Source organism: Sphingomonas mali NBRC 15500, from assembly GCF_001598415.1.
Taxonomy (GTDB): domain Bacteria; phylum Pseudomonadota; class Alphaproteobacteria; order Sphingomonadales; family Sphingomonadaceae; genus Sphingomonas; species Sphingomonas mali.
Map to the genome: position 1 here is coordinate 1 of NZ_BCYX01000004.1, position 115,343 is coordinate 115,343.

At 64.3% G+C, this 115,343-nt stretch carries 97 protein-coding genes and 1 tRNA gene (1 of these 98 running past the window's edge); 61 read left to right on the top strand and 37 right to left on the bottom strand.

Annotated features, from left to right (window positions below; translation table 11 throughout):
* The coding region (locus tag SMA01S_RS24990; RefSeq protein WP_218016839.1) for a hypothetical protein at positions 1-311 on the top strand (311 nt) is incomplete at its 5' end.
* Positions 312-446: 135 nt separating this feature from the next.
* Complete coding sequence (locus SMA01S_RS04990; protein WP_245649172.1) at positions 447-1,424, top strand: alpha/beta hydrolase; 978 nt, start codon at positions 447-449, stop codon at positions 1,422-1,424.
* 40 nt (positions 1,425-1,464) lie between these two features.
* Here SMA01S_RS04990 and mutL read toward each other — a convergent pair whose 3' ends face one another.
* Positions 1,465-3,240: a DNA mismatch repair endonuclease MutL gene (mutL, locus tag SMA01S_RS04995; protein WP_066818731.1), complete on the bottom strand. Its 1,776-nt coding sequence runs from the start codon at positions 3,238-3,240 to the stop codon at positions 1,465-1,467.
* 142 nt (positions 3,241-3,382) lie between these two features.
* Here mutL and SMA01S_RS05000 point away from each other — a divergent pair, with 142 nt between their 5' ends.
* The 6 genes from SMA01S_RS05000 to SMA01S_RS05025 all read left to right on the top strand — a co-directional run bounded on the left by SMA01S_RS05000 (position 3,383) and on the right by SMA01S_RS05025 (position 9,269).
* Complete coding sequence (locus SMA01S_RS05000) at positions 3,383-4,426, top strand: rod shape-determining protein (protein ID WP_066818733.1); 1,044 nt, start codon at positions 3,383-3,385, stop codon at positions 4,424-4,426.
* Between the two features lie 69 nt (positions 4,427-4,495).
* Positions 4,496-5,371, top strand: coding sequence for a rod shape-determining protein MreC (locus SMA01S_RS05005; protein ID WP_066818735.1), 876 nt, complete (start codon positions 4,496-4,498; stop codon positions 5,369-5,371).
* Complete coding sequence (gene mreD / locus SMA01S_RS05010) at positions 5,368-5,877, top strand: rod shape-determining protein MreD (protein WP_066818737.1); 510 nt, start codon at positions 5,368-5,370, stop codon at positions 5,875-5,877. Before SMA01S_RS05005 ends, mreD begins: the two co-directional genes overlap by 4 nt.
* The gene (mrdA, locus tag SMA01S_RS05015) at positions 5,874-7,952 is read left to right on the top strand and encodes a penicillin-binding protein 2 (RefSeq protein WP_066818739.1); all 2,079 of its coding nucleotides are present in this window, start codon (positions 5,874-5,876) and stop codon (positions 7,950-7,952) included. Before mreD ends, mrdA begins: the two co-directional genes overlap by 4 nt.
* Entirely contained in the window at positions 7,945-9,072 is a 1,128-nt protein-coding gene (rodA, locus tag SMA01S_RS05020; protein WP_066818741.1) for a rod shape-determining protein RodA, read from the top strand. The genes mrdA and rodA overlap by 8 nt, the downstream gene beginning before the upstream one ends.
* A 121-nt stretch (positions 9,073-9,193) precedes the next feature.
* Positions 9,194-9,269, top strand: a tRNA-Lys gene (locus SMA01S_RS05025).
* A 105-nt stretch (positions 9,270-9,374) separates the two neighbouring features.
* On the opposite strand, the gene SMA01S_RS05030 is transcribed toward SMA01S_RS05025, so the two are convergent.
* Entirely contained in the window at positions 9,375-10,472 is a 1,098-nt protein-coding gene (locus tag SMA01S_RS05030) for a glycoside hydrolase family 62 protein (protein WP_245649161.1), read from the bottom strand.
* A 593-nt stretch (positions 10,473-11,065) separates the two neighbouring features.
* On the opposite strand from SMA01S_RS05030, the gene SMA01S_RS05035 reads away from it, so the two are divergent.
* A complete protein-coding gene (locus SMA01S_RS05035; protein WP_218016840.1) occupies positions 11,066-13,072 on the top strand; it encodes a glycoside hydrolase family 43 protein in 2,007 nt (668 codons plus the stop codon).
* A 503-nt stretch (positions 13,073-13,575) separates the two neighbouring features.
* Complete coding sequence (locus SMA01S_RS05045) at positions 13,576-15,435, top strand: hypothetical protein (protein WP_157093809.1); 1,860 nt, start codon at positions 13,576-13,578, stop codon at positions 15,433-15,435.
* 193 nt (positions 15,436-15,628) lie between these two features.
* Here the strand turns inward: SMA01S_RS05045 and SMA01S_RS05050 are convergent, their stop codons facing one another.
* The 6 genes from SMA01S_RS05050 to SMA01S_RS05075 form a co-directional block, all read right to left on the bottom strand.
* Positions 15,629-16,579, bottom strand: a complete 951-nt coding sequence (locus tag SMA01S_RS05050) for a class I SAM-dependent methyltransferase (RefSeq protein ID WP_066818759.1) — start codon at positions 16,577-16,579, stop codon at positions 15,629-15,631.
* 154 nt (positions 16,580-16,733) lie between these two features.
* The gene (locus tag SMA01S_RS05055; RefSeq protein WP_066818763.1) at positions 16,734-17,366 is read right to left on the bottom strand and encodes a response regulator; all 633 of its coding nucleotides are present in this window, start codon (positions 17,364-17,366) and stop codon (positions 16,734-16,736) included.
* Entirely contained in the window at positions 17,363-18,937 is a 1,575-nt protein-coding gene (locus SMA01S_RS05060) for a sensor histidine kinase (protein WP_157093810.1), read from the bottom strand. The genes SMA01S_RS05055 and SMA01S_RS05060 overlap by 4 nt, the downstream gene beginning before the upstream one ends.
* 38 nt (positions 18,938-18,975) lie before the next feature.
* Positions 18,976-20,184, bottom strand: coding sequence for a glycosyltransferase family 4 protein (locus tag SMA01S_RS05065; RefSeq protein ID WP_066818769.1), 1,209 nt, complete (start codon positions 20,182-20,184; stop codon positions 18,976-18,978).
* A gap of 260 nt (positions 20,185-20,444) precedes the next feature.
* Positions 20,445-24,236 carry a cadherin domain-containing protein gene (locus SMA01S_RS25255; RefSeq protein WP_066818772.1) on the bottom strand — a complete coding sequence of 1,264 codons (3,792 nt, stop codon included), beginning with the start codon at positions 24,234-24,236 and terminating at the stop codon, positions 20,445-20,447.
* A gap of 300 nt (positions 24,237-24,536) precedes the next feature.
* Positions 24,537-25,403: a sulfotransferase domain-containing protein gene (locus SMA01S_RS05075; protein ID WP_084250088.1), complete on the bottom strand. Its 867-nt coding sequence runs from the start codon at positions 25,401-25,403 to the stop codon at positions 24,537-24,539.
* A 434-nt stretch (positions 25,404-25,837) separates the two neighbouring features.
* Between SMA01S_RS05075 and rfbF the strand changes: the two genes are divergently transcribed.
* From rfbF to SMA01S_RS05105, 6 genes are read left to right on the top strand one after another with little or no spacing between them, the layout of a single operon-like run.
* Positions 25,838-26,656 carry a glucose-1-phosphate cytidylyltransferase gene (rfbF, locus tag SMA01S_RS05080; protein ID WP_066818778.1) on the top strand — a complete coding sequence of 273 codons (819 nt, stop codon included), beginning with the start codon at positions 25,838-25,840 and terminating at the stop codon, positions 26,654-26,656.
* Positions 26,649-27,809 carry a CDP-glucose 4,6-dehydratase gene (gene rfbG / locus SMA01S_RS05085; protein WP_084250089.1) on the top strand — a complete coding sequence of 387 codons (1,161 nt, stop codon included), beginning with the start codon at positions 26,649-26,651 and terminating at the stop codon, positions 27,807-27,809. The genes rfbF and rfbG overlap by 8 nt, the downstream gene beginning before the upstream one ends.
* Complete coding sequence (locus SMA01S_RS05090; RefSeq protein ID WP_066818780.1) at positions 27,800-29,020, top strand: DegT/DnrJ/EryC1/StrS family aminotransferase; 1,221 nt, start codon at positions 27,800-27,802, stop codon at positions 29,018-29,020. The genes rfbG and SMA01S_RS05090 overlap by 10 nt, the downstream gene beginning before the upstream one ends.
* A 16-nt stretch (positions 29,021-29,036) precedes the next feature.
* Positions 29,037-30,257, top strand: a complete 1,221-nt coding sequence (locus SMA01S_RS05095; RefSeq protein ID WP_066819211.1) for a class I SAM-dependent methyltransferase — start codon at positions 29,037-29,039, stop codon at positions 30,255-30,257.
* A 24-nt stretch (positions 30,258-30,281) separates the two neighbouring features.
* Positions 30,282-31,223: an NAD-dependent epimerase/dehydratase family protein gene (locus tag SMA01S_RS05100; protein ID WP_066818782.1), complete on the top strand. Its 942-nt coding sequence runs from the start codon at positions 30,282-30,284 to the stop codon at positions 31,221-31,223.
* Positions 31,220-32,254, top strand: coding sequence for a glycosyltransferase family 2 protein (locus SMA01S_RS05105; protein WP_066818784.1), 1,035 nt, complete (start codon positions 31,220-31,222; stop codon positions 32,252-32,254). The genes SMA01S_RS05100 and SMA01S_RS05105 overlap by 4 nt, the downstream gene beginning before the upstream one ends.
* Here the strand turns inward: SMA01S_RS05105 and SMA01S_RS05110 are convergent.
* Positions 32,154-33,866: a hypothetical protein gene (locus SMA01S_RS05110; protein ID WP_066818786.1), complete on the bottom strand. Its 1,713-nt coding sequence runs from the start codon at positions 33,864-33,866 to the stop codon at positions 32,154-32,156. The genes SMA01S_RS05105 and SMA01S_RS05110 overlap by 101 nt on opposite strands.
* A gap of 165 nt (positions 33,867-34,031) precedes the next feature.
* Between SMA01S_RS05110 and SMA01S_RS05115 the strand changes: the two genes are divergently transcribed.
* Positions 34,032-34,889: an ATP-binding protein gene (locus SMA01S_RS05115; protein WP_157093811.1), complete on the top strand. Its 858-nt coding sequence runs from the start codon at positions 34,032-34,034 to the stop codon at positions 34,887-34,889.
* On the opposite strand, the gene SMA01S_RS05120 is transcribed toward SMA01S_RS05115, so the two are convergent.
* The 7 genes from SMA01S_RS05120 to SMA01S_RS05150 form a co-directional block, all read right to left on the bottom strand.
* Entirely contained in the window at positions 34,877-36,229 is a 1,353-nt protein-coding gene (locus SMA01S_RS05120) for a pectate lyase (RefSeq protein WP_066818793.1), read from the bottom strand. The two genes, SMA01S_RS05115 and SMA01S_RS05120, sit on opposite strands and share 13 nt — an antisense overlap.
* A gap of 17 nt (positions 36,230-36,246) precedes the next feature.
* Positions 36,247-37,389 carry an outer membrane beta-barrel protein gene (locus SMA01S_RS05125; protein ID WP_169804189.1) on the bottom strand — a complete coding sequence of 381 codons (1,143 nt, stop codon included), beginning with the start codon at positions 37,387-37,389 and terminating at the stop codon, positions 36,247-36,249.
* Positions 37,390-37,502: 113 nt separating this feature from the next.
* Positions 37,503-37,982, bottom strand: coding sequence for a polysaccharide biosynthesis/export family protein (locus tag SMA01S_RS05130; protein WP_169804190.1), 480 nt, complete (start codon positions 37,980-37,982; stop codon positions 37,503-37,505).
* Between the two features lie 123 nt (positions 37,983-38,105).
* Complete coding sequence (locus SMA01S_RS05135; protein ID WP_066818808.1) at positions 38,106-39,404, bottom strand: O-antigen ligase family protein; 1,299 nt, start codon at positions 39,402-39,404, stop codon at positions 38,106-38,108.
* A gap of 14 nt (positions 39,405-39,418) precedes the next feature.
* A complete protein-coding gene (locus SMA01S_RS05140; RefSeq protein WP_066818811.1) occupies positions 39,419-40,258 on the bottom strand; it encodes a sulfotransferase in 840 nt (279 codons plus the stop codon).
* A gap of 12 nt (positions 40,259-40,270) precedes the next feature.
* Positions 40,271-41,530, bottom strand: coding sequence for a DegT/DnrJ/EryC1/StrS family aminotransferase (locus tag SMA01S_RS05145; protein ID WP_245649163.1), 1,260 nt, complete (start codon positions 41,528-41,530; stop codon positions 40,271-40,273).
* Between the two features lie 16 nt (positions 41,531-41,546).
* On the bottom strand, positions 41,547-43,373 hold the full coding sequence (locus SMA01S_RS05150) for a nucleoside-diphosphate sugar epimerase/dehydratase (RefSeq protein WP_066818814.1): 1,827 nt from the start codon (positions 43,371-43,373) through the stop codon (positions 41,547-41,549).
* A gap of 538 nt (positions 43,374-43,911) precedes the next feature.
* Between SMA01S_RS05150 and SMA01S_RS05155 the strand changes: the two genes are divergently transcribed.
* The 9 genes from SMA01S_RS05155 (at position 43,912) to SMA01S_RS05195 (ending at position 53,767) form a co-directional block, all read left to right on the top strand.
* The gene (locus tag SMA01S_RS05155) at positions 43,912-45,192 is read left to right on the top strand and encodes a glycosyltransferase family 4 protein (RefSeq protein ID WP_084250094.1); all 1,281 of its coding nucleotides are present in this window, start codon (positions 43,912-43,914) and stop codon (positions 45,190-45,192) included.
* The gene (locus SMA01S_RS05160; RefSeq protein WP_066818816.1) at positions 45,189-46,424 is read left to right on the top strand and encodes a glycosyltransferase; all 1,236 of its coding nucleotides are present in this window, start codon (positions 45,189-45,191) and stop codon (positions 46,422-46,424) included. Before SMA01S_RS05155 ends, SMA01S_RS05160 begins: the two co-directional genes overlap by 4 nt.
* Positions 46,421-48,187 (top strand): sugar transferase, encoded by a 1,767-nt coding sequence (locus SMA01S_RS24100; RefSeq protein WP_084250095.1) that lies wholly within the window; start codon positions 46,421-46,423, stop codon positions 48,185-48,187. Before SMA01S_RS05160 ends, SMA01S_RS24100 begins: the two co-directional genes overlap by 4 nt.
* Entirely contained in the window at positions 48,159-49,067 is a 909-nt protein-coding gene (locus SMA01S_RS05170; protein ID WP_066819220.1) for a methionyl-tRNA formyltransferase, read from the top strand. The genes SMA01S_RS24100 and SMA01S_RS05170 overlap by 29 nt, the downstream gene beginning before the upstream one ends.
* Before the next feature lie 3 nt (positions 49,068-49,070).
* Complete coding sequence (locus SMA01S_RS05175) at positions 49,071-49,757, top strand: PIG-L deacetylase family protein (protein ID WP_066818818.1); 687 nt, start codon at positions 49,071-49,073, stop codon at positions 49,755-49,757.
* Between the two features lie 2 nt (positions 49,758-49,759).
* Complete coding sequence (locus tag SMA01S_RS05180) at positions 49,760-50,788, top strand: ATP-grasp domain-containing protein (RefSeq protein WP_084250096.1); 1,029 nt, start codon at positions 49,760-49,762, stop codon at positions 50,786-50,788.
* Entirely contained in the window at positions 50,785-51,486 is a 702-nt protein-coding gene (locus SMA01S_RS05185) for an HAD family hydrolase (RefSeq protein ID WP_066818820.1), read from the top strand. Before SMA01S_RS05180 ends, SMA01S_RS05185 begins: the two co-directional genes overlap by 4 nt.
* A 1-nt stretch (position 51,487) precedes the next feature.
* Positions 51,488-52,618, top strand: a complete 1,131-nt coding sequence (locus tag SMA01S_RS05190) for a glycosyltransferase family 4 protein (RefSeq protein WP_169804191.1) — start codon at positions 51,488-51,490, stop codon at positions 52,616-52,618.
* 477 nt (positions 52,619-53,095) lie between these two features.
* Entirely contained in the window at positions 53,096-53,767 is a 672-nt protein-coding gene (locus SMA01S_RS05195) for a LuxR C-terminal-related transcriptional regulator (protein ID WP_066818822.1), read from the top strand.
* Here the strand turns inward: SMA01S_RS05195 and SMA01S_RS05200 are convergent.
* Complete coding sequence (locus SMA01S_RS05200) at positions 53,715-55,076, bottom strand: lipopolysaccharide biosynthesis protein (protein WP_066818824.1); 1,362 nt, start codon at positions 55,074-55,076, stop codon at positions 53,715-53,717. The genes SMA01S_RS05195 and SMA01S_RS05200 overlap by 53 nt on opposite strands.
* A gap of 310 nt (positions 55,077-55,386) precedes the next feature.
* Between SMA01S_RS05200 and SMA01S_RS05205 the strand changes: the two genes are divergently transcribed.
* Together SMA01S_RS05205 and SMA01S_RS05210 are read left to right on the top strand one after the other, a co-directional pair.
* Positions 55,387-57,621: a GumC family protein gene (locus SMA01S_RS05205; RefSeq protein WP_218016841.1), complete on the top strand. Its 2,235-nt coding sequence runs from the start codon at positions 55,387-55,389 to the stop codon at positions 57,619-57,621.
* 28 nt (positions 57,622-57,649) lie between these two features.
* Complete coding sequence (locus SMA01S_RS05210; protein ID WP_157093815.1) at positions 57,650-58,447, top strand: response regulator transcription factor; 798 nt, start codon at positions 57,650-57,652, stop codon at positions 58,445-58,447.
* 160 nt (positions 58,448-58,607) lie between these two features.
* Here the strand turns inward: SMA01S_RS05210 and SMA01S_RS05215 are convergent, their stop codons facing one another.
* The 5 genes from SMA01S_RS05215 to SMA01S_RS05235 form a co-directional block, all read right to left on the bottom strand.
* Complete coding sequence (locus SMA01S_RS05215; protein WP_066818833.1) at positions 58,608-59,699, bottom strand: NAD(P)-dependent alcohol dehydrogenase; 1,092 nt, start codon at positions 59,697-59,699, stop codon at positions 58,608-58,610.
* A gap of 4 nt (positions 59,700-59,703) precedes the next feature.
* Positions 59,704-62,319, bottom strand: a complete 2,616-nt coding sequence (locus SMA01S_RS05220) for a TonB-dependent receptor (protein WP_245649164.1) — start codon at positions 62,317-62,319, stop codon at positions 59,704-59,706.
* A gap of 139 nt (positions 62,320-62,458) precedes the next feature.
* Complete coding sequence (locus tag SMA01S_RS05225; protein WP_066818836.1) at positions 62,459-63,349, bottom strand: amidohydrolase family protein; 891 nt, start codon at positions 63,347-63,349, stop codon at positions 62,459-62,461.
* The gene (locus SMA01S_RS05230; protein WP_066818837.1) at positions 63,346-64,401 is read right to left on the bottom strand and encodes a 4-oxalomesaconate tautomerase; all 1,056 of its coding nucleotides are present in this window, start codon (positions 64,399-64,401) and stop codon (positions 63,346-63,348) included. Before SMA01S_RS05230 ends, SMA01S_RS05225 begins: the two co-directional genes overlap by 4 nt.
* A complete protein-coding gene (locus SMA01S_RS05235; protein WP_066818838.1) occupies positions 64,394-65,068 on the bottom strand; it encodes a 4-carboxy-4-hydroxy-2-oxoadipate aldolase/oxaloacetate decarboxylase in 675 nt (224 codons plus the stop codon). Before SMA01S_RS05235 ends, SMA01S_RS05230 begins: the two co-directional genes overlap by 8 nt.
* A 105-nt stretch (positions 65,069-65,173) precedes the next feature.
* On the opposite strand from SMA01S_RS05235, the gene SMA01S_RS05240 reads away from it, so the two are divergent.
* From SMA01S_RS05240 to pobA, 7 genes are all read left to right on the top strand, one after another.
* Complete coding sequence (locus SMA01S_RS05240; protein ID WP_066818839.1) at positions 65,174-66,361, top strand: LysR family transcriptional regulator; 1,188 nt, start codon at positions 65,174-65,176, stop codon at positions 66,359-66,361.
* Between the two features lie 78 nt (positions 66,362-66,439).
* Positions 66,440-67,312, top strand: a complete 873-nt coding sequence (locus SMA01S_RS05245) for an NAD(P)-dependent oxidoreductase (protein ID WP_066818840.1) — start codon at positions 66,440-66,442, stop codon at positions 67,310-67,312.
* Positions 67,309-68,334, top strand: coding sequence for an amidohydrolase family protein (locus SMA01S_RS05250; RefSeq protein WP_066818841.1), 1,026 nt, complete (start codon positions 67,309-67,311; stop codon positions 68,332-68,334). Before SMA01S_RS05245 ends, SMA01S_RS05250 begins: the two co-directional genes overlap by 4 nt.
* Complete coding sequence (gene ligA / locus SMA01S_RS05255; RefSeq protein WP_066818844.1) at positions 68,331-68,777, top strand: protocatechuate 4,5-dioxygenase subunit alpha; 447 nt, start codon at positions 68,331-68,333, stop codon at positions 68,775-68,777. The genes SMA01S_RS05250 and ligA overlap by 4 nt, the downstream gene beginning before the upstream one ends.
* A gap of 1 nt (position 68,778) precedes the next feature.
* A complete protein-coding gene (locus tag SMA01S_RS05260) occupies positions 68,779-69,675 on the top strand; it encodes a class III extradiol dioxygenase subunit beta (protein ID WP_066818849.1) in 897 nt (298 codons plus the stop codon).
* A 41-nt stretch (positions 69,676-69,716) separates the two neighbouring features.
* Positions 69,717-70,667: a Gfo/Idh/MocA family oxidoreductase gene (locus tag SMA01S_RS05265; protein WP_066818852.1), complete on the top strand. Its 951-nt coding sequence runs from the start codon at positions 69,717-69,719 to the stop codon at positions 70,665-70,667.
* Positions 70,664-71,842 (top strand): 4-hydroxybenzoate 3-monooxygenase, encoded by a 1,179-nt coding sequence (gene pobA / locus SMA01S_RS05270; RefSeq protein ID WP_066818855.1) that lies wholly within the window; start codon positions 70,664-70,666, stop codon positions 71,840-71,842. Before SMA01S_RS05265 ends, pobA begins: the two co-directional genes overlap by 4 nt.
* A gap of 60 nt (positions 71,843-71,902) precedes the next feature.
* Here pobA and SMA01S_RS05275 read toward each other — a convergent pair whose 3' ends face one another.
* On the bottom strand, positions 71,903-73,228 hold the full coding sequence (locus tag SMA01S_RS05275; protein ID WP_066818858.1) for an MFS transporter: 1,326 nt from the start codon (positions 73,226-73,228) through the stop codon (positions 71,903-71,905).
* A 90-nt stretch (positions 73,229-73,318) separates the two neighbouring features.
* Positions 73,319-74,110: a CmcJ/NvfI family oxidoreductase gene (locus tag SMA01S_RS05280; protein WP_066818860.1), complete on the bottom strand. Its 792-nt coding sequence runs from the start codon at positions 74,108-74,110 to the stop codon at positions 73,319-73,321.
* Between the two features lie 268 nt (positions 74,111-74,378).
* On the opposite strand from SMA01S_RS05280, the gene SMA01S_RS05285 reads away from it, so the two are divergent.
* From SMA01S_RS05285 to SMA01S_RS05315, 7 genes are all read left to right on the top strand, one after another.
* Entirely contained in the window at positions 74,379-76,898 is a 2,520-nt protein-coding gene (locus tag SMA01S_RS05285) for a TonB-dependent receptor (protein ID WP_084250101.1), read from the top strand.
* A 71-nt stretch (positions 76,899-76,969) separates the two neighbouring features.
* The gene (locus SMA01S_RS05290; RefSeq protein WP_066818865.1) at positions 76,970-77,746 is read left to right on the top strand and encodes a glutathione S-transferase family protein; all 777 of its coding nucleotides are present in this window, start codon (positions 76,970-76,972) and stop codon (positions 77,744-77,746) included.
* Complete coding sequence (locus tag SMA01S_RS05295) at positions 77,743-78,492, top strand: glutathione S-transferase family protein (protein ID WP_066818868.1); 750 nt, start codon at positions 77,743-77,745, stop codon at positions 78,490-78,492. The genes SMA01S_RS05290 and SMA01S_RS05295 overlap by 4 nt, the downstream gene beginning before the upstream one ends.
* An 88-nt stretch (positions 78,493-78,580) precedes the next feature.
* A complete protein-coding gene (locus SMA01S_RS05300; protein WP_439654299.1) occupies positions 78,581-80,674 on the top strand; it encodes a PQQ-dependent dehydrogenase, methanol/ethanol family in 2,094 nt (697 codons plus the stop codon).
* Between the two features lie 101 nt (positions 80,675-80,775).
* The gene (locus SMA01S_RS05305; protein ID WP_066818873.1) at positions 80,776-81,648 is read left to right on the top strand and encodes an amidohydrolase family protein; all 873 of its coding nucleotides are present in this window, start codon (positions 80,776-80,778) and stop codon (positions 81,646-81,648) included.
* A gap of 99 nt (positions 81,649-81,747) precedes the next feature.
* Complete coding sequence (locus SMA01S_RS05310; RefSeq protein ID WP_066818877.1) at positions 81,748-82,512, top strand: glutathione S-transferase family protein; 765 nt, start codon at positions 81,748-81,750, stop codon at positions 82,510-82,512.
* The gene (locus SMA01S_RS05315) at positions 82,512-83,423 is read left to right on the top strand and encodes a bifunctional 5,10-methylenetetrahydrofolate dehydrogenase/5,10-methenyltetrahydrofolate cyclohydrolase (protein WP_066818886.1); all 912 of its coding nucleotides are present in this window, start codon (positions 82,512-82,514) and stop codon (positions 83,421-83,423) included. The genes SMA01S_RS05310 and SMA01S_RS05315 overlap by 1 nt, the downstream gene beginning before the upstream one ends.
* On the opposite strand, the gene SMA01S_RS05320 is transcribed toward SMA01S_RS05315, so the two are convergent.
* Complete coding sequence (locus tag SMA01S_RS05320; RefSeq protein WP_066818891.1) at positions 83,397-83,795, bottom strand: glyoxalase/bleomycin resistance/extradiol dioxygenase family protein; 399 nt, start codon at positions 83,793-83,795, stop codon at positions 83,397-83,399. The two genes, SMA01S_RS05315 and SMA01S_RS05320, sit on opposite strands and share 27 nt — an antisense overlap.
* Positions 83,796-84,028: 233 nt before the next feature.
* Here SMA01S_RS05320 and ligM point away from each other — a divergent pair, with 233 nt between their 5' ends.
* Together ligM and SMA01S_RS05330 are read left to right on the top strand one after the other, a co-directional pair.
* Positions 84,029-85,432 carry a vanillate/3-O-methylgallate O-demethylase gene (gene ligM, locus SMA01S_RS05325; RefSeq protein ID WP_066819233.1) on the top strand — a complete coding sequence of 468 codons (1,404 nt, stop codon included), beginning with the start codon at positions 84,029-84,031 and terminating at the stop codon, positions 85,430-85,432.
* Positions 85,433-85,466: 34 nt separating this feature from the next.
* On the top strand, positions 85,467-86,150 hold the full coding sequence (locus SMA01S_RS05330) for an alpha/beta hydrolase (RefSeq protein WP_066818892.1): 684 nt from the start codon (positions 85,467-85,469) through the stop codon (positions 86,148-86,150).
* Between the two features lie 44 nt (positions 86,151-86,194).
* On the opposite strand, the gene SMA01S_RS05335 is transcribed toward SMA01S_RS05330, so the two are convergent.
* Genes SMA01S_RS05335 through SMA01S_RS05345 form a run of 3 tightly spaced genes read right to left on the bottom strand, consistent with a single transcriptional unit; the run spans position 86,195 to position 88,506 of the window.
* Positions 86,195-86,623: a nuclear transport factor 2 family protein gene (locus tag SMA01S_RS05335; protein WP_066818893.1), complete on the bottom strand. Its 429-nt coding sequence runs from the start codon at positions 86,621-86,623 to the stop codon at positions 86,195-86,197.
* Between the two features lie 45 nt (positions 86,624-86,668).
* Positions 86,669-87,559, bottom strand: a complete 891-nt coding sequence (locus SMA01S_RS05340) for an SDR family NAD(P)-dependent oxidoreductase (RefSeq protein WP_066818894.1) — start codon at positions 87,557-87,559, stop codon at positions 86,669-86,671.
* Positions 87,556-88,506, bottom strand: coding sequence for an SDR family oxidoreductase (locus SMA01S_RS05345; protein ID WP_245649165.1), 951 nt, complete (start codon positions 88,504-88,506; stop codon positions 87,556-87,558). The genes SMA01S_RS05340 and SMA01S_RS05345 overlap by 4 nt, the downstream gene beginning before the upstream one ends.
* 176 nt (positions 88,507-88,682) lie before the next feature.
* Between SMA01S_RS05345 and SMA01S_RS05350 the strand changes: the two genes are divergently transcribed.
* Complete coding sequence (locus SMA01S_RS05350) at positions 88,683-89,501, top strand: helix-turn-helix transcriptional regulator (protein ID WP_066818895.1); 819 nt, start codon at positions 88,683-88,685, stop codon at positions 89,499-89,501.
* On the opposite strand, the gene SMA01S_RS05355 is transcribed toward SMA01S_RS05350, so the two are convergent.
* Together SMA01S_RS05355 and SMA01S_RS05360 are read right to left on the bottom strand one after the other, a co-directional pair.
* Positions 89,502-90,359, bottom strand: a complete 858-nt coding sequence (locus tag SMA01S_RS05355; RefSeq protein ID WP_066818896.1) for a CmcJ/NvfI family oxidoreductase — start codon at positions 90,357-90,359, stop codon at positions 89,502-89,504.
* 23 nt (positions 90,360-90,382) lie between these two features.
* Positions 90,383-91,051 carry a glutathione S-transferase family protein gene (locus tag SMA01S_RS05360; protein WP_066818897.1) on the bottom strand — a complete coding sequence of 223 codons (669 nt, stop codon included), beginning with the start codon at positions 91,049-91,051 and terminating at the stop codon, positions 90,383-90,385.
* 228 nt (positions 91,052-91,279) lie between these two features.
* Between SMA01S_RS05360 and SMA01S_RS05365 the strand changes: the two genes are divergently transcribed.
* The 4 genes from SMA01S_RS05365 (at position 91,280) to SMA01S_RS05380 (ending at position 95,371) form a co-directional block, all read left to right on the top strand.
* Entirely contained in the window at positions 91,280-92,032 is a 753-nt protein-coding gene (locus tag SMA01S_RS05365) for a glutathione S-transferase family protein (protein ID WP_066818898.1), read from the top strand.
* A 16-nt stretch (positions 92,033-92,048) separates the two neighbouring features.
* Positions 92,049-92,870 (top strand): glutathione S-transferase family protein, encoded by an 822-nt coding sequence (locus SMA01S_RS05370; protein WP_245649166.1) that lies wholly within the window; start codon positions 92,049-92,051, stop codon positions 92,868-92,870.
* A 23-nt stretch (positions 92,871-92,893) separates the two neighbouring features.
* Positions 92,894-94,336, top strand: coding sequence for an aldehyde dehydrogenase family protein (locus SMA01S_RS05375; protein WP_066818899.1), 1,443 nt, complete (start codon positions 92,894-92,896; stop codon positions 94,334-94,336).
* 192 nt (positions 94,337-94,528) lie between these two features.
* Positions 94,529-95,371, top strand: a complete 843-nt coding sequence (locus tag SMA01S_RS05380) for a p-hydroxycinnamoyl CoA hydratase/lyase (protein ID WP_066818900.1) — start codon at positions 94,529-94,531, stop codon at positions 95,369-95,371.
* A gap of 100 nt (positions 95,372-95,471) precedes the next feature.
* On the opposite strand, the gene SMA01S_RS05385 is transcribed toward SMA01S_RS05380, so the two are convergent.
* The 3 genes from SMA01S_RS05385 to SMA01S_RS05395 form a co-directional block, all read right to left on the bottom strand.
* A complete protein-coding gene (locus SMA01S_RS05385) occupies positions 95,472-97,613 on the bottom strand; it encodes an acetate--CoA ligase family protein (RefSeq protein WP_084250103.1) in 2,142 nt (713 codons plus the stop codon).
* Complete coding sequence (locus SMA01S_RS05390) at positions 97,613-98,005, bottom strand: hypothetical protein (protein WP_066818901.1); 393 nt, start codon at positions 98,003-98,005, stop codon at positions 97,613-97,615. The genes SMA01S_RS05385 and SMA01S_RS05390 overlap by 1 nt, the downstream gene beginning before the upstream one ends.
* 153 nt (positions 98,006-98,158) lie before the next feature.
* Entirely contained in the window at positions 98,159-98,605 is a 447-nt protein-coding gene (locus SMA01S_RS05395; RefSeq protein ID WP_066818902.1) for a MarR family winged helix-turn-helix transcriptional regulator, read from the bottom strand.
* A gap of 125 nt (positions 98,606-98,730) precedes the next feature.
* On the opposite strand from SMA01S_RS05395, the gene SMA01S_RS05400 reads away from it, so the two are divergent.
* From SMA01S_RS05400 to SMA01S_RS05410, 3 genes are all read left to right on the top strand, one after another.
* On the top strand, positions 98,731-100,149 hold the full coding sequence (locus SMA01S_RS05400) for an aldehyde dehydrogenase family protein (protein WP_066819251.1): 1,419 nt from the start codon (positions 98,731-98,733) through the stop codon (positions 100,147-100,149).
* Between the two features lie 107 nt (positions 100,150-100,256).
* Complete coding sequence (locus SMA01S_RS05405; RefSeq protein ID WP_066818903.1) at positions 100,257-101,384, top strand: cobalamin-independent methionine synthase II family protein; 1,128 nt, start codon at positions 100,257-100,259, stop codon at positions 101,382-101,384.
* A gap of 45 nt (positions 101,385-101,429) precedes the next feature.
* The gene (locus SMA01S_RS05410) at positions 101,430-102,176 is read left to right on the top strand and encodes an IclR family transcriptional regulator (protein ID WP_066818908.1); all 747 of its coding nucleotides are present in this window, start codon (positions 101,430-101,432) and stop codon (positions 102,174-102,176) included.
* Positions 102,177-102,227: 51 nt separating this feature from the next.
* Here SMA01S_RS05410 and desA read toward each other — a convergent pair whose 3' ends face one another.
* Together desA and SMA01S_RS05420 are read right to left on the bottom strand one after the other, a co-directional pair.
* Positions 102,228-103,625, bottom strand: coding sequence for a syringate O-demethylase (desA, locus tag SMA01S_RS05415; RefSeq protein ID WP_066818910.1), 1,398 nt, complete (start codon positions 103,623-103,625; stop codon positions 102,228-102,230).
* A gap of 1 nt (position 103,626) precedes the next feature.
* Positions 103,627-104,382, bottom strand: coding sequence for an alpha/beta fold hydrolase (locus SMA01S_RS05420; RefSeq protein ID WP_066818916.1), 756 nt, complete (start codon positions 104,380-104,382; stop codon positions 103,627-103,629).
* An 86-nt stretch (positions 104,383-104,468) separates the two neighbouring features.
* On the opposite strand from SMA01S_RS05420, the gene SMA01S_RS05425 reads away from it, so the two are divergent.
* The 5 genes from SMA01S_RS05425 (at position 104,469) to SMA01S_RS05445 (ending at position 108,727) form a co-directional block, all read left to right on the top strand.
* Entirely contained in the window at positions 104,469-105,341 is an 873-nt protein-coding gene (locus tag SMA01S_RS05425) for a methylenetetrahydrofolate reductase (protein WP_066818919.1), read from the top strand.
* Positions 105,342-105,368: 27 nt separating this feature from the next.
* Positions 105,369-106,223 carry a formyltetrahydrofolate deformylase gene (gene purU, locus SMA01S_RS05430; protein ID WP_066818922.1) on the top strand — a complete coding sequence of 285 codons (855 nt, stop codon included), beginning with the start codon at positions 105,369-105,371 and terminating at the stop codon, positions 106,221-106,223.
* Complete coding sequence (locus SMA01S_RS05435; RefSeq protein WP_245649167.1) at positions 106,195-106,635, top strand: dihydroneopterin aldolase; 441 nt, start codon at positions 106,195-106,197, stop codon at positions 106,633-106,635. Before purU ends, SMA01S_RS05435 begins: the two co-directional genes overlap by 29 nt.
* A complete protein-coding gene (locus tag SMA01S_RS05440; RefSeq protein ID WP_066818929.1) occupies positions 106,625-107,029 on the top strand; it encodes a hypothetical protein in 405 nt (134 codons plus the stop codon). Before SMA01S_RS05435 ends, SMA01S_RS05440 begins: the two co-directional genes overlap by 11 nt.
* Before the next feature lie 135 nt (positions 107,030-107,164).
* Entirely contained in the window at positions 107,165-108,727 is a 1,563-nt protein-coding gene (locus SMA01S_RS05445; protein WP_066818930.1) for a class I adenylate-forming enzyme family protein, read from the top strand.
* 58 nt (positions 108,728-108,785) lie between these two features.
* Here SMA01S_RS05445 and SMA01S_RS05450 read toward each other — a convergent pair whose 3' ends face one another.
* Both SMA01S_RS05450 and SMA01S_RS05455 read right to left on the bottom strand, forming a co-directional pair.
* Positions 108,786-109,691: a helix-turn-helix domain-containing protein gene (locus SMA01S_RS05450; RefSeq protein WP_245649168.1), complete on the bottom strand. Its 906-nt coding sequence runs from the start codon at positions 109,689-109,691 to the stop codon at positions 108,786-108,788.
* A gap of 237 nt (positions 109,692-109,928) precedes the next feature.
* Entirely contained in the window at positions 109,929-110,831 is a 903-nt protein-coding gene (locus tag SMA01S_RS05455; RefSeq protein WP_066818932.1) for an SDR family NAD(P)-dependent oxidoreductase, read from the bottom strand.
* Positions 110,832-110,969: 138 nt separating this feature from the next.
* On the opposite strand from SMA01S_RS05455, the gene SMA01S_RS05460 reads away from it, so the two are divergent.
* The 4 genes in view from SMA01S_RS05460 to SMA01S_RS05475 are tightly spaced (at most 59 nt apart) and all read left to right on the top strand, a layout consistent with a single transcriptional unit that may run on beyond the window.
* On the top strand, positions 110,970-112,385 hold the full coding sequence (locus SMA01S_RS05460; RefSeq protein ID WP_066819259.1) for an MFS transporter: 1,416 nt from the start codon (positions 110,970-110,972) through the stop codon (positions 112,383-112,385).
* A gap of 55 nt (positions 112,386-112,440) precedes the next feature.
* A complete protein-coding gene (locus SMA01S_RS05465; RefSeq protein ID WP_066818933.1) occupies positions 112,441-113,199 on the top strand; it encodes a nuclear transport factor 2 family protein in 759 nt (252 codons plus the stop codon).
* A gap of 59 nt (positions 113,200-113,258) precedes the next feature.
* Positions 113,259-114,686: an NAD-dependent succinate-semialdehyde dehydrogenase gene (locus SMA01S_RS05470; RefSeq protein ID WP_066818934.1), complete on the top strand. Its 1,428-nt coding sequence runs from the start codon at positions 113,259-113,261 to the stop codon at positions 114,684-114,686.
* Between the two features lie 45 nt (positions 114,687-114,731).
* A protein-coding gene (locus tag SMA01S_RS05475) for an amidohydrolase family protein (RefSeq protein WP_066818935.1) crosses the window boundary here: on the top strand, positions 114,732-115,343 show its 5' portion. 444 nt of this gene lie beyond the right edge of the window; the window shows 612 of its 1,056 coding nt (coding positions 1-612); its start codon is at positions 114,732-114,734; its stop codon lies off the right edge, out of view.

A 115,343-nucleotide genomic window follows, 5' to 3' on the forward strand; every position in this document is an offset into this window, starting at 1 on the left:
GGGGGGGGGGGATTCAGTACGTCGAAACGCAGGCGCTCACGACAGCGGCAAGTGGGATAAGCGCGAACACAAACGGCAACACCTTCACGGTTCAATTCCTGTTCGTTCAACAACCTTGTTCGCTGCTAAAAATGCGTAGCCGGTCACGAAGTTTCCAGAAGATGAACGGAAAAGTTTTTCTTTGGGGCGGGAACATTTTTGATCTGCGCGGCACGCGCATCAAATTTTCGAGGGTGGTGGCTGGGCCGTCGACCTGCTTATTCAACGGCAGAACCAACCCGCCACGGCCCGCCGACTGGCAAACAATTTGACGCTCAGATGGCTGGCCGACGCGGTCGATCCCGACCGCTACGGTTCGGCCAGTACCGAACCGATACTTGATGACCGCGAGCATTGTTTCACACAAATGGTGCGCCTCTTCGACACCAGGAGGCTTTCCCTTGAAAATGCTCGTCACGCTGGCGGTTGCCGCTCTCACGTTCGTCACTCCTTCCTCAAGTCCTGAGCCTCGCGCGTTCAAACTAGTTGATCGCGGCGAACCGACCTTGCTCGTCCGTCATCTCAAGGGGCGAGGACCGGCGATATTGTTCGTTCATGGCGCGACCTTCCCGTCCGCGCTGTCGGTCGCATTCCGGATCGACGGCAAGTCGTGGATGGACGACCTGCACCGGCGAGGCTTCGACGTCTGGGCGTTCGATTTCGCCGGATATGGCGGCAGCGAGCGCGACGCGGCATTCGCCAACGATGATCCCGCCGCCAAGCCCTATGGCGCGGCCGAGGCGGCGGAGCGGCAAATCTCGCGCGTGGTCGGTGCCATCGAGCGTTCGGCGCATCGACGGCATGTGCTGCTCTTGGCGCATTCCTGGGGCACAATCCCGGCCGGCCTATTCGCCGAACACCACCCCGATCAGCTCGCCGGGCTCGTCCTGTTCGGCCCAATCATGCGGCGAGGCTCGGCTCCGACGCCGACGGTACGCGGCGCCGCCACATTGGTGACCGCGCAGGATCAGCTCGATTCGTTCTCCGCGAACACGCCCGCTCACCGGCCCGACATGGACCTGGCGGTCTACGCGCGCTGGATCGCGGCGTACATGGCAACCGATCCGGCCAGCGCCATCCGTACGCCCCCTGCGGTTCGTGTGCCGAACGGTCCCGTGCTCGATATTTTGTCGGCCCGGGCTGGCAGCCTTCCCTACGATCCAGGGAAGATCCGCGTCCCGACGATGATCGTGCGCGGCGATCGCGATGCGGTGACCACTTCCGACGATTTGGCAAACCTGGCACGCGCGCTAACATCGGTGCCCGGCGGGCCTGAGGTTGCGACGCTACCTGGCGGCGGTCATCGGATGCAGCTGGAGCACAGCCGAGCGACGCTATTCGAGGCAGTAGGTCGGTTTTTCGCATCACTCGGCCACCAAAGTTGAGGTTGGGGTGCGCGCGCTCAGATAGCCAGCGCGCGCCCCCCTACTTCCGGCCGAACAGCTTCTCGATATCGCCGTGTGCCAACTTCACCCAGGTCGGGCGGCCGTGGTTGCATTGGCCCGAATGCGGGGTGACTTCCATCTCGCGGAGCAGCGCGTTCATCTCGGCGACCGACAGCACGCGGCCAGCGCGGACCGAGCCGTGGCAGGCCATGGTCGAGGCGACATGGTCTAGCCGTTCCTTGAGGCTCAGCGCCTCGTCGAACGCGGCGAGTTCGTCGGCGAGATCAGTGACGAGCCCGGTGACATCCCCCTGCCCCAGCAACGCCGGCGTCGATCGGACCAGCATCGCGCGTGGGCCGAACCGTTCGAGGTCGAGGCCGAGTTCGGCCAGTTCCCCGATCCGCGCCTCGAGCCGGTCGCAGGCGGGTTCGTCGAGTTCGACCACTTCGGGCAGCAGCAGTGCCTGGGCCGCGACCTTGCCACCGGCAAGCGCGGCGCGCATGCGCTCGAGGACGAGGCGCTCGTGCGCGGCATGCTGATCGACCAGTACCAGCCCGTCCTCGGCTTCCGCCACGATATAGGTCTTGGCCACCTGACCGCGCGCGACGCCGAGTGGATGCGCGACGGTGTCCGGCGGCGGCGCCCAGGCCGGTTCCGCGCGGGCCAAGGGCGGCGGCGCGCTGAAGCTGGGCCGACGCTCGAACACCGCCGAGGGCAAGCGCGACATCGTCAGTGTGTCGCCTTGCGGCTCGTCCCATAAGGTTGGCGTCGGCGCGATCGGCTCGGGCCGCCAGGCGGCAAGCGCCGCTTCGTCGGGCCGCTGCGCGCTGCGATGCCCCGCTTCGTCAAGCGCGCGGCGAAGGCCGCTGACGATCAGCCCGCGGATCATCTGCGGCTCGCGGAAGCGCACCTCGGTCTTGGCGGGGTGAACGTTGACGTCGACCATGTCGGCGGGAAGATCGAGGAACAGGGCGACCACGGGATGGCGATCGCGCGCCAGCATCTCCGCATAGGCGCCGCGCACCGCCCCCGCGAGCAACCGGTCTTTCACTGGCCGGCCGTTGACGAACAGATATTGATGATCGGCAACGCCACGGTTGAAGGTCGGCAGGCCTGCGACGCCGCCCAGCCGCACGCCTTCGCGCTCCAGGTCGATCGCGACACTGTTCTCGATCAGCGCGCGATCGGTCAGCGCGGCGACACGGCCGGGACGATCTTCCGGCGCGTTGGTCGACAGCGCCCGCCTGCCGTCATGCTCGACCGAAAAGGCGATATCGGGCCGTGCCATCGCCAGGCGTCGGACAACATCGAGGCTCGCGCCATATTCGGCGCGCGGGCTACGCAGGAATTTGCGCCGCGCGGGAACGCGGTCGAACAGGCCCTCGACGCGGACGCGCGTGCCGGGCGGAAGAGCGGCGGGCCCCTCCTCCGTCACTGCGCCATTGTCGACCACGCGCCGCCAGCCATCGGCGCCGCGCACCCGGCTTTCGAGCGTCAGCCGCGCGACGCTGGCAATCGATGGTAGCGCCTCGCCGCGAAAGCCCAAGGTGACGACATTTTCGATCGCCTCATCGGGCAGTTTCGACGTTGCGTGGCGTTCGAGTGCGAGCGCCATATCCGCTGCAGTCATGCCGCATCCGTCGTCGACGACCTCGACCAAATCGATCCCGCCGGAGGCCAATTTGACGGCAATTCGGGTCGCCCCCGCGTCGATCGCGTTTTCGACTAATTCCTTCAACGCACTGGCGGGTCTTTCGACCACTTCACCGGCGGCGATACGGTTGACGAGATGCTCTGGAAGGCGGCGTATTGACATGGGTTTGACTCTAGACCAAGCGAGCCCATCCCGCGACCGCAAATGCCAACAAACCGGAGCCCGGATTTGGCTTTGGCGCACGGGATGAAACAACCTGGCGTATGCCGTCACAACGGCCTCGAATTCGGACGGTCACATCGAAATGGTCTTCTCGCGTTTCTTCAAATTCATGTCCCACGACATGGCGATCGATCTGGGGACGGCCAATACCGTCGTCTATCTCCGCGGTCGTGGCGTCGTGCTCAACGAGCCGTCGGTCGTGGCGGTCGAGACGATCAACGGGGTCAAGAAGGTCAAGGCAGTCGGTGACGACGCCAAGCTGATGATGGGCAAGACGCCCGACAGCATCCAGGCTATCCGCCCGCTGCGCGACGGTGTCATCGCCGACATCGACGTCGCCGAGCAGATGATCAAGCACTTCATCCACAAGGTGCATGGCGGGCAACGGCGTTTCATGCGCTGGCCGCAGATCGTGATCTGCGTGCCCTCGGGCTCGACCTCGGTCGAGCGCCGCGCGATCCGCGACGCCGCGTCGAACGCCGGCGCCAGCCAGGTGTGGCTGATCGAGGAACCGATGGCCGCCGCGATCGGCGCCGACATGCCGGTGACCGAACCGATCGGATCGATGGTCGTCGATATCGGCGGCGGCACGACCGAAGTCGCCGTGCTCTCGCTGCGCGGCCTTGCCTACACCACGTCGGTCCGCGTCGGCGGCGACAAGATGGACGAAGCGATCGTCTCCTATGTTCGCCGCAACCACAATCTGCTGATCGGTGAAGCGACCGCGGAACGCATCAAGCAGGAAGTCGGCACCGCCAAGCCGCCTGCGGACGGCATCGGCCTGACGATCCACATCAAGGGTCGCGACCTGGTCAACGGCGTGCCCAAGGAAATCCAGATCAACCAGGGCCAGATCGCCGAGGCGCTGTCCGAGCCGGTCGGGACGATCGTCGAGGGCGTGCGCATCGCGCTCGAGAATACGGCGCCCGAACTCGCCGCCGACATCGTCGACCAGGGCATCGTACTCACCGGCGGCGGCGCGTTGCTGGCGGGTATCGACGAAGTGTTGCGTGACGAAACCGGCCTGCCGGTGACGATCGCCGAGGACCCGCTGACCTGCGTCGCACTGGGGACCGGCCGCGCGCTGGAAGATCCGATGTTCCGCGGTGTGCTGCATAACGCTTGATTGAGTCTCGGGCCTGATCCAAGCCTGAGAGCGTAGGAATCCCGGGGCTTCGGGGTGCGAGGGAAGTGAATGGCGTCGCCACGCAACCGGCGCCCGGGTTATTCGCGGCGGGCGCAATATAGTCTGTTCATCGGCTACGTGATCGCGATCGCGGGCGTGCTCGTCGGCGCGATCCTGTTGCTGATCTCCAAGCTCGACCCACCCGCTTTCTCGGCATTGCGCGCCGGGACGGCGGAGATCACCGCACCGGTCAGCTGGGGCGTCGGCTCGGTCGTGCGCGGGATCGGATCGATCCCGGGATGGATCGGCAGCTATTTCGGCGTGCATGGCGAAAATGCGCGGTTGAAGGAGCAGGTCCAGCACCAGGAGCAAGTGCTGCTGAAGGCGCGCGCGATCGCCTATGAGAATATCCGCCTCAAGAAGCTGCTCAACATGCGCGAGCCGGCAATCGAGGACATCATCAATGCGCGATTGGTGAGTTCGTCGGCGTCGAGCACGCGGCGTTATGCGTTGGTCTATGCCGGCATCGCCCAGGGCGTGCACGCCGGCATGCCGGTGCGCGGACCCGATGGGCTGGTCGGACGGGTGATCGAGGCCGGCCCGGATACCGCGCGCGTGCTGATGATCATCGATCCGGAAAGCGTGATCCCTGTGCGGCGCCTGAAAGACGGTGCGCCGGGTTTCGCCGCCGGGCGCGGCGACGGCTTGCTCGAAGTGCGGCCGATCGCGATGACGACCGGGCAGTTCGCTCCCGGTGACATCCTGGTGACCTCGGGGACCGGCGGCATCTTCCCGCCCAACGTACCGGTCGCCAAGGTCACCGAACGCGGCCGCGACAGCGCGCTGGCGATGCCGCTGGCGCGCCCCGATGCGCTCGATTTCGCCACGGTGATGAAGACCTATTTGCCGCCACCGCCGCCACCGGCGCAGGACACGCGTCCGTGAGTCGGCCGCCGAGCGCGTTCGCTCCCCAAACCTCGCCCACCGGCCAGTGGCTCATTCCCGTCGGGTCGGTGATGGCGGGTTCTTTGGTCACCATTATTCCGTTCATCGCGACCTTTCCCGTGCTGCCGCCATTCGGCCTGATGATCCTGCTCGGCTGGCGCCTGATGCGTCCCGAGGCCTTGCGGGTCTGGGCGCCGATTCCCTTCGGGCTTTTCGACGACTTGGTCAGCGGTCAACCGTTAGGCAGCGCGGTGATGCTGTGGAGCATGGCCTTTCTGGCGATCGACATGCTCGACCAGCGGCTGGTGGCGCGCGATTTCTGGCAGGATTGGGTGCTGGCGACGGGCGCGATCGCCTTTGCGTTGATCGGAGGACGCTTGATCGCCACCGGGATCGAGGCCCATGTTGATACCCTGTTGTTGTTTCAGGTGATTGTGGCGGTGCTGCTCTATCCTTTCGTCGCTCGGTTGGTAGCCTGGCTCGACCGCAAACGGGGCCGCGCGTGAACCGTCCGACTCGCCTGGTCAACGAAGTCCAGCAATCCTACAGCTTCTCGCGTCGCGCGCTCGTATTGGGCGCTGCGCAAGGCGCGGTTGCGGTGGCGCTGGCCAGCCGCATGACCTGGCTCGCGGTGATCGAGAACCAGCGCTACCAGCTGCTGGCGGAAAGCAACCGCGTCAATCTGACGATGATCCCGCCCCGGCGCGGCTGGATCATCGACCGCTACGGCCATCCGATCGCCAACAATCGCACCGATTTCCGCGTCGACATCATTCCCGATCGCTTGCCCAAGGAGCAGACCGATCAGGTCCTGAAACTGCTCCAGCAATTATTGTCCCTGCCCCCCGAGCAGATCGCGCGGATCCAGACCGACCTCAAACGCGCCGCCGGGTTCCAACCGGTGCAGGTCGCGGAAAATCTCGACTGGGATCGGTTCGCGGCGATCCAGGTGCGCCTCCCCGAACTACCCGGCGTGGCGCCAACGCGCGGCTATTCGCGAAGCTATCCGGCAGGACCCGCGGTCGCGCATTTGACCGGTTATGTCGGCGCGGCGTCGGCCGAGCAGTATAAGCAGACGAAGAACCCGCTGTTCATCACGCCAGGCTTCAAGATCGGTAAGGATGGTCTTGAAAAAGCGCTGGAAGAAAAACTGCGCGGTTCGCCCGGCGCCAAGCGGGTAGAAGTCACCGCGCATGGCAAATTGGTGCGCGAACTAGCGACGCGGCAGGACGTGCCGGGTCACAACCAGCGGCTGACGATCGACGCGGGCCTGCAGGAATATGCCGCGCGCCGGCTCGGCACCAATTCGGGCTCGGCGGTGGTCATCGACGTGACCAGCGGGGACCTCCTCGCTTTCGTGTCGATGCCGGCTTACGATCCCAACAGCTTTTCCGACGGCATCAGCCACCTCGAATGGAAGATGCTGTCGGACAACGACCACGTGCCGCTGATGAACAAGGTTCTCCAGGGCCTCTATCCTCCCGGCTCGACGGTCAAGCCGATGAACGGCCTGGCGTTGCTGCGCGCCGGTGTCAGCCCCGACGACCGTATCAGTTGCGGCGGCGCGCTCAGGGTCGGCAACGGCATTTTCCACTGCCACAAAAGATCGGGGCATGGCCCGCTCAACCTCAAGCAGGCCATCATGGCCAGCTGCGACATCTATTTCTACGAGATGGTCCGGCGGCTGGGTTATGATCAGGTCGCGCCCGTCGCGCGGACGTTGGGGCTTGGGCAGAAGTTCGATCTTCCCTTCTCCACCCAGCGCTATGGCACCGTTCCGGACAGCGCCTGGAAGCTGAAGAAATACAAGGCCGAGTGGACCGTCGCCGATTCGCTCAACGCCTCGATCGGCCAGGGCTATGTGCTCGCCAATCCGATCCAGCTGGCGGTGATGGCCTCGCGCATCGCGTCGGGCCGGTCGCTGCAGCCGCGCGTCGTGATGAGCGGCAATGCACCGATCGCCAATCCGCTGCCGCTCAACCCCGAGCACCTCGCCTATATCCGCGACGCGATGTACGGCGTGGTCAATCAGGGCGGTACCGGCGGCCGCGCGCGCCTCAACATTCCCGGCGTCTCGCTCGGCGCCAAGACCGGCACCGCGCAGGTTCGGCGCATCACCATGGCCGAGCGCGCGGGCGGCGTGCGCTCGAATGCCTCGCTGCCGTTCAAGATGCGCGACCACGCTTTGTTCATCTGCTTCGCGCCGGTCGAGAACCCGCGCTATGCCGCTGCGATCGTGCTCGAACATGGCGGTCATACCGTGACCAATCTCGATACGCCGGGCATCGGCCGCGATATCATCACCTATCTGCTCGACCGCGACCGCGCGCTGAAATCCCTGGCCGAGGTCGAACCGACCTGGGGCGGCGACATCGCTACGCGCATGGCCGCCGAGACCGCCGCCTATAAGAGCCAGATCTCGCTGGTGCAGGGCGCGCAGACCGAGACCAACGCCACCGCGGCGCCAACCGACGCCCCCGCAGTCGAGGCAGCGACCGACGCCGCCAATTCATCGGCCGCGGCGATCGCCAATACCGCGCAGCCCGCCGAAGAAGGATCGCGCGAGGCGACCAATGACTAGAGGTTCTTCCGCCAATCTCGGCTTCGTGCCCGAGCCGCTCGCGCAATTGCCGTGGAAAGTGATCCTGCTGGTCCTGGCGATCGGCTGTTTCGACCTCCTCGTGCTCTATTCGGCAGCGGGCGGGCATATCCGCCCCTGGGCATTGTCCCAGGGAGTCCGCTTCTTCGTCCTGCTGGGCGGCGCCATGGCATTGTCGCGCGTTCGAGAGAGCACCTGGAGCTCGATCAGCCTGCCCGTTTACGGGGTCATCATCCTGATGCTGCTGGGCGTCGAGATCCTGGGCAAGGTCGCCGGCGGCGGCCAGCGCTGGCTCGAACTCGGCATCATCCGGCTGCAGCCGTCCGAGCTGATGAAGCCGTTCATCGTGCTCGCCTGCGCACGCTTCTACGAGATGCTTCCCCCTGCCGAGATTCGCAAGTTCGGCGCCATCTGGCCGCCATTGGTCCTGATCGGCATCCCCGCCGCGCTGGTGATGCTTCAGCCCGATCTCGGTACCGCGCTGATGATCACCGCCGGCGGCGTCACGGTCATGTTCCTGGCCGGCATTCCGTTGCGCCTGTTCATCGGCGGCGGGCTGGCCGGCGCGATCCTGGCGCCGATCGCGTTCAACTTCGTGCTCCACGATTACCAGCGCAATCGTATCCTGATCTTCATGGACCCGGAGAGCGATCCGCTCGGCACCGGCTATCATATCAGCCAGTCGAAGATCGCGATCGGATCGGGCGGCATTTTCGGTAAGGGATTCCTGAACGGAACGCAGAGCCATCTCGACTATTTGCCCGAGGGCCATACCGATTTCGCGCTGGCGACGATGATGGAGGAATGGGGACTGGTCGGTGGCGTGCTGCTGGTCATCGCCTGGTTCACGATCATCTGGTGGGCGGTCAACGTCGCCCTCAAGTCCGAAGGCCGCTTCGCGCGCCTGACCGCCGCTGGTCTGGCCACTACTCTGTTCTTCTACGTCTCGATCAACATGGCGATGGTGATGGGCATGGCACCGGTGGTCGGCGTGCCGCTGCCGCTGATCAGCTTCGGCGGATCGTCGCAGCTGACGGTGCTGTTGTGCATCGGCATCCTGATGTCGCTCGACCGCCAGAACCGGCAACAGACCCGCTGGTAGCAGTCAGCGGGCGCCAATTGCGGCGCCGCAAAAAAGGGGTTGCAAAGCGCGCCCGCGATGGTAATTGCGCCCCTCCCCGTCCGGGGAGCCGCTCTTAACAGCGGCAGCCGCAAGCCGGCATGGACGCATAGCTCAGTTGGTAGAGCAGCTGACTCTTAATCAGCGGGTCCTAGGTTCGAGCCCTAGTGCGTCCACCACATTTTCAATGACTAGACGGGCCAGCCAAGGGCGGCTCAACGGCCAGATGCATAAGATTGTCGGCCGCCGCGAAGCTCGGCAATTCCACCCGCCCGCCTAGGGTCCTACTTGGGACACATGTCCGAGATCGGATTTGGTCCCTTGGCTGTCAGAAGACCGAGCCGGTATGGAAGCTGGATGTAATCGGAGGGGTGAACCGACGGGTCGTTACCCTGGAACAGAAACCGAAGCGGCTTGCAGGGGTCAATGACCTGGGTCTGATCCGTCGTGTCCCGGATCAGTTCGCCATGAGAAACGCCCTCCGACCAGATGCCTTCCACGTTGTCGGCCGTCGCAAAGGGATTCTTGGCGGCTGTGCCCAGCGGCACCCAGTTGCCTTCCAAACCTTCGCTTTTCCATATCCGGAAATAACGCCCCTTCGGGCTGATCGCCTCAACGACGGTAAGGTACGTATTGGTTCCCTTTACCCGATAGTGGCTGCTTGCCTCGAACGCGTCCTCTCGGGGCTGGGTGATGACGATGACGGTATTGTGGAAGCCATTCGGGAATTGATCGATCCCCGTCTCCGACCGCATGACATGGCCATCATCATCGGTATTGAAGAGATAGCACTTGGCGTCGTCGCAGATGATGTAGAAATCGAGCCACCCCTTCCCCGCCGGTGGCTTGATGATGTCAGGCGCCGTGGCAAAGAACGGGCGAGCAGGGCCCCAGGACATCGGGTCGTCGATGTCTGTCGTGGTGGAATACATGGGGTCGCCGCCCTGAAATATCAGATACCAGAGCTTTTTCGGCGCAAAGTAGAATACTTCCGGCGCCGCGCGGTACCCAGGGCCTATCGGCGATTTGTCGAGGGGGAATATCGGCGCCGTCGATGCGGACGGCCAATCGGCGAAGCTTGTATAGGCGATGCCCCATCCCTTCGATCCCGCCGTGGTCATGAAGACATGGTATTTTCCGTTCGCAAATACGACGGATGGATCCTTTACCGCGTAAACGGTCTGGGATGGATCAGCTTGCGGTCCGATCAACGGTGCGCTTGATTTCCAATAAAAAGCTCCGTGAGACGGCGCCAGGGATGACGGGGATAAACCGGCAGACGCCCCGCCGTTGACGCATCCGGCCAACATGGCCGCGGCCGCCAGGCTCACCGGACAGAAAGCCAGGGCCTTCATTCCCCGCATGTTTTTCTGGGTTTTCATAGAATGAAAAGCTGGCGCAGGAGCTGGAGTGGGGGCCCGCGTTCCGCTTCCCTCTCCGCACGCAGTCGGGCCGAACGCAACCAGTCCCGACAGCGGCACCCGTCGGTGCGCTCGCCCACAAAATTTCATTTCCTCGTCCCCGGCTCGTCGGCCGACAACGCTTGCGCACTGCCGCCGAGTTCATGACGGGGCTATACGTCATCAAAAATGGCGCTTCGGGAATTGTTTCGGGCCGGAAAATGATGGCTGCGAAATGGACGCGGAGACAGCGAACTGGCTGCAGCGCCGCCTCGTCCGCCCGAATCAAGATTAGTCGAGATATCAGCGGATCCTAGATCCGGATTCTAATATGTCCTACGCTATTTCAAGTACTTAATAGGAATTAAATAGGCTAGGCCGGACCTGGCTAACTCGCAAGGCACATCATAGCCGATTGCTGGTAGCGTTATCAGATTTCCGCTTTGTGATATCGGGGCGCAAAATGAGGGAGAGGCATAATGCGGCTTGGGTCGAAATCGTCCGGACTCGTCATATCCGGGCTGGCGTCATGCCTGGCCTTTACGCTGATAGCATGTGCATCGCCCGCTTCCGCCGTGGATCGGGACGGTCCCCTGGCGCGCGCGTCCAAGGGCATGTCGACCGCGACCTGGACGCCGGATAACGGCGACGGAACGTTCACCAATCCACTGTTCTATGACGAATTTTCAGATCCGGACCTGATCCGCGTCGGCGACTGGTTCTACCTGACCGGCACCACCATGCACGCCATGCCGGGCCTGCCGATCCTGCGCTCAAAAGACTTGGTCAACTGGGAATTCGTCGCCTACGCATTGGACAAGCTCGACATCGGCCCGGCCTACCGGCTGGAGGACGGCCGGAATATCTATGGCCAGGGTATCTGGGCGCCGTCCTTCCGCTACCATAACGGCAAATTCTACATCTTCTCGAACATCAATGGCCAGATGACTCAGATGTTCACAGCGACCGATCCGAAAGGGCCGTGGACGCGCACGCCGATGAAGCGCAGCTTTCACGACCTGTCCGTCCTGTTCGACGACGACGACAAGGCCTATGTCGTCTGGGGTCACCAGGACATGCACCTGGCCCAACTTACCGATGACCTGACCGACATCGTCCCGGGGACCGAGCATGTCCTGTTCACCGCCGATGCCGGGATGGGCGAAGGCGCGCATTTCTACAAGATCGGTGGCAAATACTACATCATCAGCGCCGAATATGCCGGCGGCTTTCGCATGCCGGCGGCGCGGGCAGACCATGTGTTCGGCCCCTATGAGGTCAACCGATCGATCAGTCTGCACGAGGACTTCGGCATGGCGTCAAGCAAGCGCCTGGGTACGCCCAAGCCACCCTTCGAGTTCTGGGGCCCCGACCCCGCCGCCAAACATAGCCTGGCGATGCACCAGGGGGGCATCGTCCAGACGCCCGAGGGCGAATGGTGGGGCTTTTCAATGATGGATTTCAATTCCGTCGGCCGGCTGACGGACTTGTCGCCGATCACCTGGAAGGACGGCTGGCCCTATTTCGGCCTGCCGGGCAATCTGACGCGGACACCGCGGACCTGGGTTAAGCCGAAGACCGCCAGACCGCAGCCGGTGCATGTGCCCTATCGGCGCAGCGATGACTTTTCGGCGCCGCGGCTCCAGCCGATATGGCAGTGGAACCATGTTCCGGTCGACGGCAAGTGGTCGTTGTCGGAACGGCCGGGTTTCCTGCGGCTTCACGCCTTGCCGGCGACCTCATTCTATGACGCGCGCGATACACTGACGCAGCGGGCGATCGGGCCAATGTCGACGCCGACCGTGCTGCTCGATGCGTCGAACCTGAAGCCGGGCGACACGGCCGGCCTGGGGTTGCTCAATTTGCCCTACGCCACGTTGGGCGTCGAAAAGCGCGCCGACGGGCTCGACATCGTCCTCTTTGACCAGCGCCCCGACAAGACAGTGCGGGTGAAGATGACCGGGACGCGCATCTGGCTTCGCGCCGACTGCGATTTTCTCACCGAACGGGCGCGCTTCAGCTACTCGTTCGACGGCGTCACCTTTGCCCCGATCGGCGACGAGGTCGAACTGTTCTACCAAACCTTCACTTTCCAGGGCATTCGCTACGGATTGTTCAGCTACAATAGGACCGGCGCCGAGGGCGGTTTCGCCGATTTCGACAATATCCATGTCTATCAGCCGCATACCCGTGGCCTGATGCGGCCCATTCCCTATGGGCGATCGATCCGGCTGACCTCGTTTCATGCGACGACCGGACTGGCAGCGGGTCCTATGGGCTTGGCTTCGGCTGTCCCGACGCGGTTCGAGGTCGTCGACCGCAAGTTGGGCCGCGTCGCACTGCGATCGGGCCGACTTTATGTCACGGTCAGTGCAGATGGAGCGGTGACGCTTGGGGCCGGCCAATCCGGCACGGTGCAAAACTTCCAATGGATTGAAACGCCGACAGGCGAACTGGTGCTGATGTCGCTGGCTACCAACCGCTTCCTGCGCATCGATCCGCAGACCCGGGATATCCGTGCCGACAGTCCCGGCCCCATGCCCGACGACAGCGACGGCACGCGCTTTTTCTGGTCGGGATAGAGGGGCGCCGGCGAACAACGGCGCAACGGCTGGTGGCGATTCCCAGTCTTTCGATACCACTCCGGCCGCTGAAGGATCCGCAGGGCCGCCCGGTAGACCTCGCGTTTGCACTCTACGCTCCCTAGGCAGCGCCAGCTCCGCGTTTTTGCGCGCGGCGAGGCTCGCCCTCGCGCTCGAGATGGACGCTGAAGAGGCGATGCCTGGTCCGAACGACCGGCATGTCCATGTCCGTTTGGCCAACTTGCGGAGCTTTGTCGGGGCCGCCTAGAGTCGGCGTCGATACGGCACTGGAGAGTTGAGCGTTAATGCTACGATCCAATCCGCAGCGGAATTGGGTCGCTCGGTCACGAGCGGCACTGATGGTTGTCCTGGTTCTGGCAGGCTGCGGCGAAGGAGGCAGCAGCGGCAGCTCCGGCGGAACCCCGGCGCCAACACCCACGCCGAACCCCAGCCCGACACCGACGCCCTCTCCGACACCGACCGTGGCCCTGACCGCCTCGCCCATGACGATCGCGCCCGGCGCGTCGAGTACGCTCAGCTGGACGAGCTCCGCCGGCGCGACAGGCTGCACCGCGAGCGGCGGCGCGCCGTTCGACGGCACCCAGCCCGCGAGCGGGAGCGTCACGGTAAGTCCGGTAGCGACGACCAACTACGTATTGAGCTGCACCTTCGGCTCGGGGCCGATCGCAGGCACAGCTACCGTGACAGTGGCGAGCTCACAACCGCCCGGCGGGGCGGCAGGCGCGTTCGCCAACCCGGACGACGGCAACATTCCCGACCGCGCCCTCCACCCGCTCGCCTTTCCCACCGCGACGGGCTATGGCCGCGCCACAAGTGTTCGCGCGCCCAATGCGGTGGTCTACAAGATCAACACGCTCGACGATGTCGCCAATCCGAACGACGGCAAGATCAGTTATCGCGAATGCGCCCTCGCACTGGCAGTGGCCACGCCCTATGCGATCCCTGCCGGTCGGCCCCGCTATTGCGTGTTCGACGTGGCGGGCGCGATCATTCTGCAATCACCCGCGCGCATCACCATTCCCAAAATCTACATCGCCGGCCAGACCTCCCCGGGCGGCATCGAATTCCGCCTTGGCGCCAAATACAATCCGGTAGACTCGCTGATCGATACACGGCGTGGCGGCGATCATATGATCCTGCGCCATGTCCGGGTGCGGCTGGGCGAACATCCCGGACGACTTTCGGAGAATGGCGATCCGATCCGGCTGCAGGCCACCAGCTTCCAGATCATCGATCATGTATCGAGCATGTTCGGCACCGACGAGAGCCTCGACACCGCCTGCCAGAATTGCACGATCCAATGGTCGATCATCGGCCCCAATATCTGTCTCAATGCCGGGCACACCTCGTCGCTGCATTGCAAGACATTCTTCCTGAAGCCGGCGTCGAATGTGACTATTGCACACAATCTGTCTCAGCATGGCGAGCAGCGCGGCATCAACATCGCGCCGGGCTCCAACCCGCCGACGGTGGGCAATCTCGGCCAGGCCGACATCATCAACAATGTCCTCTACGATTTCATCGCCGAAACGGGACTGATCTCGAACCAATTCGGCAGCGTCTATGCAAATTATGTCGGCAACGCGAACCTGCGCGGTCCGCGCTACAATGCCAGCGACGGCAATTATCTGATCGGCCTCTACACGCCGGGAGGTGCTTCCCCCTTCGGGTTCAACATCTATGCCCGCGACAATGTGACGCCGCGCACTCGCGTCGCCGGTCAGTTCGGATCGACCGTGACCGATCCGTTCGTCAATGCCGCAGGTTTCATCGCGCATGTCGTACCCTCGACGATCTGCGGCGTGACAGCCTCGGGCGCCGCCGATTGTACACGCACCGGACTGAGCGTCATCCAGAACACGGCCTATGCGCTCGCGCCGGGACGGTCTCTGACCTACGATCCGGCACGCATTACTTCACCGGAGCAGGCGCTGCGCGACGTACTTGCATTTTCCGGCGCCGACCGCTGCCGCGACGGTCCGTGTCGTGACAATGTCGACGCCCTCTATGTGGACGATGTCCGCACCTGCGACACGGCGCCCTGGCTGTTCCAGAACGCATGGACCTCGACTGTCGCCCAATCGGGCGGGTGGGCGATCCTGACCCAGGGGCCGGCGAAGCTCGACAGCGACAATGACGGCATGCCCGACGACTGGGAGCGCCGCTTCGTCAACACCAACCCCTATGTCTGGGATGCCAATGACGATGCCGATGGCGACGGCTATCCCAATATCGAGGAATATCTGAACGCGCTGGCGCAGGACGACGTGCGCTATTCCGGCTTCATTGGATCAGGCACGGGGCGCGTGCCTGCCTATAATTGTGGGCGACCGATGTATTAAGGGCGAGCGCCGCGGGCGCAGCCCAACAGTTTGAATTCGGTGGTCACAAATCGCTTTCCCTTCGCTCCGCCGAGCGATTGCTGATCCATCATATGTTCTGGTCGAGGACCTTGCCTCTCTGGTGACCAGCGAACCATCGAGCCATTGCGCTATGGGCGTTGCCGCGCTTCGGTTCGTTCGGACGCACGACCCCTCATGTTGAAGTGGACGCTTGGGCCCCGCGGTAGAAGGCCACAATCTCCTGGGGTGAGACGTTTCGAACCGACCGGCGCCCCAGGAAATACACCCCGCTTGCCGCGTCCGAAGCATAAGAGGAAGGCACGCAGGCGTCGAAGAGTTGGAGCCAGCTGAAGGCGAGTTTGAACATTTTGCCGGCCAGCCGCGAACGGAACAGGGCTCGCGCGAAATAGTCGATCGACCAAGTGAGCTGTGTGCCCGGTCCGCCGCTGCAACCGGAATCGACCAGCTCAAACCGCCGGAATAAGAAGCGGTGTCCGCTTTCGGTGAACCGGGTGAAGTCGTAGGCACCCTCATGCACATGTTGGAGAAACGGCGTCTCGGCATAGACCAGGCCGTCGGGCTTCAGCACGCGCCAGATTTCGTCGACCACCTGCTGCGGGTCGAGGACGTGTTCGAGCACCGCCTGGATCACCACGGCATCGACCGATCGGTCGCGAAGGGGGATGCTGTGCGCGTCGGCTATGAACTGGATGTTTGGCGAGTAATAGATGTCGAAAGCGGCGATCCCCAAGTCGGGATGTTCGTAGAGTGCCGCCATGCCCTGACCTACCGTGCCGCCGCCGATGACGAGCACGAGAGGCGCATGATCGCGCGGCAGCGCGGCGATGAGTCGGTCGATATTGCGGCGCGTGCTTTTCTTCTCCGGCGAGAGGATGCGCTTGACCGCGCGCTTCAGACCCTCCGGCGTGCGGCGCCGAACCGGGCTGTCGACGTTATTCTCGGTGACTTCCCCGACGGACAGGATCGATCGCGCAAAATCGATCAGTACCGGCACACCCTGGACCGCGGAATAGCTACAGCGGTCGTCATCGGCGCAGCGCAGCATGGCACCATCGCCGATCAGCGGGGCGCGGGTGCGCGGGCAGCAGAAAAGTGGCTCGAGCCGATCAATTTCCACCAGCATGTCTGCTCCTGATATGCGCGGCGCGGCTACAGGTGCCTGCGCGCAGCAAGAGCTTAGGGAATTTGGCGGTCCAAAAAATCTACCAGGCGATATACGTCGAAGGGTGGTCTGCTCTACCCCTTTGGGGGAGGACGCCCGCCGCAGTGCGAGGGAGTTATTGCAGCTGGTCGCGGGTGAACAGGATCGCCACTGCTGTGCGATTGTCGACGCCCAACTTCGAATAGATGCTGTGCAGATGAATCTTCACGGTCCCCTCGGACATGGCGAGTCGGGCCGCGGCCTCCTTGTTTGAGAGCCCGTCGGCAATCAGTCGCGCTACCTCCTTCTCGCGTCGCGTCAGCAACTCGAAGGGTGAGATCCGACGCGCTGCGGCCGAGGCTCGGCTGATCGCCGGTTGGACGATGCTCGACGGCAGCCATCTCCGACCCTCAACGACATGGCGCAGACAATCGACCAGGCTCGCGGCGGAGCTCTCCTTGAGCACGATACCATATGCCCCGGCGGCGATGACCTGGATCACCTGCTCGTCGGTGATGCAGCCGGTGAGGATTACCACGCGAACCGGCCATTGCTTGCGCGCGACCTCCTTCAATACGTCGATCCCGTCACGCTCCGGCATCGAGATGTCCAGCACCGCCACGTCGGGCATATGTTCGAGGATCGCGTCGATCGCCTGCTGACCGCTGCCACAGGTGGCGACGATGTCGATATCGGTGTCGGTCGCGATCAAGTCGGCCAATCCGCGCAAGATCAAGGGATGATCGTCGCAGAGCATGAGCGAGGTCATGACGCCGCCCGCTCCAGCGGGATTTCCATGCGGACGCTTAATCCGACGCCCTGCAGCAGGACCGCCATGCTGCCTCCCAGATTCTCGATCCGGTTGCTGAGCGACGCCGGGCGCGGCACGCCGTGCGCATTGCTCCCGGTACCATCATCGCGGATCGTCACTTCGAGCAGCTTGCCTCGGCGCCGAATCGCGATCGTCACTTCCTTGGCACCGCCATGCCGAGCGGCATTTGCGGTCGCTTCCGAGAGCGCAAGGCATAGTTCAGTGGCTATTCGATCACTTACCTCGAGACCGGGCGGGTCGATGCGGATCGCCACCCGGCAATCCCATTGCGAGCCGAGCGGCTCGACGAACATCTGGAGCTGATCCGCAAGACAATGCTTGCGATTCGACCCGGTGCGCGTCTCGGCGACAAAATGTCGAATGCGCGCCTGATGGCTCCGCAACGTATCGCGGATATGAACCAGCGTCTCACTCGCCGGCTGGGCCATCGTGCGCTCGGCGGCACTGAGCTGGAGAACCGCCGCGGTCAGATCCTGGAGCACGCTGTCGTGCAGGTCGCGGGCGAGCCGCACGCGCTCCTCGAGACCGGCTGCCGAGACATATTCGCACACCAGGGAGAACTGCTCGAGCTCCATCGCGATTCGTGACGCCACTATCTGAATGAACAGGGTCACGTCGCGATCGCGGTACGCCGGGTCGATCACAATCACGCTGCCACGATAACGGATCGTGCCGAAACCGGCGGCATAAGCGCAACGCCAATCCGCGCCAGCCAGAGCTCGCAGCATCTCGCGCTGTCCTCCGGTAAGTTCAACCATGGTCACGGGGCCGGGGCTGATCAGTGCCTCATCGGGCAGCACAACATGATCGGCGAAGCAAACGTTCTCGTCGCTCCAGATCGCGGCATGTACGGCAGCCTCGTCCTGATCCCGCCAGAGCACGAGGATGCGATTGGCACCCAGCACTTTCGATGCGTGGCGCAACGACGACGACAGCCAGGGCCGGTCCTCCTCCGGCACGATGTCATGCGGCCAGGAGGCGAGTTCGCGAAGGCGGGCATTGCTGCGGCTGCGATAGTTACCGAAATAGCCCAGCATGATCACCGTCACCCAGCAGAAGACCGATCGCAGGATCAGGAAGTTAAGCTCGGACTCGCCGTCCTCGACATCGGGCACACCGACGAAGATCAGGATCGCCTGCAGCGCCAATGCGGTGGCGATCGTGCCGGTCCATTCCCAGCGGATCGCAGCGGCGATCAGCACGAAGGTATAGAAAACGAAGAAGGGGCTTTCGAGCTCGCCCGTAATGTAGATCAGCACCGCGACGACGAGCACGTCGATCATGACGGTGAGGATGTTGAAGGCGTCCTCGATGCGGGCATGGGGCCGCACGAACAACAGGGCAAACGCATAGACGGCATAGCCGCCAAGGATCCAATAGGCTTTATCGAGCAGGTTGGCGGGCTGGGTCGGGTCTATATAGATTGCAACCGCAGCGAAGACGGCGACGATCAACCGGCCGCCATTGATCAGATGCGCCGGGTTGGTGACATAGGGTTGTAGCGACATCGCCACACCAACGCGTCCGCGCAATTTGGCGAGGCCATTCACGGCAGTGGAACCGGCGCGGGGGCGCTGCCGCCGCGCGAACGGTTACTGGGCCGGGCGCTGGGTACGAGCTCGTCATACAGCGCCATCACCGCTTCCGCATGACGGTCTTCGCCGAAATGGCCCAGCGCGTGGGCCCGTGCGGCCGCGGCCAGCGCGGCATATCGGTTCTTATCGCTCAACAAATCTAGCGCGCCGACGGCCAGCGCGTGGGGGTCCTCGGGCGCGACCAGTACGCCGAGGCGACCCTCCTGCAGCGCTTCGATATTGCCGCCCGAGCGGGATGCCACGATCGGGGTGTCGACTAACATCGATTCGATTAACGTGCGCCCGAACGGTTCGTCGACTGCGGGCACCACCAGCAGATCGCATGCCGCGATCCACTCCGCGCCGGGATAGCGGAAGCCCATCAACCGGATCGCATCGGAGACGCCGTGGCGCTCGGCATGTTTGCGAACCACGGCCTCGTCGATCTCCAGCGGCGTGCCGAACACCAGCCCCTGCACGGGCAGGTTTGGCGCGAGCCGCCGCAGCGCGGCGACTGCCTCGACGAACAACAGGGGCCGCTTGCGCGGGATCAGCACGCCAAAGAATGCGATCAGCCGCGTGTCAGCGCTGCAGCCGAGTTCGCCGAGCAGTGCGGCGTGCATCGTCTGGCGGTCGACGCGGATATCGGTGTCGAATGGACTGTGTATCACCCGCGCGCGCCGAATGCGGGTTCCCGCCTTGCCCAAGGCGAAGGACGAGACCGAGATCACCGCGTCGGCGATGCGCGGCGCGATGAAGCGGAGACCGCGGGCATCGGGAGCGCCGCGATGGTGCCAGACCAGCTTGGCGCCTGCGCGCTTGGCCGGCAGCGCCCAGGTCGCGTGCGTGCGACCGTCATTGGTGTGCACGATGTCCACCGCGCGCTCGCGCAGCAGCCGGGCCAGCATGCCGGACGCCCGGACGATACCGAGGGCGTCGCGCAGGCCGGCGCGCTCGCCGTGTCGCGGCGCGGGCAGCAGGCCGGCGGTGGCGATATCGACGTCGGCGTCACGCATCATCCGCGCAATCTCGCCTTGCGGTTCTTCGACCACCACCAGTGGGTCGAAACGGCTCCGATCGAGGTTGCTCAGCAAACCAAGTACCGAGATATGGCTGCCTCCGATGAGGTCCCCGCAAAAGGGAAAGCAGATTTTCGTCCGGCGCTCCGCCACGAACTGCACCTTTCCTAGCCCTTGCTCTGGCTAGCACTTGTGAACGCCACCGCCGCTGGTTCCCTTGCGGTTGGGCGGGCAATTCGGAGCTACGCCTTAGTGGTGCGAAATCTCGACGGATCAGGCTTGTCCCTCGATCAGTCACCGAGCAGAACAGGAAGCTTCTTCGGAATGCTTGATGGGCCGACGGCAACTCCCGAACTGGGCCGCTGCGGATGTGCTGCTCTTAGATGCCCCCGCGCCATAGACCGGCCCCTCGGCAATGGACTTTAGATAATATGATGCTGGTCAAACGCGCCCAGGCTGTTGGCGCCCTGCAGGATAACTGCCTGATCGGGCACGTGATCGCCGTTGCTATCCCAGAACAACCAGCCATCGGTGGTGCCCGCGACGAAGATCGCCGAGATGCTGGGCGTCATCGCGCCGCGCGCGGCAAGCAGGGCGTCGTCGAAGCTGTTCGTCCCGACAGTCAACTCGCCATAGGCGCTGGCCGAGAACGGTCCGCTGAACACATCGATATCGATTGAATCGGCGGAGGCGTTGAAATCCGTGATCGTGTCGACAAAGCCATTGGTGGCCGCTGTATCGCCAATGGCGAACACGAACACGTCGGCGTCCGCGCCGCCGGTCATCACATCCTTGCCCTTACCACCGATCAGGATGTCCGCCCCGGCCTGGCCAAACAGCGTGTCGTTCGAGGCGCCACCGTCGAGCAGGTCGTTTCCCGCACCGCCATCAAGCGCATCGACGCCGTTGCCACCGCTCAGATTGTCGTCGCCTATATTGCCGAGCAAGGTGTCGTTGCCCTCCCCGCCTTGCAGCGTGTCGTTGCCGGCGCCGCCGTCGATCGTGTCGTTGCCGAGATCGCCGACCAGCAGGTTGGCGCCAGCATTGCCGGTTATGACGTTGTTCAGGGCGTTGCCGTATCCGTTGATGCTGTCGGTGCCGGTCAGCGTTAGCTTTTCGACCTCGTCGGTCAGACGGTAGCTGACAGAGGAATTGACCAGATCCCCGGTGCCGCCACCAGCCAGCTCGACCACAATGTCGTCGTTGGCGGCATTGCCGTCGTCCGACCAGGTATCGACGGTATAGGTGTCGTTTTCCGTGCCGCCTTCCATGCGATCGGCGCCGGCGCCACCGTCCAGCGCGTCGCTGCCCGCACCGCCCAGCAGGCTGTCATTGCCCGCCTCGCCATTCAGGATGTCGGTACCGTCGCCGCCGATCAGCGTGTCCGCACCGTCGCCACCGAGCAGACGATCATTGCCCGCACCCCCGTCGATCAAATTGGCGCCGGCATTGCCGGTGATGATATTGCTGAGAACATTACCCACGCCCGAAATGGCCGCTGTCCCCGCAAGGGTCAGATTCTCGACCTCGGCGGTCAGTTGATAACTGACGGTAGCGATCACCAGATCGGTCCCCGCCCCGGCAGCTTCCACGACCAAATCGTCGTTCCCGGCGAAACCGTCCGCGCTCCAGGTATCGACATAATAAGTGTCGTTGCCGACCCCGCCTTCCATGCGGTCGGCCCCAGCGCCGCCATCGATGATATCGTTGCCGCCCAGACCGTAGATCGTATCGTTGAGTGCCGTCGTCTGCGTTGCCGCCGGCGCGGTCGGCGAGAAGGTGTTGGCCGCGCCGTTGCCAGTCAGCGTCCGGCCAATCTCGTTGACATCGAGCACCTGGACGGCAAGCGCCTGGGTGGTCACGAACGTGCCGTCGGTGGCGGCGACGATCACGTCGTAGATGCCATCGGCACCGGCATCCTTCCGAAACTCGAAATCGGGAGGGTTGATGAAGCTCAACGCCCCGGTGACGCTGTCCAGCACGAAGAACGCGGCGTCGGCGCCGCCGGTGATCGTATAAGTGGGCGTCGTTCCATCGCCGTCGCTCGCGGCGACGGTCGTGACATACGTGCTATTTTCCAGCAGTGACGCGGTGCCGGTGGCGCCGCCGCCGTTCGACAGGATGACCGGGGCGATGTCGTTGACGTTGGTGATCGCGACCGTCAGCGCCTGCGACACCGTCGTGATGCCGTCACTCGCGCCTACCGTCACCGAATAGACATTGTCGGCGCCCATATCGGCCGGCTGCTCAAAGTTCGGTGGGGTGACGAAGCTCAACGCTCCCGTCAGGCTGTCGATCGTGAACAATGCGGCATCGGCGCCCGACAGAATGGAATAGGTCAGCCCCATGCCGTCCGCGTCGGTCGCGGTGATCGTCGTGACCGTCGCGATATTCTCGGCCAGCGCCAGCGAGGCACTCGGCGCCCCGCCGAACGACGTTAGAATGGGCAGATTGTCGTTGGTGTTAGCGACGGTGATCGACAGCGCCTGATGATCGCCATTAGTGCCGTTGCTCGCGGCGACGACGACATCATAGATATGGTTGCCGCCCTGATCGGTCGGCACTTCGAAGTCGGGGGCGACAAGGAAGGAAAGCGCCCCGGTCGCGGCGTCGATGGTGAACTGAGCCGCATCGGCGCCGCCGACGATCCGGAAGGTCAGCGGCAAGCCGGCGGGATCGACGGCCACCATCGTGGTCGCGAGCAGGCCGTTCTCATCGACGGTGACGGCGGCAGTGGCCTGGGCGCCGTTGGAGGTGATCGTCGGCGCCTGGCCGTCCGCGACATCGCTGACGGTCACCGCGAGACGCTGCTGCGCCACGCCGCCGACGCCATCACTGGCGGCGACGATCACGTCATAGATATTGTTGCCGTCGCGATCATAGGCATCCTCGAAATCGGGCGGTGAGACAAACAGGAGCGCTCCGGTCGCCGCGTCGATCTTGAACAATGCGGCATCGTCGCCGCCGGCAATCGCGTAGCTCAGGGTCTGGCCGGCATCGATATCCGTCGCGACCACGGTCGTGACTGCCTGCGGGTCGTTTTCGTTCACCGTGATGGCCGCCTGGGCGCCGCCACCGTTCGAGACGATCACCGGCGGTGTGTCCAGCTGATCGCTGGCAAAGGTGCCGTCGGCAAACTGGAAGAACTCGACATTGCGGACGATGTCCGTCCCATCCGGCGAGCCGGCGCGCTGATCGACGAACGTCAGGCTGCCATCCGCATTGGTCGTGAAGCGATAGTCCGCGCGGTTGCCGGTGAAGACCAGGCGGTCGATTTCCATCCCGCCATCGACCGTATCATCACCGCCGCCGGCCAGGATGATGTCCGCGCCCGCGTCGCCACCCAAATAATCCTTGCCGTCGCCACCGTCGACGAGGTCATTGCCGCTGTCACCATGAAGCTCGTCATTGCCGGCTCGGCCGTAGAGCTGGTCGTCCCCGCTCCCGCCGCTCAATTTGTCGGCACCGGTGTTGTTGAGATCGTCGCCATAGAGGACATCATTGCCCGCGCCGCCGATCAGCGAGTCATTGTCCGCGCCGCCATAGAGCGTGTCGTTGTCGTCGCCGCCGTCCAGCGTGTCGGCTCGGCCGCCGCCGTACAGCGTGTCGTTACCGCGCTGACCGTACAGCGTATCGTAGCTGGAACTGTTGTCGAAGCCGAGATCTTCGCCATACAGCGTATCGTCGCCGTCACCGCCATAGATCGTATCGGCACCCGCGAAGCCGAGGATCAGATCGTTGCCCGCCTCGCCATAGAAGACGTCCGCGCCCGCGCCGCCGACGATCGTGTCGTTACCGTCGCCTGCGTAGATCTTCGTATCCTTGCCATAGGCGACACCGCCCGGGCCATGCGCGGTCAGATCGACAAAATCGTCCCCGCCGTTGAGGTACATGAGCTGAATATCGCGGAAGCCGCCCAGCCCGTCGGCGAACGTGCCATTATTGTAGACGACCGCGTCGTTGTAGTTCGATCCGTAAATTGCGTCGGTACGATCGCCGATGATCACGTCGGTCGAGATGTTCACCAGGGAGCCGAGCAACTGGAAGATGGACCCATCGCTGCGATGAAGCGATGTGTTCCACACGAAACTCGCCAAGGTCGCGTCGGCGCGCAGGTTGTTCGGGTTGGCGTCCTTATTGAACAGGAAGAAGCGATCCACGCCCGTCGTGCCCACGACAGTCGAGCTGCCAAGGGAATTGTAGAAATCTGCCATGAATCTACTCCGACGACGCGCATCGCGCCCGTCGGCAAACTAGTCGCGAGACACTGCGTTTGAACGTGGAATAACGGGTTAGAACTTTGGCCCACCCGCGCCTGCCAGAATCGCCGATCATAGCCATGCGGCTTATGCGGGGACCCCGCGACCGGGGCCGCTTCGGCGACTAGCCGGCCTCCAGTACAGTCGTTCGCAGTCGTTCATCCTCTTTCGAAGTACGCAATAATGGCAGGCGGTGCACCGCGCTGATGAATCTACGACCCAGCGAACGGCCGCATTTTCCGCCGCTGGATCAATTCATGTTGCCGCAAGGGACGCGCCCAGCAGATGACGCGCCTCAGGGGTGATTGCCTTCGACCATTCCTCATGAATCCACAGGCACGTTCTGACGCTGAGATAATCGCCATAACCACCAACGAGACCTCGCCGCACGCGCAACGCTTCGGGATCGGAACGGTCATATCGCTGGCCCGGAAGCCCGGCCTCGATCTCCATCGCGCGCATCTTGCCGATCTCGGCTGCAGCAATCGCCTGTGCGATCAGTGGTGTTGACGGCTCGATGTTCAAGAAATCGATGGCGGTCGAGACCGTTGTTTGCGGATCGCTGCTGAGACTCTCATAGGAAATGACGCGATGGGGAACCTTGCTCAGGTAAGCTGCCCAGCTGTTGTAATGTTTCGCGACCTGGTGAAGGCCGCGGCTCCGATCGCGAACGAACGCGTCGATATCGCCGTGAAAATCGCGCGAGTGACGCGTTGCGTGAAGATAGGAAGAGACCAAGACGTCGCGAACGTCGCGTGTCATGTAGATCGCTGGAACGTCATGCTTTCGAAACAGCCTGGGACGCTCATGCGTAACCGGCAGGAAAGGCACTAGGCCGATCGCCGGACCGCTCATGAATGCCGGCAGCCCCTGATTGGCATCCCAGTCAAGGTTCGGCAGTACGGAAAACATCTGGTGGAGGTTGGGGGCGCAGTCCAAACCGTAGGCGAGCGCGAAATAATAGCTGAGGATGAAGCGGAGCCATGTGCGTCCGGATTTCGGGTAGGATACCAGCACATGGTCAATCGAGCTTAGGACCTTCCGGATGCTCCATCGAAAATAAGCATCCCGGGGTCCGTGGATGATACGCGCCAGGACATGAGTCGGTGCTTGCTGGGCCATGACGTGTTTTAGTTGATTGAAGAGCCCGCGACACGGCGCATTTGACCACGCCCCCTATCCCTTAAGGATGATCGCGGCGGGTACGAGAATCTGATAGACGCGGTTCGCCGCATTCTCGGGTCATGCGACACGCCGGGAGCGGTCCAATCCCGCCTATCTCAATGAGCCCTCTCGACCCTGGGGCCTGCCATCTTCAGCTTTTTGCCAAGCGGCTTCCGAGGCGGACGCGATCACGAGTCCCCGCGACCCGGCTTCGCCCTTCCTGACAAGGGTACATTGCTCCACCGATGGGATGATGGCTATCGGCGCGAGGAGACTGGGACCCTCATCCGATTAGCTCTGCGCTAACCCCGATGCGCATGCCCGCCCGGCGACCCTTTGACGTATGCTCCGACAGCAACATCGATGCACCTCGGTCGTTCCGGGAGGATAAAATGCAAGTTGTACTCCTTGCTGGTGGACTTGGCTCCAGGCTGTCGGAAGAGACCGTAAGTATACCAAAGCCAATGGTCGAGATTTCTGGTCGGCCGATCATCCTGCATGTCATGGATATATATAGCCACTGGGGTCATAGGGATTTTATTGTTGCCTGTGGCTACAAATCATTGATGATGAAGAAGTTTTTTCACGACCTTTATTTCATGGGCAACGATTTTACCGTTGCGGTTCACGACGGCAATGTTGCGCTCCATCCAAGTCGACCGATGGACTGGAATGTCTCGGTCGTCGACACGGGTCAGCACACGATGACGGGCGGCCGCCTGCGGCGCCTCCGCGAATGGCTCGGCAACGAGACGTTCATGGTCACCTATTCGGATGGTGTCGGCAATATCGACATCGAGGCCCTGATCGCTTTCCACCGGTCGCATGGCGGCCTGGCGACGGTGACGGCCGTGCAGCCGCCGGCTCGGTTCGGCAATCTCGAACTGGTCGGCAATCAAGTGGTCGAGTTCACCGAAAAGGTGCTGAAACAAGAGACCTGGATCAACGGCGGCTTCTTCGTCTTCGAACCGGAAGTTCTCGATTATCTCTCGGGCGATGACGAGCCGCTGGAACAAGCGCCGCTCGCCGCCCTCGCCCGCGACGGCGAATTGTTCGCGTACAAACATACCGGCTTCTGGCACCCGATGGATACGGTGCGAGACCGGGATCACCTCAATCAACTGTGTGTATCCGGCGACATCCCCTGGATGCCAAAGCCCCCGTTGGGGGCAGTCGAGCCGCCGCCGCAGGCATTTGCGACCAATGTCTGAAGCGGCGCTGGACGAAAGCCGGTTGGGCCGCGCACTGGCGGGCCGCCACGTCGTGTTGACCGGTCATACCGGCTTCAAGGGTGGCTGGCTGGCGCTTTGGCTCCAGCGACTGGGCGCTGACATAACGGCCGTCGCCCTGCCCCCTGGCGACGGCCAACCCAGCTTGTTCGACGCGATCGACGTCCCGTCGCTGGTACGTCATCGTGTCGCGGACATCCGATCGGCCGAACAGTTCGATGCCGCGGTGGCGGGCCTCGATCCGGATCTCGTGATCCACATGGCGGCACAGTCCCTTGTCCGCCGTTCCTATGCCGATCCGGTCGAGACCTTTCATACCAATGTGGTGGGGACCGCGATCGTGCTCGACACGGCACGGCGCATGCCGAGCCTGCGGGGCGTGCTCGTGGTGACCAGCGACAAATGCTATGCCAATCGGGAATGGCTCTGGGGTTACCGCGAGATCGACCGGCTGGGTGGCGCCGACCCTTATAGTGCGTCCAAGGGATGCACCGAGCTGGTGGTGGATGCCTATCGCCACTCGTTCTTCCGGGAACCGGACGGTCCGATCATTGCCACTGCCCGCGCCGGCAACGTCTTTGGCGGCGGCGACTGGTCGGAGGACCGCCTCGTTCCCGACATCGTCCGCGCCGTAACCGCCGGCCGTCCGATTAAGGTCCGCAACCCCCGAAGCGTTCGGCCCTGGCAGCACGTACTGGAGCCGCTCGCCGGCTATCTCATGTTGGCCGCTGGCATGATCGAGGGGAATCGCGAGCTCGACGGCGCCTGGAACTTCGGGCCCGACAGCGCCGGCGTGGTCGATGTCGAAACCTTGCTCAACGCCTTCCGAGACGCCTGGAAGCCAAGCGTGCTCGAAGCGCATTTCGATCGCAGCGATACGTCCCGCCCCGAAGCCGGCATGCTGAGCCTCGACAGCAGCAAGGCGAAGCTCGAGCTCGGCTGGCGGCCCAGACTGAACATGGCGCAGGCGGTAACGCTGACGACCGATTGGTATCGCGCCCACCTCGCCCGCGCCGACATGCGGGCGTTCAGCGAGCGTCAGATCGACGATTACGTCGCCGGAGCGGAAAGCCCACCGGGCCAGACGATGACAGGGGCACCCACCATCCAGGAGACGGCGAAGCTATGCGCGTGAACTATGGTCAAACAGTCCATGGCGACGACGAGATCGATGCCGTTGTGTCCGTTCTGCGCGGCTCGACCCAGATGGGTGATCGCGTCCGGGAGATGCAGGCAAAAGTCGCCGCGCTGTTTGCCAAGAAGCATGGCATCATGGTGAATTCGGGGTCTTCGGCGAACTATCTGGCGGTCGAGCTGCTTGGCCTGCCACGCGGCAGCGAGGTGATCACCCCAGCCCTCACCTTCGCCACGACGGTCGCGCCGATCGTTCGCAATGGTCTTGTGCCCGCCTTTGTCGATGTGCGCCCCGGCACCTACAATATCGACGAAGACGCGATCGACGCCATGATCACCAGCCGGACGCGGGCCATGATGATCCCCTCGTTGATCGGCAATCTCCCCGACTGGGACCGGATCCGCGAAATTGCGGACCGGCACGGGCTGCTCGTGATCGAGGACAGCGCCGACACGCTGGGTGCCACGCTTCGCGGCACCAGCACCGGGACGAGGTCGGACATAAGCACGACCAGTTTCTACGGCTCGCATGTTATCAATGCGGCGGGCAATGGCGGCATGTTGTGCGTCAATGACGAGGCGATGGCCCGGCGCGGCATCCTGCTGCGATCCTGGGGCCGGAGCTCCTCGCTCTTCGTCGATTCCGAATCTGTGGAACGTCGGTTCGACGTGACCCTGCAGGGCATTCCCTATGACGCCAAATTCGTCTTCGAAGAGCTCGGCTACAATCTCGAGCCGTCCGAAATCGGTGCGGCGTTCGGGCTTGTTCAGCTGACCAAGCTGGAGCGCAACATCGCCGCGCGCGAACGCAATTTCGCGCGGCACATGGCCTTTTTCTCGCGCTACGCGGACTGGTTGACATTGCCGCGGCAATTGCCCGAGGCCCGGACCGGTTGGCTCGCTTTCCCGCTGACGGTCCGTCCCGAGGCGCCGTTCAATCGACGCGATCTCCAGATCTATCTCGAGAAACAGGATATCCAGACGCGGGTCGTCTTCACCGGCAACATCCTGCGCCAACCCGCCATGGCGGGAGTCGAGGCCCGTGTCCGGGACGAAGGCTATCCACAAGCCGATGCCGTCATGAAGGGCGGTATCCTGCTGGCCTGCCACCACGGTCTGGAAGACGCCCAGATCGATCATATCCACGACTGTTTCGACCGGTTTGCAAAAGACCTGGCCGGACAGACCGAACCACTGCGCAATTGCGCCTAGGCTGAAAGGTTGAATGATGGAGCGACTTGAGCACTGCCGCGCCTGTTTGGCGCCGCAGCCCTACCTTTTCCTCGCAATGGGCGATCATCCGCCCGCCAACATGTTCGTCCGTCCGGCCGAGGTCGGCGAGACGCAGCCGGTCTTTTCGCTGAATACCCAGGCTTGCCTGCATTGCGGGCTGATTCAGATAGCGGATCAGATCCCGGCGGATTTCTTCCGGCACTATCTCTATGTCCCGTCGGGCGCGACGACCATGCACCGGCATTTTGGCGAACTGGCCGAGACGCTCAAACAGCACGCCGGGGACGGGCTCATCGTCGATATCGGCTGCAATGACGGCCTGTTGCTTAAAGCCTGCAACGACATCGGCTGCAAGACGCTCGGCATCGATCCTGCCGCAAATCTGGCCGAACTGGCCAATGCCCAAGGCGTGGAGGTGCACGTCGCCTATTTCGATCCACCCACGGCCGCGACGCTGCGCAACGATCGCGGCGCGGCGAAGGTCATCGTCACGACCAACACCTTCAACCATATCGGCGATTTGCACTACTTCATGGCCGGCGTCGTCGATCTGCTCGACGAAGATGGGACGTTCGTGGTCGAGGTACCCTGGGCCAAGGAGCTGCTGGCGCGCAACGAATTCGATACCGTGTACCAGGAACACGTCTCGGAATTCAGCCTGCTTTCAATGGTTCGGCTCGGCGAAGCCTTCGGGCTGGACGTGATCGACGTCCAGAAATTGCCGATCCATGGTGGGTCGATGCGGGTCTTCTTCCGACGCAAGGCGAATGTGACCGCGACGCCGGCGGTGCAGGAGATGCTCAGCGAGGAACTCGAAGCGGGGATGCTGAAAGCGAAGACCTATGACGACTTTGCCGACCGGGTCGAACAGGTCGGCCGCGACCTGATTCACATGCTGGCGGAGTTGAAGGGTCAGGGCCTGAAGATCGCCGGCTATGGCGCACCGGCCAAGGGCAACACCCTGCTCAACTATTTCGGTGTCGGGCCCAATCACCTCGATTTTCTGGTCGATCGCAATCCGCTCAAACAGGGCCTGTTCTCGCCCGGAATGAAGATCGAGGTTCGATCGCCCGAGGCGATCGAGACCGAACGACCCGATATCCTGATGGTGCTGGCCTGGAATTTCCTGGACGAAATTCGAGAGCAGCAAGCCGAGTTCACCTCTCGCGGCGGCCGCTTCCTGGTGCCGTTGCCGCAACCGGTCCTGATGAACTGATCAACGAATGGGGAAGCGCCGGCGATGGCGGAATGTGTTCTGATCACGGGCGGTGCCGGCTTTATCGGATCGAAGGTGGCGGCGGCACATGCCGCCGCCGGCGACGAGGTCCACGTCATCGTCCGGCCGCGCGGCCTGATCAGGTCCAGTCGCATGGCGGCAAATGTCATCGTGGCGCACTTGCATCTCGATGATGTCGAAACGCTGTCGACCTATGTCGAGCAAGCGCGACCGACGATCATCTATCATTTGGCGAGCGACACGGGCCGCGGCACCGGCGGACTCAATCCACTCGACTCACAGATAGTGATTGGCGATCTGCGGAATTTCCTGACCTTGCTCAAGGCGGCCCGGGCGGCGACGCCGAGGATATTGGTAAGAGCCGGCTCGCTGGCGGAATATGGCAACGGCGTCACTCCCTCGCGCGAAAGCCAGCGCGAGCAGCCCTTGTCGGCCTACACCGCCGCGATGGTTGCCGGCGCGCATGTGGCGCGCGCCCTTCAACCGACGCTCCCCTTCGCGGTTCTCACCGCGCGCCTCGCTCTCACTTATGGCGAAGGCCAGTCCGATGCCTTTCTGATTCCGCGGCTCATCCAGCGCTGCCTTGCGGGTGAGCCGTGCGACGTGGAGCACCCCTCCCGGCGGCGTGACTTGATCCATGTGGATGATGTGGTCGATGGCCTTAGAGCGCTTGCCCGGTCCGACCTGCCCGGCGGATCGATCGTCAACCTGTGCAGCGGCATTGCGCCGACGATGGAAAATGTCGCCAGGCGCATCGCCGCGCTCGCCGATGCCGATCCGGCATTGATCAGATATGGCGACGATGCGGAGTCTGAGACGGGAATCACGACGGTTCTCGGCTCACCCGACCTTGCGTCAGCCTTGATGGGGTGGAGCGCGCGGATAGCGCTGGACGAAGGACTTGCGCGCACGGTGGCGAGCGCGAGACAGCCGGTATACGCATGACCGGGGACGGCGATACCCTGGTCTCTGTGCTGGTGCCGGCGCTGAACGAGGCCGCGAACGTGGGCCGCGCTTATGCCGAAATCACGCGCGTATTCGACGGCCTCCCCGGCTACCGGTGCGAGATCATCTTCACCGATAATCACTCGACCGACGCCACCTTCACCCTGTTGAGCGCGATCGCCAGCGTCGATCCTCGGGTCCGCGTCATTCGCTTTGCCCGAAACATCGGATATCAACGATCGTTGCTGGTCGCCTACCAGAACGCGCGGGGCGCATGCTCGGTGCAGATCGATTGCGACCTGCAGGACCCGCCGGATCTGATTCCGCAAATGCTGGCGCGCTGGCGCGAGGGGCATCAGGTCGTTTACGGCATACGGCGCTCGCTGGCCGAGAGCCGGATCAAGGCGGCCCTGCGACGTTGGTTCTATTATGGCATCAATGCCTTGAGCGAAGACGATCTGCCGTTGAATGCCGGCGAGTTCAGGCTGGTCGATGGACGATTGCTCGCCGAACTCCGCACGGTCCAGGACACCAGCCCATATCTGCGCGGGCTCATCAGCTCGATGGGCTTTTCGCAAGTGGGCTTCGAATATGACCGCGGCGCCCGCGTCGCGGGCGAGAGCAAATTTCCGCTCAGCAAGATGCTGGGTCTCGCCGCCGATGGCGTCCTCAACCACTCGCTCGTTCCGCTGCGCGTGGCGTCGGGTGTCGGGTTGGCAGTAGGCGTTACGACAACCCTGCTCATCCTGGGCTACCTCGCCGGGCGGCTGGCCTTCGGGCAACAATGGCCAGCCGGCTTTGCCACGACGACGCTGCTCCTGTTGCTCGGGATCACGCTCAACGCGCTGTTTCTGGGCGTGATCGGCGAATATCTCGGTCGCATCTTCATGCAAGTGAAGGGGCGGCCCATTCCGATCATCGAGGCCCGGCTCAACGACGCGCCGGCGCCGATGTCGCCCCAAAGTCCGAAACCCGAGGCGGCGCCGCGGAGCCGAAAGCAACCGGCGCCGTCGGAAGCGGTGATCGCGTAAACAGAACCATGTCGCGAGCGGCACTGCCGCGCCCCATCCTGATCGGGTGAGCGACATAGCCGTGAGCGACGGCAAAGGCCGATAGCGGTGCATCGAGTGTACCTTCCTGACCCGTCAGAATGGCAGCCGGCGGCGCGCTTTCCAGCATTGCGTCGACCGTCGCCGGAGACGTCAGATGGGCGTAGTGAACTCGTTCTCCGGCCGGTATCCAGGCGCTCGCCCGATAGACGAAGGGCCCCATTGCGAGCGCCGGGTACACCTTGAGCTTGCCCTCAAGCGCATAGACCGGCGACAGGGTCGCCATCGAAGCGCGCTGGCCTCCTCCGTTCGCCAGCTTCGCCATGTCGAGCGCATCGCGATGGACCTGAAATCCCGTCCAGCGTGCGACGTTCACCGCCTTGGGCGCCGTGGACAGCAGGATCGGCGTGCCGATCAACGCCGCCATGACAAGCGCGGCGACCAGGAACGGACGGGCCAGGTTTCGCCCATCGGCATCGAGCGAACCGTGCAGCAATGCGATCAGCATGAGCGCGAACGGAAGCGCGGTGGTGAAATATTGCGGAAATGCCGGCGTCGGCAGGAACGAGATGATTGCCGCGAGCGCGGAGATCGCCAGCAGCAGCATCACCGGCCAGCGTGCCGCTGCGCCGGCCCAGGAGCGAAATTGCCCCCCACGCACCGCCAATGTTGCATAAAAAGCCAGTGCCAGCAGCACGATGAGGTTCGTCGCGCTGAACCACGAGCGCTGCGCCATCAGCATCTTCGCCGCCAGGCCGATCGCCTTGGGATCAAGAGGGTCGGCGTTCGCCCGCCAATAGCCGATCTGGGGGCCGCGATGGAAACTCACGACATGCGCGACAAAGCCCGACGGATCGCGCGCCAGGAAATAGAGCGTCGGCGCCCCGCCGATGATACCTCCAGCCAGGAACGGCAGCGTGAACTGCGTCAGTCGGGCCCGCATCGTCAGGTGCCGCGGCACGAAAATGGCGGCAATGGCGACCGGCGGCAAAAGGATGACGTAATTCGCCTTGAAGCCGACCGCCACGGCCAACAGGAAGCCGGAAAGGGCCGTCAGTCCCGGCGACGGCAATGGCCGCGTGGCCGCTTCGATGAAGGCCAGCAAGCCGAGCAATGCAAACGGCGTGGCGATGAAATTGTTCGTAACCGCCATCCCGGTCGCATCGAGCAGCGCAGGATTGGCGATCAACAGCGCGACCAGAACAGCCGCAACCAGGTCGCTTCGCGCGTGGCGGCGGCCGATGAGCACTAGGGCGGCGATCGCCGCCAGCCACGAGACGAAGATCACCAGCCGCCCGACCAGGACATAATGTTCACCGCCGACCACGGCAAATAGGCCGGACAAAAGAAGCGGCAGGTTCGGCAGATGACTGAATCCCAGATCAGAATACAGCCCGTCGAACGAAAACAGGACCGCGGCGGGAAGGTAGAATTGTTCGTCATGTTGCAAGGGGTAGGTCATGATCCGGACGAACAAGGCAGCCAGAGCGATCGCCACGGCAAACCCGATTAGGCCGGAGCGCGCCGGCCAGAGGATTCCTTTTCGCTCGTTGCTGTCGCCCGATACGAGTTGTGCGTACGTGTCGACTTGCATCGCCCCAATCCTTCTCTCGCGAAGGGGCAGAATAAGTCGATCGGCGCTGTATTCGTCGTGCGCAGGGGGAGTAATCCGTTGTCGAATGCGACGACGACTGTCGCCGCTGCTATCGCCTGGGGGGCTCCGCTGTGGAGCGCCGTGACATCAGGCAACGAGCGAACAGTGCAGACCGCAACAAAGTTCTTTTCCGCCGACCCCGACGGGTTGACCGCGCGCGACGAAGCGCTGTTCTTTGGCGCATTGCGGACCGGCAACGCCACGTTCAAACGGACCGATCAGGCTCGTCTGCGCACCGTCGATGCCGCGCTGATCGAATGCCTCGACCGGGCAAACGCCACCGTCGACACGGCACTCGATCTTGGCATTTCGTCGGGCGTCACCACGGCCGAACTTGCGGCCGCGCTCACGCAATCCGGGCACCGCGTCAGGATGACCGGCACGGATCGCTCGCTTGCCGCGCGGATCGTCGATCTGCCGATGGGGTGTCGCGCGCTGGTCGAACCGACCGGTCATGTCCTGCAATATGAAATATTGGGGCGGGCGATGCGGCCCTGGACGCGCCGTCTCGACTATCTGACCGGCATGGCCCTCGCCCGCACAGTCGTGAACCGAACATTGGCGCCGCTGGCTCGCGCGCAGGCCGTCTCGCGCCAGGCCGGGAATAGTGTCGCCCTTGTCAGCCCGCGGCTGGCGCAATCGGACGCGATGCGGTTGATCGAGGACGATATCACCCTCCGCAATCCCGCCCTGGTCGGCGGCTTCGATCTGATCCGCGCGGCCAACGTCCTCAACCGCCTCCATTTCCAGCCCGGGTCGCTACTGCGCGCTGTCGAGAATACACGCTCCTATCTGCGCGGCCCCGGCGCCTGGCTGCTGGTGCTGCGTACCCATGGCGATACCGACCATCGCGGTACGCTGTTCAGGATGGGCGATGACGGCGTCCTTGCGATCGTGGAACGATGGGGCGGCGGATCCGAGATCGAGGAGTTGTTCCTCGACAAGCGGAGTCAAAGCACCTGACGACCGGCCATCCGCTCATTGTGGGCGTAATTCAGAAACTCGTCGAAATTGGTCCATCCGTCACCGTCACGATCTTCCCAGGGGTCGCTACGAAGCGGGTTGCTTCCATGCGCCATCTCCCAACGATCTGACATGCCGTCGCCGTCGGTATCCTTATAGGCCGCTCCACCGGCGATCGACGGCAATTGGCGATTGGGCCGGCCGATGGCCCCTGTCCGGCTTCGCACCTCGCCGACGATCCGACTATCGACCTGATCGCGAGGGAAAGCCCCGGCGCCGCTCAAGACCGCCTCAAACGCGCTCCTGCCGGGCATAGGCTTCAACGTCAAAGGGCAAACGGGCGAGTTTACCAGCGCTGCGCGGGCCACCGGCGCCATGACGATACCTTTACCGTCGACGATATTATCCTGTACGTAAATGCGCGCGCGCCCGGTGGAGGCCACCAGAGGCCGGTCGATGCCGAAGGCTAGCCGCGGCGTATTCGGACCACGCCGATAGTAATTGCCGACAATGTTGACCGGCGTCCCGCCATAGCTCTCCCAGACTTCGCTGAATTGCACCTGCGCGTTGTACAGGACGTTGTTGACCACCTCGACGCACGAGCCGGGTTTGAAGTTGATATCCGGATTGCGATCGCCATTGTGGGCGCACAGGTTCTTGATGAAGCTCACGCGTTGCGGCGACCGCGGGTCGCTCGACAACAGCGCGCATTTGTCGTGGCGCGGCACGCCTTCGGCAAAGATCGACCACGAAATGGTGATGGCATCATTGTCGGCATAGCCTCCCATATTCTCGTCGCGCGCCCAGGAGCCGCTGACATGGTCGAGAATCACGTTGCGGCTGTTCTCGATGATGAACGCGCTGTCCGCGCGACGCTGTTCGCCCGGGCGATCGAGCCTCACCCGGATATCGCGGACGATCACATCATGCGTGTTCTTGATGACAAAGGGCGTGAACGCCCCCTTCCCGCCGGCATGCGTGATCAGAATCCCTCCGCCGGGCGCGGTCTCTCCGGCTATCGTAATATAGGGATTGTGAATATCCGGGCGCATCGTCGTGTACCGGATAACGCCGCCGACACGAAAGACGCAGACCCTCGGCCCGACCGCGACGATACAGGCGCGCAACGATCCGGGGCCGGCATCGGCCAGCGTCGTCACTGCAATGATGCGACCGCCGCGCCCGCCCTGCGCCATCCGGCCGAAGCCCTCCGCTCCGGGGAACGCAGGGCGCTTGGCGGCGGGTGGCTCCGCAGGCACGGATGTCGCGGAGGCCAGTACAAGCCCGGCCGCCAGATAGCTGACCAGCCGCCAGGTTCCGCGATTGGTGATGTTGGCCATGCGATGTCGCCTTCTCGTCAATAACGGATGCGCACGCCCAGTTCGACGGTCGCACGCGTGAATCGGTCCTGGGCGAGATCGGCGTCGCGCCGTGCGACCCCGACGGCGATGAACGGCGCCAGCACGCGATTCACCAGATAGTGCGCTTCGGCACGCACCTGCAGCGTGCGCTGGCTGCGCGGTACGATCCCGCGATATTGCGTGCCGAGCCAGGAAATCTCCGCTCCGAGCAAGAAGTTGTGTCGCGCTTCCTGATCGACGCGCAGGCTGATCTGGGTGTCGGTCCGATTGGTCGCGCCAGAGCGGACGGTCGCGACGTCGCCGCGCGCGAGGTTCAAGGTCAGCGCGGTTCTGGGCCGCGGCGACCATGTCAGTGCGCCACTGGCGGCAAGGCCAGTGAAACCCGACAGCGCGCGATCGTCCGGGTCGAAGCGGAACACGCCGAACCCGATCCGCCCTCGCAACTTGCTCGTGACATCCCGGCGAACACCGGCCAGCACGCCCAGCGTCGTTGCGTCCCGATTGATGCCATTGTTGTCGACGTTCGTAACGAAATCTCGGCGCGTCGCAAAACCTTCGACGAAAATCGAAATCGGCGCTGACGGCTTCCAGGCGACGTTGACCGAGCCTCGATAGAGCCGCAAATTCCGATCGCGATCGAGCACGTCACGATAGAAGAGCTGTTGAAACCCGCCGTTGAACGTCAATCCGATCTGGGCGCCGCGAAGGCTGTATCCCAGGTCGGCACCCACGATGTTGATGCGCCGTGGCGGCTCGTTCAGATTGCGCCGGGCTTCGGGATCGGCGCGGCTTTCGATCGCGCGATCGAAACGTGTGGAAAAAGACAGGGTTTGCCTGGAACCGGGAACCAGCTCGGCCGATGCCGCAGCACCGAAACTGGCGGCACTCTCACGGCCGATGTTCGTGTATTCGCGGACCTGGGCATAAGCCTCGGCGTGGAGCCGAAGGGTCGACGAATTGCGATCGATTTCAACGCGCGGCCGTACCACCGCAATCAGGTCGCCGCGGGGCTTGGTCGATGTCGCATAGACATTCGAATCGTACAATGTGGACACGTCGACCTCGAGCCTGATCGCGGTCTTTCCGATCAGAATGGGCCGCGGTTCATAGCCCGGTCGGGGCAGATCGAGCGGGGACATCGGCCGCTCCTGACCCCGCGCCGCCGGCACGACGGCGACACCCAAAACCAGATAGGCCAACAATATCGTAAGGCCGCCCGCGCGATGGTCGTCCCGCCGCAGCCTAATGCGGTTCAGAACCATGCTTCCGGCACCAACAGCGTATCTCCGGGTAGAACCCGCGCATCACTGCCGGCGCGAGCGCGGTACGAAACGTTCTTCCGCGTTCGGACGAGTTCCGTATCGCGCTTGTTCGCGCGGAATGTATATCCGCCCGCGATCGAGACGGCGGTCAGTACCGTCATGCCGGGAACATAGGGATACTGACCGGGCCGCTGCACCTCGCCCAGGATGTAGAAGGGCCGAAATTTCTGCACTTGGACGCTGACGCTTGCGCGCGGGGCCAGATCGCGCGTTCGCAAGGCACCGCTGATCGCCTCTTCCAGATCGGCGGTCGACAGCCCCTCGACGTCCATCGATGAAAGCATCGGCAGCGAAATCGTGCCGGCATCGCTGACGGTATAGGCATTGGTGATCTGGTCGAAGCCATAGACGACGATCCGCAATTCGTCGCCCGGCCCGAGATGATATGTCTGATCGGCGACGGACTGCACCGGTGGCAAGTTTGAGACGCTACCGGCGCACGCACCGAGCAATAGGAACGCTGCGGCCAAAACCCGTCGAGACATCGATCGTCCCCCTGATAATCCTCCAAGATACGACGCAGATTACGCGATTTATTGCAGGGCGGGCTGGTCCATTCGGGTCGGTGGAACGTCCAAAAGAGGTATGCCGCGGCGGCGCATTCGCGCTTGGGACGTGAGGAGAAGCGCCGTGGTCGCGAACAGCGGAACGACCCAGCTGCGCGAATACATATGGGGGGCAGCGATCGAGAAAATGAGGAACGAGGTGAAAACAGCCAATCCGAGCCCGGCCGTGAGCCGATCGCGCACGATCATCCGGATCGCCAGCGCGGCAGGAACAAGGATCATCGCGATCCAGCCCAACATCGCCATCAAGCCACCTTCCGCCCAAAGCAGCAGGAAAATGTTGTGCACGGGCGCGTGCGCGCGGCTGACGGCTCGATATTGATCGGCCCCGATTCCGACGACGCTGGTCTCGTCTATGATCGTCCAGGCTTCTTTGACCAGATCCAACCTGCCCGAGTAGGTGCCCGCCTGACTTAGATCCTGATTTTGCAATGCCCCGACGACGCGCTTTTCAAAAGCGGTGGGAAGCGCGACGCCGGACGCGATCAGGGCGCCACCGATCGCGACGAGCGCCACGATCAATCGTATCGACCGGGCGCTCCCGCTGACCAGGAAAAACAATCCGACACTCGCGACCGTGGCCGAAAAACCCGTGAACGAACCGGTAAACAGCAATGCAACGAGCAGGATGGCAAGCGATCCGACGGCATAGACCATGCCGATGTGACGCCGGCGCTGGAGATAGAAAATCAGCGGAACGGTCATCGTAATGACCGCCGCGTTCCAGTTCGCGTCAGCCATGAAGGCACCAAGCCGGTGTTCGCCGGTTATGAACTCGGGGCCAAAGCGCTTTGCCGCCTCATACGAACCGCTCAAGCGGTAATAGACGCTGATACCGAACAATTCCATGACCACGACACCGGCCAAGGCCGCCTTGGCCTGGCGGATCGCCATTTCCCGCGTCACGGCATTCATCAGCATCGGAACCAGCGCGAACGCGAAGGCATATTGCACCGCGACGATAATCCATCGCGTTGGATCCCCATTGACGACACTGCCGATCAGGAGGCCGGTCAGGAGCATGGCCAGCCCGAGAAACCAGATCGGCGTGAAATCGCCCAGCGGCCGAATGGTCATGCGCCGGCTGGCCAGAAAGATCAGCGCCCCTAAACAGAAAAGCACATCGCTGGCCGTAAACAGAATGTCGGACATCACGCGCCAGGTGGTGTAAGGCGCCAGAAATACCGCGGCGAGCAAGACCTTTTCGCCGAGCGCGCCATACGCGCGGCCGGTCGATGGCTGCGCGCCGGCGAGATAAACCGGCATGGCAGGTAATGCCGTCATGGAACCGGACGCGCAGCGTCGCTCCAAGCACTCAAATCCCGATCGAGAATGCGCCCGAGCTGGGCGACATCGTCCGCATAATAGTCGTTCAGTCGCATCCGCAGGTCGCTGCTCAGACGCGGATAGTCGACCGAGCGCGCAAAAATCCGCCGCGTGGCTTCGAACGCCGGATTGCCGCGCAGCGGCGCGACCAGGTTCTTGATCGGTTGCGGCAGGCGTCGCAGCGCCAACGGCACCAGTGGCGCCTCGCTGTCGTTACTGCGCCGCCGCACGCGCTCGGCATCGATCGTCGGCGGCAGCCGCAATACGCCGCACACGTCGGCCAGCACCCGTTCGGGATCCGCGCGAATATCGTCATAGAGAATGATTTTCAGTCGATCGGCGGGAAAGTGATCACGCCACCGGGCAATATGCCGAGCATAGAGTCCGTTTTCCAGGAAGCGCGGAACCGCCGACCTCGTGTCGAGATATCGCTCGACATCGCCGCCGACCTGGCCGCGTCGATAGAGCATGCAATAGTCCGAATAAGCGCGATCGACCGGATTGCGGAGCTGCGCGATCAGCATCGCGTCGGGCAAGAGTGCCGCGGCACGGGCGGGAGCCTCGCTCTCCGCAAGATAGTCGGCGGATTTCTCGCCGATCAACTGGTCGGACCGCGCGTCCGCAAATAATGACGCGTACCAGCTCACGCCACGGTCATAGTCGCGGCTGAAATAATGCGGCTCGGGTCCCGGCATGAAGACGTCGTCGCGGGCGCGCAATTGATCGGCGATCCAGGTCGTCGCCGCCTTCACCGCACCGATGATCAGGAATTGCGGAAGCGGCCGCTGTGTCATGCCTATCCCCGGTTAGTCACTAGCTTTCGACAGGACTGACTCGACGGTTCGCGCCATTCGCTCGACATCGGCGACGTCCAGTGTCTGGTCGCAAGGTAGCATCAGGCTTGTCTCCCCCAGCATCTTCGAAACGGGCAGCCGCGCCAGAGGGGCAGACGAAGTACCGACAAAGGCCTGTTCCCGATAGATTTCAGGGCAAATCCCGCTCCCGGCGGGAATGCCCCTGGCGATCAGCTCGGTCAGGATACGATCACGAGACCATCCCGGCCGAAGGAGATCGGGCCGGACGAAGGCGTAATATTTGTAATAAGCGTGGACGATCGGAGCCGGCGGCAAGACGGTACGGATCGCCGGCGATGCGGCAAGATGACGATTGAGGATCGTTGCATTGCGGTTCCTGTCGGCGACCCACCGATCCAGCTTGCCAAGCTGCTGCAGACCGATTGCCGCTTGCATCTCCGTCATACGGTAGTTGCTGCCGACCGATTTATGGAGCCATCGGAATTGCCCATTGTTGGGTTGCGCCGGTTCCTGTGCAGGCGTCTTGCCGTGGTCCTTGAACGCCCAGGCGCATTGCCAGGCTTCACTGTCGCGAAGAAGCAGCAACCCACCCTCCCCGCCAGTCGATATGATCTTGTCGGTGCAAAAGGAGAAAGCGGCCGCCGCGCCGAAACTGCCGACAGGATGACCATCCCATGTCGCGCCGTGCGCCTGAGCACAGTCCTCAATTACCAAAATTCCGAGGGCATCGGCGAGAGTCATGATCTCGTCCATCGGCGCCGGCCAACCGGCCAGATGCACGACGATGATCGCGCGCGTCCGCGGCGTAAATGCCGCTGCGATCGTGGACGCATTCAGGGTCTGGCTGTCGGGATCGACATCGGCGAAGATCGGCGTGGCACCGACCGTCACCACACAGCTCGCACTAGCGACGAAACTGCGCGCGGGAACGATCACGTCGTCACCCGGCCCCAATCCCAAGGCCCGCAAAGCCAGTTCAAGCGCCAGCGTACCATTGGCGACCGCGATGCCATGGGGGCGCTCGCAACGCGCGGCAAAGGCCGCCTCGAAGGCCCTGCATCGCTCGCCATGATGCAGCGCGTTGACCCGGCCGGAGCGAAGAACCTCGGCAACTTCCGCAATCTCATCCTCGGCATAGGTCGGCCAGCTCGAACGGATCGGCCCTGCCCGGCTTGGCGTCGGCACTACCGCTGCGAGATGCCGCACATTGGGCTCGGCGGAGGTCACCATTTTCGTGCTGCTGGTCGGCAAGCGGGCCTCCTGCTGATTAGCTGAGTTGAGCCACCAGCCGCGGCGGTGCGACCTGGGGTTCCCTGTGACGCCGGGCCGGCTCCGCTTCACGCGACAACAGGGACGAGGCGATGGTGCGGCAGGCTTTGTCGTCCCCGTGGCCGGCGGCTTCTTCGAGCTGGTCGAACGCGCGCTGCAGAATGGTTTGGGGAACGACGTGCGAGACCGCTTCGAAAACGCCCGGCATACCCGACGGAAGCTGCTCTTCCCTGCTGTCGAACAATTCCTCGAAGAGCTTTTCACCCGGGCGGAGCCCGACGATCTCGATCCCGACGTCAAGGTCCGGCTCGAGGCCGGCGAGGCGGATCATGCGCCGCGCGACATCCATCACGCGGACCGGCGCGCCCATGTCCAGCACATAGATCCGACCGCGGTTTTCCTCGTCGAGCAGGCCGCGCGCGGCGCTGTGGAGCACCAATTGGACGGCCTCATGCACCGTCATGAAGAAGCGCTCGATGTCCTTGTGGGTCACGGTCAACGGTCCGCCCCGACTGAGCTGGCGCTGGAATAGCGGGATGAGCGAGCCACTCGACCCCAGCACATTGCCGAACCGGACCGTCATGAATCGCGGCGCGTCATCCAGGTCGGCACCGGCCAGGTCCAAAGCCTGGCAATAGAGTTCGCCCAGGCGCTTGGTCACGCCCATGAAACCGACCGGATTGACCGCCTTGTCGGTCGAAACCTGCACCATCGCGCGCGCACCGTAACGCCTGACCGCGTCGGCCACGTTGCGAGTACCGAGGACGTTCGTCTGCACACCGGCCGTCGGGTGTTTCTCGACCAGCGGCACATGCTTCAGCGCCGCGGCGTGGAACACCAGTTCGGGACGATGCTCCGCAAACACCCGCATCAGTTGCTGGCGCTGCCGGATCGAGCACAGCACCGGCGTGCGCGGCACGCCCGGGTGGTTCTCGCACATCTCGAGGTCGATCTCGTAGAGGTTGAACTCGCACGCATCGAGGAGGATCAGGCGATCGGGCCCGAAGGCGGCGATCTGCCTGACGAGTTCGCGCCCGATCGTGCCGCCGGCCCCCGTCACCAACACGCGGCGTCCGGCGATCGCTGCTTCCACTGCCTTGGTGTCGAGCCCAACCTGGGGCCGGCCGAGCAACTCGGCGATGTCGATGAAGCGCAGATCGAGCTTTTCGCTCGAGGTCGGATTGTAGGCGGTCAGGCCGGGGAGATAGGCGACGTCGAGGTTCAGGCCTTGCGCCTCGGCCGCAATACCGACCGTCGCGCTCCCTCGCAGTTGATCGGGATGGGTCGCGAACAACAGACATTGGGGCCGCTGGTCGGCAGCCTCAAGCCGCTCGACGACCTGGCTCAGCTCACATGTCGAGCCGAGGATCGGGACGCCCCGCACCTGCATCGGCCCACGTGCGCCTACGGTGTCGAGAATGCCGATCGGCTCGAGACCCGTGTCGCCTTCATGTTCGATATAGCGCAGCAGCCGCTCGACGCGGTCGCTGCACCCGACGAGCAGCACCTTGCGCGATCGCGGCAACAGGATCGGTCGTGGCGGATTGACGCTACCGCTCAGATATTCCGCAACGAGCCGACGAAGCACGCGGACGCCACCCATAGCCGTGACCTGGACAAGCCACAGGATCGCGGGGATCGACCGCGGCATCCATGAGAGATGATCGGTCAGGACCAACAGCAGGAGATAAAAGATAATCGCGAGCGTCGTGCCCTTGGCAATCTCCACGACGTCATCAACCGACACAAAGCGCCATAGTCGACGATGGGTTTTCATCGCTCCGAATGTCGCCATCGAGATGACGAGAAACAGCGGCACGGCCATCGGGAATTCCTGGAGAATCTCCCCGGCGCGCTCACTTCCAACGCGGAGGACCAGCGCGATCGCGACACTGGACGAGGATATAAGCGCATCGATCGAACAAGTAACGACGGTATGCCGAGAAGGAATTATCTGAGTAAACCCGGCATGATTTACCATAATAATCTCCACCCGTTGGACGATCTACAATGCAAACAAAGACATAATCACGCTTCGTTGGCATCGCTGATGCGAGGATCGCATATGTTATCTTCCCGCTGATTCCGCACCTTAAGCGCGATAGAATCATAGGGAAGTCGAGCAGACGGTTCTGACCTTTTGGACAACCAATCAGTCGATTCGGGTGGTCCTCCAGCCCAAGATCCCCGCAATGGATTAACTATTGCGTGGTGGAGACACACTCACGCCGATTTTGGGCACGCGGTGGCACTTGCGCATACCCCAAAAGGAGATGACCGGATTAGCAAGCCCGTCGTGACCCATGCCCCGCGTAGATTTCCGCCTTCCGGCTGAGTCCGGGAACGCCAGGGGCACGGTAGGCATGAGCACAACAGCGGTTCCAACGGCCGACGAGCGGGAAGAAGCGGCGCCGAGTCCGGCATCCGAGCCGCGCGGTCCAGCTACCAGCGAAGCGCTCGGCGCTACCGGTCATCCGATCTCGACCGCCGACCAAGCCCGCGAACGAACGGTCATATGTTTCCCGTTCGCCGGCGGCATCATCGGCGGAAGCCATGTTTCCGCTATAGAATTGATCCGCTCGCTCGATCGCACCCGATATGAACCGCTGGTTCTCGTGCATCGCGACGAAGGGCCGCTCAGCGAGTTGCTTCGAGCAAAGGGCATAAACGCCGAGCTCGCCCCGATCGACGCGCTGTCCGGAAGCGGCCTTTCGGCAATGGCGAAGATGCTTCGGCACGGCTCCCGGCTGGTTCGGAGCGCCACCGCGTTCCTGCGCGATCGGCACGTGCAGATCGTCCATACCAATGAAGGTCCGATGCACGCTACCTGGACGCTGCCCGCGCATTTCGCCGGCGCGCGCCATATCTGGCACCACCGCGGCAACCCTCGCGCGACCGGGTTGCGTTATGTAGCGCCATTCCTCGCACACCGGGTGATTTGCGTCTCACGGTTCGCCACCCCGGCGCCCGGTTTTCTCTCCGCGAACCGGAAAAGCTCGGTGGTGTTCAGCCCGTTCGATACAACGAACACCGCCATCGACCGGCAGGCCGCGCGCGCAACCGTGATCGACGCGCTCGATGTTCCCGCGGAGGCGTTGATCCTGACCTTTATCGGCCACTTCGCAAAGCGGAAGCGGCCGCTCGTATTCGTCGACACGATTGCGGCGCTGCGGGAGGCCGATCCGACACGGCCGATCGTCGGGTTGATGTTCGGCGAAGAATTCGAGCCGGGCCAGCAAGCGCTGCTCGAGCAGCGTATCGACCGGTTGGGCCTGAAGAATATTGTACGTCTGATGGGGTTCCGGCACCCGATCGAGTCCTGGCTAGCCGGCAGCGACATGCTGGTCGTGCCGGCAGTCGACGAGCCATTCGGCAGGACCCTGATCGAAGCCATGCTGCTGGGAACGCCCGTCATCGCGGCGGCGTCGGGGGGCAATCTCGAGGCGATCCGGGACTTCGAAACCGGCGTCCTGGTGCCGCCGGATCAACCGTCGGAATTTGCGCGGCAGGTGGGACGGCTGATGGTCGATACGGCGCTCGCCCGGTCGATCGCAGCGCGTGCGCAGACCGAGTCGCGCGCCAGTTTCGGCATCGATCGCCATGTCTGGGCGATCAGCGAGATCTACCGAGAGAGTCTGGCATGACGCCGAAGCCGATCCCCGCCAAGCGTCCGCCGGTCGCTATCGAGCATGTCACGACCAGCCTGGACATGGGCGGGGCGCAGGCGATGCTGGTGAAGCTCATTGAGGCCGGGGCCGGCAACGACCGCAACGATTCAAGCGTGCTGTCGCTGATGCGCCCCGGTGTCATGTTGCCCGCGCTGCGCGGCGCTGGATGCCCGGTCTATTCGCTCGACATGAAGCGAGGGATGGTTGGGCCAGCCGGACTGATCCGGTTGTTGCGCATTACTGCCAGGGTCAATCCCGATGTAATCCAGGGATGGATGTATCATGGCAATCTTGCCGCGAGCGTCGCCGGATTCTTCCAGGGATCGCAGGTGCCGGTCGTCTGGAACGTGCGCCACTCGCTTAGCGACCCAGCACTGGAGACACGGACGACCAGGCGCCTGCTTGCCCTCAGCGCGCGCATGTCGCGCTCCGCCGCCGCGATCATCTACAACTCCCAGGTAGCGGCGCGCGAGCACGAAGCCATCGGTTTTGCCAGCGGTCGCGCGGCCTATATCCCCAACGGCTTCGACTGCGATTACTACAAACCCGATCGGAGCCGGCGGAGCTATTTGCGGAGTGTGTTCGGCATCTCCGACGAGCCCGTTGTCGTTGCCATGATAGCGCGTCTTCATCCCATGAAGGACCACGCCATGCTCGTCGATGCGGTTGCCGAAGCGCGTGGCGCGGGCGCCAATCTGCATTTGCTGATGGTTGGATCGGATCTCGACAAACCCCCGCCTGCGCTCGCGAAGCTCATCGCCGACCGCCTGCCGGCGGAGTGCGTGACACTGGCGGGCCAGCGCACCGACGTCGCGGATTGGCTCCCCGGCGTCGACATTGTCGCGCTGTCGTCGGCATGGGGAGAGGCATTTCCCAACATCCTTGGCGAGGCGATGGCTTGCGGGTTGCCATGCGTGGCAACCGATATTGGCGATTGCGCATCGATCCTGGGCGAGACTGGGCTGACCGTGCCCGCCCGCAGCGTCGACGCGATGGCGGCGGCCCTGGTTCGGATCGCGGCCCTCGGCGAAGCCGGACGGACCAGCATGGGCGCTGCTGCGCGGGAGCGAGTCCTCAGCCAGTTCGAGCTTCGCCAGGTCGCGTTGCAATATCGCCGCCTGTACGCCGCGGTGCTCGACCGCACCTTCGCCCCGACCACGGACTGGGGCGGGTCCGGCATGCGCGGTGCTGGGGCTCGGCCGGCATGAAGGTCGTCATCCTCGCCAGCCTCTCCTATTCGCTGATCAATTTCCGGGGCGCGCTGATCTCCGCCATGGTCGAGGAAGGACATGAGGTCATAGCGTGCGCGCCTGACGATGATCCGGAAACCGCCGCGGCGCTGTCGGCGATCGGCGTGCGATATTGCCAGGTTCCGATGGACCGGACCGGCGTCAACCCATTCCGAGATCTCGCTACGGTGCGCCGCCTGGTCACGCTGATGCGCGTGGAGGCGCCGGACGTTGTTCTGGCCTACACCCAGAAGCCGATCATCTATGGCGGGCTGGCAACCAGGATCGCAGGCGGGCGCGCGCGTTTCCATGCGATGGTAAGCGGCTTGGGTCATGTCTACAGCGACATCCCCGGCCGGCGCCATGCGCTACTGCGCCGCATCGTCTCGCTGCTTTACCGCATCGGCATTGCCCGCGCGTCCTCGGTCATCCTGTTCAATCGCGATGACGAGGCCGAGATGCGCCATCACGGAATCCTGCGGGCGGGTCACCATGTGGTGCAGGTCGCGGGCTCCGGGGTAGACGTCGATCGGTTCAAGCCTGGCCAGCCGATCGGCGGCCCACTCGTTTTTCTGATGGTTGCGCGACTGATGCGCGACAAGGGCCTCGTCGAGTTCGTAGAGGCCGCAAGACTCGTGCGCGCGCGCTTCCCGGAGGCGCGTTTCCGCATCCTCGGGCCGGTCGATCCCAACCCAACGGGCATCACCCTTGCGGAGATCCAGGCTTGGGCTGCGGCGGGTGACGTCGATTATCTTGGCGAAACCCGCGACGTTGCGCCGCACCTCGCCGACGCCAGCGTGTTCGTCCTGCCGACCTATTATCGCGAAGGTCTGCCGCGAACCATTCTCGAAGCAATGGCGTGCGGCAACCCGGTGATCACCACTGACACGCCGGGCTGCAGGGACGCGGTCACGGATCGCTCCGACGGTTTTCTCGTGCCACCCCGTGACGCGCCAGCTCTGGCCGAGGCGATGGTCCGGTTCATTGAAGAGCCGGAACTTGTCGCGTGCATGGGTGCCAACGCGCGCGAGACGGCCTGTCGACGCTTCGATGTCACCAAGGTCAATGCGGACCTTCTCCACGTCATGGGGCTCGACACGGATGGGAACGACGCGGTCCGCGATCGACCGCGCCGCGCGATCGGCGATTTCCCGCTGTTGCAGATGGCGCTCGCCCTGCCGGGCGCGCTGTTGTTGCTCCCGCTGACGATCGTCGTGGCGCTCGTCGTGCTGTCGACATTGGGCACGCCGATCCTGTTCAGACAGCGCCGGGCGGGCGCCGCGGGACGCGGCTTCGACCTGATCAAGTTCCGTACCATGCGGAGCGTCAACGATATCGAGGGGCGACCGCTGCCCGACGCGGCGCGCCTCACCGCCACCAGTCGCGTGCTTCGTCGCACGCGGCTGGACGAATTACCCGGGCTCTGGAACGTCGTTCGTGGGCAAATGAATCTCGTCGGACCGCGACCGCTGCTGCCGGAAACCGTCGACAATATGGGCGCGGCAGGCCGGGCGCGGGGCAAGGTCAAGCCCGGTCTTACGGGATGGGCGCAAGTCAATGGCAATACGCTCCTGAGCGACGCGGACAAGCTCGCACTCGACCTCTGGTACATCGATCATCGCAGCCTGCTGCTCGATCTCGGCATTCTGTGCCGGACGGCGGCGATGCTCGTCGGGGGCGAGCGCATCAACACTCTCAACATCGAGCGGGGCCATGCGAGCATTGCTGATCGGCGCGGTTGAAAGCACGCGGGTCGCGGCCGGCGCGATCTCGCGCGCGCCGGGCTGGACCCTGGCCGCGATCGCAACGCTGCCGCCGGAGCTTGCGCACCGGCATTCGGATTTCGTCGATCTTACCGAACCGGCGGCCGCAGCAAACGCCGCGCTCCTTCACGCGGCCGACATCAACAGCGCCGCCTTCCTGTCCCAAATCGAAACCTTCGCGCCGGACGTGGTCTTCGTGATCGGCTGGTCGCAATTGTGCGGCGAGGCCTTTCGCAAGGCAGCGGGCGGGCGCGTCCTGGGCTATCATCCGGCCGCATTGCCCAGATTGCGCGGCCGGGGCGTCATTCCCTGGACCATCTTGCTCGACGAGAAGATCACGGCCTCGACGCTCTTCTGGATCGACGAAGGAACCGATAGCGGCCCGATCCTGGCGCAGCGATATCTGCATGTCGCGCCCGACGAAACGGCCGGTTCGCTCTACGCCAGACACATGGCGGCACTGGGCGATTTGCTGGCCGAGACACTGCCGCGGCTGCTTGAGGGCGACTGCCCGGGCGAGCGGCAGGACGACCGGTTCGCGACCTGGGCCGCGCGCCGGCGACCCGAAGACGGCAGGATCGACTGGACTCGAACGGCGACGGACGTCGAACGACTGATCCGCGCGGTCGGGCGACCCTATCCGGGCGCCTTTGCCGGCGATGGCGATCGCCGCGTGACGATCTGGTCCGCGCGGCGGGAGGAAGGCGATTGTCGCCACCATGCGCTGCCCGGCCAGGTGATCGGACGCACGGATCAGGGTTTCGTCGTCCGATGCGGCGATGGCACGGCGATCCGCGTTTCAGACTTTACCGCGCCGGGTGGCAAACTGCCTGCGCTGCACAGCATCGTGGGAGCCTGATCGATGGAGGGCTTCCCGCGCAAGGCCGGTCGCATCCTGATCATGGCGCCGCATCCCGACGACGAAGTCTTGGGGTGTGGCGGCACCATGGCGCGCCTCGCCGAGGCCGGCTCCACGGTCGACGTCGCGATCGTCACTACCGGAAAGCCGCCACGATATGATCCGGCCGGCGTCGAACAGCTTCGCGCGGAAACCGCCGCGGCGCATGCGCTGCTTGGCGTTGGAGCCACGCACTATCTCGATCTTCCCGCCGCCGAGCTCGACGGGGTTCCCCATGCCGATCTCAACGCCGCGATCGGCAGGCTGATCGACGCGGTGCGGCCCGACACGATCTTCGTCCCGTTCGTCGGTGATGTCCATCTCGACCACCAATTGGTTTTCCGCTCGACCATGGTCGCCGCGCGACCCCGCCAGGCAACCTATCCGCACACGATCCTCGCCTACGAGACGCTGTCGGAATCAAACTGGTCCGCACCCTATGTCGAGCCGATTTTCGCGCCGACCGTCTATGTCGATATCGAGGCCACGCTGGATCGCAAACTGGCAGCATTCGCTGCCTATCGATCGCAATGTTGCGCCTTTCCAAACGAGCGTTCGCCGGAGGCGATCCGCGCGCTGGCAATGTTGCGCGGCGCAACGGTCCACCGGCGCGCGGCCGAGGCTTTCCTGTTGATCCGGGAGGTAATCTAGACATGCTGACACAAATCGACACGGGGGATATCGCGCTCGACGGCGTGAAGGGGACCGGTGGGCGAAAGCGCCTGACGATGCTCGTCACATCAGCCGGACGGCGCGTCGCCCTGCTGCAGGCCTTTCGCCGCGGCGCAGAACAGCTCGGCGTCGAGCTCGAATTGCTGGCGTGCGACCTGGAGCCCGATCTGAGCGCGGCTTGTCATGTTGCCGATGAGGCATTCGCCGTGCCGCCGGCGACCGACGATGGCTATGTCGATGAGCTTCTGGCGATATGCCGTCGTCGCCACGTCCAGCTCGTCATACCGACGATCGATCCGGATCTCGAGCCACTGGCGAACGCGCATGATCGTTTCAACACGTTGGGCGCTGAGATCGCCGCAAGCGCGCCGGCCGTCATCGACATCGCGCGGGACAAATTGAAAACAGCGGAGTTCCTCGCGGCGCAAGGTGTTCCGACTCCCCGAACCGAAACGCTGGCCGCGGTTCGGGAGAACCCCGGAAGCTGGACCTGGCCGGTGCTCCTGAAGCCGCGCCATGGAAGCTCCGGGCGCGCGGTGTCGATCGTCCAGAGTCCCGCCGATCTTCCACCCGGCGAGGACGAACCGATGATCGTCCAGACGCTGCTGCACGGCGAGGAATGGACCGTCAGCATTTATATCGACAATGCTGGCCGCTTGCGCGCGGTCGTCCCGCATCGCCGGATCAAGATCCGCGCCGGCGAAGTCGAGAAAGGCGTGACGCGCCGGGCGCCGCGCCTCATCGAGATTGGCGAGAAGATCGCCGCCGCCCTTCCCGGCGCACGCGGTGTCCTGTGCTATCAGGCGATGGTCTCGCCCGACGGAGCGGCGAATGTCTTCGAAATCAACGCCCGCTTTGGCGGTGGCTACCCGCTCGCCGACCATGCTGGCGCCGCTTTCGCCCGCTGGCTGATCGAAGCGCGGCTGGGCATGCCCAGCAGCGCCGGCAACGATTGGACCGAAGACGTGGTCATGCTTCGCTACGATGCAGCCATATTCGTCGAACCGTGACCACCGCGGTCGTCCTGGATCTGGATGACACGCTCTATCTGGAGGAGGCGTATGTCCTTAGTGGCATCGCCTGGCTATCCGACTGGCTGGAGCGGGAGACGGGCATTCTGGGCTTTCAGGCCATAGCCGAAACGCTGCGTGAGATAGGAATCCGCGACCGCCTGTTCGATCGCTCCCTGGCCGAGCTCGGCGTCACGCCGGCACCGGCCTTTATCGATCTCCTCGTCGAGAAATACCGGTCGCATCCTCCAATTATCTCGCTCGCCATCGACGCCGAGGCATTTCTGGCCTCCGACCATGGGTTCGCGCTCGCGCTCATCACCGATGGACATGCCGTTGCCCAACGAGCCAAGATTGCCGCGCTGGGTTTGGAACGTTTCGACATCCAACCCATGATTTGCACGGATGAATGGGGGCCGGACTATTGGAAACCGCATCTCCGTGCCTTCGAGGCGGTCGAAGCATATTACCGGGGCGAGTGCGATGCCTTTGTCTATGTTGCAGACAACCCGGCGAAGGACTTTCTTGCCCCCCGCAGGCTGGGCTGGAGGACCATCCAGATCGATCGCCCCGGGGCCGTCCACCCCCGGGTTCCGCCTAGCGTCGAACACCGTGCCGACACGCGCATCCACTCGTTCGATGAGCTCACCCAATCCACGATCGAACACCTTCGCGGCCGGTCGGCAACGCCAGGATAGCATGCGCATCGTTTTCATCCTGGCGGCGTTGGACGCGGGCGGCGCGGAGCGGATCATCGACCTCGTGTCGCGCGCTGCCTTGGCACAGGGTTGGGACGTGACGATCGTCACCTTCGACCGGCCGACTGACCCCGTTTTCCATCGATATGATGCACGCGTTCGGCTTCGACGGCTCGCCCTCCCCATTGCGGCAAAAGGGCCGTCGCGCATCGTCCTGATGATGCGACGCATCTGGGCGTTACGGAAGCTCCTGCGCAAGGAGCGCTTCGACGTCGCCGTGTCGTTCCTGACCAAGGTCAACGTGCTTGCGTTGCTCGCCAGGATCGGCACCGGAACGCCGATGATCGTTTCGGAGCGCAACAACCCGCTCCGACAGCGATCGCATTTCGTCTGGAAATTGTTGCTCGACCGCCTGTATCCCACTGCTGCCGCTATCGTAATGCTGACCGAGCGGAGCAAGATCTGCCTCCCCCGCGCACAGCGTGTCCGGGCATTGGTCATTCCCAATCCCATGCTCGCCCCGCGGGCCGCGCCGCGAATAGTGTCGCCACCCACCCTTGTCGCCGTCGGCCGACTGACCGAGCAAAAGGGCTTCGACATGTTGCTGAACGCCTTCGCCGAAATTGCCGACGAGGTGCCGGACTGGCGATTGAAGATTTTTGGCGAAGGACCGGATCGCGCCGCGCTGGAACGTCAGATCGAGCGTTTGGGCCTAGGCAGCCGCGCCTTTCTGCCCGGCGCGAGCGCTACACCGGGAGACTGGGTAGCTGCCGCCGATGCGTTCGTATTGTCGTCGCGCTACGAAGGCTTTGCGAACGTCCTCGCGGAAGCGATGGGCTCGGGCCTGCCGGTCGCGGCGTTCGATTGCGATTTCGGTCCTGCCGACATGGTCACGGACAATGTCGATGGATTGCTCGTACCGCCCGAAGACACCGCCGCGCTTGCCGCTGCGTTGCGCCGTCTCCTGACCGATGCGGCACTACGCCAGCGCCTTGGTGCCGCCGCGGTGGCCGGGGCGGTCCGTTTCGATGCGCGACAGGTGAATAAAAGCTGGATCGACCTGATAGCGAAATGCGCCGCTACCAAGGACGACGGTGCTCCAGTGACGAGTCGGCGCAGGCGGGTCGGGTGAGGATGGGAAATGGGAGCATCAATCGGCGGGATCTCGCAATAGTGTTCACTTCATGCCGTCGCTCGCCGAAGCCTTCGTCTGTTCAACGCCAATCGAACGGTGTGTGTAAAATCCCCCAAAACGATAGGCATTAGAACGATTTTCTGCCATTAACATCCTTAACAATCAGGCAAAAATCAAAAGTATATTGCAACACTGTCCAATTGGACAAATCAGACATAGATCAAATTTTCCGAGAGCTCTGGGATCGCTTTGGCTTTGTCCCGGATCAAGCTAATCCAGACTAGCTTGTTTGGACAGTGCGCGCCCGATATGATCTATGTTATTGATCTATATCTTCAAATATACATAATAAAACATATGGCCTTTTCCACCCGAATCGGACATAATAGGTCACAACAGGTCCCAAAAGGATCGGCAGCCATGAGGAGGGTCGCGCTTTCTACCTAACTGGGGGTAACTGATATGTTACAAGACATGCACGTTTCCATCTTGGGGAAGAGCGAGATCATCCGCGAAGGCCTGAGGCGAATCCTGATCGATCAGGGTTTCGTCGTGGACGCAGCCGAATCGAACTCGTTTGATTTCGGACCACTGGATTGCGACGTCATCATCGTCGATGCGAACTCGATCGAAGAAGGCATCCAATCCTGCGGGGAATTGCACGAACGCTTCCCAACCAGCCGCATCGTGCTGATGATGGACCAATATAATATCGAGGAAGTAGCCCAGGCTTTCGCGTCTGGCGCCGTCGATGGCTATCTCGTCAAGGCCATATCCTGTGCGCCGCTGGCCGGTGCGCTGCGCCTCATCGCGATGGGAGAGAAAGTCCTACCATCGGAGCTCGCTGAATCGCTCTCTCATTCCATCCCGCAGATAATGTGCAACGGGCGGGAAGCCGGCATCACCGGCCTCCCCTTGTCGAACCGGGAAATTGAGATCCTGCGGTGCCTGCTCAATGGAGACCCCAACAAGATCATCTCGCGTAAGCTGAATATCGCCGATGCGACGGTCAAGGTTCACATCAAGGCGATCCTGCGCAAGTTGCGCGTGCAGAACCGCACCCAGGCAGCGATCTGGGCCGCAAACCGCGGACTCACGTTGCTGACGGTTGCGGATTCAGCGCCGCTCGACGTAGCGACCGCGTAAATAACAGAGCCGATGTCGGTAGCCAGATTACATTGAACGCAATGTGCGCCAATCCCGCACCGACGACTCCTAGTTGCGGCACGGCGGTGAAGAGGACTGCGTAGAACGCAATCGCCGAGGCGATGACGGCCGGCATCATCTTCGCCTGAAGACCCATTGATGCCAGGCCGGGCCGCAATGCGCTGCCCGACAGGAACAATAAAGCGGCGAATGACTGGACGATCAACGGCATCTCGGCATCCTCGAACTTCGAGCCGCCGATAATGCGGATGATCTGATCACCGGCCAACGCCGCGACGCTGACGAACATCAACCCGAATCCGACCGTCAGGACCTCGACTTGCCGTATCGTCCTGGCAAAGGTGGCAAGATCGCGGCGTGCCCATAAACGTGCGAGCTCAGGATACACGACCTGTTGCATCATCGCCCCCGCCTTGGTCGCCGCCAGGGTGAACTTGCGTACCAGTTGGTAGATGCCGGCACCCGCCGGGCCAGCGATCGCGGCGACGGCAAGGAGGTCGATTTCCTGCGTGCTCTTCCGGATCAGGAGCGTCCCGTTGGCGGCCAGGATGAAGCTCCAGATACCCGGAAAGCGAGCCCCGGCATTCGAGATCGGCGCGCCGAGGATCCCGACAAACCCTTGCGCTTTCAGTTCGCGCCACGCCATCCAGCCGAGAATGACGCGTTGCGAACATTGGAGGACGATGCCGAGGAGAAGGAACGACCAAAGCGAGCCGTCCATTGCCCAGATCACCGCGACGCCGGCGAGGCGGACCGCGGCGATGGCCGGTTCGAGCCAGGCCATCCCGGCAAACCGATTGAATAGTCGCAATACGCCGATCGGTGTGGACGAAATGCCGAAGAGCACCGCAATGCAATAGACGCGCGCCATCGTGCTGGTTGCCGAGTCCCAGCCGAGCCAATGCGCGGCTATCGGAATTGCGAGAAATGCCACCGTAGCCGAAAGCGATGCACCGACCAGATCCATGACCACGCCGAGCTTGACCAGCGATCGAAACCGGTTGCGGTCCTGCTTCTCGAGGGCGTCCGCCCCATAACGGATCAGCGCCTGCCAGGTCTCAAGCCTGACGATCTGGTCGACCATCCGGCCGTAACCTTCGATGGTCGCAAGGATGCCGAGAAGCGCGGGGCCCAGCATCTGGGCGCTGAACGCCAAGGTGATCATGCCGAGACCGACCGCGGAGGCATTGCCGCTGGCAAGATGAAAAGCGTTGCGCGCGAACCGGACCAGCGTGCCGTCATGCCCCGAGCGCTTGGTGGTGGCCGCGATCGACTGATCCGGAGGCATTGTGCTCACGACACGTGCCGGGCGCGATCAAATGGCGTCATGATCATGAGTGTCTTCCCGCGCTGCTGACAGGGACATGCCACCACACCGCCAAAACACCGCCTCCGATATCGGGATAATCCGTGAGGGGTAGCATTTCCCATCACGCCTCACCCATCTGGTCCGGTTCGGTCGCATAGTGATGGACCGGAGTCCCCCTGCCCTATCCTTCATTGCCGCTGCGATGCTGATCGCCACGCCCTACAGTTTGGTCGGCTGCGCTGGTCGCGGGATGAGCAGGCGCACCGCTACGGGGATGGACAGCATGAATATGCACGAGACCCTTTTACCGGACCATCGCGGTCCGGAGGCCCGGTTGGAAGGCCCCTCGGTCGGCACCGACTTCCTGCGCGTGCTGAGGCGACGCTACCGCGAACTTCTCGCCACGATGGCCCTGATCCTCGGCATCACGGTGGTTGCCCTGCTCGTTATCGAACCGCGATATCGGGCAACCGCGGTGATGCGCGTCGATACGGACGATCTCGATCTCAGCAGTGACGACGCCGCCGCGCCAACCTCTATCCGCGACCTGGAATTGCGGCGTGCTCACCAGATCGAAACCCAGCTTCAGCTGTTGAACTCGCGATCGGTGGCGCGCCGGGTGGTGCGCGATCTGGCGCTGTATGACGATCCCGAATTCAATCCCACGGCCGGGCAACCCATGCCGACTGCCTCAGTGGCCAAATCGCGCCCAGCCGCCGGGACGAAGCCAAAGCCTCCCGAGGTGCCGCCCCAATTGATCGAAAAAGTCACCGACCGACTGCAATCCGCGGTCAAGGTCGATCAGGATGGCCAGACCAGTTTCATCAACGTCAGCGCCACGTCCGTCAGCCCGGCCAAGGCCGCCCGAATAGCGAACAAGATCACCTCGTCCTACATCGATATCCAGATCACCGAGCGGCGCGCTGCCCAGCGCCGCGTGGCGGAGGCGTTGGGGCGCCGCGTCGAGGAACTGCGTCAGCAGCTTCTCGCCACCAATTGGTCGATCGCGTCCTACCGCCGCAGCCACAACATCGATCCCGGCCCCGGCAGTGATGCCAATTCGGCCCAGATGAGCAGGGCGGCGTCCGAACTCGCCGCCGCTCGTGCCGCGCGTGCCGAAGCAGGCGCCCGCAGCGCCGGCGCGGGTGCGAGCGGGCAATTAATGTCTCCCTTGCTCGCGACGTTGCGGGCGCAGGAGAACGCCACGAACCAGCGCCTCGCCCAATTATTGACCATGTATGGCCACGCCCATCCCGATGTGCAGAAGGCGGAGGCCGAGCTCGAGCAGATCCGCCGTGGCATCGGAGCGGAAACCGGTCGGCTCCGGCAACAGTTCAGCAATGACGCCTCGGCGCAAGGAGCCCGCGTGGGCACGCTGGCAGGCGACCTTGGCAGCATGCGCTCGCAATCGCTCGAGCGTGGCATGCTGAGCGTTCCGCTGGCCGATCTCGAGCGCAACGCGACGGCGACACAAACGGTCTATCTGTCGCTCCTGTCGCGATTGAAGCAAACGCTGCGGCAGAGCGATCTGGTCAAAGCGGATGCCTCCGTCGCTTCCGCGGCATTGTTGCCGACCCAACCCAGCTTCCCGCGCACCATGCCGATGCTGGGGGCAGCGCTTGCCGCGTCGATGATCATTGGCGTTATCGTCGTCCTTATCTCCGAGGCGACCGACAATCATGTCCGCACCGCGACGCAGATTTACGCCCTCACCGGCCTTCCGACCTTCGGGCTGATCCCCGAAGTTCCACGGCGGAACCGCGTACCGGCGCATGTCGCGGTGATCTCGCGACCTTATACGCTCTTTGCCGAAGCCGTCCGAACGATGGAGGGCAAATTGTCGCGACTGCTGCCACAGCCGAGTGGCAATGTTATCGTCGTGACCTCGCCGCTGCCCGACGATGGAAAGACCACCATCGCAATTGCGCTAGCCGCTGCCGCGATAGCGACCTTCCGGACGGCGATCGTCCTAGAATTCGACCTCAGGCGACCAGGTCTCGACGGCCTGATCGACCGGGATGGCGATGAAAAGGACCTGCTCGACTACCTGCGTGGCGAAGCGACGCTCGACGATATCATCGTGTCGAGCTCGACCTCACCCGGCTTGAAGGCGATCTTCGTTCGCAAGCCCTTCGCCGATCCCGGCGCCGTTCTCGCCTCTCCGCAGATCAAGGTCCTGATGGACGAACTTCGCACGCGGTTCGATCAGATCATCGTCAACACGCCGCCTGTCCTCGCGGTCGGCGACGCAAGCTCGGTGGCACGCTTTGCCGACGCCGTGTTGCTGGTTCTGCGCTGGGGCAAGACGACGCCGGATCTCGTGCAGTCGACGCTGATGCAATTCGATGGCGAAGTGACCGGCGTGGTGTTCAACCGCGTCAACTACGCCAAACATGCTCGGCTGGCATGTGGCGACGGTCTGCAATATTATCATAAGTTCAAGACCTATTACGGCTCTGGTTCTGCCGGCAACGGCATATCGCGCGCCTTGGCCGCGCTCCCGATAGGCATTGCCAAGCCATGATCGCCGCACCCCCGTTCTATCCTTTGACGTGGCGTTTGTAGTGCTGATGGCCAACCCGGATCAGCCATCGGACACCGACAATGTAAGAATGCTGCCGCTCCCGGGCCGCCGCGCCAAGCAGCCGCTTTCTCCGGGAGGAACGGGCCCGCCCAAGGCCCGGCTGCTTATCGTCGATCCGCGATCGCTGACGCGGGATTGCCTGGTCGCCGCATTGCAAGACGCGTCCGATGTCGCATCCGCGGTCGCAGTCGCGAATCTCGAGGAAGCCGTCGCCGTCATCGAGACAAACCGCATCGACGCCGTGGTGGTCAATCTCGCAGCGGATCCGTTCAGCGAGGCGGATCTCGGCAACATCGTGACCACATTGGGCGGCCTGGGCGGGATGCGGGTGGTCATCACATTGACCAACTCGATCGCAGCGCCCTATGCGGCAGCCGCGCTTCGGCAAGGCGTCCGCGTGTTTCTTGGCAGCGATACGCCCTTCGATCGAATCATCGAGGCGATCCGCTTCGCCTGCGCAGGCTGGATGGTCTATCCCGCGTTCGATTTCTCGCTTCTCACCACCATCGATGCGGGCATCTTCCCCGCGATGGAACGCGGCAGCGAAACCGCATGCACGCCGCGGCAGCTTCAGGTGCTCGACGGACTCGAACGCGGGTTGACCAACAAGAGCATCGCCCTGGCGCTTGGTATCAGCGAGCGCGCCGTCAAGGCGCACGTCAAGGAATTGATGCGCCGGCTGAAGGCCAATAATCGAACCCAGGTGGTCGCGCTCGCGTCGCACTTCTCGAAAGCTCGCTCGACGACGCCGCCTCCCCGTCCCTGAAAATCACATCACGAAATAATGCCGCGGCAATTGCGAGTATGTCCTTTTGGGCAAGTTGAGCGGCGCCGTTCGCTCAGGGGATGTCATTGGGCGGCCTGCAGCAAGGAGTCCGTGGTCTCGTAATTGGGCCTGCCGACGTCCGCATAAAACAATCCGGCCGTCAGGACACGGCCGGCATCACCAACACCGGCTTGACCACCGACCCTTCGCTGGAGGCGGCGAACGCGCGTTCGATCTCCGCGAAGCGGTAGGTCCGGACGAGCTTTTCCAGCGGCAATTCGCCGGCGCGATAATGATCGATGAGCCGCGGAATGAAGCGGCGTGGGTCGATGCCGCCCTCGACCACCCCGACGACACGCCGGCCGACAGACATGACGGCGGCAGGGTCGATCGAGATCGCTCCGCCGGGCGGATAGGCGCCGACCAGCGCCAGCGTACCACGCGGGGCGAGCAGGTCGATCGCGCGCTCCACCAATGCCGGAACGCCGGTCGTGTCGACGATATGGTCGAACGGGCCCGACAGCCGTTCGATCGCATCAGCCGTTTCCGTCGCGCCGAGATCACGCGCCAGATCGAGGCGCGCCGGATGGAGGTCGAGCACCGCGATCCTGCTCGCGCCGAGAATCCGTGCGGCCATCACCGCGGCCAGCCCGACCGCACCGCCACCGAACACCGCGATCGACTGGCCGGGTTGCAGGCGCAGCGTTTCCATCACCGTGCCGGCACCGGTCTGGATGCCGCAGCCGAGCGGCGCGAGCAACGCGAGCGGCAATGCGGGATCGATCGGCACCACATTGTCGGCATGCGCGAGCGCCGAGGTGGCGAAAGCGGACTGGCCGAAGATATTACCCCCGACGGCCGAGCCATCGCGCCGGATATCGCCCTCGCCCACCGTCCGCGCGCCGAGAAAATTGCGCGGGACGAACTCGTCGCAATAGCCGGGCTGATGGTCGCCACAGGCCGTGCATCGGCCGCAGCTGTGGAAGCTCAGCAGCACGTGATCGCCCGGCGCGATCCCCTCGACCGCCGAGCCCACCGCCTCGACCACCCCCGCCCCTTCATGCCCCAGGACCACCGGAAAGGGGATTGGCAACCCGCCGTCGCGCATCACCATGTCGGTGTGGCAGACCCCGCAGGCATGGATCGCGACCCGCACCTGCTCTGGCCCGGGCGGGTCGATGGTGACAGCGGCGAGGGTGAACTCGCCGCCGGGAGCCTCTACGATCGCGGCCTGTGCTGTCAGTCCCTCCATCGAATCAGAACCGGAAGCCGAACTTGGCATACCATTCGCGCGGCCGGTTATAGGTGCCGAAGAAGACCCCCGCCGACACGTTCGATCCGCCCGAGGTGAGATAGCGGCCATCGGTCAGGTTGGTGCCGCCGACCGTCAGCGTCCAATGGTCGCCAGGCTCGCGATAGGTCAGGCTGGCATTGACCGTGTTGGTAGTCGGCCGGAACAACAGATAGGTGCGCTGTGCGTCGTTCCATGCGCTGGTGGTGTGGCTCCAGTCGGCGAGCAACACCAACGAGCCGCCATTCCCCAGCCTGGTTTCATAACGCGGACTGAGGCTGAGCTGCCATTTCGGCGTCTTCGGCAACGCCGCCCCGACCAGCGTCCCCGCCTGGAATACATTGGCCCCGCCCACCGCCGTCGCGGCGGGGGATACATAGGTGTAATAGGCATCGGTGTAACCGACCGAGCCGTTGATCGTCAGCCCGGTCACGGGTGCGGCGACCATCTCCACTTCGAAGCCCTTGATCCGCGCATTGCCGGCATTGGCGATGGTCGGCGACGTTCCGATCTGGATGTTGAGCTGGATACCCTGATAGTCGGTCGTGTACGCTGCCGCGTTGAGCTGAAGCTTGTGGTCGAACCAGGTCGACTTGACGCCGGCTTCCCAGGTCGTCGCCTTTTCCTCATCGAAGCCCGGCGCGACATTGCCCTGCGGATTGGTCAGGCGCGTGGTCCAGCCGCCGGTCTTGTAGCCCTTCGACCAGCTGCCATAGAGCAGGATGTCCTTGGCGGCATGCAACTGGATGCCGACCTTCGGCGAGAAGTTGGTGAAGGTCTTGCGGTTGACGCCCGGCACATAGACGCGGACCGGATTGTTCGGGTCCGGGAACGACAATCCCTGCTGGCATGTCACCGGCGCCAGCGGGAACGGCCCGTTGGGCGTGATGTTGCCATTGGCGTCGGAACAGCCGAACAACTTGTAGTTGAACCCGTTGAGCTCCTGCTGCCCGCCCTCGAATTGCTTGTTTTCGCGGGTGTAGCGACCGCCCAGGGTGATGCCGATCAGGTCGATCGGGCGGAAATCCACCTGTCCGAAGGCGGCGTAATTCTCGGTCTTGAGCGTGTTGGGGCCGTCGACCTGAACCAGCCCTTCGGCGAAGGTGACGTAATCGTGCAGGTCGCCGGCTTCCTTGAAATAATAGGCGCCAAGCACGTAGTTGAGCTTGTTGTCGAACGCCTTGCCGAGCAGCTGCACTTCCTGGCTGAACTGCCACTGGTTCATCTTGAAGCTGAGCTGGAGAAAATTGAGCGGCGAGCCATCGGCATCGAGGCCGGCATTCCAATGCAAGGCGCGATACGCGGTGATCGACTTGATCGCGACATTCTTCGCCAGGTCGATATCGACGATGCCGGACACGCCCCAGTTCTTCAGGTCGGAATAGCTGTTCCCGGTGGCGTAGCTGCGGTCGGGATCGGCGGTGACGAAGCGGCTGTCCCACGGCAGCCGGTCGTTATTGGGATTGCCGTCGACATTGACGCTGGCGACGCTCGGCAGCTTGAATTGCGGGCTGTATTGGGTGCTCGTCACGCCGCACAGCGCCTGCGCGCCGCGCGCGGCGATCTGCGCCGACGTGGCGCCGATGCAGAAATTGTACAGCCCGGCAAACAGGAAACCGGTCGTGCCGGTCGGATCGAAGGCAGTGCCCGGCAGGTTAGTCGTGCCGGCGAAATTGCCCGGCACGGTTTCGGCCGTTCCCAGTAGCTTGTTCGCCGATGTTCCCTTGTCGCGGCTGTAATCGCCCGACAAAGTCAGCCGGACCGGGCCGCCATTGTCCCATTTGAGCTTGCCGCGCAGGTTGTAATTGTCATTGGCGCCTTCGCGCTGTGCGCTGTCATAGCCCGCGGCGTCGAACGCGGCGAAGGACGGCGAATTGTTCGCGCGCGCATCGGGATAGGAAATACGCTTCAGATAGCCGTCGCGCGTCCGCACCCCGAACGTGAGTGACGAGGATAACCCATCGGCGATCGGAATATCGACCGTGCCACGCGCCTGGAGCAGATTGAAGCTGCCAGTCGTGATGTCGCCGCTGACGCGGAAGGTCTTGCCCGGGTCGTGGGTGACGATCGAGATCGCGCCGCCGATCGTGTTGCGCCCGAACAAGGTTCCCTGCGGCCCCTTCAGGATCTCGACGCGCTCGACATCGGGCAGGTCCTGGTTGGCGCCGACTGTCCGCGCCAGATAGACGCCGTCCAGATAGATGCCGACGCCGGGATCGATGTTGAATGCGAAATCGTCCGAGCCGATGCCGCGGATATAAGCGGACAGTACGGCGGTGGAGCCGGAGAAGGGCGTGCCGGCGTCGAGATTGACGTTGGGCGCGATCGCCGACAGCTGGGAAATGCTGGTGACCGCCCGCTCCTTCAGCGTGTCGGCGGTGAAGGCCGAGATCGCGATCGGCACGTCCTGCACATTCTCGGAACGCTTCTGCGCGGTGACGACGATATCGGGAATGCCGCTATTGGTTTCGACCTGAGGCGGATCCGCCTGGGGTGGCGTCCCGGGCGCCGCTTGCGCATGCGCGAGCGACGGCAGGATGACGGTGGTCCCCAACAGGATGCCGATAATTGACGTGCGCAAAATTGTCCTCCCCTGAACCCGGCCGCTTTGAACGGTCTGATGAAGAGGACTAGCGCACGCCGGCGCCAACGGCTTGGATTGGAGCGAACGGCCGGCATGGACTCACGCGAACCGCGGGGCATTGGCGAAGTCGTGGCGTTCAGCCCGTAATGTCGGGCCAGTACAACCGCTCGGGATTGTCGATCAGCAGCTTGCGCTGCAATTCAGGCGTCGGGGCGATGCGCGGGATCATGTCGACCAGCGCACCGTCGTCGGGGATCGCATCCTGCATGTTGGGGTGCGGCCAGTCGGTGCCCCACAAGGCACGGTCGGGATAGTCGGCCACTAACGGCGCGACCGCCGCCGCGAAATCGTCCCAGGGCGGCCCGGCGGGATCGAGCCGGTCGGGACAGGTCGCCTTGAACCAGATGTCGTCGCGGCTGTCGAGCAACCGCCGGAACGCCCGCATGTCGGCGCCGTCGGGTCCCTGCGAAACATCTGGGCGACCCATATGGTCGATCACCAGCGGAACCGAGATCGCATCGAGAAACGGCCGCAATTCCTCCAGGATATCGGCCTCGAAATAGACCACGACGTGCCAGCCCGCCGGCAGCCGCTGCGCCACATCGAGGAACTTGTCCTTGGGCGCGTCGTCGACCAGCCGCTTGAGGAAATTGAACCGGATGCCGCGAATGCCACCCTGGTGCAGGCGGTCGAGTTCGGCGTCGGCGATTGCCGGGTCGACCACCGCTACTCCCCTCGCCTTGCCCTCCGATCTCATGATCGCATCGAGCGTGGCGGCATTGTCGGTACCATGACAGCTCGCCTGGACGATGACGTTGCGATCGAACCCCAGCCGGTCGCGCAGCGCGAACAGCATGTCCGGGCCGGCATCCTCGGGCAGGTATTTGGCCTTGGCACTGAACGGGAAAAGCGCGGCGGGGCCGAAGACGTGACAATGCGCGTCGATCGCGCCGGGCGGCGGCACGAAGCGCGGCTGCGAAGGCGCTTCGGCCCAGCTGCGGATGCGACCGTCGACGTCGGTACTCATGCGAACACTTCCCCATCCATCAGCTTGCGCGCGGTACGAAGCAGCGCTGCGGTCGCGACCTGGCCAGCGTCGTCGAGCGTCAGCACGCAGCTCATCTCGCCAGTCGGATGCTCGACCGACACCGTCTTGACCGGACCGTCCGGGACGACCGCCACCGCGGCGGCGGGGGACCCCGGAATCAGGCAGGCGGTGGCGACGCTGACCGCGCCGAGCACCCCGATCGTGGCATGCGCGCGATGCGGGATGAAGCTCCTTACCGTCACCGCGCCGCCATGGCCGGGCGGCGCCACCAGCATCATCTTGGGCACCGATTTCTCGGTCACGTCGCCCAGGTTCATCAGTGGCCCGGCCTTCAGCCGGATCGCCTCGATCCGCGCCTTGAGCGCGCTATCGCCGTCGAGCGTCTCGCGATCCTCATAGCCGGTCGCGCCGACCTCGGCAGCGCTGAACACGACGCACGGCATGCCGTTGTCGATCAGCGTGCAGGCAACGCCTTCGATCTCGTCCACTGCGTTGCCGGTCGGCAACAGCGCCCCGCAGGACGATCCCGCGGTGTCGCGGAATTCGAGCGGCACGGGCGCCGCGGTACCCAGCACGCCGTCGATCCGCGCCTCGCCGGCGTAGGTCGGCACGCCGCCTGGCGTCCGCACCGTCGCCACCGCGATCTGCCCGGTATTCTCCATGAAGATCGCGACGCGGGTCTCGTCGCCCGTCGCCGCAACCAGACCGCGCTCGATCGCGAACGGACCGACGCCTGCGAGCATGTTGCCGCAATTCTGGGCGTCGGTGACGATCGCCTGATCGACGAACACCTGGAGGAACAGATAATCGACATCGACGCCGGGACGGCTCGATTTCGCGACAACCGCGACTTTGGAGGTCAAAGGGTCGGCGCCGCCCATGCCGTCGATCTGGCGTGGATCGGGGGATCCCATCACACGCAACAGCAAGGCATCGCGCGCCGCGGGGTCGGCAGGCAGATCGTCGGCAAGGAAGAACCCGCCTTTGGACGTGCCGCCGCGCATCCACATGCAGCGGATGCCGTCACTCATATTTCAGCCCCATCGCCTCGAGCTTGCCGCGCATATCGTAGATATCGAGCCCGAGTTCGCCCGCCGCCAGCCGCTGGCGCTTCGATTCCTCGTTGGCTTCGCGCGCCTGGGCCTTTGTCAGCACTGACGCGGCATCGGCGCGCCGGACCACGCACACGCCGTCATCATCCGCGACGATCACATCGCCCGGCTCGATCGCGGCGCCGGCGCAAACGATCGGCACGTTGACCGATCCCAGGGTCGCCTTGACCGTCCCTTGCGCGAACACCGCCTTGGACCAGACCGGGAAGGCCATCTGCGTCAGATCACGGACGTCGCGCACGCCCGCATCGATCACCAGTCCGCGGCATCCCCGTGCCATCGCCGAGGTCGCCAGCAGATCGCCGAAATAGCCGTCCTCGCACGGACTGGTCGGCGCGAGGACGAGGATGTCCCCCTGCTTGAGTTGCTCGATCGCGACATGGACCATCCAATTATCGCCCGGCGGCGCGGAGATCGTCACCGCCGATCCGGCGATCCGCGCACCGGGCCAGATCGGCCGCAAACGGCTGGCGAGCAGCCCGATCCGGCCCTGCGCCTCGTGCACCGTCGCGACGCCGGCATGCGCCAGACCATCGATTACCGACGCGTCGGCGCGCTCGATAGTGCGAACCACTCGACCAGCCATGTCCACCTCGCTTCGGATATTGTCGTCTCAGCGCTAGAGAAAGCACTTGCTGGGCGACATTCACAATTATCCCGTTGCGATAAGTTTTTGCTATGATCGCGCGCGATGAGCAATCCATTCGACCTCAACATCCGGCATTTGCGGGCGATATCGGCGATCGTCCGCCACGGCAGCATGAGCGCCGCCGCCGACGCGGTGAGCCTGTCGCAGCCGGCACTGACCCAGGGACTCGCCAAGCTGGAACGCCAGCTCGGCGCGGCGTTGTTCGAGCGCCGGCCCGACGGGATGTCGGCGACGCCCGAGGGCCGGCTGGCGAGCGAACGTGTCGATGCGGCGCTCAACCATCTGACCACCGCCACCCGCGCCACCGCGCGCGGCGGGGCACGTAGCTTCGCGCGCCCCGAATTGCTGATGACCGCGACCCAATTGCGCGCGTTCCTCGCCGTGGCCGATGCCGGCAGTTTCGTCGGCGCGGCCGACGCTACAGACCTGTCGCAGCCCGCCATTCACCGCGCAGTACGCGATCTCGAACAGCTCTGCGCCACGCCTCTGGTCGAACGGCGCGGACGCGGCGTCGCGCTGTCGCCATCGGGCACCAAGCTGGCCCGGGGAATCCGGCTCGCGCGGAGTGAACTCGCGGCGCTGATCGCGGAAGTCGCGGCCGAGCCGGAAGGCGGCGGCAGCGTGGTGATCGGTGCGATGCCGCTCTGCCGCGCGTTGATCCTCCCCGCAGCGATCGCGCGGTTCACGCGCGACTACCCCGGGACGATGATCGACGTGGTCGAGGGATCGTGGCGCGAGCTGGTCGATCCGTTGCGTGACGGCGTGCTCGACCTGATGATCGGCGCGCTTCGTCCGACCGCCCCGCCCGATTGCGTGCAAGAACCACTGATGGTCGACCGGCTCGCGGTGATCGGCCGGGCCGGGCATCCACTCGCGCAGGTCGAGCGGCCGTCGCTCGATCAACTGGCCGCCTATCCCTGGATCGTCGGCCAGCCTGGGACGCCGCTTCGCCTGCAATGGGAAGCCTTGTTCGCCGGCCGTCCCCGCCCGCGCGCGCCGATCGAATGCGGATCGGTGATGGTCATTCGCGGCGTGCTCGCCGATGGCGACTTCCTGACCTTGCTGTCGCCCGACCAGGTGGCGCTGGAGGTCGATGGCGGCCTGCTGACGACGATCGGCCCACGGCTGGAACACAGTATTCGGACGATCGGCATCACGACCCGCGACCATTGGCGGCCCACCCTGCCCCAAGCGCGCTTTCTCGAACTGCTTCGTACGATCGTAGCTTGATCCGGACTTCAGGAATTCCGATAGCGATCCCGGCAAACCGATTGGGGCGTCGGCGGCCATACGGGCTAGCCTCAAGCAATGGACGGAGGGATTGCCTTTATCGGATTTGGCGAAGCCGGGCAGGCATTCGCCGACGGGCTCGGCCGGCCGGCCCGCGCCTATGACCGCAAGACCTATGTCGGTCCGACCCGCCGCGCCAAGCTGGACGATTACGACCGGCTCGGCGTGCAGGGCGCGTTGACCAACCAGGCCGCGGTCGAAGGAGCGGAACTGGTCCTGTCGCTGGTGACCGCGGACAAGGCACCCGCGGCAGCGCGCGAAACCGCGCGCGGCATCGGGAAGAACGCGCTCTACTGCGACATGAACTCGGTCGCGCCGCAGACCAAACGCGCGTCGGCCGAAGCGATCGAACAGGCAGGCGCGCATTATGTCGATGTCGCGATCATGGCGCCGGTGCATCCGGCGAAACGCGCCGTTCCATTGTTGGTCAGCGGCCCGGAGGCCGAGCGCGCCGCGCGGGCGCTGACCGCGATCGGCTTCGGCAATGTCCGCGTCGTGGCCGGCGGCGTCGGTACGGCATCGGCGATCAAGATGATCCGGTCGGTGATGGTCAAGGGAATCGAGGCGTTGACCGCCGAATGCGTGTTGGCAGCGGAAGCGGCTGGCGTTCGCGACGAGGTCATCGCCTCGCTCGACGCCAGCTGGCCGGGCGCCGACTGGAGCCGCCGCGCCGATTACAATCTCGATCGGATGATGGTGCACGGCCTGCGCCGCGCGGCCGAGATGGAGGAAGTGGTGCGGACGCTCGACGCACTCGGCACCGGATCGGCGATGAGCCGCGGGACGGTCGAGCGCCAGCGCGCGATCGGGTCGCGCGCTTTGTCCCCCGCCGCCACGCTCGACGCCAAGCTCGCGGCATTGCTCGGCCGATCGAAGGAACAGGCTGCATGACGTTGGTGATCGACTGCCACGGCCATTACACCACGGTGCCCGCCGCCCATAGCGACTGGCGCGAGGCACAGAAGGCCGCGTTCAAGGAGGGCGGGACCCCACCCCCCTACCCCGCCATCTCCGACGACGAGATCCGCGAGAGCCTGGAAGCGAACCAGATCCGGCTGATCCGCGAACGCGGCGCGGATATGACGATCTTTTCGCCCCGCGCCTCCGCGATGGCCCCGCATGTCGGCGACGAGGCGGTCGCGACCACCTGGGCACGGGTCAATAACGATCTGATCAAGCGCTGCGTCGACCTCTATCCGGACGTTTTCGCCGGCGTCTGCATGCTGCCGCAGAATCCGAAAGCCGACCTTGCGGGCTCGATCACGGAACTGCGCCGCTGCGTAGAAGAGCTCGGCTTCATCGGCTGCAACCTTAACCCCGATCCCGGCGGGGGCCATTTCACCGCGCCGCCGCTGACCGATCGCTTCTGGTATCCGTTCTACGAGGCGATGGTCGAACTCGATGTGCCGGCGATGATCCATGTCTCGGGCAGCTGCAATCCCGGCCTGCACGCCACCGGCGCCTATTACATCGCCGCCGACACGATCGCCTTCATGCAGTTGATCGAGGGCGATCTGTTCAAGGACTTCCCGACGCTCCGCTTCATCATCCCGCATGGCGGCGGCGCGGTGCCTTACCATTGGGGGCGCTATCGTGGCCTCGCCGACATGCTCAAGAAGCCCGCGCTTGCCGGGCACGTCATGAACAACGTGTTCTTCGATACCTGCGTCTATCATCAGCCGGGCATCGACCTGCTCGCCAAGGTGATCGACAGCAAGAACATCCTGTTCGGCAGCGAGATGGTCGGCGCCGTGCGCGGGATCGATCCCGAGACCGGCCAATATTTCGACGACACCAAACGCTATGTCGACGCGCTCCCGATCGGTGATGCCGAACGGCATGCAATCTTCGAGGGCAATGCGCGCCGCGTCTTCCCGCGCCTCGACCAGCAATTGAAGGAGAAGGGGCGATGAGCGAGCCCGAGGACATCCATTCGTACCTTGCCGAGTTCGAGGACATTCCCGGTACGCGCGTCTTCACCGCGAAACGCGCGCGCCAGGGCTATCATCTCAACCAGTTCGCGATGAGCCTGATGAAGGCGGAAAATCGCGAGCGCTTCAAGCAGGACGAGCGCGCCTATCTCGACGAATGGCCGTTGTCCGAGGAGCAGAAGGACGCCGTTCTGCGGCGCGACTATAATCACTGCCTGGATCTTGGCGGCAATGTCTATTTCCTGGCCAAGCTGTTCTCGACCGACGGGCTCAGCTTCGCCCAGGCGGTCTCGACCATGACCGACATGAATTTCGAGGATTATACCAAGATGATGGTCGCCGGCGGCCGCTCGCCCGAGGGGCAACGCTCGATCAAGGCCAATCGGGACGTCGCTGGCGTCGAAGACAAGCAAGGGAGCCGCTGACATGGCACGCATCACCGCCGGCGTGGCGTCGAGCCACGTGCCGCTGCTCGGCGTGGCATCCGATTTCGGCAAGGATTCCGACGATTATTTCGCCCCTATCTTCGCCGGCTATGACTGGACCCGGGCGTGGGAAAAGACCGAGCGACCCGACGTCGTGATCCTGGTCTATAACGACCATGCTTCCGCCTTCGACATGAAGATCATCCCGACCTTCGCGATCGGCTGCGGCGAACACTACAAGCCGGCCGACGAAGGCTGGGGCCCGCGCCAGGTGCCCGACGTCGAGGGGCATCCGGACCTCGCCTGGCATATCGCGCAGAGCCTGATCCTCGACGAATTCGACATGACGATCATCAACGAGATGGACGTCGACCATGGCCTGACCGTCCCGCTGACGATGATGTTCGGCAAGCCCGATGCCTGGCCGTGCAAGGTCATCCCTCTCGCGGTCAACGTCGTCACCTATCCGCCGCCCTCGGGCAACCGCTGCTGGGCGCTCGGCGAGGCGATCCGGCGCGCCGTTGAGAGTTTCGACCAGGACCTCAACGTCCAGATCTGGGGTACCGGCGGGATGAGCCACCAGCTTCAGGGTCCGCGCGCGGGGCTGATCAATCCCGAATGGGACAATCGCTTTCTCGACGGGCTGATCGGCGAGAGCGACCATCTGCGCCGCATCCCGCATATCGAATATCTGCGCGAGACCGGGTCCGAAGGAATCGAGATGGTGATGTGGCTGATCATGCGCGGCGCCCTGGGCAAGCGCACCCGGGCGCTGCATCGCCATTATCACGTGCCGTGCAGCAACACCGCGATCGGCCACATCGTGCTGCGGCCCGACAATGGCGAAGGCCTGGATATGACCGGCGGCGATTACGCCGCGGCGCTCGCGGCCGAATAGCCCGCTCCTTCCCCGCGCAGATTTCGATCAGGAGACACGCATTGACGCTTCGTATCGCGCTCGCCGGCGCCGGCGCTTTCGGTGAGAAACATCTGGACGGCCTCGTCAAGATCGACGGGGTCGAAGTGATCTCCCTGGTCGGCCGCCGGCTCGAGCCGACCCAGGCGATCGCCGCCAAATACGGCATCGGTCATGCCACCACCGAACTGGCCGAGGCGCTGGACCAGCCGGGGCTCGATGCGGTCATTCTCTGCACGCCGACCCAGATGCATGCCGCCCAGGCGCTGCAATGCCTCGAGGCGGGCAAGCATGTGCAGGTCGAAATTCCGCTGTGCGACAATCTGGCCGACGGCGAAGCTGTCCTGCGCAAGCAACAGGAGACGGGGCTGGTCGCGATGGTCGGCCATACCCGCCGATTCAATCCCTCGCACCAATATCTCCATCGCAAGATCGCGGCCGGCGAGCTCGCCGTCCAGCAGATGGATGTGCAGACCTATTTCTTCCGCCGCCAGAACATCAACGCCAAGGGCGAAGCGCGGAGCTGGACCGATCATCTGTTGTGGCACCATGCCGCGCACACCGTCGACCTGTTCGCCTATCAGGCGGGGCCGATCGTCCGGGCCAACGCGATCGAGGGACCGATCCATCCCGAGCTGGGCATCGCGATGGACATGTCGATCCAGCTCAAGGCCGAAAGCGGCGCGATCTGCACCTTGTCGCTGAGCTTCAACAATGACGGGCCGCTCGGCACCTTCTTCCGCTATATCTGCGACAACGGCACCTGGATCGCGCGCTACGACGACCTCGTCACCGGTCGGGAAGAGGCGGTCGACGTGAGCAAGGTCGACGTGTCGATGAACGGCATCGAACTCCAGGACCGCGAATTCGTCGCCGCCATCCGCGAAGGCCGCGAACCCAATGCCAGCGTGGCGCAGGTCATGCCCTGCTACCGCATCCTCGACGCGCTCGAAAAGCAGCTCGCCGGCTCGTGAGCACGCGGCGAACGCAGGTCGCGATCATCGGCGGAGGGCCGGCGGGCCTGCTGCTCGGCCATTTGCTGCGGGCCGAGGGGATCGACTGCCTGATCGTCGAGCGCCAGACCCAGGCGCATGTCGAGGGCCGGATTCGCGCTGGCGTGCTGGAGACGCTGACCACCGACCTGATGGCACGGCTCGGTCTCGACGCTGGCCTCAAGGCGCATGGCATGCGCGAGGAAGGGTTCAACCTCGCCGATGGCGAGCATGTGATCCGGATCGACATCAGCAGGCTGACCGGCAAGCATGTCGTCGTCTATGGCCAGACCGAGGTGACACGCGACCTGATCGCGGCCGCGCCAGACCGGCAATTGGAGATCGTGTTCGAGGCGCAGGATGTCGCGATCCACGATCCCGACGGCGCTGCGCCGTCGATCAGCTTTACCAAGCAGGGCGTCGAGCATCGCATCGAGTGCGAGATCATCGCCGGTTGCGACGGCTTTCACGGTCCCTCGCGCAAGGCGATCCCGGCCGGCGAGGACCGCGTTTTCGAGCGCGTCTATCCGTTCGGCTGGCTCGGCATCCTCGCCGACGTCCCGCCCTGCCATCCCGAGCTGATCTATTCGAACAGCGACCGCGGCTTCGCTCTCGCGTCGATGCGCTCGCCGATGCGCAGCCGCTATTACATCCAGGTCCCCTTGAGCGAACGGCTGGAGGATTGGCCGGCGGAGCGGCTATGGGACGAGCTCGAACGGCGCTTCGCCCCGCTTGCCGAGCGTCCGGTGATACGCGGGCCGGCACTCGAAATGTCGATCGCGCCGCTCAGGTCCTATGTCTTCGAGACGATGCGCCACGGCCGCCTGTTCCTGGCCGGCGACGCTGCGCATATCGTCCCGCCGACCGGGGCCAAGGGGTTGAACCTCGCGGCATCCGACGTCGCCTATCTGTCGGACGCGCTGATCGGATATTTTGCCCGCGGCGACGAGCGTGGTTTGCTCGGCTACGAGGCCAGGGCGCTGGCCCGGATCTGGAAGGCCGAACGGTTCAGCTGGTCGCTGACCAAGCTGATGCACCGCTTTCCCGAGGACGGGGCATTCGAACGCCGCATGCAAAAAGCCGAGCTCGACTATCTCGCCGGATCGTCGGCGATGCAGACCGCGATCGCCGAAAATTACGTGGGACTGCCGCTCTAGGACCACCTTCCGGGAACGGCGAGGCAGTGTCGCGTTCTCTCTGAATGTATGCCGAACATACTATTTGGCGTCTTCCAGGCGCAGTTTGAGCAGCATCAGCGCAACGGCGGCGACGAGCGATCCGGCCGCCAGTGCGATCGCGACCCCCGCCAGCGGCAAACCCGCATTGAACAACAGGCCGGCCAGGATCGGCGACAGCGCCGCCCCGCCCCGCCCCACACCGATCGCGAAGCCGGTGCCGGTTGCGCGAACATGGGTCGGGAATGCCCGCGCAAAGATCGTGTAGAGCCCCACCACGGCGCTGTTGGTGAATAGCCCGGACGCGCAGGCGAGCATTGCGAGGCCGGATAGCGAGCGCACGCCCGCGGCGCCGAACAAGGCGACCATTACCGACGATACCAGCAACACGCCGATCGTCATCGGCTTCAACGCGAAACGCTGAGCGAACAGGCCGAAGACCGCCCCACCCACCGCACCGCCGACATTCGCCCAGACCAAAACGCCGGCCGCCTGAGCCGGCGCGTGGCCGAGGTCGACGACGATCTTCGGCGCCCATTTCAGGATGAAGTAGAAGCTGACGATATGCGCGAAATAGGCCAGCGTCAGCAGCAATGTCGTGCTCCGCAGCCCCGGCTTCAGGATGTCGGTCAGCGACGCACGATCTTCGTCCGGCGAGACCGCGGGCAGCGTCTCGACCGGCGCATGCCCCATTCGCGCCAGCGTCGCGTTGACGCGATCGAGCGCGCCCGGCGGCCGCCGCGACATGAGGAACTGGACCGGTTCCGGAACGAGGAACCAGACCAGCGGCACAAAGCACGCGGTGACGATCGCGCCGAATTCGAAGACGGCGCGCCAATCGCTTCCCTTGAGCAATTGGGCGGCGATCGAGCCGCCCAGCACCGCGCCGATCGGATAGCCGATCACCATGATCGCGAGCGAGAGATTGCGGCGGCGGCGGTTGGCGAACTCGGCTGCGACCGCGTTGATCGCCGCGAGCATACCGCCGATGCCGAGTCCGGTTATCACGCGCCAGACCGACAACGTGACGATGTCGTGCGCGGTGGTGACCATGAACATCCCGGCCGCCATCGCCACCAGGCATCCCAGGATCGTCCGCCGCCGCCCGATCCGGTCGGCGACGCCGCCGAGCAGCATCGATCCTACCGCCATGCCGATCAGTTCCATCGACAGCACGACGCCCAGAGCGGCGCGGTCGATTCCCCATTCGGTGGCGATGCCCGGCGCGGCAAAACTGATCGACAGGACGTCGAACCCGTCGAGCGCGTTCAGTCCAACGGTGATCGCCACCGCAGCGATCTGGAGTGCGCCCATTGGCGCCTCATCGATCGTGATACGCGGATCCTGCTGTCCAGCTTTCGACATCATCCCTCCCAAGATATTTGTATGTTAGACAAACCAATAATCAGCCCATTTCGGGCGCATTAGCCGCTTGCCGCGTTCAACCTATGGACGAAGCTAGAACCAATAGGCGATCGCCCGCATCTCGATCGACGCGCGCGGCACCGCGTCGACCGGGCATTGGGAGTCGTCGAACGCGACGTGCGGCACCGAATGCGCGCGATCCGGATCGCTGTCATAGGTTTTGAAGACGATCGCCTCGTCACGCGAAAGATCGGGGAACCAATGCCAGCGATGCGCCGACGAATGCGCGACGACCAGACCCTCGAACGACCAGACGATCTCTCCGTCCTGGTCGAACATCGCGTCAGCCGGCAACAGATCGGCGTCAGCGACGCTGCGCGCGTCACACAAAGCGAGCGGCACATCCTGCGGCGCCGGCGAGATGGCGCGCCAAATATTATAGTGCGCGACACGCCGCGGCGCGGGCGCATCGGCGGGCTGCGACCGCTCGGCGAACTGCCCGGCGGTGGCGTCCGACACGTCGACATGGGCGAACCGTGCAGGCTTCGAATTGTCGAGCGCACCCGATAGTGTCGAACGCTCGGCGAAGCGCAGCACGCCGGTTCCGGTCACGACCACCTCATCCGCCCCCGACACGCGTCGTACCAGATCGACTATCTCCTCCGGGTGGACATGCTGCACTTCGGCTGCGTCGGCAAAGTCGCTTACGGCGCTGCGATGCGGCACCAGAATGAAGCCCTCGCCATCGAGTGTCGTCCCGATATCGCGCGCTGCGCGAATCTCCATCGGGCGCGGATCGAGCACGACAGTGTCGCGGCTCGAATCATTGGCGAAATACCGCATCCGTCCCAGTCCGCGGGCGACATAATTGATTCCGACCTGCATGAGCCTGTCCTCTGAAAAAGCCCGCATCGCCACTCACCGATGCCGCGACATTTTTTGCGCAGCATTAACCGCTTAGCCCGCGTAACTCAGTGACCTACATCATCCGCCCGGAGGCAAAAGAGTGGCGCTTATAGGGGTAGTTCTACTACTCCTTGTCAAGCAATCAATCGTATGTCTTACTGACAATACGTACCCATGAAGGTGCGCACGGGCGACACGCTTTCCGGGAGGGGGAGTGGGGCGACACCGTTTCAGGAGAGGACATACGATGCAGAACCCTATTCGTTCGCACGCCTCATTGGCATTGTTGACCGGCGTTTCCGCGGCAGCATTATTGTGCGCCGCACCAGCCCATGCCCAGGACGCGAACGCGTCGTCGCCGAGCACGGCGCCCGCACCGCAAACAGCGGCACCGCCCGCGCCCGAGGCGCAGGCCCAGAATGACGCCTCGGGCTCGCCCGACATCATCGTCACCGCGCAGTTCCGCAAGGAACGCCTGCAGGACACGCCGCTCGCGATCACCGCGGTGAATGCCGCCCAGCTCGAGGCGAAAAACCAGACCAACCTCGCCCAGATGGCCGATGCGGCGCCCAACGTGTCGCTCAAACCGCAAGGCGCCTCGTTCGGCCCCTCGATTTCCGCCTCGATCCGCGGCGTCGGCCAGAACGACTTCAACCCTGCCTATGAGCCGGGCGTCGGGATCTATATCGACGACGTCTATTATCCGCAGCTGACCGGCGCGGTATTCGACCTGCTCGACGTCGACCGGGTCGAGATCCTGCGCGGCCCGCAAGGCACGCTGTCCGGCCGCAATTCCGAAGGTGGGGCGATCAAGCTTTACTCGAAGATGCCGAATGGCGAGACCAGCGGCTATGTCGAGGCAACCTATGGCTCGCGCAACCGGATCGGCCTGCGCGCCGGGGCCGATTTCAAACTGACCGACACCTTGTTCGGACGCGTTTCCGGTGTGTTCAAGCAACAGGAAGGCTTTGTCGACCGGATCGACTATGGCTGCGCTTTCCCGACCAGCGGGGTACCGGCGACGCAAGCGGCCGGCCATTGCAAGATCGATAAGCTCGGCGGCGTCGGCTATCAGGCGGTGCGCGGTATCCTGCGCTGGGAACCGAGCAGCAAGCTCGATGTGACGGTGATCGGCGACTATACGCATGACGAGCATACGATCGCGGGCGAAGTGCTGCTGGCGGTCCAGACGGTCAACAACGGCAACGTCAACGCGGCGCCGGGCGTGCCGTATGATAGCCGCTTCATCTGCGGGCGCTTCTGCAACTACATCACGGTTGGGCAGCCGGCGGCCACCTGGGCCGGGCCAGTGGCGCCCGGCGTCCCCATGGCGGCGACGCAAGGTAACGACCGCAGCCTGTACGACGGCTGGGGCGTTTCGGGCCAGATCAACTACCGGTTGAGCGACGCCATCTCGCTCACCTCGATCACCGGCTATCGCAAGTTCGACACGCGCTTCGATTCGGACGACGACCTTTCGCCGGCGAATATCGGCTTTGGCCGCAACCGGTTGAAGAACTGGAGCTTGAGCGAGGAATTGCGGCTGAGCGCCAAGCTGGCCAAGGGCATCGATCTGACCGTCGGCGGTTACTACTTCAAGCAGAAGTCGGTCTACGATTCACAGCAGGATCTGCGCTACGTCGTGATCCCGCTGCAATTCCTCCAGCCCGACCCGACCGAGGCCGAGGCCAAGGCGTTCTTCGCGCATCTGTCTTGGGAAGCGTTCCGCGGCTTCACGCTCAGCGGCGGCGTCCGTTATACCGACGAGTCCAAGGACCAGACCTATTACCGCCTGAATTACAACGGCACGGTCAACGCCTTCCTCGATCCGGTCGGCGCGGTTTACGGCGTTGGCTATTCCGGGCCGGACACGCGGGACTATAACGGCAACGGCAACACGAGCGAAATCGTCACCGCGCTGTCGGGACTGACTGCCAAATATAGCGCCAAGCGCTGGGATTATCGGATCGCGGCCGATTACCGCTTCTCGCCCGAGCTGATGGTCTATGCGTCCTTCTCCACCGGCTTCAAGGGAGGCGGCAGCAATCCGCGGCCGTTCAACGCAGGCCAGGTGATCTCCTTCCAGCCGGAAGAGCTGCGCGCCTATGAAGTCGGCTTCAAGAGCGACCTGTTCGACCGCAAGGTCCGCTTCAACGTCGCCGGCTTCATCAACGACTACACCAATATCCAGATCCCGGTGCTTACCTGTCCGACCGCGCCCTGCGCCGCGCGGCTCAATGCCGGGGCAGGCAAGATCAAGGGGTTCGAGGCCGAGTTGTCGCTGTTCCCCGTCCAGGGTTTGGCGATCGACGCGTCGCTCAGCTATCTGTCGTTCAAATATGACGCGAGCAGCCTGAATCCGGCGGCGGCCTATCCGACCAACCCGGGCGGTGTCCTGTCCAGCGATCCGCCGACGGTGCCGCCATGGAAGTTCAGCGCGGGCGCCCAGTACAAGATCGAGATGGGCAGCGCAGGCAGCATCACGCCGCGCGTCGACATGACCTATCAGGACAAGCAATTCACCGGGCCGACCGTCATCGGCACGACGCGGATCCTGAACTTCATTCCCTCTTATACCCTGGTCAACGCACGGCTGACCTGGGCCAATGAGAAGGGAGACCTCAGCGTCTCGCTCGAGGCGCAGAACCTCTTCGACAAATATTATCTGCTGACGATCTTCGATCTGCGCGGCGCCGGCGCCGGCTTCCGCAAGGGTCGGCCGGGGTCGCCGCAGGAATTCGCGGTGACGATCAAGAAGAAGTTCTGAGGCAATCACGAGGCGAGCGCGGCGGGGGTGGTTCGACCGTCCCTGCCGCGTATCGCGAGGAACGAAGCGACATGGCGGAAACACCGAGCGTCACTCTCTATCATTGGGAACCCAACGCCAATTCGGGCAAGCCCATGCTAACCCTGTTCGAAAAGGGCGTGGCGTTCGACAGCCATTATCTCGACTTGCTGAACTTCGACCAGCACAAGCCCGATTATCTCGCGATCAATCCGCTCGGTACGATTCCTGCCATGACCCATGGCGACCTCGTACTGACCGAATCGACCGCGATCATGGAATATGTCGACGAAGCCTTCCCCGGTCCGCGGCTCATGCCCGACTCCCCCGTCGACACTTGGCGCGTGCGTTGGTGGATGAAGTTCATGGACCAATGGCTCGCGCCGAGCTTCTCGATGATCGGCTGGAGCGTGTTCGTCGGCCCTTCGGTGCGCAGCCGCGATCCGGCCGAGCTCGACGCGGCGATCGAGCGTATCCCCCTGCCCGAACGCCGGATCGCCTGGCGCAAGGCGATCAGCGGGGCGTTTTCGGCGGAAGAGATGACTGAATCGCAACGCCGCGTCGCGGTCGGCATCGGCCTGCTGGAACAAGCGCTCGGGCAGCGCGAATGGCTCGCCTCGGACAGCTACAGCCTTGCCGATATCAACGGCTTCAACCTGGCGTACGCGCTGCCTTTGTCGCAGCCGCATTTGTCCAATGACGAACTCACGCCCAATATCATGCGCTGGTTGCGGGCAATCTATGCGCGGCCGGCGACCAAATCGTGCTGGGCACTCGGCCGCACCGACATGGCCAGGCGCGTCACGATCCTGGAGGGGGAACCGGCATGACGATTACCCTTTATCACGGCGAACCCAACGGCCCGTCGCTGACCGTGCTGGCGGCGCTGTTCGAGAAAGGCGCGGACGCCACGCTCGAGCGCATCGATCTCGCCGCGGGCGAACGGCATGGCGCGCGTGTGCCGCACGCGATGGAAGTGGATCATTCGATCGAGGGCGAAGGTCCCGTCCTGGTGGTCGACGGCATCCCGATGGCGGACAGCGTGTTCCTCGCTTGCTATCTCGACGATGTGGGACCTGGGCCGGCGTTGTGTCCGAGCGAGCCCTATGACCGCTGGCGGATGATGACCTGGTGTCGCTACATCGTCGAGCGCGTCGCCCCCGCCGCAGCCTATCTGGGGGTCGCAGCCAATCCCCCCGCTCGCGTGCCGCAAGGCGTGGCGAGCGTCGATCTCGCCGAACGCTGGAGCGATGCCGTGGCGGGGAAGATCGATGATGCCAGGCGCGCCGACAGTCACGACAAGATCGTTCAGGCGGTCGAACGGATCGAGCGCGAATTGAGCGACGGCCGCGACTGGCTGATCGACGCATTCTCGATCGCCGACCTGGAAAGCTATGCCTGGCTCGCGGGGATGACCGAGCTCGTTCCCGAGGCCTTTGCCGACCGCCCGCGCACCGCCGCGTGGCTGGCGCGGGTCATGGCCCGGCCCGCCGTGGCGCGCGCGCTGGCAATGGCGACGAGCGCCGCGCCCGAACACATCTGGGCTCCCGGCCCCGAGATCAATCGCTGGGGTTGATCGCGCGTCGATCGTCATCTCTGGAGGAAGGCACCGAATGGCTTCGGCACTGCAGCGTACCAATCTAATAGCCCTGTTCGCCGCCAGCATGGCGTTGACCGCTGCCGGGTGCAGCCGCGACGCCGGCAGCGATGGCGCGGTGACCAAAGGCGGCGTCGATGCGGCGCGTATTACCGCGGCGGCTCCCGACCAATGGCTCTCGACCGGCCGCACCTATGATGAGCAACGGTTCAGCCCGCTCGACGCGATCAATACCGGCGACGTCGGCAAGCTGGGACTTGCCTGGTCCGCCGACCTCGACACCGCGCGCGGCCAGGAGGCGACGCCGCTGTTCGTCGATGGCACCCTGTACGTCTCGACCGCCTGGAGCATGGTCAAGGCCTATGACGGGCAAACCGGCAAGCTGCTCTGGTCTTATGACCCCGCGGTGCCGCGCGAGACGTTGGTCAAGACCTGTTGCGACGCGGTCAATCGTGGCGTGGCGGCATGGGGCGACAAGGTCTTCGTCGGCACGCTCGACGGCCGGCTGGTCGCGCTCGACCGCGCCACCGGCAAGCCGGTCTGGTCGGTGGTCACGGTCGACCAGAGCAAATCCTACACCATCACCGGCGCGCCGCGCGTGATCGACGGTCTGGTGATTATCGGCAATGGCGGCGCCGAGTTCGGCGCGCGGGGTTATGTCACCGCGTATGACGCGCAGACCGGCGCGCAACGCTGGCGGTTTTATACGGTCCCCGCCCAGCCCGGCACCGAGCAGCAACCCGATTACCTCAACAAGGCCGCCTCGACCTGGTTCGGCGAATGGTGGAAGCAAGGCGGCGGCGGCACTGTCTGGGACTCGATGGCTTACGATCCGGCGCTGGACCTGCTCTATATCGGCGTCGGCAACGGCTCGCCCTGGAACCAGGCCTATCGGTCGGAGGGCAAAGGCGACAATCTCTATCTGTCGTCGATCGTCGCGATCCGGCCCAAGACCGGCGAGTATGTCTGGCATTACCAGACCACGCCGGGCGACAGCTGGGACTTCACCGCGACACAGCACATCATCCTCGCCGACCTCACCATCAACGGTCAGAAGCGCAAGGTGCTGATGCAGGCGCCGAAGAACGGCTTCTTCTACGTGCTCGACCGCACCAACGGCCAGCTCATCTCCGCCAAGAATTTCGTGCCGGTCAATTGGGCAACCGGTATCGACATGAAGACCGGTCGCCCGATCGAAACGCCCGAGGCGCGCTATTACAAGACCGGCAAACCTTTCATCGGCTCGCCCGGTGCCGGTGGCGCGCACAGCTGGCAGCCGATGGCGTTCGATCCCAAGACCGGCCTGGTCTTCATCCCGGCCAATTTGGCCGCTTTCCCCTATTTCCCGGCCAAGGATTGGAAGGCCGCAAAGCTGGGCTTCAACGTCGGCGTCGACATGGGCGCTGCGGCGATGCCCGCCAATCCCCAGATCCGGGCGGCGGCGGCGCAGGCTACCACGGGCGCGCTGATCGCCTGGGATCCGGTCGCGCAGAAAGAACGCTGGCGCATATCCTATAAGGGGCCCTGGAATGGCGGCCTGCTCGCGTCGGGCGGCGGCCTGGTCTTCCAGGGCAATGCGACGGGCGAGTTCGCCGCTTACAGCGCCGCGGACGGTCGCAAATTATGGTCCTTCCCGACCCAGACCGGCGTGATCGCCGCGCCGATCACCTATTCCATCGGCGGCGAGCAATATGTCGCCGTGCTCGCCGGCTGGGGCGGCATCTGGGCGCTGGCTCCCGGCGTGCTGTCGGACAAGAGCGGGCCGAGCCGCAACATCAGCCGCCTGCTGGTGTTCAAACTCAACGGATCGGCGACCTTGCCGGCGGCACCGCCGCTCAACAAGACGCCGCTCGATCCTCCCGCTTCCACCGCGCCTGATGCCGTGATCGCCGCGGGCGGCGAGCGGTTCGGCCGCTATTGCGGCACCTGCCATGGTGACGCCGCGATCGCCGGCAGCCTCGTCCCCGACCTACGCCATAGCGGCGTGCTCAACGACGCGGCGACCTGGCGCCAGATCATCTATGACGGCGCGCTGAAGGACAACGGCATGGTCAGCTTCAAAGCGGTGATGACGCCCGAGGAGATCGAGACCATCCGCGCCTATGTCATCAAGCGAGCCAACCAGGACAAGGCGCTGGAAAAGGCGGCCGGAAAACAGTGAAAAGGCAACGCATACTGTATCCGTGGCATACATTATGCGTTATGCGCCGCCGCACGGAGTCGGTCGTTAGAGACAGGCCGTCGCGCGTCTGAGGAGAGTTCATGCCCATCGATCCCAGCAAGGTCGTCGCTATCGACGTCCACGTCCACGCCGAGGTGTCGTGTCACGACCCCGAGGATCCGGTGATGGCCAAATTCTTCGACGCGGCGTCGGCCTATTTCAAGGCCGACCGCAAGCGCCCGACCATCCCCGAGACGATCGACTATTACCGCGCGCAGAACATCGCCTTCTGCCTATTCACGGTCGATTGCGAGAGCGGCATCGGCGCCAAGCGGATCAGCAATTACGAAATCGCCGAACTGGCCGGGCAGCACGCCGACATCGTCATTCCCTTTGCCTCGATCGATCCGCGCAAGGGCAAATATGGCGCGCGCGAGGCGCGCGACCTGGTTGAGAATTACGGGGTCAAGGGCTTCAAGTTCCACGGCATCATGCAGGACTGCCACCCGGCCGACCGCGTCGCCTATCCGATCTATGAAGTGATCGCCGAATATGGCTTGCCGGCGATCTTCCACACCGGCCATTCGGGCATGGGCACTGGAATGCGCGGCGGCGGGGGCGTTCGCCTGAAATACGGCCAGCCGATGCTGGTCGACGACGTCGCGGTCGATTTCCCCGACATGAAGATCATCCTTGCGCATCCGAGCTGGCCCTGGACCGACGAGAGCCTGTCGATGGCGCTGCACAAGGACAATGTCTTCATCGACCTGAGCGGCTGGTCCCCCAAATATTTCCCCAAACAGGTGATCCAGTACGCCAACACCCAGCTCAAGCATAAGATGATGTTCGGCTCGGACTGGCCGCTTATCCGTCCGGAGAAGTGGATCGACGCGGCCAAGGAAGCAGGGTTCCGCGACGACGTGCTGCCGCTGATCATGAAGGACAATGCGGTGCGCGTGCTCGGCCTGGGATGATCGACGCCGTCGTCCGGATCGTTTCGCCCGACGCCACCAGCCCCGACCGCGCGACGATCGCCGGCACCCTCAACCCGCTCACCCCTTGAAGGCAGATCGATGGCGCTGAAACTCTATCATGCCGAACCGCTGGCCAATTCGTTGAAGTCGATGGCGCCGCTGTTCGAAAAGGGGCTCTCGTTCGAGAGCATCTACGTCAACCTGCACAAGTTCGAGCAGCACGAGCCCTGGTTCCTGGCGATCAATCCCGAGGGCCAGGTCCCCGTGCTCGACCATAACGGGACGATCGTGACGCATTCCACGGTCATCAATGAATATCTCGAGGATGCCTTTCCGGACGCGCCGCCGCTGCGGCCGAACACGCCCGCGGGCAATGCGCGGATGCGTTATTGGAACAAGTTCGTCGACGAGCATGTGATGAATCACGTCTCGATGCATGGCTGGCGTCGCCTGGTGGCCGTAATCACGCGCAAGCTCGCAACGGGAGACTTCGAGCAGTTGATGGCGCGCATCCCCCTGCCCGACCAGCGCCGCAAATGGATGGCGGCGCGCTCGGGTTTTTCCGACCAGCAGCTTGCCGATGCGACCGCGAAGATCGAATATGCGGTGGACAAGGTCGAACGGCAGCTCGCTGATACTCCCTGGCTCGCCGGTGAGAGTTTCACGCTTGCCGACATCAATTTCTATTCGCATTGCGGGATGATGGTCGAACGAATGTTCCCGGAGATGGAGATCGCCAAACGCGCGCCGCGGCTGGTCGAATGGCGCGATCGCGTGACGGCACGTCCCGCGATGCAACAGGCGCTGGCGATGCCGGATCATACCGAACCCGGTTTGCGCACCTGGTCGGGACACGCCCGCTAATGCTGGCGGAGATCATCGACGGACGCGCGCTCGCCCGCAAGGTAGTGGAGGAGGTCAGCGCAGGCATAGCCTCGCTCGATCGCGCGCCGGGGCTCGCCGTCATCCTGGCCGGCGACGATCCGGCCAGCCACGTCTATGTCAACGGCAAGGTGAAGCGCGCGAGGGAAATCGGCTTCAACGCCGAGGTCATCCTGCTCCCGGCCGACACGAGCGAGGATCGCGTGCTCGCCGAGATCGCCGCGCTGAACGCGCGCGACGAGATCGACGGCATCCTCGTCCAATTGCCGCTGCCCGATGGCATCAACACCTTGCGCGTGATGGCCGCGGTCGATCCGACAAAGGACGTCGATGGCCTCCATGCGCTCAATGCCGGCCGGCTGAGCCAGGGGTCGGGCGGTCTGATCCCGTGCACGCCGCTCGGCTGCATGAAGATCATCCGTTCGCTGGTGCCCGACCTCACCGGCAGCCACGCCGTCGTGATCGGCAGCTCGAACATCGTCGGCAAGCCGATGGCGGCGTTGCTGCTCGACGCGCGTGCCACCGTCACCCAGACCCACATCCATACGCGCGATACCCAGTTCATCTGCCGCGGCGCGGACATATTGGTCAGCGCGGTGGGCAAGCCGGGGCTGGTGCGCGGCGACTGGATCAAGCCCCGCGCGATCGTGCTCGACGTGGGAACGACCCGCGTCGCCAAGCCCGAGGGCGGCCACCGCATCGTCGGCGACGTCGCGTTCGAGGAGGCGCTGCACGTAGCAGGTGCGATAACGCCCGTGCCCGGCGGAGTCGGGCCGATGACGATCGCCTGCCTGATGGAAAACACCCTGACCGCCGCCCGCGCGCGCGCAGAAACGCGGCGATCGATCCAGCGATCGGCGGCGCGATCAGTCGCTGAAGAAGTTGAGCTCTAGCAGTACGCCGTCGGGATCGTGGACGAACAGCTGTCGCAGGCCGGCTGCAGGAACGGTATTTGCACGATGGTCGAGCGCCAACGCGGCGATCCGCGCGAGTGTCGCGTCATAACCGGCACAGCGAAGCGCGATGTGGTGCAGCGCACCGGTCGTCCCCGGGGCCATGTCGCGGTCGAAAACCCGCGGCGCGTCCTCGCCGTTGAGGTGCAACACGGCGCGTCCGCCCGCATCGTAGAGCCAGCGCGCCGTTTCATGGGTCAGCGGCGGCGGTGCCGGACGCGTCTCAAGATCCAATAGCCCGCAATAGAAGGCCTCGACGCGGTCGAGATCGCGGGTCACGATATTGAAGTGGTCGAGCGCTTCGACGGTCATCGTCCTCTCCCGAACGTGCCGGCCAGCATCCTCCCAAACCGGGTGCTTCACAAGTACGCAACACGCACCTCCCGTGCACGTTATCCCTGATCTGACGGCACGAGAAAATCGTTTGCCTTACATACAGAATTTCTTATGATCGCCATCGAGCTTTTGCTGCCCGCGAGAGGCGAGCAAGGCATTGCAACAGCGCGACGGCCGTGGCGGCCGAGCGGGAAAACGGGAGTGGATCGATGGCCGACAATCTGGAAACCGCGCTGCAGCGGGCGGGCAATATCGTCGAGATGCTGCGCAATTCGCAGCTCGGCGCCTATGTCTATCCGGTCGTCGCCCCCGAATTCCACAATTGGCGATCGGAACAATGGGCCTGGCAGCATTCGGCGGTGCTGTTCGACCAGTCGCACCATATGGTGAACCTGTATCTGCGCGGCAGGGACGCGCTGAAGCTGCTCACCGACACGATGATCAACTCGCCCAAGGGTTGGGAAGTCGGCAAGGCCAAGCAATATGTGCCGACCACACCTTACGGCCATGTCATCGGCGACGGCATCATCTTCTGGCTGGCGCCGGAGGAATTCTGCTACGTCGGTCGCGCGCCGGCATCGAACTGGCTACGCTATCACGCCGCGACCGGCGACTATGAGGTCGATGTCGAGCTCGACGACCGCTCGCCGATGCGGCCGATGGGAAAGCCGGTCACCCGCTCGGTCTGGCGGTTCCAGATCCAGGGGCCGAGTGCCTGGGCGATCATCGAAAAGCTCAATGGCGGCCCGCTCGAAAAGCTCAAATTCTTCAACATGAGCACCATGACCATCGCCGGCCGCGAGGTGCGCACGCTCCGCCACGGCATGTCCGGCGCACCGGGCCTGGAAATCTGGGGTCCCTATGCCGAGCAGGAAGAGATCAGGGCCGCGATCCTCGACGCGGGCAAGGAATTCGGCATCGTGCCGTGCGGCAGCCGCGCCTATCCGTCGAACACGCTCGAGTCAGGCTGGATTCCCTCCCCGCTGCCCGCCATCTATACCGGCGACAAGCTCAGGGATTATCGCGAGTGGCTGGGTGCCGACAGCTATGAGGCGACTGGTTCGATCGGCGGCAGCTTCGTGTCCGACAAGATCGAGGATTATTATCTCAATCCGTGGGAGCTGGGCTACGGCCCCTTCGTCAAGTTCGACCATGATTTCCACGGCCGCGAGGCACTGGAAGGCCTCGATCCCGCCGCGCAACGCCAGAAAGTGACGCTTGCCTGGCATCCCGAGGACATGGCCAAGATCATGGCATCGCTGTTCGACCCCGATGGCGAGCAGTACAAGTTCTTCGACGTGCCGCTCGCCAATTACGCCTCGTCCAATTACGATCGCGTGGTCGATGCCGACGGTCGGACGATCGGTCTGTCGATGTTCACCGGCTATAGCTACAACGAGAAGCAGGCGCTGAGCCTCGCCACGATCGATCCGTCGGTGCCGGTCGGCAGCGAAGTCCGCGTCGTATGGGGCGAGGAGAATGGCGGCACGCGCAAGACCACCGTCGAGCCGCACAAGCAGATCGAGGTCCGCGCCATCGTCAGCCCAATTCCCTATTCGCGCGTGGCGCGCGAAACCTATCACGAGGGCTGGCGCACCACGCAGTCAGCGTGATCCCCGTCGTCGACAGTTCTCATAGGGACCCGCGATGACGGACTATGTGTTGGTACATGGCGCCTGGGCCGGCGGCTGGACGCTCGCCGGGCTGGCCGACGACCTGAAAGCGCGCGGGCATCGCGTGCTGGTCGCGGCGCTGACCGGGCTCGGCGACCGCGTAGCGGAGCTTTCGCCGGCGATCACCCTGTCGCGCCACGTCGCCGACGTGATCGATCAGGTCGAGGCTGCCGGGTTCGATCGCTTCGTGCTGGTCGGGCACAGTTATGGCGGCATGGTGATCACCGGGGTGGCGACCCATCTGGGCGGTCGGATCGACGCCATCGCCTATATCGACGCTTTCCTGCCGGGTGACGGCCAGTCGCTATGGGACATGACCGGCGAACAGGACCACCAATTCCATATTGACGGGCAACGCGATATGCCGGGCCTCGTCGCGCCCTTGCCGTTCCTGCCGCCAGAGCCTCGCCTGGGACGGCACCCGCTGCTGACATGGCTCGAGCCGGTGCGCTTCACCGGGGAGGAAGCAAAGATCGCGCGGCGCGCTTATGTCTTCGCGGCCAACTGGTCGCCGACGCCGTTCACCCGCTTCTACGACATGGTGAAAGACGATCCGGCCTGGGAAGTGCACCGTGCCGAAGCGAGCCACGACGTGATGACCGACCAGCCGGAGCAATTATGCGAATTGCTGCTCGAACTGGGCCAGCATTCGTCCTGATCGGCAGCGAACCAGGCCGTTGCTTGCACGACCGCGGCCGATCGTCAGAAGGCGAGCGAGCCGCGACGTTCGGCAAAGCGCCACCCCTCTTCCGTCAGGACGAATATGTCCTGAAACCCGCCCACCAGCGGCGGCGCGTCTGCCGCGGTGAACAGCAGCATCGCGCTACTGCCGCGCGCACGCTGCGCGTTCTCGACCGTGACGACGATGTTGGTGCAGATATGGCATGTCACGCGCGGCGGCCGCGCCTGGAACGCCGCGAGGATCGCGTCGCGCCCAACGATCGGCGCGTCGGGTGCGGTCGGCCGGGTCATGAGCCCGTCCCGCGCATAGAGCGCGGCGACCTCTTCCCAACGCGCGGCGTCGTTGAGCTGGGCATAGAGGTTGATCAGTCGCGCGCAGTCCCACTCGATCGCACGCCGGTCCGCGGCGGACATCCCGTCGACACTATCCGCTTCAATGCCTTGGGTCATTACCGCTCATACCTTCCATCGGGTCGGGTCCTCCGCCGACCGGCTTCACGCGTCGGCGCGCCGGCGCTCGCCGCCCGGCACACCATGCGCGACGCGCTTTTCATAGTCGGGATCGTCCTCGGGCCGCGCCAGCGCCATCATCACCCGCATATGGATATCCTCCAGCGTACCGCGGAATTCGGGATATGGCAGGATGTAGAGTTGATCCTGTTCGACACCATCGAGGACGTAGCGCGCCAGCGTCTCCGGCTCCATCCCGACCTCGATCACTTTCTTCAGATGCGCGAACATCGCCGGATCCGCGCCGTAATAGCCGGTGTTCCGCAAATGCTCGGGCCGCGTCAACACCGCTTCATGGATGTTGGTGTTGACCGCGCCGGGGCACAGCATCGAGACGCCGATGCCGTGCTCGGCAAGGTCGAGCGCGAGGCATTCGGACAGGCCGCGGATCGCCATCTTGGTGGTGCAGTAAATTCCCGTGCCCTTGAGCGCGACGAACGCCGACATCGACGCCGTGTTGACGATATGGCCGCCATTGCCGCGCGCGATCATGCGCGGCACGAAGGTCTGGATGCCGTTGATCACGCCGTTGAGATTGACCGACAATTGCCAGTCCCAATCCTCGTACGTCGCCTTTTCCAGCGGCCCGAAGATCGACACGCCGGCGGTATTGAACAGCAATTCGACCGGTCCGAGCCTGGCCTCCACCGCATCGGCCGCGGCCGCATAAGCGGCGCGGTCAGTGATATCGAGCTTGACCGGCATCACCTGGAAATCGGTCTGGTCGAACCAGGCCATCGCCTCGTCGAGATGATCCTGGCGGATATCGGCGATGGCGACCTTGCACCCGGCCTGCGCGAATATCTTGGCCTGGCCGAGCGCGACTCCCGATCCGCCGCCGGTGATGAAGGCTGTGCGCCCCGCGACCCTGGTCATCGTGCCATGTCCTCTTTCTTGCTGTGACGGGCGAGTTCTTCATCGAAAACGGGATTGCCGAGCAGGAAGCCGATCGCCGCCGCGCGTTCGTGGTTGATCGGCTCGTCGGGAAAGGACGCGAGGATCGCGTCGAACCGCTTGCGCATGCCGGCGGCGAATTCGGGATGCGTGAGAATATAGAGGTCGTTGTTGCGGATGCCCGCGAGGACGCGCTCGCCGACCTCGTCGGCCTCCATCCACAACGGCGACACCGGCCGCTTTTCCAGCTCCGCTTCACGGGTCTGATACCCGCTGTCGCTCTTGAACCGGTCGGGACGCAATTCGCCCGACAAGGCAATGTTGCTCTGGACCGGTCCGGGCAGGAAGGCCGAAACCCCGATATTCTCCGACGCCAGCTCGCCGCGGATCGCTTCCGAAAGCCCCAGCACGGCTGCCTTGGCAGCGGTATAGGTCGCCGAAAAGGGTATCGGGATCAGCGCCGATTGCGACGAGGTGGTGACGATCTGCCCGCCTTCGCCATGCGCGCGGATTCGCGGCAGGATAGTGACGAGACCGTTGACGACACCGCCAAAATTGACTCCCATCGCCCAGTCCCAATCGTCGTAGCGGGCATCGACGATCGGCCCCATGATGCCGATCCCGGCATTGCCGATCAGCATATGGATCTTGCCGAACCGAGCCTCTGCCGCATCGGCCGCTCGCGCGAAACCGGCGCGGTCGGTGACGTCCAGCACGACGGTTTCGACCCGCGCGTCATCACCGAGCGACGCCCGTGCCTCCGCCAGCGACTCCGCGCGAATATCGGCGATCACCACATTGGCGCCCGCCCGAACCAGGGCGCGCGCGATGCCGAGCCCGATGCCGTTGGCACCCCCGGTGATAAACGCCGTACGACCGGCCACATCGGCCATGGGGGCAGGCCGCGGCGCGGCCATTGCTTCCGACATCTCACTCTCCTTTTATCGTGCCCGCCGTCGGTCCGGGATGATCGGCATGCCGGTATTTCCCGCCATTTCCCGATCCTCCCGGCCGCGCCGCCACATGGTTGCGGTTTAGCTTGCAGAAGCTGGATAGAACTAGAAGACCGCTGGCTATGCCATTATTGGAGCTAACTGGATAAACCATGGCCCATCGCGAAGAACTATCCCGATTCCTCAAGGCGGCGCGCGCGCGGCTATCGCCGTCCGATGTCGGGCTGCCGTGCGGCACGCGCCGGCGGACGACGGGGTTGCGACGCGAGGAAGTGGCGACGCTCGCGGGGATGAGCGTCACCTGGTACACCTGGTTCGAGCAGGGCCGCGAGGTCCAGCTGTCGGCGCCGATGATCGAGCGGCTCAGTGCGACGTTGCGGCTCGACAAGAACGAGCGCGAATTCCTGTTCGCGCTAGCGCAACACCGTCCTCCCCCGCTGACCGTGATGGCGGACGAGCAAGTGCATCCGGGGACTCAGCATCTGCTCGACAGCCTGTCGATCCCGGCGCTGGTGATCGTCGAGGACTGGACGGTAATCGGCTGGAACCAGCTCGTCGCGCGGGCCTTTCGCGATTACGGCACGCTGCCGCGCGAGAAGCGCAACCTGTTCAAGATCCTCTTGCTCGACGACCGCTATCGCAGCGATCCCGATCACTTCCGCGAAATGGGTCAGCGGCTGACCGCGCGGTTCAAATGGGATTACAGCCGTACCGCGCGACCCGAGGTATTCGACGCCATCATCGAGGAAATGTACGAGCGGTCGGACCTGTTCCGCGAATGCTGGCAGGAGTCCGAAATCCTCGCGCATTTCGAACATACCAATGTCACCGACATGCCGGGCGTGGGCCAGATCATCTTCCGGCACACGTCCTACGCAATCGAGGAAGCGCCGGGACAGCGACTCATCCTGTTCGCACCGAACGATCCCGAGAGCGCCGCTCGCCTCGAGAAACTCGCCGCCAAACGTTGATCAGGTGAAATAGGCGATTGCGCGGAACTCGTAGCTTTCGCGCGTCACCGCGTCGGGGCGGGTGGTATCGTGAAACGCGGTGTGGGGCGCGCGCCATGCCCAATCGTGATCGCTGTCATGGAACTTGATGAAGATCACCTCTTCGGCGGTCATGTCGGGGAAATACCACCAGCGATGCGCCGGGTTGTGGTGGAAGATGGTGGCGGCCGCCATGTCTTCCTCCCCCTCGATCGGCGCATAGAGCGCGTCGCCTTCGGGGATTTCGTCGACATCGACCTTGACGTTGGCGACCGCATCCTCGTCTCCAACGCTGCCCGCTTCGCACAAGGCGAGCGGCCAGTCCTGCGGCGGCGGCGAAAAGGTGCGCCACAGACTGAAGGCGATGAAACGGCTGAAGCTGGCGCCGGGGGCCGCTTTCTCGAACAGTCGCCCGGCGATCCGGTGCGCAGTGGCCGTATTGAAATCGACATGCGCTTCCGCCGCGGGCGGCTGGATGCCCGCGCCCGAAATGACCGGCGAGCGCAATTGCCCGACCATCGGCACGACGAGGTCGCAGCCGGTGAGCGCGCGGGCGACTTCCGCCACTTCGCCGGGATAGTCGACGACCGCTGCGGGATCGCGGAAATCCGTCACCCGGCTGGCATGACGCGCGAGGCAGAAGCCGTGCTGATCGAGCGTGAACGGATCCGGCGCCAGCCGCGCGTTGCGGATCGTCACCGGGTAGGATTGGTAGACGCCAGTGTTGAATTCGCGCCCCGGCGCCCAGAACCGTCGATTGATCCGCGACGTCGGGACGAGATAGTCGATCGTGGTTTCGATCGCCGGTGCCGCCGTGCTGCGATTGAGGAGCGTGGTCATGGCCGGATCCCGCCTTTCCCTGGCTATGAGAGGATATTCTTGCCCTGGCGGACGGTCTTTTCCTCCATTTCGGCGGGCTTGGGCGGTTCGGGTACCAGCAGGCCGCGCTGCACGGCCGGCCGCGCCGCGATCGTGTCGAACCAGCGCTGCAGATGGGGAAGACCGTCGATCGGCACTTGCGCCCAGTCATGGCCCCTGACCCAGGGGAAACAGGCGATGTCGGCGATCGAATAGTCGCCCGCCAGATAGTCGTTGTCGGCCAGCCGTGCGTCCATCACCCCGAACAGCCGCCGGCTTTCGCGCACGTAGCGGTCGATCACCTTCGGCAGCCGATCCTCGAAATAGCGATTGAACACCGTCGCCTGGCCCATCATCGGGCCCAGCCCGGACATCTGCCACATCACCCATTGGATGACGCGGCTGCGTCCCTTCACGTCGGTCGGCAGGAAGCGACCGAACTTCTCGGCGAGATAGATCAGGATCGCGCCGGATTCGAACACCGCGAAATCGCCCTCGTCATGGTCGACCAAGGTCGGGATCCGACCGTTGGGATTGAGCGCGATATACCAATCCTGTTTCTGTTCGAGATTGCTGAGCGAAATCGGCGTGACCTTATAGGGCACTCCGAGTTCCTCGAGCATGATCGCGGCCTTCCAGCCGTTGGGCGTTTCCGACGTCAGCAATTCGAGCATGTTCGCCCCTTTGTCTCTCCTGGCCGGCAAGCCAAGCAGAGCGGCGCCCCGCCCACAAGGTGACCGCTTACGCTATCACTGAGGATGACACCCTGACCGCCCGTCGCGACACAGTCTGGGTAGTAGTGCGACTGATAGAAGAGACGGTCTTCTTGCGGAGTGCCGCAACCATCGCCACCGCTGGTTTCAACGTGCGAAAACGCACGGCCCTGGAGGAGGAGGCGACCCGTGTTGACCCTGTACAGTTTCGGCCCGGCCGCCAACTCGCTCAAGCCGCTGCTCGCCTTGTACGAAAAAGGCCTGCCCTTCACCCCGCGTTTCGTCGACCCCCGCAAGTTCGAGCACCATGAAGAGTGGTTCAAGAAGATCAACCCGCGCGGCCAGGTGCCGGCGCTCGATCATGACGGCCACATCATCACCGAATCGACGGTGATCTGCGAATATCTCGAAGACGCTTTCCCCGATGCGCCGCGGCTGCGACCGACCGACCCGATCAAGATCGCCGAGATGCGCGTGTGGACCAAATGGGTCGACGAATATTTCTGTTGGTGCGTGTCGACGATCGGCTGGGAGCGGATGATCGGCCCGATGGCGCGCGCGCTGTCCGACGCCGAGTTCGAGGAACAGGTGAAGCGCATCCCCGTCCCCGAGCAGCAGGTCAAATGGCGCAACGCGCGCAAGGGTTTTCCCAAGGAACTGCTCGACGAAGAAATGCGCAAGGTGCGCGTGTCGGTCGACAAGTTGGAAAAGCGCCTGGCGGAAAGCGAATGGCTGGCCGGCGACGACTACACGCTGGCCGACATCTGCAACTTCGCGATCGCCAACGGCATGCAGCACGGCTTCGCGGAAATTGTGAATCGCGAGGCGTCACCCCATCTGCTCGCGTGGATCGAGCGGATCAACCAGCGCCCGGCAGTGCGCGAGATGTTCGCGCGATCCCAAAGCGAAATGCCGGCCCGCGCGCCGGCGCCCGCCGCCTGAGGAGATCGAGACCGTCATGAGCTGGAACGACGAACCCCCGGGCGGCGCGCTCAGGATGTACCATATTCCGGGCTGCCCCTTTTCCGAGCGCGTGGAACTGCTGCTCGACCTCAAGGGCCTCGACGGCATCATGGCCGATCACGAGATCGACATTTCCAAGCCGCGTCCCGACTGGCTGCTGAAGAAGACGCGCGGTACGACCGCCCTGCCGGCGCTCGAGCTCGAAAATGGCGAGACGCTGAAAGAGAGCATGGTCATCATGCGCTATTTCGAGGATCGCTTTCCCGAACGGCCCGTCGCGCGCCGCGACCCGTACGAGCATGCAGTCGAGGCGATGCTGTGCGCGACCGACGGCCAATTCACCGGCGTGGGCTATCGCATGATCCTCAATCGCGACCGCGCCAAACGCGACGAGCATGCGGCCGAGGTCGACGCACAATATGCGCGGCTGGATGATTTCCTGCGCCATTACGCACCCGACCGCGATTTCCTGTTCGACGCCTTCGGCTGGGCCGAAGTCGCGTTCGCGCCGATGTTCAAGCGGCTGTGGTTCCTCGACTATTACGAAGCGTATGAGATACCGCAGCAGCTCACCCGCGTGCTGCGTTGGCGCGAAGCGTGCCTGGCGCACCCGGTCGTCCAGCGACACCACAGCCATCGCGAGCTGATGACGCTCTATTACGATTATGCGCAGGGCGGCGGGAATGGACGTATCCCCGACGGGCGCAGCGTCTCCAGCTTCACGCTCGACCCCGCCTGGGACACGCGGCCAATGCCGCCGCGCGACAAATGGGGCACTGCCGCGACCGACGCCGAACTGGGGCTCGTCCCCGCCTGACTTTCGACAAGAGGATTCCTGCCATGAAGAGCTATCCGCAGAACTATATCGACGGCCGCTGGGTCGACAGCAAAGACGGGCGCAAACACACGGTCATCAACCCCGCGACCGAGCAGGCGGCGAGCGAGATCGTCCTCGGCACCGCCGCCGATGTCGATGATGCGGTGAGGGCCGCGCGGCGCGCGTTCGAGAGCTTCTCGCAGACCTCGAAAGAGGAACGCATCGCCCTGCTCCAGCGGATCATCGCCGAATATCAGAAGCGCGTCCCTGACATCGCCGAGGCGATCGCGACCGAGATGGGCTGTCCGATCTCGATCGCGCAGACCGCGCAGGCCGGGTCGGGCCTTGGTCATCTCGGCAACGCGCTGAAGGCGCTGCAGGACTATCACTTTGCCGAGAAGATCGGCGACAACACCGTGGTGCGCGAGCCCATCGGCGTCGTTGCGCTGATCACGCCGTGGAACTGGCCGATGAACCAGATCGTCGCCAAGGTCGGCCCGGCGCTCGCCGCCGGCTGCACGATGATCCTCAAGCCGTCGGAGGAGGCGCCGAGTTCGGCGGCGATCTTCGCCGAGGTGATGGATGCGGCCGGCGTGCCCGCTGGCGTGTTCAACCTAGTCCAGGGGGATGGCGAAGGCGTCGGCACCGCGCTGGCGAAGCATCCCGATATCGACATGGTCAGCTTCACCGGATCGACCCGCGCCGGGATCATGGTCGCCAAGAACGCCGCCGACACGGTCAAGCGCGTCGCGCAGGAACTGGGCGGCAAGTCGCCCAATATCATCCTCGAAGGCACCCCGCTCGATCAGGCGCTGCCGGGCGGCGTCGGCGGCGTGCTGCTCAATTCCGGGCAGAGCTGCGTGGCGCCCACCCGCATGCTGGTGCACAAATCGCAGCACGACGAAGCGGCCGCGAAGGTCGGCGCGATGTTCGCCGCCAAGCGCGTCGGCGACCCGCTCAGCGAAGGCGACCATATCGGCCCCGTCGTCAACCGGCGCCAGTGGGAACGCATCCAGGGCCTGATCCAGCAGGGCATCGACGAAGGCGCGACATTGGTGACCGGCGGCACCGGCCGGCCCGAAGGGTTCGACACCGGCTTCTATGTGAAGCCCACCGTCTTCGCCAACGTCACCCCCGACATGACGATCGCGCGCGAGGAGATTTTCGGCCCCGTCCTTGTCATCATGCCCTATGCCGACGACGCCGACGCGATCCGCATCGCCAACGATACGCCCTACGGCCTGGGCGCCTATATCGCGGGCGATCCGGCGCGCGCGAAGACGATGGTAGGCAAGATTCGCGCCGGCGCGGTGTTCGTCAATGCCGGCGGGCTCGCCTTCGACATGCCGTTCGGCGGCTACAAGCAATCGGGCAACGGCCGCGAATTCGGCAAGTTCGGGCTCGAGGAATTCCTCGAGGTAAAGTCGGTAATCGGCGCGCTCCCGGAGGATGCCGTCGCCGCTTGAGGCATTTACGGGTGCCGGCCAGCATCGGCCAGCCGGCACCCAAGCGGCGGGATTTCCGCCGAGATCTCCGCAACGCCCTCGCTTGCTTCCTGCGTCATCGCTGTTATTGTGCGCCTAGCATACAATAACAGCGAGGGAGAGTCGGGGCATGTTGGCCCGGCATCTGCCCCGCGCAGACTGGGATGACGAAGAATGAGCGAAGACAATGCGCGCGATGTGGTGTCGTATCGGGTCGAGGACCGGATCGCCTGGGTCTATTTCGCGCGACCGGAGAAGCGCAATTGCATGAACCCGGCGCTCAATCGGCGGATGATGGACGTGCTCGACGAGCTCGAATATCGCGACGATGTCGGCGTGCTGGTCCTGGGCGGTGAAGGAACCGCCTGGTCGGCGGGCATGGACCTCAAGGAATATTTCCGCGAGACCGAGGCGCAGGGCCTGCGCGGCGTTCGCCAGTCGCAGCGTGAGAGCTATGGCTGGTTCCGTCGGCTGCGCTGGTTCCAGAAGCCGACCATCGCGATGGTCAACGGCTGGTGCTTCGGCGGCGGCTTCGGCCCGCTTTTCTCGTGCGATCTCGCGATCTGCGCCGACGAAGCGCAATTCGGCCTTAGTGAGATCAACTGGGGCATTCTGCCCGGCGGCGGGGTGACCAAGGTTGTGGTCGACCTGTTGTCGATGCGCGACGCGATGTGGATGACGCTGACCGGCGAGTTGATCGACGGGCGCAAGGCGGCGGAGTGGAAGCTGGTCAATGAAAGCGTGCCGCTCGACCGGCTGGAAACCCGTGTCCGCGAGGTCGCCGAGATGCTGCTCAAGAAGAATCCGGTCGCGCTCAAATTCGCCAAGGACGCGGTACGCCGTGTCGGCTCGATGACCTATGACGAGGCCGAGGATTATCTGGTCCGCATGCAGGAAGCGGCCAATTTTCACGACAAGACCGAAGGCCGCAAGGAAGGCATCCGCCAGTTCATCGACGAGAAGAGCTACAAGCCCGGGCTGGGATCCTACGACCAGGCAAAGACGACCGCTTCCTGAGGCTGACCCCGGGGCGCCTAGATTCACGCGATCTTGGCGCTCCCGCATCGGCGGGAGCCCAGGGTCACCGGCATTGTGCGCCGTGGCCGGCGAGTGAACTTCAGGTCTGGATCAGGGCATCGAGCGCGATCGCGCCGTGGCCGCGCGGATAGACCATGACCGGATTGAGGTCGATTTCACGGATCACCGGAGTCGCGGCCACCACCCTGCCAAGCGCTTCGACAAGTGCCGCCACGGCATCGACGTCCATCGCCGGTTCGCCGCGAAATCCGTCGAGCAGCGGGGCGAGACGCAGGCGCCGCAATTCGGCGACGATAGCGGCGCGATCGAGCCCGGCGGGGAGCAACCTGACGTCGTGCAGCAGTTCGGCACTGACCCCGCCGAACCCGACCAGGATCGTCGCTCCCCAATGCGGGTCGTTGCGCGCGCCGACGATCAGCTCGACGCCGCGCGCCGCCATCGGCTCGACCAGCACGCCATCCAGGTCGAGATCTGGCCGCGCCGCGGCAACCGCGGCCTGCAGCTTCACCCATCCGTCGCGAACCGCTTGTGCGTCGGCCATGCCGACCACCACGCCCCCGGCATCGCTCTTGTGCGGCAGCGCCGCGGCCTGAGCCTTGAGGACGACCGGATAGCCGAGCCGATCGGCGGCGGCGACCGCCTCTTCGGCCGATCCGGCGAGGACGCCCGATGGGAAAGCGATGCCGCGTGCGCCGAGCAAATCCTTGGCGCGATATTCGGGCACCGTCGCACCGGCTGGTGGCAGTCCCGCCAGCGGTACCGCATCGCCCGCCGCAATGGCGGCAATGCCGCCACCGGCCGGCCGCATTCTTGCCAGCGCGCGCAAGGCGCGTTCGGCGGTCGGCAAGTACATCACGCTTTCCGCCCGCAGTGCGGCGATGTCCTCGGCCAGGACGATGCCGCCCTCGTCCACGCCGGCGACGATCACCGGCTTGTCCGGCGGGCTGGCGCGCAACGCGTCGAGCACGGCGCTAAACTTGATGTGCGACGTGCCGGTATCGGTCTGGATCAACGTCACCAGGATCGCCCCGATGCGGTCGTCGGCCGCCAGCGCGGCGATCGTCCGCCCATAGATGCCGGGATCGACCAGCCCTTGCGCGGTCACATCGAGCGGGTTGCTGACCGGCACGAAGTCGGGCAGCGCCGTCCGCAATGCCGGGCTGTCGGCATCGCCGAGCGGCGGCAGGGCGAGCCCGAGCGCCTCGGCCTGATCGAGCATGATCGCCTTGAACGCCCCTGATTCAGCGATGACGCCGAGGCCCTTGGCGACCGGCGAGGCATAGCGCGCGAGCATTTCGACGACGTCGCCCAATTCCTCCAGCGTATCGACCAGGATCACGCCGGCACGTTCGACATGGACGCGCATCACGTCATAATCGCCGGCCATCGCGCCGGTATGCGTCGCCGCGCTCGCCGCGCCTGCCGCGCTGCGTCCGGGATGGAGCAGCACCACCTGCTTGCCAGCGGCGCGCGCGGCCCGTGCCGCCGCCAGGAAGCGCGCGGGCTTGCGGAAATGTTCGACGATCATGCCGACCACCGACGTCGCGGGATCGCCGACGAGATGGTCGAGATAATCCTCGACCCCGCTCGCCGCTTCGTTGCCGGTCGAGATGTAGCAGCTGAGCGGCACATCGCGCGCGATCATCGTCGTCGCCAGCACCGCCGCCATCGCGCCCGACTGCGACACGATGCCGACCCGACGATCGCCATCGACGCGCGGTTCGGGCAGTTCGATGAAGGTGAGCGCGATGCGATCGACGAAATTGACCAGACCGAGGCAATTGGGGCCCTCGACGATCATGTCCGCTTCCGCCGCGATCCGAGCAATTTCCTGCTGGTCGGCAAGGCCTTGCGGCCCATCCTCGGCAAAGCCTGCCGAAAAGACGATCGCCGCGCCGACCCGGCGCGCCGCCAGACCGCGGATCACGTCGAGCACGCCCGCGCGGGGAATCGCGAGCACCGCGACATCGATCCCTTCGGGCAGATCGTCGACCGTTGCGACACAGCGCCGGCCGCCAATCTCCGCGCGCTTCGGATTGACCAGATGGATCTCGCCCTCGAATCCCTGCCGCTCGAGATTGCCCAGCACCGAAGCGCCGAGCGCGCCGGGTTTGTCCGACGCGCCCACGATCGCGACGGAACGCGGCCGCAGCAATCGGTCGAATCGCACGGCCGCGTCCGCGCCGTTCCCCGTGATCTCGTTCTTAGCCATCGTCGCCATCAAAACCCGTCCTCAACCTCGAAATCTTGCGCCCGAACCCAGGCGATGAAGTCGCGAAGCGCCAGCGTCGCATCCTGCGCCGACCGGCGATAGGCTTCCGGACTTTCGCGCGCCCGAACCACCGGCCACGTCGCCTGGTGCAACGACACGACATGCCGGACGCTCGACAGCCGCCGACGCGCATCCGATCTCAGCTCGGGCGGGCACGATTCGCTGTCGAAGAGTGTCCCGGTCGCACCGATCTCCGCCGTCAGGTCGCGGCGCGCAGCGACGATCTCGCGCATGCGATCCTCACGGCCGGCCAGGATTTCCAGATTATTCAATATCGCCTCCAGCCGGCCCGCCGCACCCAGCCAGCCACGACCGCTATCCGGCGATCCTCCGATCGTCATCGGCGCGATTCGCACACGGCAAGACGGGCGGCGTTGCCGTCATGCCATTCCACGTCTCGACACATCCCCGCCCTCTCCGATCTCGCCCGTTTGGAGCGAGCGTTTGCCAGATTGTATCTCAAGCAAACAATTTGGCAAGCTGGGTGCTGTCGTTCAGTCGTCGTCGCGTCGTGCCGTGCGGGGTTTCCGGAGTTTCTTCAGCAAGGCCATCAGCGTCGCTCGCTCGGCGGCGGTCAGGTCCGCGGCCAGGCGACGGTCCGACTCGCGCAATCGATCGAGCATCTCCGCCACCCGCTCCTCGCCGCCGGGCAGCAGGTGCAAGGCATTGGTGCGCAGATCGCGTCCAGGCCGCCGCTCGATCAGGCCGCGATCGACCAGCACATTGACCAGCTTCATCGCGCTCGACCGATTCACGCTCAGCGCCTTGCCGAGCGCGGTCTGGTCGCATCCTGGGTTGGCGCGGATGAGCAGCAACGCGGTCAGTTTCGCCGGCGTCAGGCCATATGGCGCAAGCATCAGCCGCGCATCCTCTATCGCGATCAGATGAGCGAGTTCGATCCGGTACCCCAGCAGTCCGTCGAGATCGCTTCCTTGTTTCATCGGCCGATTACCATCTTGTCAAAATTGTATGCCCGGCGCACAAAGGCCGAAACGGTTTCGCATCTTTTCCCGATTGCGACGCCGATTGCCAGCGCAATGCCGGCAGCCCAACGAGGAGAGTGATGATGGAACGCGATTTCAGGATGCTGATCGATGGCGAACTCGTCGGGGGCGTGACGACGTTCGACGTCATCAATCCGGCAACGGGGTCGAGCTTCGCGCATTGCCCCAAGGCGGATCGCGCGCTGATCGATCGCGCCGTCGCCGCAGCCAAGCGCGCCTTTCCGGCCTGGTCGGCGACTCCCATCGAGCAGCGCGCGGCGTTGGTCGACAAGCTCGCGGACGCGCTCGAGGCGCGAGCGGGCGAATTCGCCAGCCTGCTGACCAGCGAACAGGGCAAGCCGCTCGACCAAGCGATGTTCGAGATGATGGGTAGCATCTTCACCCTGCGTGCGTTCGCCGCCATGCGGGTCGAACCCAAGACGCTGCGCGAAGAGGGCGGCAACACGGTGATCGAGCACCGCACCCCGCTCGGCGTGGTCGCGGCGATCACCCCGTGGAATTTCCCCGTCATCCTCTTGATGAACAAGCTCGGCCCGGCACTCGTCACCGGCAACACGATGGTCGCCAAACCCGCGCCAACCACGCCGCTCACTACCTTGCTGTTCGGTGAGATCTGCCGGGACATCCTGCCCGCGGGCGTGTTCAACACGGTGTGCGACCAGAATGACCTGGGCGAAGTGCTGACCACGCATCCCGACGTCGACAAGGTCGCCTTCACCGGATCGACCGCGACCGGGAAGAAGGTGATGGCCGCGGCGGCGCAGGGCGTGAAGCGTGTCACGCTCGAGCTCGGCGGCAACGACGCGGCGATCGTTCTCGACGACGTCGACCCGCGCCAGGTCGCGCAAAAGGTCTATGGCGGCGCGATGGCCAATGCCGGCCAGATCTGCGTCGCGATCAAGCGCGCTTATGTGCCCGAACCGATGTACGACGAATTCTGCGACGAGCTCGCCCGCCTGGCGCGCGAAGCGGTGGTCGATGACGGCGCCAAGCAGGGCACCCAGGTCGGCCCGATCCAGAACAAGATGCAGTTCGAGAAAGTGAAGGCACTCCTCGACGACGCCAGGCAGCGCGGCACCGTGCTGGCCGGCGGCGAAGCGCTCGACCGCCCCGGCTACTTCATCCCGCCGACGATCGTGCGCGACCTCGACGACGATGCGCCGCTGGTCCGCGAAGAGCAATTCGGTCCAGTGCTGCCGGTGCTCAAATATGACGATATCGACGATGTGATCGCGCGTGCCAACGATTCCGAATACGGCCTGGGCGGCACCGTATGGGGCAAGGATCTGGTGCGCGCGACGGACGTCGCGAAGCGGATCGATTCGGGCACCGTCTGGGTCAACCAGTATCTGGCGATCGACCCCAACATCCCCTTCCGCGGATCGAAACAGTCGGGGCTTGGCGGCGAGCTGGGCGAAGCGGGGCTGCACGAATATACTCAGCCGCACATCATCAACGTCGTAGCGCTTGAGGATGCCTGAAGCAGGGCGACGGTCCGGGTCCGCCGACGTCGCTTCGCATATATGATCTATACACAAACGCGAAATGGCGGCATGGTCGTTCGGTAATCCGAGGAAGAGGACCGCCCATGCCGATCGCGACGACCCATGTCGGTAGCTTGCCGCGCGGGCCCGAACTGACGCCCCTGCTGCTCGCCCGCGACCATGGCGAGCCTTATGATGCGGAAGCGTTCGATACCGTCGTCCAGGCGGCGGTCGACGCGGCGGTGGCGGCGCAGGTCGCGGCCGGCGTCACAATCGTCAGCGACGGCGAGCTCGGCAAGGTCGGCTATTCGACCTACATGATCGAGCGCTTGTCGGGCTTTGGCGGCCATACCGACCGCAAGCCGGCGCTCGATCTCGCACCGCTGCCTGATCTCCGCGCCAAGCTGGCGCACATCATGGGGGCGCAGGAATTCACCCGCGCCTCGTGCATCGGGCCGGTTCGGCTGGTTACCCTCCAGCCGCTGCACGACGACATCCGGCGCTTCCGGACCGCGCTCGACCGGCACGGCAAAGGCACGCGCGCGTTCATGAACGCCGCCTCGCCTGGCTTGATCACGGCGTTCCAGAAGAACGCTCATTACCCGAGTCACGAGGCTTATCTCGCAGACCTCGTCGCGGCGATGCAGCCCGAATATGAAGCGATCGTCGCGGCCGGGTTCGAGTTGCAGCTCGATTGTCCCGACCTCGCCATGTCGCGCCACACCGGCTATCAGGAAATGGACGAGCCGTCCTTCCTCGAGGCGATCGCGGCCAATGTCGACGCGCTCAACGCCGCGACCGCTAATATCGCGCCCGACCGGATGCGGATGCACATTTGCTGGGGCAATTACGAAGGACCGCACGACCACGATATTCCGCTCGAGCGGATCATCGACATCGTGCTGAAGGCCCGGCCGGCGACCATCCTGTTCGAAGCGGCCAATCCGCGTCACGAGCATGAATGGGCGGTCTGGCGCGATGCCGCCATCCCCGACGACAAGCTGCTCGCGCCCGGCCTGATCGACACCTGTTCAAACTATCTCGAACATCCCGAACTGATCGCGCAACGAATCGAACGCTTCGCCGGAATCGTCGGCAAGGATCGCGTGGTGGCGAGCACCGATTGCGGATTCGGTACCTTCGCCGGCTATGGCAAGATCGATCCGATCGTCACCTGGGCCAAGCTGCGCAACCTGCGCGAAGGCGCCGATATCGCCGCCGCCCGGCTCTGACGCGCGGGAGTGGCGGCGGGCGCCGCGATCGGGCAATAGACGGTCATGGCCGACGCTGCATCATCCCCCGTCAAATCGGCGACACGCACCCTCGACATCATCGAATATGTCGTGGCGCGCGACCGCCCCGTCGTCGCCCAGGAGATTGCGGCGGCCCTGGTCATCCCGGTCAGCAGCCTGTCCTATCTGCTCAACACGCTGATCGATCGCGGCTATCTGGCGCGTGCCGGCCGCCGCTACACGGCAGGCCCCGGCCTCGCCCGGCTGCAGGCGCGCGCGCACGGCTTTTCGCTGGCCGAACGTGTCGCGCCGCTGGTCCGCTCGTTGCGCGTCCAGCTCAACGAAACCGCGTCCTTCTTCGTCCGCGTCGGCTGGGAAGTGGAGGCGCTGGTGACCGAAACCAGCGAGCATGCGTTGCGCTATGCCGTCCAGATGGGCACGCGGACTCCGCTCCACGGTTTCGCTGCGGGCAAGGCCATCCTGGCCGCTTTGCCTCAAGCCGAATTCGAAACCTATCTCAGCGAGTCGGAGCGACGGGAATTCTCGCCCGCCACGATCACTGATGCCGATGCCCTGCGCGCCGAGATCGCTGCCATTCGCCGGACGGGCATTGCCCGGACGCGCGAGGAACATACACCAGGCATCCAGGGCATCGGTTGCGCCGTATCAATCGACGGCGAATTGCTCGGGGCGTTCAGCGTCGCGATTCCCTCGGTCCGGTTCGATGCCGAGGTGGAACGCCATGCCGCGGAATTGCTCAAGCGAACGGTGGCCTTGCTCGAAGCCGCCTGACCGCATTCCCGGCGATGCGGAAACATCGCCGGAAATGCCGGACGGACCTTGTCAGGTCAGTTGGTGGGTGCGCCAGCTCTCGGCATAGCTGTCGCGCGCGACCTCGGAATAGGGAACCGGCGCCACGGTCGCCTTGATCTCGGTCTGGACATGGCGCTCGACCGTCGGCTTGCGCGTGCCGCCATCGGGCTCGCCCCATAACAGGGTGACCTCGGTGCCGGGCACGGCGTGATCGGCTTCGACCATCGCCAGCGTCAGCATCCGCCCTTCATTGGCGCTATAGCTGATCCAGGTCGAAATACCGACCTGCTTTCCGTCCTTGAGCACCTGGTCATAGGGGTGCATCGAATAGACGGCGGACGGGAATTCCATATATTTAGCACGATCTCCTCGCGTGAATTGCGAGCTGATCACGCGCATCAGATCCTCATTGTCGAGCGCCAGGGTAACCTTCTTGCGATGCGGCAGACCCGCCATCCGTTCCAGTGCGTCGCGGCCGATGAAATCATGGTCGAATTTGACGAACGGACCATAGCCGAGATCCCATGGCGTCAGATAATAGCCCTCGATCGACTCGGGCACGAAGCTGCCGCCGATCGACGCCTTGCCTTCATAGCTATTGGCCGACAGCCATTCGCGGAAACCGCGCGTCCCCTCACCCGTATAGGTTGCGGGCAAGGGCGACGGAATCCAGCCCGATTCGATCGTGTTCGACGAATAGGTGCGGCCACCGACCAGCGCTAAACCGAACTCCTTGCCGGCGTCGATCAACGCGTTGCGCACGACGTCGTAATCGGCCCAGGGCCCGAACAGCTCGTAGCCCGGCTGCCCCGCCATGCCGTGGCGTAGCGCGCGCACTTCCTTTCCGGCGATCGCGAGCCGCGTCATGTGAAAGAATTTGAGGTCGGGCGGCGTCGCGCCCATCGCCTTTTCCAGCGTTTTCATGGCGTTCGGCCCCTGAAGCTGGAACCGATAGGAACGGCGATTTTCCGGGTCGGGGCGGACCGCGGTACGCTCGTCGCGCGACACCGTGACGTTCCAGTTGCCGGTCGCCGCGTGATACTCGATCCATTCGATCGTCGGCGCGCGGCCGACCAGGTTGAACTTGTTTTCGTCGAGATAGAACAGGATGACATCGCCGATGACATAGCCGTCCGGCGTCACCGGCACGAACTGCTTGGCGCGATCGGGCACGAATCCCTTGAAGCTGTTGACGCCGAGATGGTTGAGCATCGCGAACGCGTCGGGGCCCTCGACCGCCAGGTCGACCATATGGAACGATTGGTTGAACAGCACGCAGGTCTGCGCCCAGGCTTGCTGTTCGCTGCGCCAATTCGAATATTCGGCCGGCACGCCCGGATAGACGTTGGGCCCGCTTTGCTGGTTGCGCAGCAATTCGACGATATCGCCACTGGCATCCAGCAGCTGTTGCAGGGTCTGTTCGGTCATCTCACGCTCCTTCAGGACAATATGATATTGATGATGTGGCGGGCTGTTCGAGCCAGTCCGCGATCGCCGCATTGAGTGCGTCGGGCCGTTCGGCGGGCAGCATGTGCCCCGCCCCGTCGATTACCGCCAAGCGCGCGTCAAGGATGAGCGCGGCAATCGCCTCGTGCTGGGCGGGCGGGCTCCAGCGATCCTCGCTGCCGACCGCGACCAGTGTCGGACAGCCGATAGCCGGCAACAGGCTCTCGACCTCGGGCCGCGACAGCAACGCGGCGATCTGCGCCTCGAAACGCGCCAGGCCGGCGTCGACGCACATTGCGTGAAGCTCTTCGTATAGATCGTCCCGCGGCCGCGACGGCGCGATCATCGGCGGCAGCCAGGCATCGACCAGCGCCACCATGCCGCGCTTCCGCCCAAGATCGCGCAGCGCGTAGCGCTTGGCCGCCTCTCCTTCCCCCGGCAGGTGGACGCCGGTGCTGAGCAATGCCAGCCGATCGACTCGATCGCCCGCGGATCGCACGATTTCCAACGCCACGCGCGCGCCCATCGAATGACCGAGCAGCGCGAAGCGCGCCGGAGCGACGTCGAGCACGCGCCGCGCCATATCCTCCAGCGTGTCGGCATCGCCATAATCGGGCGCCGGCCACGCCTGGGCGAAGGCCCCCGCTTGCGCCGCGAAGATGCGCGAATCACAGATCAGTCCCGGCAGCATCAAGAGCGGGAGAGGTTCGGCGGCAGGCTCATATAACTTCACGGACATGAAGTTTTCATCTATACGAAATATCAAAGTCGCGATAGAGGGTATCGACACGCGGCAGTCGAAACCGCGGAAGAGCGAGAGGGCCTATGGGAATTCCTGTCCTGCACCCCGCCTGGACGCGGCCGGCCAACGGCATGACCGACGGCTATTCGCTCGAAATGACGGCCAAGGACCGCCCCGCTTTGTACGAGGTGGCCAATGCCATCGCGCCCGAAACGCCGGTCGCGATAACGTTCCTGCCCAACGAAACGATGGACGCCCGGATCGAAGCGGCGATCGGCCTGCGCGCGCTCGGCTTCGAGCCGATGCCGCACCTGTCGGCACGTCGGATCGCGTCGCGCGAGGAATTGGCGCAGATGGTGGCGCGGACGACCGCCGAGGCCGGCGTGCGCCGCGTCTTCCTGGTCGCCGGTGACCCGCCGGTTCCTGCCGGACCGTTCGCGGATACGATGTCGCTGATCGACACCGGCCTGTTCGAACAGCACGGCATCCAGGCGATCGGCATCGCCGGTCATCCCGAGGGACACCCGGCGATGGATGAAGCCGCGCGCTGGGAAGCGCTGGCAACCAAGCATGCGGCGATCACCGAACGCGGCATGGCAACGCTGATCGTCACGCAATTCGCCTTCGACGCAGCGCCGATCCTCGCCTGGCTGGCGGAGCTTCGCGCGCGGGGAATCGACTGCCCGGTCCGGATCGGCGTGCCGGGGCCGGCCGGGATCAAGACCTTGCTGCGCTATGCTGCCCACTGCGGAGTCGGCGCGTCGGCAACGGTGATGGCCAAATATGGCATCTCGCTCGGCCGCCTGCTCGGTTCGGCTGGACCCGACCGGCTGGTCGCCGATTTCGAGCGCGGGCTAACGCCGGCGCACGGCGCGGTGCGGCTGCATTTCTACCCCTTTGGCGGGCTCGCCCGAACGGTCGAGTGGATCAACAATTATCGAGCCGGGTCGCGTTGACCGGGCGTCGTTCTTGCGGAGTCTGACGTGAATCCAACCTTCGTCCTGCGGTTGTCCTGCGCCGATCGGCCGGGCCTCGTCGCCAAGGTCGCAACCGTGCTCGCCGATCATGGCGCGAACATCACCGACGCGCAGCAATTCGACGATCCCGCCACCGGCCGCTTCTTCATGCGCGTCGTGTTCGTCGTGACGGGCGGCGGCGGCATTGACGATGTGCGGGCCGCTTTCGCTCCCGTGGGGACGGCGATCGACGCGGATTGGGCGATCCACGATGCCGCCGAGCTCAAACGCGTGCTGCTGATGGTGTCGAAATTCGACCATTGCCTGGGCGACTTGCTCTATCGCCGGCGCATCGGCGAATTGCCGATGGATGTCGTAGCGATCGTCTCCAATCATCCCAAGACCGCGCTCCATACCACGATGATCGGCGACATCCCGTTCCACCATCTGCCGGTGACGAAGGAGAACAAGCCCGAGCAGGAAGCGGCGCTCAAGCGGATCGTCGACGAAACGGGCGCCGAGCTCATCGTGCTCGCCCGCTACATGCAGATTCTGTCCGACGACCTCAGCCGGTTCCTGTCGGGCCGCTGCATCAACATCCATCACAGCTTCCTGCCCGGGTTCAAGGGCGCCAAGCCCTATCACCAGGCTCATGAGCGCGGCGTCAAGATGATCGGCGCCACCGCGCATTACGTCACCGCCGATCTCGACGAGGGACCGATCATCGCCCAGGATGTCGAGCCGATCAGCCATGCCGATACGCCCGACGACCTTGTCCGCAAGGGGCGCGACATCGAACGGCGCGTGCTGGCGGCGGCGGTCGCCTATCACCTCCAGGACCGGGTGTTGCTCAATGGCAACCGCACCGTCGTTTTTCGATAGCGCGCCGCGCGACGCCGCGATGTCGCGGTCGATCCGCGACCTTTATGCGCTCGCCACTCATGTCCGCGTCGACGGCTTGCGGATTTCCGCGCGCATCGGGATCAATCCGGACGAACGCGGGCGGCGGCAACCCTTGCTCGTTTCCGTTGACCTCCAACTCTCGGACAAGGGGGCGGTCGGTTCGCTCGGCCAGTCGGTCGATTATCGCCGGATCGCCGCCGAAGCGGAGGATCTCGGGTCGGACCATATCGAGTTGATCGAGACCTACGCTCTCCTGCTCGGCGAACGCTGCCTCGAACTCGGGCCGGTGGAACGCGCCGAGATCATCGTCGCGAAGCCCGAGGCCCTGCCCGACGGCACCGCCTCGGTCCGGATATCGCTGACGCGCCAGGAGCGGCACGATGGGCAATGACATCGCGGCTTCCGGTAGCCATGGCGAGCCAGCGTGCCGGCAATACCGGCTGCGGCGCTTTTCCTTCCGGTTCGGGATCAATCCCGACGCACAGCGTGTCCTGGCGGATCTTGCACGCCAGCTGACGCTGCAAATCCATGGCGTCGAAAGCTGCGACCTGGCGTTCGACCGCGCGTCCAATCAGTGGGTCGAATATACGATTCGAACCGATCGCTGCCCGGCCGGCGAGGAAATATCGCCCGACGCCGCCAGGGCGCTGCTGGCGCGGCTTCGCGCGCAGGAACTGGGCGAGGACTATCTGGCGCCCTGCCCCTCGGTCGCCAGAACGACGCAAATCGAACCAGCGGCAGAGACGATGTCGGACGAAAAACGAGATCGGTTGGGCGCCGGATGAAGACAGGCATTCCCGTTCGGAAAATTGTATGTAAGACACACAGACGAATCCGACTGCATGCCGGCAGGAACGGGCCGAGCCCGGACTGCGGAAGCGTTCGATAACGATAAGGTATAGCGCAGGGAGAGAGCGGCGATGCGCAACATCGATTATTTCGACAAGCAGGCGCGGCTGCACCCCGACCGTATCCTGCTCATCGCCGGCGACGAGCGCTACACTTATGCCGAGATGGCGACGCTGTCGCAGCGACTGGCCGGCGCGCTGATCGCGGATGGCCTGGAGCGCCAGGAAGCGGTCGCGGTCATGTCGCCCAATCACGGCTCGGTGCTGATCGCGATGCTCGGGCTGTGGCGCGCGGATGCCGCCTGGATTCCGGTCAACACGCGCAACGCGCTCGACGCCAATATCCAATATCTCAACTATGTCCGCGCCAGCTGGCTATTCTATCATTCCAGCTATGCCGCCGACGCTCACGCCGTCGCGCGGCAAGTGCCCACGATCCGGCGCCTGATCTGCCTCGATGCCGAGGAAAGCGGCAATGCCTCCCTCGCCGATTACATGCTGCCGGAGAGTTCGCCACCGGTGCCCGATGGCGGCGATCCGACCGGCAATGGCGAGGATCTGGCCGCCATCATCGCCACCGGCGGAACCACCGGGCCGGCCAAGGGCGTGCGCGTGCTCAACCGTAGCTGGGGCACGATGCTGGAGACGATCGCATATCTGATGCCCGCCGAGGCGCCGGTATTCCTCGCCACCGCGCCGCTGACCCATGCCGCCGGTCCCTTCACCATGGCGGGCATCGCGATGGGCGCGACGGTAGTGGTGCTGTCCGGCTTCGAGGCCGATACCGTGATGGCGGCGATCGGCAAGCACCGCGTGACCCATATGTTCCTTCCGCCGACCGCTCTCTACGCGATGCTCGCCCATCCGCGCGTCGGCGAATTCGATTATTCGAGCATGCGCTATTTCCTGCTCGCCGGATCGCCCGTTTCGCCCGACAAGCTGCGCCAGGCGGTCGGCGTGTTCGGCCCTTGCATGTGCCAGAGCTATGGGCAGACAGAATGTCATCTCGTCGCTACCTGGCTGTCACCCGAGGTCGTTGCGGCGGCCGCGCGCGGCGAACATCCCGAACGGTTGGGAAGCTGCGGCACCGCGACGCTTTCGGTGCGGGTCGAGTTGATGGATGATGATGGCAACATCCTGCCGACCGGCGAAGCGGGCGAGATCGTCGCGCGCGGCGGCATCGTCGGCGGCGGTTATTTCGAGCTGCCCGAGGCGAGTGCTGAGGCCTGGGAGCATGGCTGGCATCATACCGGCGACGTCGGCCGGCGCGACGAGCACGGTTTCTATTATATCGTCGACCGCAAGAAGGACATGATCGTCTCGGGCGGGTTCAACGTCTTCCCGGTCGAGGTCGAGGCGGCGATCATGGAACTGCCCGAGGTGATCGACGCCGCGGTCATCGGCGTACCCGATGAGAAATGGGGCGAAGCTGTGACGGCTTTGGTCGTGCTGTTGCCTGGACGGTCGCTCGATGCAGAGGCGATCCGCGCGCATTGCAAGGCGCAATTGGGCAGCGTGAAGGCTCCCAAGACCGTGCTGTTCCGCGCCGAATTGCCGCGCACACCGGTCGGCAAACCCGACAAGAAGGCGATGCGCGCCGAATTCTGGTCGGACACGGGCCGCAACGTTAATTGATCGGACGGGACGCGGGCACCCTCGAGAGGGCGCATGTCGCTGGCTTGGGATCTATTCTCTAGGCCCGGTCGCGCCAGGCGCTCGGCGTCTCGCCGAAGCGGCGGCGGAAGCACCGGCTGAAAAAGGCGGAATCGGAAAAGCCGATATCGAACGCGATCTGCGTCACCGACCGTCCGTCGCGCCGTCTGAGCGCTTCCGCCGCGCGCTGCAGGCGCTGCTCGGCGATGAAGCCGGTCGGCGTCGCGGCGACATGGCGCGCGAACGCCTTTTGCACCGCGCGTGCGCCCAGACCCGTCATCTCGGCGATTCGCGCCGTGCCCAGATCCGGATCGTGAAGATGTGAGAGAGCGTAATCGACCGGGTCGCGCGACGGCTCGGCCTCTCGCGCGGTGCCACGAAGACATGCCATCCGGGCAAGATCCGCGAGCACGGTATCGACTCCCTGCTCGAGCCGGTCGAGCTTCGCGCGCTCGACCCACAACCCCTCGAGCATCCTGCCGAACAGCGCGACGTGTGGGTCTTGCCCGTCTAGCTTATGCGCGTGCCAGTCGCGCGAGGCCGCTTCGGCGCCCAGCATCGGCGCCGGAACATGGACGACCAGGCAGTCATTCGTGTCGGAAATATCGATCGTATAGGGCGTGGCTTCATCCGCGATGACGATATCCCCTCCCCCCGCGATGGCGACGCGGCCTGCTTGCGTCATCGTCAGCCGGCCGCGGCGCTGAAGGTGGAAAACCAGATTGCGATCGTCGCGGACATCGCGTGCGCGCTCCACGCGGGCGCGGTCGCTGCGCGCATGCGCCACCGCCACATTGCCGATCGACCAGCGCGCCAGGTCCGCGCGAATCCCGGCGGGTACATCGGCGACCATGCCGGGAAAGGTCTCGGCGACCAGCGAACGCCAGAAATCCTGCCGCCGCTCGTGCGGCACCATGCGGGTGGTGAATAGCTCGACCGCGCTCAACAGACTTGCCCTGCCGGCTCGGCAGGCAAGGAAATGCCGCCGGCGCCTGCCGGGCCTCCCTCCGCATCGCGCCACGGCGCGTCGTACAAGCGATCCATCGCCCCTCCCGCTCACCGGTCGCACCGGACGAACAAATATCTTCCCCGGTCTACGCCGGGCTGACGAACAGCATTGTATCCCTATCATACTGTCTGCACAAGCGGAGGGCGCAAGGCAGCGCTCGTGGAGCGCCGGACCCTATTCGTCGCCGCGTGCCGCCTGCCGCGCAGCGCGATAGCCGTCACGCCGCATCTTCTCGAACGCGAGCCGCTGCTGGAACCCGGCGTCCTCCGGATAATCGCGAAACGCCTCCAGCACATCGTCGAACACTTCGCGCAGTTCGTCGCGGAATTCGGGATGCGAGAAGATATAGAAGCGGTTGGCGTGGATCGCCTCGATCACCCGCGCGGCGATCACATCGGGCTCCATGCCGGCCTGATGAAGCTGCTCGAGTCGCCCGACCGCCGTCGCATCCACCGCTTTCGCCCCGGCCTTGAGGTCGTCAGGGCGTATCTCGTCGCTGGCGAAGATGTGGCTCTTCACCAGCCCGGGACACAATACCGAGACACCGATGCCGTGCTTGGCCAGGCTGTAGCGCAGCGATTCGCTCATCCCGCGCACCGCGAACTTGGTGGTGTTGTAGATGCCCGGCTGCGGCCCGCACAGAAAGGCAGCCATCGAGGCGGTGTTGACGACATGCCCCCCGCCACCCCGCGCCTTCATCCGGGGAACGAAGGTCATCACGCCGTTGATCACGCCGTGCAGATTGACCCCCAGCAGCCAGTCCCAATCGTCGTAGGACGAGTCGTCGATCGTCTGGAAGAGGTTCACCCCGGCATTGTTGAATACCAGGCTGACGGGTCCCAGCTCGGCCTCGACCCGATCGGCCGCCGCGGCGAAACCGTCACGCGACGCGACGTCGAGCTGCACGCCGATCACATCCTGATTGTCGAGGGTCGCGAGTGCCGCGTCGATCGCGTCCTGGCGAATGTCGGCCAGCGCGACCTTGCATCCTTCGGCCAGCAATGCCCGCACGAACCCGAGTCCGATGCCATTGGCACCGCCGGTGACGAACGCCGTGCGTCCAGCCAGATCCTGCAATTCGCCTCTCCCATGACCGGCGGAATTTGTTTGCCGCCGCACGCATTTTTGTCTCGCCTTTTGTATCTAACACGTACAATTTGCCAAGCGGAAACGATGGGCCCGCGAGCGGCCCACGTGACGGCGAGAGGAATGCCCATGGCGATCGGGATCGCGACGACCGCGGATATGACGGCGGGTGAACAGGAAGCGGAAGTCGCACCGCATCCTTCGCGCATCTGGCCCTCGACGCCGCGCGCTTATTGGGCGCTGACGGTGATCGTGCTGGCGACGTTCCTGACCTTTTTCGACCAGGTCGTGTTCGGCATGCTGGCGCAGCGGATCAAGACCGATTTCGGCCTGAGCGATGCCCAACTCGGCTTTCTGGGCGGCCCGGCCAGCATCATCTGCTATTTGTTCGTCGGCATCCCGCTAGCGCGGCTCGCCGACATCTATCCGCGCAAATACGTGCTGGCGGGCGGCGTGGCGGTGATCGGATCGATCATCGCGCTGGGTGGCCTGGCGCAGAACTTCTTCCAGTTCGTCGGCTCGCGCGTCTTCCTCGCGGCAGGCGGATCGGCGCATGCGCCGGCCTCCTATTCGCTGCTGGCCGACGCGTTTCCGCCGCGCAAGCTGACCCGAGCCTTCGCGCTGCTGCAGTTCGGCTTTATCGGCGGCACCACTTTGGGCCCGATCGTCGGCGGGATGCTGATCGCGATGACCGCGCATTGGGCGCCGACCCAGTTCGGCGGCCTCCGCATCTTCGCCTGGCAATGGATCATGATCTGGGTCGGCCTGCCCGGCCTGCTCGTCGCCCTGTTGTTCCTGACGGTGAAGGAGCCACCGCGGCTCGCGCCCGCACCGGATGCGCCACAGCCGCCGCGCGAGGCTTCATTCGGCCGGCGCATGCTGACCTTCACCGGGCTCGATGCGATCCGCGCGATCCATGCCCGCGGGCGCGTTTATTATCCGCTGTTCGCCGGACTCGCATTGAGCGCGATCGAGGTGTTCGGGCTTCAGTTCTGGCGAGTACCGTTCATGATCCGCACCTTCGGCTGGGATGAACGCCAGATCGGCGCGGTGATGGGCGGTATGATCCTGATCGCCTCGCTGGCCGGGCTGGTGCTGGGCGGCGTGCTGGTCGAATGGCTGGCCAAGCGCCACAAGGATGCCAATGTGCGCGCCGCGGCGATCCTGTTCGGCGGCGTGACGATCTGTTCGATCCTGTCGCCGCTGATGCCCAACGGCTATCTCTCGCTCGGCGTGATGAGCGTCGGCGCGATGTTCGGCATCGCCGGCGCAGTGCCCCAGAATGCCGCGATCCAGCGCGTCGCGCCCAATGCGATGCGCGGACAGGTCACCGCGATTTACCTGTTCATGTTCACCTTCTTCGGCGCGATGGGCAGCTTCGTTGTCGGCTTGGTGCAGGATTATGTGATCGGAGACGAAGCCCAGCTGTGGAAGACGCTGGTGCTGACCGCGTCGATCCTCCTGCCGATCGCCACCTTGTGCATGGTGAGGGCCATCAAACCTTATCGCGAGGAAGTCGAACGGCTGGAAGCGGCGGGAAGTTGACTCGCTCGCGCGGGCAGCGCACATTGTACGCAAAGCATACAATTAGGAGAGATTGATGTCCGAGGCCGATCGCATCGCGAAGCTCGAAAATGCCGTCGAGCAATTGTCTCGCCGCCTGCTGCAGCGCGAGGACGAGCTCGATATCCGCAAGCTCCAGCACCTCTATGGCTACCTGATCGACAAATGCCTCTACAACGAGACGGTCGACCTGTTCACCAACGATGGCGAAGTGCGGTTCTTCGGCGGCGTGTGGAAGGGCAAGGAAGGCATTCGCCGGCTCTATGTCGAGCGGTTCCAGAAGCGCTTCACGCACGGCAATAACGGGCCGATCGACGGGTTCCTGCTCGATCACCCGCAGCTTCAGGACATTATCGACGTCGAGCCGGACGGGGAGATCGCCTATGGCCGCGCGCGCTCGATGATGCAGGCCGGCCGGCACAAGGATTATGCAGATCCCAGCAACCCGATGATGGGTGCACGCCAATGGTGGGAAGGCGGAATCTACGAGAATACCTATCAGAAGGTCGATGGGGTCTGGCGCATCAAGGTGCTGAATTACCTGCCGCAATGGCATGCCGACTTCGAAACCGGCTGGGCCAATACGCGGCCCGAATATGTCCCCTTCCCGACCCAGACCTTCCCCGCCGATCCGACCGGCCCCGACGAACTGATCGCCGACAGCTGGCTGTGGCCGACGCACAAGCTCGTGCCCTTCCACATGAAGCATCCGGTGACCGGCAAGGAGATCGTCGCCGAGCGCTGGCAGGGCGACATCGACCGCGCACAGGCAAGGACGGCGGAGCCGGCAGTCTAGGATTGTTTCTGGCTCGCTGACGCGGGCCCGAGACTCGACTGCAACCATACAGGACGCCGATGACCTATCCCGACCTTTGCATGGTGATCGACGGCGAGCGCGTCTCGGGCGGCGCGCGGCGGACGCATCGCGTGGTCAATCCGGCCACCGGCGAGACGCTCGCCGAACTGCCGCTGGCCGACGCAGCCGACCTCGACCGTGCGCTCGACGCCGCGGCGCGCGGTTTCCGCCGCTGGCGCAATTCAACCCCGCACGAACGCGCCGCCGTGCTGCAGGGCGCGGCACGGCTGATGCTCGAGCGCCAGGACGAGCTCGCCCGCGTCGCAGTGCTCGAACAGGGCAAGACCCTGGCCGAGGCCAAGGTCGAAGTGCTGATGAATGTCGGCCTGTTCAACTTCTATGCTGGGGAGGTTTTCCGCCTCTATGGGCGGACGCTGGTTCGTCCGGCGGGGCAAAGATCGACGGTCAGCAAGGAGCCGGTCGGGCCGGTCGCGGCGTTCGCGCCATGGAACTTCCCGATCGGCAATCCCGGCCGCAAGCTGGGTGCGCCGATCGCGGCGGGATGTTCGGTGATCCTGAAGGCGGCCGAGGAAACGCCAGCCTCGGCGCTCGGCGTGCTGCAGTGCCTGCTCGACGCCGGCCTGCCCGGTGAGGTGGCGCAGGCAGTGTTCGGCGTCCCCGACGAAGTGTCGCGGCACCTGCTCGGCTCGCCGGTCATCCGCAAGCTGAGCTTCACCGGCTCAACCGCAATCGGCAAGCATCTCGTGAAGCTGGCCGCCGAAGATATGAAGCGCACCACCATGGAGCTGGGCGGCCATGGCCCGGTGCTGGTGTTCGACGACGTCGATGTCGATCAGGTGCTCGATACGATGGTCGCCGCCAAATATCGCAATGCCGGCCAGGTCTGCGTCTCCCCCACCCGCTTCATCGTCCAGGAGGATGTATACGACCGGTTCCGTACCGGCTTCGCCGAACGTGCGGCGCAGATCACCGTCGGCGACGGGCTGGATCCCGCGACCCGGATGGGCCCGATGGCCAATCCGCGCCGCCCCGACGCGATGGAGCGTCTGATCGGCGACGCGACCGCCAGGGGCGCGACTTTGTTGTCGGGGGGCGGACGGATCGGCAATCGCGGCTTCTTCTACCAGCCGAGCGTGCTGTCGGACATCCCGCTCGACGCCGCGATCATGAACGAGGAGCCGTTCGGCCCGGTCGCCGTGATCAACCCGTTCGCGGGCGAGGAAGCGATGATCGAGGAGGCGAACCGCCTCCCCTATGGGCTCGCGGCTTATGCCTGGACGCGCGATTCCGCGCGGCAGCGGCGCCTCGCGCGCGAGATCGAGAGCGGGATGGTCGGCATCAACACGACCATGATCGGCGGTGCCGACGCGCCGTTCGGCGGCGTCAAATGGTCGGGCCATGGCGCCGAGGACGGTCCCGAGGGCGTCGAGGCGTGCCTGGTGACCAAAGCGGTGCACGAGGGCTGACCGGAACACGCCCCTTTTTCTTTTACGCGGTGAACGGAGCGACCAATGACTCATGAGCTACGAACCGGCGGCGACCGCGGCTATCTCCGCATCGCGACCGAAGAGGCCTTCGCCACTCGCGAGCAGATCGACGCCTATCTGCGCATGGTCGGCGACGGCACCGCCGATAAGGGCATGACCTCGCTATGGGGTTTCTACGCACGGTCGCCGTCGGAGCGCGCGATGCTGATCATCGAGCGGCTGCTCGATCTCGGCGAGCGCCGTATCGCCGACATGGACGCGACCGGCATCGACGTCGCGATCCTGTCGCTCACCTCGCCAGGGGTCCAGCCGCTGCTCGACACCGACGAGGCCAAGGCGATGGTGTCGCGCGCCAACGATTATCTCGCCGAACGCTGTGCCGCCTATCCGACGCGGTTCGTCGGCATGACCTCGATCGCGCCGCAGGATCCCGAATGGTCGGCGGCGGAGATCCGGCGCGGCGCGAACGAGCTTGGCTTCAAGGGCGTGATGGTCAACAGCCACACCCACGGCCATTATCTCGATGAGCCGCAATTCGACCCGATCTTCCGCGCGCTCGCCGATACCGGCCAGCCGCTCTACATCCATCCCCAGACCCTGCCGGACGCGATGATCGGCGGGATGATCGAGGCCGGG

What these genes read in the sequence shown, in the direction of transcription:
- SMA01S_RS04990 (WP_245649172.1), top strand. Translation starts at nt 447, where the DNA reads ATGCTCGTCACGCTGGCGGTTGCCGCTCTCACGTTCGTCACTCCTTCC.
- mutL (WP_066818731.1), bottom strand. Translation starts at nt 3,240, where the DNA reads ATGTCAATACGCCGCCTTCCAGAGCATCTCGTCAACCGTATCGCCGCC.
- SMA01S_RS05000 (WP_066818733.1), top strand. Translation starts at nt 3,383, where the DNA reads ATGGTCTTCTCGCGTTTCTTCAAATTCATGTCCCACGACATGGCGATC.
- SMA01S_RS05005 (WP_066818735.1), top strand. Translation starts at nt 4,496, where the DNA reads ATGGCGTCGCCACGCAACCGGCGCCCGGGTTATTCGCGGCGGGCGCAA.
- rodA (WP_066818741.1), top strand. Translation starts at nt 7,945, where the DNA reads ATGACTAGAGGTTCTTCCGCCAATCTCGGCTTCGTGCCCGAGCCGCTC.
- SMA01S_RS05030 (WP_245649161.1), bottom strand. Translation starts at nt 10,472, where the DNA reads ATGAAAACCCAGAAAAACATGCGGGGAATGAAGGCCCTGGCTTTCTGT.
- SMA01S_RS05045 (WP_157093809.1), top strand. Translation starts at nt 13,576, where the DNA reads ATGACGATCGCGCCCGGCGCGTCGAGTACGCTCAGCTGGACGAGCTCC.
- SMA01S_RS05050 (WP_066818759.1), bottom strand. Translation starts at nt 16,579, where the DNA reads ATGCTGGTGGAAATTGATCGGCTCGAGCCACTTTTCTGCTGCCCGCGC.
- SMA01S_RS05055 (WP_066818763.1), bottom strand. Translation starts at nt 17,366, where the DNA reads ATGACCTCGCTCATGCTCTGCGACGATCATCCCTTGATCTTGCGCGGA.
- SMA01S_RS05060 (WP_157093810.1), bottom strand. Translation starts at nt 18,937, where the DNA reads ATGTCGCTACAACCCTATGTCACCAACCCGGCGCATCTGATCAATGGC.
- SMA01S_RS25255 (WP_066818772.1), bottom strand. Translation starts at nt 24,236, where the DNA reads ATGGCAGATTTCTACAATTCCCTTGGCAGCTCGACTGTCGTGGGCACG.
- SMA01S_RS05075 (WP_084250088.1), bottom strand. Translation starts at nt 25,403, where the DNA reads ATGGCCCAGCAAGCACCGACTCATGTCCTGGCGCGTATCATCCACGGA.
- rfbF (WP_066818778.1), top strand. Translation starts at nt 25,838, where the DNA reads ATGCAAGTTGTACTCCTTGCTGGTGGACTTGGCTCCAGGCTGTCGGAA.
- rfbG (WP_084250089.1), top strand. Translation starts at nt 26,649, where the DNA reads ATGTCTGAAGCGGCGCTGGACGAAAGCCGGTTGGGCCGCGCACTGGCG.
- SMA01S_RS05090 (WP_066818780.1), top strand. Translation starts at nt 27,800, where the DNA reads ATGCGCGTGAACTATGGTCAAACAGTCCATGGCGACGACGAGATCGAT.
- SMA01S_RS05095 (WP_066819211.1), top strand. Translation starts at nt 29,037, where the DNA reads ATGGAGCGACTTGAGCACTGCCGCGCCTGTTTGGCGCCGCAGCCCTAC.
- SMA01S_RS05100 (WP_066818782.1), top strand. Translation starts at nt 30,282, where the DNA reads ATGGCGGAATGTGTTCTGATCACGGGCGGTGCCGGCTTTATCGGATCG.
- SMA01S_RS05105 (WP_066818784.1), top strand. Translation starts at nt 31,220, where the DNA reads ATGACCGGGGACGGCGATACCCTGGTCTCTGTGCTGGTGCCGGCGCTG.
- SMA01S_RS05110 (WP_066818786.1), bottom strand. Translation starts at nt 33,866, where the DNA reads ATGCAAGTCGACACGTACGCACAACTCGTATCGGGCGACAGCAACGAG.
- SMA01S_RS05120 (WP_066818793.1), bottom strand. Translation starts at nt 36,229, where the DNA reads ATGGCCAACATCACCAATCGCGGAACCTGGCGGCTGGTCAGCTATCTG.
- SMA01S_RS05125 (WP_169804189.1), bottom strand. Translation starts at nt 37,389, where the DNA reads ATGTCCCCGCTCGATCTGCCCCGACCGGGCTATGAACCGCGGCCCATT.
- SMA01S_RS05135 (WP_066818808.1), bottom strand. Translation starts at nt 39,404, where the DNA reads ATGCCGGTTTATCTCGCCGGCGCGCAGCCATCGACCGGCCGCGCGTAT.
- SMA01S_RS05140 (WP_066818811.1), bottom strand. Translation starts at nt 40,258, where the DNA reads ATGACACAGCGGCCGCTTCCGCAATTCCTGATCATCGGTGCGGTGAAG.
- SMA01S_RS05150 (WP_066818814.1), bottom strand. Translation starts at nt 43,373, where the DNA reads ATGGCCGTGCCGCTGTTTCTCGTCATCTCGATGGCGACATTCGGAGCG.
- SMA01S_RS05155 (WP_084250094.1), top strand. Translation starts at nt 43,912, where the DNA reads ATGAGCACAACAGCGGTTCCAACGGCCGACGAGCGGGAAGAAGCGGCG.
- SMA01S_RS05160 (WP_066818816.1), top strand. Translation starts at nt 45,189, where the DNA reads ATGACGCCGAAGCCGATCCCCGCCAAGCGTCCGCCGGTCGCTATCGAG.
- SMA01S_RS24100 (WP_084250095.1), top strand. Translation starts at nt 46,421, where the DNA reads ATGAAGGTCGTCATCCTCGCCAGCCTCTCCTATTCGCTGATCAATTTC.
- SMA01S_RS05170 (WP_066819220.1), top strand. Translation starts at nt 48,159, where the DNA reads ATGCGAGCATTGCTGATCGGCGCGGTTGAAAGCACGCGGGTCGCGGCC.
- SMA01S_RS05175 (WP_066818818.1), top strand. Translation starts at nt 49,071, where the DNA reads ATGGAGGGCTTCCCGCGCAAGGCCGGTCGCATCCTGATCATGGCGCCG.
- SMA01S_RS05180 (WP_084250096.1), top strand. Translation starts at nt 49,760, where the DNA reads ATGCTGACACAAATCGACACGGGGGATATCGCGCTCGACGGCGTGAAG.
- SMA01S_RS05190 (WP_169804191.1), top strand. Translation starts at nt 51,488, where the DNA reads ATGCGCATCGTTTTCATCCTGGCGGCGTTGGACGCGGGCGGCGCGGAG.
- SMA01S_RS05195 (WP_066818822.1), top strand. Translation starts at nt 53,096, where the DNA reads ATGCACGTTTCCATCTTGGGGAAGAGCGAGATCATCCGCGAAGGCCTG.
- SMA01S_RS05200 (WP_066818824.1), bottom strand. Translation starts at nt 55,076, where the DNA reads ATGCCTCCGGATCAGTCGATCGCGGCCACCACCAAGCGCTCGGGGCAT.
- SMA01S_RS05205 (WP_218016841.1), top strand. Translation starts at nt 55,387, where the DNA reads ATGCACGAGACCCTTTTACCGGACCATCGCGGTCCGGAGGCCCGGTTG.
- SMA01S_RS05215 (WP_066818833.1), bottom strand. Translation starts at nt 59,699, where the DNA reads ATGGAGGGACTGACAGCACAGGCCGCGATCGTAGAGGCTCCCGGCGGC.
- SMA01S_RS05225 (WP_066818836.1), bottom strand. Translation starts at nt 63,349, where the DNA reads ATGAGTACCGACGTCGACGGTCGCATCCGCAGCTGGGCCGAAGCGCCT.
- SMA01S_RS05230 (WP_066818837.1), bottom strand. Translation starts at nt 64,401, where the DNA reads ATGAGTGACGGCATCCGCTGCATGTGGATGCGCGGCGGCACGTCCAAA.
- SMA01S_RS05235 (WP_066818838.1), bottom strand. Translation starts at nt 65,068, where the DNA reads ATGGCTGGTCGAGTGGTTCGCACTATCGAGCGCGCCGACGCGTCGGTA.
- SMA01S_RS05240 (WP_066818839.1), top strand. Translation starts at nt 65,174, where the DNA reads ATGAGCAATCCATTCGACCTCAACATCCGGCATTTGCGGGCGATATCG.
- SMA01S_RS05245 (WP_066818840.1), top strand. Translation starts at nt 66,440, where the DNA reads ATGGACGGAGGGATTGCCTTTATCGGATTTGGCGAAGCCGGGCAGGCA.
- SMA01S_RS05250 (WP_066818841.1), top strand. Translation starts at nt 67,309, where the DNA reads ATGACGTTGGTGATCGACTGCCACGGCCATTACACCACGGTGCCCGCC.
- ligA (WP_066818844.1), top strand. Translation starts at nt 68,331, where the DNA reads ATGAGCGAGCCCGAGGACATCCATTCGTACCTTGCCGAGTTCGAGGAC.
- SMA01S_RS05260 (WP_066818849.1), top strand. Translation starts at nt 68,779, where the DNA reads ATGGCACGCATCACCGCCGGCGTGGCGTCGAGCCACGTGCCGCTGCTC.
- SMA01S_RS05275 (WP_066818858.1), bottom strand. Translation starts at nt 73,228, where the DNA reads ATGATGTCGAAAGCTGGACAGCAGGATCCGCGTATCACGATCGATGAG.
- SMA01S_RS05280 (WP_066818860.1), bottom strand. Translation starts at nt 74,110, where the DNA reads ATGCAGGTCGGAATCAATTATGTCGCCCGCGGACTGGGACGGATGCGG.
- SMA01S_RS05285 (WP_084250101.1), top strand. Translation starts at nt 74,379, where the DNA reads ATGCAGAACCCTATTCGTTCGCACGCCTCATTGGCATTGTTGACCGGC.
- SMA01S_RS05290 (WP_066818865.1), top strand. Translation starts at nt 76,970, where the DNA reads ATGGCGGAAACACCGAGCGTCACTCTCTATCATTGGGAACCCAACGCC.
- SMA01S_RS05295 (WP_066818868.1), top strand. Translation starts at nt 77,743, where the DNA reads ATGACGATTACCCTTTATCACGGCGAACCCAACGGCCCGTCGCTGACC.
- SMA01S_RS05300 (WP_439654299.1), top strand. Translation starts at nt 78,581, where the DNA reads ATGGCGTTGACCGCTGCCGGGTGCAGCCGCGACGCCGGCAGCGATGGC.
- SMA01S_RS05305 (WP_066818873.1), top strand. Translation starts at nt 80,776, where the DNA reads ATGCCCATCGATCCCAGCAAGGTCGTCGCTATCGACGTCCACGTCCAC.
- SMA01S_RS05310 (WP_066818877.1), top strand. Translation starts at nt 81,748, where the DNA reads ATGGCGCTGAAACTCTATCATGCCGAACCGCTGGCCAATTCGTTGAAG.
- SMA01S_RS05315 (WP_066818886.1), top strand. Translation starts at nt 82,512, where the DNA reads ATGCTGGCGGAGATCATCGACGGACGCGCGCTCGCCCGCAAGGTAGTG.
- SMA01S_RS05320 (WP_066818891.1), bottom strand. Translation starts at nt 83,795, where the DNA reads ATGACCGTCGAAGCGCTCGACCACTTCAATATCGTGACCCGCGATCTC.
- ligM (WP_066819233.1), top strand. Translation starts at nt 84,029, where the DNA reads ATGGCCGACAATCTGGAAACCGCGCTGCAGCGGGCGGGCAATATCGTC.
- SMA01S_RS05330 (WP_066818892.1), top strand. Translation starts at nt 85,467, where the DNA reads ATGACGGACTATGTGTTGGTACATGGCGCCTGGGCCGGCGGCTGGACG.
- SMA01S_RS05335 (WP_066818893.1), bottom strand. Translation starts at nt 86,623, where the DNA reads ATGACCCAAGGCATTGAAGCGGATAGTGTCGACGGGATGTCCGCCGCG.
- SMA01S_RS05340 (WP_066818894.1), bottom strand. Translation starts at nt 87,559, where the DNA reads ATGACCAGGGTCGCGGGGCGCACAGCCTTCATCACCGGCGGCGGATCG.
- SMA01S_RS05345 (WP_245649165.1), bottom strand. Translation starts at nt 88,506, where the DNA reads ATGTCGGAAGCAATGGCCGCGCCGCGGCCTGCCCCCATGGCCGATGTG.
- SMA01S_RS05350 (WP_066818895.1), top strand. Translation starts at nt 88,683, where the DNA reads ATGGCCCATCGCGAAGAACTATCCCGATTCCTCAAGGCGGCGCGCGCG.
- SMA01S_RS05355 (WP_066818896.1), bottom strand. Translation starts at nt 90,359, where the DNA reads ATGACCACGCTCCTCAATCGCAGCACGGCGGCACCGGCGATCGAAACC.
- SMA01S_RS05360 (WP_066818897.1), bottom strand. Translation starts at nt 91,051, where the DNA reads ATGCTCGAATTGCTGACGTCGGAAACGCCCAACGGCTGGAAGGCCGCG.
- SMA01S_RS05370 (WP_245649166.1), top strand. Translation starts at nt 92,049, where the DNA reads ATGAGCTGGAACGACGAACCCCCGGGCGGCGCGCTCAGGATGTACCAT.
- SMA01S_RS05375 (WP_066818899.1), top strand. Translation starts at nt 92,894, where the DNA reads ATGAAGAGCTATCCGCAGAACTATATCGACGGCCGCTGGGTCGACAGC.
- SMA01S_RS05380 (WP_066818900.1), top strand. Translation starts at nt 94,529, where the DNA reads ATGAGCGAAGACAATGCGCGCGATGTGGTGTCGTATCGGGTCGAGGAC.
- SMA01S_RS05385 (WP_084250103.1), bottom strand. Translation starts at nt 97,613, where the DNA reads ATGGCGACGATGGCTAAGAACGAGATCACGGGGAACGGCGCGGACGCG.
- SMA01S_RS05390 (WP_066818901.1), bottom strand. Translation starts at nt 98,005, where the DNA reads ATGACGATCGGAGGATCGCCGGATAGCGGTCGTGGCTGGCTGGGTGCG.
- SMA01S_RS05395 (WP_066818902.1), bottom strand. Translation starts at nt 98,605, where the DNA reads ATGAAACAAGGAAGCGATCTCGACGGACTGCTGGGGTACCGGATCGAA.
- SMA01S_RS05400 (WP_066819251.1), top strand. Translation starts at nt 98,731, where the DNA reads ATGGAACGCGATTTCAGGATGCTGATCGATGGCGAACTCGTCGGGGGC.
- SMA01S_RS05405 (WP_066818903.1), top strand. Translation starts at nt 100,257, where the DNA reads ATGCCGATCGCGACGACCCATGTCGGTAGCTTGCCGCGCGGGCCCGAA.
- SMA01S_RS05410 (WP_066818908.1), top strand. Translation starts at nt 101,430, where the DNA reads ATGGCCGACGCTGCATCATCCCCCGTCAAATCGGCGACACGCACCCTC.
- desA (WP_066818910.1), bottom strand. Translation starts at nt 103,625, where the DNA reads ATGACCGAACAGACCCTGCAACAGCTGCTGGATGCCAGTGGCGATATC.
- SMA01S_RS05420 (WP_066818916.1), bottom strand. Translation starts at nt 104,382, where the DNA reads ATGTCCGTGAAGTTATATGAGCCTGCCGCCGAACCTCTCCCGCTCTTG.
- SMA01S_RS05425 (WP_066818919.1), top strand. Translation starts at nt 104,469, where the DNA reads ATGGGAATTCCTGTCCTGCACCCCGCCTGGACGCGGCCGGCCAACGGC.
- SMA01S_RS05435 (WP_245649167.1), top strand. Translation starts at nt 106,195, where the DNA reads ATGGCAACCGCACCGTCGTTTTTCGATAGCGCGCCGCGCGACGCCGCG.
- SMA01S_RS05440 (WP_066818929.1), top strand. Translation starts at nt 106,625, where the DNA reads ATGGGCAATGACATCGCGGCTTCCGGTAGCCATGGCGAGCCAGCGTGC.
- SMA01S_RS05445 (WP_066818930.1), top strand. Translation starts at nt 107,165, where the DNA reads ATGCGCAACATCGATTATTTCGACAAGCAGGCGCGGCTGCACCCCGAC.
- SMA01S_RS05460 (WP_066819259.1), top strand. Translation starts at nt 110,970, where the DNA reads ATGGCGATCGGGATCGCGACGACCGCGGATATGACGGCGGGTGAACAG.
- SMA01S_RS05465 (WP_066818933.1), top strand. Translation starts at nt 112,441, where the DNA reads ATGTCCGAGGCCGATCGCATCGCGAAGCTCGAAAATGCCGTCGAGCAA.
- SMA01S_RS05470 (WP_066818934.1), top strand. Translation starts at nt 113,259, where the DNA reads ATGACCTATCCCGACCTTTGCATGGTGATCGACGGCGAGCGCGTCTCG.